Below are 111579 nucleotides of genomic sequence, written 5' to 3' on the forward strand. Positions count from 1 at the left end.
CCATGTTCGTCGGCTTCCACGGCACCTTCCTCGTCCAGCACTGGCTCGGTGCGGAAGGCATGCTGCGCCGGATCCCCGACTATCTGGCCGCCGATGGTTTCACCACTCTCAACACGGTCTCCAGCATCTTCTCCTTCCTCCTCGGGCTCTCTCTCCTGCCCTTCCTCTACAACGTCTGGAAGACCGCGAAGTACGGTGAGAAGGTCACCGTCGACGACCCGTGGGGCTACGGCCGTTCGCTGGAGTGGGCGACGAGCTGCCCGCCGCCGCGGCACAATTTCCGTGCCCTGCCGCGTATTCGCTCCGAATCCCCGGCATTCGACCTGCACCACCCGGAAGTCGCATGAACATGGACATGAGCATGGACCGGGCCATCAATGAGATCGAGGGGTATCTCCTCTGGGAGGGGGAGAAGGACCGGGCGCGTATCCGCGCGGATGCCTTCTGTGCCGGTCTGCCCTGGCTGACCGACGCCCAGCGGCAGGAGGTGGCGTCGCGCTACTGCCGGGATCAGCGCAATGCGTCCCGGGAATTTCTGGAGCGCATTGCGGCCCGCAGCATCACGCTGCGGGCCGAATACGAAGGCGTCTACCTTGCGTTGCGAAGACGGCTGATCACCGCGTTCCTGGCCGGCGCACTGGCCGTGGTGGTGCTGGTGACCGCGACGGCCGTCAGCCTGGCGTCCCGTTGAACGAGGCGTCGGCCGGTGGTGCGTCAGCCGGTGACGGTGATCTGGGACGCGGGGTCCGTGGTGTCCGTGATCTTGTAGGTCGCGTTGAACGCCGAACTGGTCGCATTGGTCGGGCAGCCGAAACCGCCCTCCACCTTCACGGGCACCTTGGCGTCGGTGAAGGTGAGGGTGGACGGCGCGCCATTGGTCCAGGTGCCGTTCACCGTCGCCGCCGAGCCGGGCGCGGTGGTCACCGTGCAGGACGCCAGTCCAGTGGTCTTGAGGACGACTCCGCCGGAGGGGATGGTCAGCCCGGCGGTCGCCGGGGTTCCGTGCTGCATGGTCACACCCCAGGTGCCGGTCGAGGTGACCGTGGCATCGACTCCCGGCATGCTCGTCGTGCACGACTCGTAGGTCGCCGGGGTGGTGGAACTGCTCACCGGACCGGCCTCGTTGTGGTTACCGGGCGCGGCCGGCACCTGCCCGCTGGAGGCGGAGGTGGTGCAGGTGACGGTCACCGAACCGGCCTTGAAGGTGGCCTCGCCGGTGAGGGTGGCGGTAAAGCCGTGCCCCGCAGGGCTGACGGTGGTCGCGGCTGCGGCTGCGGCTGCGGCTGCGGCTGCGGCGGTGGCCGGCGTCCCGGCCGGATGTGCCGTGGCGGGGCTCGTCACGCCGAAGGCCAGCCCGAGGGCCGCGACGGCCCCGGTGCCGGCAGCGCATAAGGCGCGTCTTCGGGTGTGCCGCAAATGTGCGGACTGCTGCGTCGTCATCGTGCTGCCTTTCCAGAGGGGGTGGTACCGGACGTGGGGTGCGGCAGAGCGCCGGCCGCCGGCTGCCAGGCAAAGATCATCGAACCGCCGAGAATCCCGATGACCGTCCCGATCAGGAATCCGCCGAGGTTGGACATCACCAGCGCGGCCGCCGCACAGAGAACGGTCAAGACGCCCGCGATACCCCGATATTGCGGTGCGAACCACGCCGAGAGCCCCATCAGGATCATCACCAGTCCCATCAGCACCGACGGGATACCGGCGATGCCCTGTTGCAGCATGATCTTGAGCGGTGCCAGCGGGATGGCGCAGATCTCGGCGCCGGCGACGACGGCTGCCAGACCGCCCCAGAAGGGCCGCCCCTTCCGCCAGCGCCGCCAGGTCAGAAGCATTCCTTCGAGCCCTTGGAGACCTTCATGCTCAGCCCGGAGAGCTTGAACGTCCCCGCGTTGGTGGCCCAGGCGGTCTGCCGCAGCTTGGTGATGGTGACGTCGTCGGCCTGCTGGGCGAAGAGGTCCTGCAGGCCCTGGGCGTTGCTCGGTCCCTTGTTCAGGGTGGAGGCGTCCCGGCCGATCTCGATGTTGCGGAAGGACGCGTTACCGGCGAGCTGGGTGGCGTCCACGAAGAGGTTGGTCGCCTCGACGGGTGTGTCGCCCGTACCGGCGCTGAGATTGAGCGAGATGTCGCCGATGACGGGCAGATGCGTGACCACCGACTGGCACAGATGGCTCATCCGGGCCGTCTTGATGGCGGTCACCGCGACCGGCAGGAGGTCACCTCTGGCATTGCGGTCGATGCTGCCGTACTGGGCGAAACCGTCGCCTTTGAGGCTGTCGGCGGACACCTTGAACTGCTGTCCTGATACGGCGAACGACGCCGCGAGGGCCCCGTTGGCCAGAGCGATGCCCAGCGCCGCGGTACCGGCGAGGGCCGGGACGGCCAGCACGGCGAACCTCCGCCAGCTGATGCGTCCCGTGACGGGTCTGCCCTGAGAGTCCTTCATGGTGTGGGTCCCCTTCGAAGAGCGTGGAGCGCGCACCGTCGTTACCCATGGGGAGGTGCGCTACCTACGGGGGTAATGGGTGTAAGCGGGCATGGGGGGTATGAGGGCCTGCGACTGCCACGAGCCGCGAACGAGCCCACCAACGAGCTGTGAACAAGTTGCGGACGAGCTGCCAACAAGCTGCGAACTGCCGCGTGTTACTTGCGAGTTAAAGGTAGGTCCGCCCATGAAGGCTGGCAAGGTTGAGTGACGAACCGATTTCGGACAGACCGCGACCCGTCCGCCCGCCCTCTCCCGCACTCCCACACCCCCGCTCTCCCGCTCTCCGCCGTGGGGTCGTGGGACGCGTCAGCCGTAACGCACCCGTAGCTCCTTGACGCCGTTGAGCCACGCCGAGCGCAGCCGCCGGGGCCGGCCCGCCAGGGATATCCCGGGCATGGCGTCCGCGATGGCGTGGAAGATCAGGTTGATCTCCAGGATCGCCAGGGACTTGCCGAGGCAGTAGTGCGGTCCGCCGCCCCCGAACCCCAGATGCGGATTGGGGTCGCGCAGGATGTCGAAGACCTCCGGACGGTCGAAGACCTCCGGATCGTTGTTGGCGGAGGCGTAGAAGATCCCCACCCGCTGTCCCCTCCTGATCCGCGCGCCGCCCAGTTCGGTGTCCTGGGTGGCGGTGCGCTGGAAGGAGACCACCGGGGTCGCCCAGCGCACGATCTCCTCGGCCGCCGTCTCCGGCCGCTCGCGCTGGTAGAGCTCCCATTGCCCTGGGTGGGTGAGGAACGCGTGCATCCCATGGGTGATGGCGTTACGCGTCGTCTCGTTTCCGGCCACCGCCAGCAGCAGCACGAAGAAACCGAATTCGTCGGAGCCGAGATTCCCCTCGTGCTCGGCCGCCACCAGCTGACTGACGATGTCCCGCGCCGGACACTCCTTGCGCGCCGTGGCGAGGTTCATCGCGTACGAGATGAGCTCCATCGCCGCGTCGGCGCCGACCTCCTGGGTGATGGCCAGTTCGGGATCGTCGTACGCGACCATCTTGTTGGACCAGTCGAAGATGCGGGCCCGGTCGTCCTGGGGGACGCCGATGAGTTCCGCGATCGCCTGGAGGGGGAGTTCGCAGGCCACGTCGGTGACGAAGTCCCCGGTGCCGCTGTCCCGCGCCGTGGCGACGATATGTTCCGCCCGTCGGCGCAGCGCCTCCTCCAGGGCGCGGATGGAGCGCGGGGTGAAGCCCCGCTGCACTATCTGGCGGACCCGGGTGTGCTCCGGCGGGTCCATGTTCAGCATGATCAGCTTCTGTGCGTCGATCTGGTCGCGGGGCATCGACGCGTTGAAGCGGATGATCGAGGTGTTGAGGTTGGCGGAGAACAGCTCCGGCCTGGTGGACACCTCTTTGACGTCCTGATGGCGCGTGACGGCCCAGTAGCCGTCGTCGTCGAAGCCGGCGATGCCGTGCGGCTGCGCGTTCCACCACACGGGCGCGGTCTGCCGCAGCTGGGCGAACTCGGGGAGCGGGACGCGGGACTGGTAGACGTCGGGATCGGTGAGATCGAACCCCTCGGGCAGCGCTGGGCATGGCATCGGCGGCTCCTGGTCCGTGGCTCCGGCTCCGTCCGGCGCACCTGACGTACCGTCAGGCGAACGGAGGTCGCGGTGAAGGTAGTAACGCGTTCCGCAAGTGGCAAGGGGCTTGCCTGCCTCTTGCGCCCCGGAGGGCGGCTCACGAGACTGTTCGCACAACTAGAACGCGTACTAGTTCTTCTTCCGTGGGTGCCGGGACGCCCTCGGACGCGAGGAGAGGACGAGTCAGTCATGGCCGCGGAACCCGTCATCGTCGAAGCAGTACGCACCCCGATCGGCAAGCGCGGTGGTGCGCTCGCCAACCTCCACCCCGCCTACCTCCTGGGGGAGACGTACCGCGAACTCCTCGCCCGTACCGGCATCCAGCCCGACTGCGTCGAGCAGATCGTCGGCGGCACCGTCACCCATGCTGGTGAACAGTCCATGAACCCGGCCCGCAACGCCTGGCTGACCATGGGCCTCCCGTACGAGACCGCGGCGACCACCGTGGACTGCCAGTGCGGCTCCTCCCAGCAGGCCAACCACATGGTCGCCAACATGATCGCGGCCGGGGTCATCGACATCGGCATCGGCTGCGGCGTCGAGGCGATGTCCCGGGTGCCGCTGGGCAGCGGTTCCAAGCACGGTCCCGGCAGGCCCTGGCCCGAAGAGTGGAACGTCGATCTGCCCAACCAGTTCGAGGCCGCCGAACGCATCGCCCGCCACCGGGGGCTGACCCGTGAGAACGTCGACTCGCTCGGCCTGATCTCGCAGGAGCGGGCGGCCGTCGCCTGGGCCGAGGAGCGCTTCAAGCGGGAGACCTACGCCGTCCAGGTCCCCACCACCGAGGACGAACAGGCCGCGGGCCAGGGCATGTGGCGGCTGGTCGACCGCGACGAGGGGTTGCGCGACACCAGTATGGAGGCGCTGGGCGGACTCAAACCCGTGATGCCGACCGCCGTCCACACGGCCGGCAACTCCTCGCAGATCTCCGACGGTGCCGCCGCGGTGATGTGGGCCTCCAAGCGGATGGCGCGCGCCCTGAGGCTCACCCCGCGGGCCCGCATCGTGGCCCAGGCACTGGTCGGCTCCGATCCGCACTTCCACCTGGACGGCCCGATCGACGCCACCCGCGCGGTACTCGGCAAGGCCGGGATGTCGCTCAAGGACATCGACCTCGTCGAGATCAACGAAGCCTTCGCCGCCGTGGTGCTCTCCTGGGCGCGGGTCTTCGAGCAGGACCTGGAGAAGGTGAACGTCAACGGCGGAGCCATCGCCCTCGGTCACCCGGTCGGCGCCACCGGCGCCCGGCTCCTCACCACCGCCCTGCACGAACTGGAGCGCACGGACAAGGAGTTCGCCCTGATCACCATGTGCGCGGGCGGAGCACTGGCCACGGCGACGATCATTCAGCGGCTCTGAGCGGCGTCTCCCCCTGGAGGGTCTCAGGGACGGGCGGCCACCAGCAGGTCGACCACGTAGGTCTCTGCCACCCTCTCGTCAGGGAAGAGCCGGCGCAGGTGGTCGCGCTCCCTGGCGAGGAAGGCGTTGTTGTCGGCGGCGTCGAGGACGAGGAACGCCGAGCGGCTGCTGATGTTGGCGAGATGGGTGTCGAGGGGGACCGTGCGGCTCCAGCGCACCTGGCGGCGCGCGACACGGAGATCTGCCAGGCCGGCCAGCCGGACGGCATCGCCGTCGTCGGGGCGGGGGCGCCCGGAACGCGGCGTCCCTCCGCAGTGGGCGGCGACGCGCTCGTCCTGGGCGGCGATCCACGGGACGTCGAAGGCGCTGGTGTTCCACCAGACCGCGAGCGCGCCGCCGGGACGCAGGACGCGCAGCGCCTCGGGGACGGAGCGGGCGGTGTCGGTCCAGTGCCAGGACTGTGCGTAGGTGATCAGGTCCTGGGAGGCGTCGGCGAGCGGCAGGGCATTGCCGTCGCCCCGGACGACCGGCACATCCGGGAGCGCCTCGCGGAACTGGGCGGCCATGGTGCCGCCCGGCTCGACGGCGATCACCCGTGCGCCGCGCTCCCGCAGGAGGGCGGTGGCGATGCCGGTGCCGGCGCCGATGTCGGCGACGCGGCAGTCCGCGAGCGGGCGGCCGATGAACTCCTCGACCGAGGCGAACAGCGCCGGCGGATAGGACGGCCGGCTCGCCGCGTACTGGGCGGCGGCGGTGTTGAACGCATGGGCGCGTGGTGTGGGGGTCATCTCCTCATCTTGGCGGAAGGCCGCGTTATGGACGGCGGCCCGCGTTATGGCGGAGGCGGAGGAGAGGACGGACGGAACGTCGCGGGCACATCGAAGGCGGCGCGGCGGGTGGCGCGGCGCAGGGCCTTGAGGATGGTGCCGCCCAGGGTGAAGGTGAGGATCACGGTGACCACGGCCCGGGGAAGGTCCCAGCCGAGGGACGTGGCGAGGCAGTAGGCGATATAGCGGGCGAGGTTCTGATCGAGCGGGTCGCCGGGGACGAAGGAGACGCCCGAAGCCATACCGGCAATATAGGGCCAGCCCTGGAGGTTCATGATCACGCCGTAGAGCACGGCGGCGACCGCGCCGTACGCGGCGAGCATGACCAGTTCGCGGCGCCCACGCAGCCGGTCGGACCCCGGCAGCAGGCCGGCGCCCATCGACACCCACCCCATCGTCAGCATCTGGAACGGCATCCAGGGGCCGACGCCACCGGTCAGCAGTGCCGAGGCGAACATCGCCACGGAACCCAGCACGAAGCCAAAGCCGGGGCCGAGCACCCGGCCCGACAGCACCAGCAGGAAGAACATCGGCTCGATACCGGCCGTCCCCGCGCCCAGCGGGCGCAACGCCGCTCCGGCCGCCGCCAGCACGCCGAGCATCGCGATGGCCTTCGCATCCAGGCCGGTGTCGGCGATGGTCGCCACCACCACGGCGAGCAGCATCGGCAGCAGCGCGGCGAACAGCCAGGGCGCGTCCTGGGAATGGGCGAGCCCGGACGCGGAGTCGGCGAGCAGCGGCCACCCGAAAGCCATCACGCCGGTGACCGAGACCAGGGCCAGCGCGGCGACGGAGCGGGGCCCGAGCCGTACGGGTCGGGTACTCATCCGGTGGCCTCCAGGGCGCGCGCGACCTGAGGAACGGTCAGCCAGGGCAGCGGCGCCAGCACCTTGGCGACCTGCGGGGCGAAGGAGGGAGAGGAGACCACGACCTCGTCGGTGGGCCCGTCGGCGACGATCTCACCGTCCGCGAGGATCACCACGCGGTGCGCCAGTTCGGCGGCGAGCTCCACATCATGGGTGGCCAGGACGATGGCGTGGCCCTCGGCCGCCAGGTCGCGCAGCACCTCGGTCAGGCGGGCCTTGGCGGCGTAGTCCAGACCACGGGTGGGCTCGTCGAGGAGGAGCAGCGGCGGGCGGGCGGTCAGTACGACGGCGAGGGCGAGGGCGAGCCGCTGGCCCTCGGACAGGTCACGGGGGTGGACGGAGTCCGGCACATCGGGCAGCAGCCTGCCGACCAGAGTCCGGCAGCTGCCGGCGGGCGCGCCCGCGTCCTGGTCGGCCGCGGCGCACTCGGCGGCGACGGTGTCGGCGTAGAGGAGGTCGCGGGGTTCCTGCGGAACGAGGCCGACGTGCCGCAGCAGGGTGCGGGGGCTGGTGCGGTGCGGTACGGCACCACCGACCCGTACCGACCCGGAGGACGGCTGGTGCATGCCGACGAGCGTGCCGAGGAGGGTGGACTTCCCCGCACCGTTGCGGCCCATCAGCGCGATGGTCTCGCCGGCCCGGACCGTCAGGTCCACCCGGTGCAGTGCGTCGATCCGCTCCCGGCGGACACCGAGCCCGGAAACCTCCGCGACGGGGCCCGTGGGGGCCTGTGCGGCGGAGTCCGTGGGGGCCTGTGCGGCGCTGCCGCCGTCGGGCACGTCCGGCGCCGGCACCGGCACCGGCCCTGACACCGGCACCGGACGCAGCCGCTCGCGGAGCGGGGCGGCCTTGCGGCGGGCGTCGCGGACGGAGAGCGGCAGGGGGGACCACCGTGCCAGCCGGCCCAGGGCCACCACGGGGGGATGGACGGGAGAGACGGCCATGACGTCGGCCGGGGCGCCCATGACCGGGGGTGCGCCGGGGGAGGGGAGGAGAATGACCTGGTCGGCGTACTGAACCACGCGTTCCAGGCGGTGCTCGGCCAGGAGGACGGTGGTTCCCAGGTCGTGGACCAGGCGCTGGAGTACGGAGAGCACTTCTTCGGCGGCAGCCGGGTCGAGGGCCGAGGTCGGCTCGTCGAGGACCAGGACCTTGGGGTGCGTGGTGAGCACCGAACCGATCGCCACCCGCTGCATCTGGCCGCCCGAGAGGGTGCTGAGGGCACGGTCGCGCAGCTCGGCGAGGCCCAGCAGGTCCAGGGTTTCCTCGACGCGGCGGCGCATCACATCAGGGGCGAGGCCGAGCGACTCCATGCCGTAGGCGAGTTCGTCCTCGACGGTGTCGGTGACGAAGTGGGACAGCGGGTCCTGGCCCACGGTGCCGACGACATCGGCGAGTTCACGCGGTCGGTGGGTGCGGGTGTCGCGGCCGTCGACGGTGACGCGGCCGTGCAGGGTGCCGCCGGTGAAGTGCGGGACGAGACCGCAGACGGTGTTCAGGAGCGTCGACTTGCCCACGCCGGAGGGGCCGACCAGGAGGCAGAGTTCGCCCTCGGGGACGATCAGATCGATGCCCTGGACGGCCGGCCCGGCGGCGTCGCCGTACGTGACCGAGACCTGCTCGAACCGGATCACTGGGTGGGCTCCTTCTTGTGCCGCTCGTACGTCTCGGGCTTCTCGTGCGTGCCGGGCTTCTCGTACTTCTCGTGCGTCCCGGGCTTCTCGTGCCTCTTCTGCTTCCCGCGCTGGGCGGATTCGGCGCGTGCCACGGCCGGGCGCGGGGCCGGTGCCACGACCGCCGGGAGCAGCCCGAGAAGGACGGCCGCGGCCGGCCAGAGGGGGAGGACGGGAGCGGTGAGGGGCACCGCGGGCGGGTGCAGGGCGGCGGGTGCGCAGGCGTTGGCCCAGATCATCGCGGCGGCCACGGCGACACCGGAGCCCGCGACGAGGCAGGCGCGCGGACCCCAGCGCTCCGGGCGGTAGCGGGTACGGACCGAGCGGCGGCCGCCGAGCCACAGTCCGCCGAGGGCCGCGGCCAGTCCGCCCAGCAGCAGCGGCAGCCCGTAGCCGCCCCCGGCGTCGCCCAGCAGGCCGTAGGTACCCGCGCAGATGCCGAGCAGCCCGCCGAGGGTGAGCGCGGACGTGGTGTGCCGTACGGCGCGCGGCACCCGTGCGCTCCGGCCGTAGCCGCGGGCGTCCATCGCCGCGGCCAGCGCCACCGAGCGTTCCAGCGCGCCCTCCAGCACCGGCAGGCCGACCTGGAGCAGCGCCTTGAACCCGCGGTCGGGGCGGCCGCGCAGCCGGCGGGCGGCGCGCAGCCGCTGGACGTCGGCGACCAGGTTCGGCGCGAAGGTCATGGCGACCACGACCGCCACGCCGGCCTCGTACAGCGCGCCCGGCAGGGACTTCAGCAGCCGGGCCGGGTTGGCGAGCGCGTTGGCGGCGCCGACGCAGATCAGGAGGGTGGCCAGCTTCAGCCCCTCGTACAGCGTGAAGACCATGCCCTCCGCGGTGACCCGGCCGCCGAGCCGGACGCCCTGGGCCCAGTCCGGAAGGGGCGCTTCGGGCAGCGTGAACAGGGTGTGGGTACCGGGAACGGGGGTGCCGAGAACGACCCCGAAGACCAGCCGGATGGCGATCACGACCAGGCCGAGCTTGACGAACGCGCCGTACGAACGGGCCCACGGCGCATCCGTACGGCGCGCCGCGACCACATAGCCGGCCACTCCCACCAGGAGTCCCAGCAGCAGCGGGTTGGTGGTGCGGGAGGCCGCGGTGGCCAGGCCGAGCGCCCACAGCCACCAGGCGCCGGCGTGCAGCGCGGTGGTACGGGTCGCCTGCGGGGCGCTCATCCGCGCCGGCGGCGCGCCTGCCACCCGGCCGCCGCGCCCAGTACGACGACGGCCGCGACACCGCCGAGCAGTCCGGCGGACGGCCCGTCGTCGGTACCGGAGCCCGCGCCCCCGGTGCCGTCACCGCTCGCCTTGGAGCCGGAGGCATCGGCTCCCTCGGTTCCTTCTGCCTCCTCGGCTCCCTCGGCGCCCTTCGAGCCGCTGCCCTTCGCCCCGCCGGATCCGTTCACCTGGTCCCCACAGCCCGCCTTCGGGAAGCCGGCGATGGCGCACAGCAGCGCGCTGGAGTCGTAGCGCAGCGGCGGCGCGACCGCGGCCAGCGCTTCGCCCGCCGAGGCGTCCTCGGGCACCTGGGCGCACTCCGTCCGGGTCTTCGGCGGCCGCTCGCCGTCCGGCGCGTCCGTGGCGGTGCCGAAGTCGATGACGACGCCGATCCGCTTACGGCCGTCCTTGGCAGGGGTATCGCGGCAGATCGCGTCGAAGTCCGCGGCGGTGCGCGGCGTGCCGGCCGCCGCGGAGTCGGCGCTGACGGTGAAGCGGAAGCCCTCGACCGTGCCATCGGCCGGCCGTACGGTGCCTGGCCCCGCGGTGGCGTACGTCCAGGATCCGGAGCCGCTCGGGCCACTGCCGCCCTTGGCGTCCGCACCCTGCCAGAAGGACCAGTAGCGGTACTCCTGGGCCTGGGCCGGCCCGGCGCCCAGACCGACGGCCGCACCGGCCAGCAGCAGCGTCCCGAAGCCCCGCCCGAGAGGCGTCAGCCGAGTCCGCCGAGTCCGCCGAGTCCGCTGGTGTCGCTGAGTCCGCCGCGTCCGCCACATCGGCCGCGCAAGCCGCGTCATCCGCATCAGAGGTCGTTCTTCTTCCTGCGGCCGCTCAGCAGGAAGCCGACGCCGGCACCGATGGCGAGCCCGACGCCGATGACCCACCAGAAGCCGAAGCCACCGCCGCTGCCCTGGGAGTCCTCGGACGCGTCCGCCCCCTCGGCGCCCTTCCCGTTCACCGCCGCCGGCTTGGGGCCGGTCGCGTTCAGCGCGGCGACCAGGTCCGTACCGCCGAACGCCCGCGGGTCGCTACCGGTGGCGTGCGCGGCGAGTACGAGCTGGGCATACGCGGCCGGGCCGTTCTGCTCGGCCCAGTCCGCCGCGTTCCGCTCCAGCCACTTCAGCGGCTTCCGGGCCGCGCTGCCGTGCCCGCCGGCGGCCAGCGCGACCACGGCATCGGCGGTGTTGCCGACATCGGGCTGCTTCTCCTGGCCCGGCATCGCGGAGGGCAGGTGCTGCTCGTTCGCGTCGAGCTGTGCGACGAGGTAGGCGGCCCCGGCGTCGGCCGCCCGGTCCCGCCCCGCGGTCCCCTCCTGCTTGCCTTCCTCGCAGCTCAGCGGCTTGACCGGGGTGTCCGCGCGGTCACCGGCCGGCGGTACGACGAAGCCCATGCCGAGCAGGCCGGTGGCGGCGGCCGCCGTGGCGTCCGCGTTCGGCGCCGCTCCCTTCAGCTGGAAGGTGAAGGCGCCCCGCTCGCCCTCCTTGGCGTCGCAGCCCAGCTGGAAGGTGAGCAGCCCGTCGTACGGGTTCTTGCCGCCCTTCGCGGACGTGACGGACTCCGCCTTCTCACCGGCCACCGTGAGCGCGCCGATGACCACCGAGGTGGAGTTGGCGTCGCTGGGCGAGCCGGGCATCGAGCTCCAGCCGCCGTCGTCGTTCTGCACCGACTTCAGCCAGTCCAGGGCCTTCTTGACGGTGTCGCCGTGCCCGCCGAGGGCGGCCAGCGCCTGCACCGCGGCGGCCGTCTGGTTGGTGTCCCGCATCGTCTTGGCGTCACACGGCTTGCCCGGCTCGGCACGGAAGGCGGCGAACGAGCCGTCCGCACACTGCTGCCCGGCCAGCCAGTCCACGGCCGGCGCCGCGGGCCGTACGCCCACCGTGTGCTGCGCCAGCAGCGCCAGCGACTGCCGCCAGACGCCGTCGTACTGCGGGTCCTTCGTGCCGTACAGCCCGCTCGGCAGCTTGCCGGCCGACGGGGACGGCGACGGAGCGTCCGCGAACGCGGCGGGCGCCGCGGCCGTGCCCAGCACCGCCACGGCAGCCAGCGCCGTGGCGGCGCGGCGTGCCAGGAAGGCGACGGGGTGCGTCAGCGGAGCCTGGGGAGCCATGGAAGCCATGGGGGCCATCGGGTCGGTGCCTCTCGGGTCGGGTCGCGGCGGTGGTACGGAGCCGCGCTCGGCAGGCCGCGCGCGCCGATCCTGCGATCGGGCGCGCGAGGACACCGGGCTCAGCTCCGCATACCTCGACGGTGCCGCGCACCGGGCCGTCCGCCCGGGTGGGCGGCCTCCGGATCCGGTGGCGGGAGCCTTGGTCGTGCCCCATCGGGTGCTCCGGCTCGTACGGCGGGGGCACCGCCTGGTGCGCACCGCCGTCCTTACGGTTGCGGGTCAGCGCCGGATTTCCACCGGCTTTCCCCGATCAGGTACGGATGAAGTTGTCCCGCACACCTTAACCGGCGCCAGGTGTGCGCTCGCCCGCACGTATGAGCCGACCACGGGCATCAGGCATCAGACATCGAGTATCGGGCATTTTGCACATTCCAGGCATTTCGGGATTAGCGGATTGAGTGGTCGAGCGCTCGCCGCTCTCGTCATGGACTCCTGTAACTAGAACTGGTATCAGTTCTGACGCGGTACGGAGCACCGGCGTCGGACAGCGGCCAACCCGCAGGAGGCGGCAGCGATGAGCGACCTCGTCGAGCACGGAAAGCTCTACATAGGCGGTGAGTTGGCCGATCCGGCCGGCCGGGACACGATCGAGGTCGTGTCGCCGCACACCGAACAGGTCATCGGCCGGGTCCCGCACGCCTCGCGGGCCGATGTCGACCGCGCGGTGGACGCCGCCCGTACGTCGTTCGAGTCCGGAGTGTGGTCGAACGCTCCGCTGGCCGACCGGATCACGGTGGTGACCCGCATCAAGGACGCGCTCGCGGCGCGCAGCGAGGAGGTCGCCAGGATCATCAGCTCCGAGAACGGCACCCCGGTCACCTCCGGCCTCATGGTGCAGGCGCTGGCCTCGGTGCTGGCCTGGGACGCGGCACTGACCGTGGCCCGCGACTTCTCGTTCGAAGAGCGGCGGGACGGTGTGCTGGGGCCGATTCTCGTACGCCGGGAGCCGGTCGGTGTGGTCGCGGCCGTGGTGCCGTGGAACGTCCCGCAGTTCACCGCCGCCGCCAAGCTCGCACCGGCGCTGCTGGCCGGCTGTTCGGTGGTGCTGAAGGTGTCGCCGGAGACCCCGCTGGACGCGTACCTCCTCGCGGGGATCGTGACCGGGGCCGGGCTGCCGCCGGGTGTGCTGTCGATCCTCCCGGCGGACCGCGAGGTCAGCGAGTACCTGGTCGGGCATCCGGGTGTGGACAAGGTGTCGTTCACCGGCTCGGTCGCGGCCGGCAAACGGGTCATGGCGGTCGCCGCCCGCAACCTCAGCCGGGTCACCCTCGAACTCGGCGGCAAGTCCGCGGCGTTGATCCTGCCCGACGCGGATCTGGACGCCGCGGTGGCCGGCATCGTGCCGTTCGCCTGGATGATCAACGGCCAGGCCTGTGTGGCCCAGACCCGGATCCTCGCGCCGCGCAGCCGCTATGACGAGATCGCCGAACGCTTCACCGCGGCGGCCGCCGCACTCACCGTCGGCGACCCACTGGATCCGGCCACCGAGGTCGGACCGCTGGTCGCCCGCCGCCAGCAGCAGCGCTCGCTGGACTACATCGCCCTCGGCAGGCGGGAAGGCGCCAAGGTCCTCACCGGCGGCGGCCGTCCCAAGGAGCGGACCACCGGCTGGTACGTCGAGCCGACCCTCTTCGGCGAGGTCGCCAACTCCATGCGGATCGCCCGCGAGGAGATCTTCGGCCCGGTCATCTGCCTGCTGCCGTACGAGGACGAGGCGGAGGCGGTCCGGATCGCCAACGACTCCGACTACGGGCTCTCCGGCTCGGTCTGGACCGCCGACGTCGAGCACGGCACCGGCATCGCCCGGCAGGTGCGTACCGGTACGTACTCGGTGAACACCTTCAGCATCGACCTGCTGGGCCCGTTCGGGGGCTACAAGAACTCCGGCATCGGCCGGGAGTTCGGCCCCGAGGGCTTCGGCGAGTACTTGGAGCACAAGATGATCCATCTGCCGGTGGGTGCCTGATGGCGGACCGCTGGCGGGTGGCGGTGGACCGGAGGGTGTGCATCGGGTCGGGGATGTGCGTCGCCATGGCACCGGACGGCTTCCGGCTGGGCCCGGCCCGTCAGTCGCACCCCACGGCGACGGAGACGGACGCCGCGGAGAGCCTGCTGGCGGCGGCCGAGGGCTGTCCGGTGGAGGCGATCGCCCTCACCGCCGCCGACAGCGGTGCGGCGGTCTTCCCTCCTGAGGAGTGACCTGAGGAGCGAGGGGTTTGGGGGGAGCGGGCACGGGCGAGGGCCGGTACCGGCGAGGGCCGGAGCGGTGCGGCAGAATCCACGTATGCGTGTAGTGATCCTGTGCGGTGGCGAGAGTTCGGAGCGAGACGTCTCCTTGGCCTCGGGCTGGTCGGTCGCCCGGGCCTCGCTGGAGCGGGGACACGAGGTGGTGCTGGTCGACCCGGCCGCCGAGGTGCCGGTTCTGGCCGGGCCGCTGCGCCCCGGTGACGCGGTCGACGGCGTCGGGGTGGGGAAGGAGCCGCCGTCCCTGCCGGACCGCCATCAGCTGCGGCGGCGCATGCACGCCGCCCTGACCGGCGGTCCGGTCCTGGAGCTGCTGCGCGGGGCCGAGTCGGTGTTCCTGGCGCTGCACGGCGGCTGGGGCGAGGACGGGCATGTGCAGGCGCTGCTGGAAATGGCCGGTGTGCGGTTCACCGGTGCGGACAGCGCGGCCTGCGCGGCGGCGTGGCACAAGGGGCGGGCGCAGGCGGTGCTGGGCGCCGCGGGCGTGCCGGTGGCCGAGCGGGTGCTGTGGCGGCCCGTGGCGGGTGAGGTGCCGCAGGACGTGCGGCGGCTGGTGGCGGCCGGACCGGTGGTGGCCAAGCCGGTCGCGGACGGTTCGAGTGTGTCGGTCCACCGGGTCGACTCGCTGTCACAGCTGGCGCGGGTCGCGGCCGAGGTGCACTCCGAAGGCGGTGAGCTGCTGGTGGAACCGTTCCTTCCGGGGCGGGAGTTCACCGTCGCCGTGGTCGGTGACCAGGTGCTCCCCGTGGTCGAGATCGAGCTGACGACGCCGTTGTTCGACTACACGGCCAAGTACCAGCCCGGGGCGGTCGACGAGGTGTGTCCGGCGCGGATTCCGGCCGACTTCGCCTCCCGGCTACAGGAGTTGGCGCTGCGCGCACATCGGGCGCTGGGCTTCGGCAGCGCCACGTACTCACGCGCCGACTTCCGCTGCGACGCCGACGGTGAGCCGATGTGCCTCGAGGTGAACGCGCTCCCGGGCCTGACCGCGACCAGCCTGGTGCCGCTCGCGGCGACCGGGGCCGGCTGGGCCTACCCCGACCTGATCCAGCGCATCGTGGACCTCGCGACGCGCTGAAGTACGCGGGCGGCCTGCCTTTGCCGCTACGGCTACCGCTACCGCTACCTCTGCCCCTGCTCCGGCGCCGTCACGTCGATGAGGCGGCAGACCGTCTCGATGTCTATCTTCACCTGGGCGATCGACGCGCGCCCCGACAGCCAGGTGATCAGCGCCGAGTGCCAGGTGTGCTCGATGACCCGGACCGCGGACAGCTGCTCGGGGGTGGCGGGCCCGTCCAGGCCCATCGCGTCGAGGATGATCGCCGTCGTCAGCCGGGAGACGGTGTCCACTTCGGGGCTCACCGACCGGTCCGCGAAGGTCAACGCGCGCACCATCGCATCGGCGAGATGCGGCTCGCGCTGCAGTGCGCGGAAGGCCCGCATCAGGGTCTGGGCGACCCGCGCGCCCGGCTCCCGCTCGGACGGCGGCCGCTTGCGCAGGGTCTCGTGCATGTGCTGGAGCTGGTCCTGCATGGTGGCGACCAGCAGATGCACCTTGGAGGGGAAGTAGCGGTAGAGGGTGCCGAGCGCGACGCCGGAGGATTCGGCGACCTCGCGCATCTGCACGGCGTCGAAGCCGCCACGGGACGCCAGCTTGGCGCTGGTGTGCAGGATGCGGCGGCGCCGGGCCTCCTGACGCTCGGTCAAGGGAGGACTCGCGGGAAGTGTCGGCCTGGCCGCCCTGGATTCCGTAGTCATATTTCCCATTCCATGGCATTCCGTCCGCGATGCGGTGAGTGCCGGTGCTGTGATCGGCACAGCATGGCAGGGGTGCGGGTGGTGGCGCGAATCACCTGGTGCGGCACTTCTCGCATCGTTCTCGGCCGGTAGATTCGAAGCTCGGTGAACTGGTCGGTAGCTGCCGGTGGCTCAGGGCCTGTCCTGGCTCAACAGCTCGGCAGTTCTGAAACTTGTTCTAGATTACCGCCAGCGGTTACGCTCCGGCGAAAGTCCAGCGAGAAGGGGGCCGTGCGTGACCGCAGAGGCCGTCCAGGCAGCCGCGCGCGCCGAGGCCACCACCCCGAGTGACCACGGGCGCCCGTCGCGCTCCGAGGCCACCGCCCACGGCGACCACGGGCGCCCCCTGCGCATCGCGATGCTCACGTACAAGGGAAACCCGTTCTGCGGCGGACAGGGTGTCTATATACGCCATCTCTCCCGCGAACTGGCCCGTCTCGGCCACACCGTCGAGGTCATCGGCGCCCAGCCCTATCCGGTCCTCGACGGGGGCGTGCCCCTGACCGAGCTGCCCAGCCTGGACCTCTACCGGCAGCCGGACCCGTTCCGTACGCCGAAGCGCGGCGAGTACCGCGACTGGGTCGATGCCCTCGAGGTCGGCACGATGTGGACGGGCGGCTTTCCCGAGCCGCTGACCTTCTCGCTCCGCGCCCGGCGCCACCTCGCCGCCCGCCGCGGCCAGTTCGACGTCATCCACGACAACCAGACCCTCGGCTACGGCCTGCTCGGCGGCCCGGGCGCGCTCGGTGCCCCGCTGGTCACCACGATCCACCACCCCATCACCGTCGACCGGCGGCTCGACCTGGCGGCCGCAAAGGACTGGAAGCGCCGCGCCTCGGTCCGCCGCTGGTACGGCTTCACCCGGATGCAGAAGCGGGTGGCCCGACGGCTGCCGTCCGTGCTCACCGTCTCCGGCTCCTCCCGCCAGGAGATCGTGGACGACCTCGGCGTACGTCCGGACCGGATCCATGTGGTCCCCATCGGCGCCGACACCGATCTGTTCTCGCCGGATCCGGCCGTCCCCGAGGTGCCGGGCCGGATCGTCACCACCTCCAGCGCCGACGTCCCCCTCAAGGGCCTGATCCACCTCGTCGAGGCGCTCGCCAAGGTACGCACCGAGCACCCCGACGCCCATCTGGTGGTCGTCGGCAAGCGCGCCGACGACGGGCCGGTCGCCGCCGCCATCGAACGGCTCGGACTGGGGGCCGGTTCCGGCGCCATCGAGTTCGTCAAGGGCATCACCGACGGCGAACTCGTCGACCTCGTCCGCAGTGCCCAGGTCGCCTGCGTCCCGTCCCTCTACGAGGGCTTCTCGCTGCCCGCCGCCGAGGCGATGGCCACCGGCACCCCGCTGCTGGCCACCACCGGCGGCGCCATCCCGGAGGTCGCCGGACCCGACGGCGAGACCTGCCTCGCGGTGCCGCCGGGCGACGCCGGAGCGCTGGCGACCGGGCTGCTCCGCCTCCTGGGCGACGAGGAGCTCCGCCGCAGACTCGGCGCGGCCGGCCGGGAGCGGGTGCTGGCCCGCTTCACCTGGCGGCAGGCCGCCATCGGCACCGCCGAGCGCTACCGCGAGGCGATCGCCCTCCGGGGCGGCCGGACCGCGGCCCCCGTCCCGGGCACCTAGACCGGCCTCACAGTCCCCCACATCCCACAGTCCCTCACAGTCCCACAGCCCCCACCGCCACCACCCGCCGCCGGACGAAAGCAGAACGCCGTGCTGACCGTCGACTTCTCCCGCTTCCCGCTCGCCCCGGGCGACCGCGTGCTCGACCTGGGGTGTGGTGCCGGCCGGCACGCCTTCGAGTGCTATCGGCGGGGCGCGCAGGTCGTCGCCCTCGACCAGAACGGTGACGAGATCCGTGAGGTCGCCAAGTGGTTCGCCGCGATGGAGGACGCCGGGGAGGCCCCGGCGGGCGCGTCCGCCGTCGCCATGGAGGGCGATGCGCTGGCCCTGCCGTTCCCCGACGAGAGCTTCGACGTCGTGATCATCTCCGAGGTGATGGAACACATCCCGGATGACAAGGGCGTGCTCGCCGAGATGGTGCGGGTACTGCGCCCCGGCGGCCGGATCGCCGTCACCGTGCCCCGTTACGGACCGGAGAAGGTCTGCTGGGCACTGAGCGACGCCTACCACGAGGTCGAGGGCGGCCATATCCGCATCTACCGCGGTGAGGAGCTGCTCGGCAAGATACGCGAGGCCGGCCTGGAGCCGTACGGCACGCACCACGCACACGGGCTGCACAGCCCCTACTGGTGGCTCAAGTGCGCCTTCGGGGTGGACAACGACAAGGCGCTGCCGGTGCAGGCGTACCACAAGCTGCTGGTCTGGGACATCATGAAGAAGCCGCTGGCCACCCGGCTGGCCGAGCGGGCGCTCAATCCGGTCATCGGCAAGAGCTTCGTGGTCTACGCGACCAAGCCGCATCTGCCGGAGGCGACGGCCGCGGACGGGACGACCCGGTCCGCCACGACCAAGAGGTCCGCCGCGACCAAGGGCTCCGCCGCGTCCAAGGGCTCTGACGCGACCAAGCGGTCCAGCGCGACCAAGGCCTCCGCCGCGACCAAGCGCTCCGCAGGGACCGCCAAGTGACGAGCCCTGGACGCACCGAACGGCTCGTCCTGCCCGGGGTGCTCACCGCCGAACAGGCGGCCCGTACGGTCGCCGGCATCCTGGCGGCCCAGCGCGAGGACGGCGCGATCCCCTGGTTCCGGGGACACCACCTCGACCCGTGGGACCACACCGAGGCCGCCATGGCCCTGGACGCGGCCGGCGAACACGGGCGCGCCGAGGCCGCGTACGACTGGCTGGCCCGCCATCAGAACCCGGACGGGTCCTGGTACGCGGCCTACGCCGACGGCGACGCCGGGGCACCCACCGACCGGGGCCGGGAGACCAACTTCTGCGGCTATATCGCCGTCGGCGTCTGGCACCACTACCTGTCCACCGGCGACGACGCCTTCCTCGACCGGCTGTGGCCCACGGTCTACGCGGCGATCGAGTACGTCCTGGAGCTGCAGCAGCCCGGCGGCGAGATCGGCTGGAAGCGCGAGGACGACGGCACACCCGTCACCGACGCCCTGCTGACCGGCTCGTCCTCCCTCTACCAGGCGCTGCGCTGCGCCCTCGCGTTCGCCGAACACCGCGAGGAGCCGCAGCCCGACTGGGAGCTGGCCGTCGGCCGCCTGGGCCACGCGATACGCAGCCACCCCGAGCGGTTCCTGGAAAAGGCCCGCTACTCCATGGACTGGTACTACCCCATCCTGGGCGGCGCGGTGCGCGGCGAGGAGGCCAGGCGCCGTATCGACGCGGAGTGGGAGCGTTTCGTCGTGCCGGACCTGGGCGTCCGCTGCGTCCTGCCCAACCCCTGGGTCACCGGTGGCGAGAGCGCGGAGCTGGCGCTGGCGCTGTGGGCGATGGGGGAGTCCGAGCGGGCCGTACAGATCCTCACGTGGATCCAGCACCTCCGCGCCGAGGACGGTATGTACTGGACCGGCTATGTCTTCGACGACGACGCGATCTGGCCACGGGAACGGACCTCTTGGACGGCCGGCTCGCTGCTGCTCGCGGTGGCGGCAGTGGGCGGTGACGAGGCCACGACCTCGGTCTTCGGCGGTGAACGGCTGCCGACCGGCCTCGACCCGGACTGCTGCCGGTAGGCGGCCGCGCTGCCGGTGGGGGTCCGCTGCCGGTGGGCTGACCTGTACGGGTCGGGTCTTCCCCGTATGGATCACCCCGGGTGGCGGGGGCACGGCGGGCAGGGCAGGCTGCGGATAAGTGGATTGCGGCGAATCAGCCCGCCGGAGTCGTGTCGCGCTCTTCTCCCCGTCCTGTACCGGAACTCGCAGCGACGGTAGCGGCACCCTCCGGCGGGCCATCCGTGCGATCGGCGACCGGGAGGTGCCGCCACCCCCGGCACAATTGAGCAAATGAGTGGCCGCACTCGCCGGCATCGCCCTAATGTGCGATACATGACTCTCCAAGGCTCCCTCACCCATGAGGAATACTGCGCCCAACTCCTCATCGAGACCGAGAAGTTCCGGGCGGCGGTACGCCATGGCGATCTCTCCGCGACCGTGCCGACCTGCCCGGACTGGACACTGGCCGATCTCGCCCGGCATGTCGGCGGCGCGCACCGCTGGGCGGGCACGATCGTCGCCACCCGAGCGACGGAGAACGTCGATTTCGCGGACGTCCCGGAGGGGGCCGGTCCGGCCGGCGAGGACGCGGCGGCCCTGGACGCCTGGCTGGCGGAGGGCGCGGAGCAGGCCGTGGCCGCGCTGCGCGAGGCCGGTCCCGATACAGAGGTGTGGACCTGGGCGCCGGTGCGGCGGGCGGGCTTCTGGGCCCGTCGGATGACGCACGAAACGGTGATCCACCGGGCGGACGCCGCACTCACCTCGGGCGCTGCCTTCGACGTACCGCCCGAGGTCGCCGCCGACTGCCTGGAGGAGTGGCTGCAAATGGTCGGCCTGCCGGAGTTCGCGGCGCGCAAGCCCGAGATGGCCGGCGTACTGGGCCCCGGCCGCACGCTCCACCTCCACGCGACCGATGCGCCACCGGAGCTGGCCGCGGAGTGGCTGATCGACCTCACCGGCGACGCCGTCACCCACCGCCGGGCCCATGAGAAGGCCGCCGTCGCCCTGCGCGGCCGGCTCACCGACCTTCTCCTGGTCATCCTCCGCCGGCAGCCGGCCGATTCCGGGAACGTGGACATCCTGGGCGACCACACGCTTCTGGACCGGTGGCTGAAGGTCGTCACCTTCGCGTGACGAGGGCGGACGCCAGGAGCGGGACCAAGGCCAGGTGCCGGACCAAGGCCAGGAGCCGGGGGCAGGTGTCGGACCAAGGTCAGGCGTTGGACCAAGAACGGGTGGACAGCACCAGCGAGTACCCATCCGGGTCCCGGACGGTCACGCCCCAGGTGTCCCAGTAGGGATTGTGCGCGGGCACGCGCATGCCGCCGTGTCGTTCGAGCCGTGCCACCAGAGAGGCCGGCACCGGTTCGCCGAGATAGACCACCAAGAGGTCCTCGGGGGTCGGCTGCGGGTCCACGGGGGCGAGCGGATCGTGGACCAGCTCAAGGTGCCAGGCGGCATGCGGCCAGCCGACCATCAGGAGTGAGTGCTGGTGTGGGCCTGGAGTGCCGTCCGACGCGTGCCGGTACAGGATCTTGAGGCCGAGGCCGGAGACCCAGAACCGTTCCGCTGCTGCCAGATCACGTGACGGGCGCGCGATACGCACATGTGCGGTGCTGTTGGCCGGCATGCTGTCGCCTCCTGCTGGGTCGACTGGTCGTGAGGGAAGAACCGTCGCACCGGAGAGTAGGGGGCAAACGATCATGTGCGTATCGGGCGTTGGCCTTAGGGCCTGTCGTTCAGCAGGACCTGTCGTTCAGCTCGGCCAGGATCCGTAGCGTGTGCGGGTCCGGGGCGGTGATCAGCAGATCGGTGACCGGGCCGGAGCGCCACAACTCCAGGCGTTCGGCGATCCTTTCGCGTGGACCGACGAGGGAGATCTCGTCGGCGAAGGCGTCCGGGACGGCGCGCACGGCCTCGTCCCGGTGGCCTTCGAGGAAGAGTCGCTGCACCCGCCGGGCCTCCTCCTCGAACCCCATCCGTGCCATCAGATCGGCATGGAAGTTCTTGGCCGCGTGGCCCATACCGCCGATGTAGAAGCCGAGCATCGCCTTGACCGGCAGCAGCCCCTCGGCGACATCGTCGCAGACCACGGCGCGTGCCAAGGGGGCGATGAGGAACCCGTCCGGGGCGTCGGCGAGTGAGGCCCGGTAGACGTCGGTGCGCTGTGGGGACCAGTACAGCGGCAGCCAGCCGTCCGCGATCCGGGTCGCCTGGGCGATGTTCTTGGGGCCCTCGGCGCCCAGGAGGACGGGCAGATCGCGGCGTAACGGGTGGGTGATGGGCTTGAGCGGTGTGCCGAGGCCGGTGCCGTCCGCGCCGCGGTAGGGGTGGGCGTGGAAGAGCCCGTCCACCTCCACCGGCCCCTCGCGGCGCAGCACTTGGCGGATCACGTCGACGTATTCGCGGGTGGCGGTCAGCGGGCTCCTGGGGAACGGCCGTCCGTACCATCCCTCGACGACCTGCGGTCCGGACAGCCCCAGGCCCAGCAGCAGCCGGCCGCCGGAGAGGTGATCGAGGGTGAGGGCGTGCATCGCCGTGGCGGTGGGCGTACGGGCGGCCATCTGGGCGACGGCGGTGCCGAGCCGGATGCGTGAGGTGTGGGCGGCGATCCAGGTGAGCGCCGTGAAGGCATCCGAGCCCCAGGCCTCCGAGGTCCACACCGAGTCGTAGCCCAGCCGCTCCGCCTCACGGGCGAGTTCCAGGTGCCGGGGGTCGGGGCCACGGCCCCAGTAGCCCAGTGCCAGACCGAGTCGCATACGGGTCGCCTCCCCGGGACGCCGGCCGTCGGCCACTGACGGTGTGTCAGGTGCGTCGGCCCGGCGAACTGTACGGCCGTCCGGCGGACACCGCAACGGCCCCCCGCCCGTAGGGGACGAGGGGCCGCGAAAGGACCGTTGGCCCGTCCGGAAGTCCGGAGGCCCGGAGGCCCGGAGGGCGGTACACCGGTGGTGCACCGTGCGGACGGTGGTGCGTCCGGTTCAGCCGCGCTGGATGCCGGTGGTGTCCTGCAGGACGCCGCGCCGGCCGTCCTGGGTCTGCGCGATCAGGGCCTGGCCGCGCTGCTCCACCGCGAGGTACCAGGTGCCGGGCGCCAGTTCGGCGATCGGCGACGGTGAGCCGTCCTCGCCGTACAGCGGACGCGCGACGGGCACCGCGAACCAGAACGGCGCGAAGTCCGCCGGGGCCCCGCCCGCCGGAGTGCCGCTCGACGGGGTGGCGCCTGCCGGGGTGGCGCCCGTCGCGCCGCCGGACGTGGCATCGCCCGGGGCCTGCTGCCCGGGCATCTGGCCGGACTGCTGGCCGCCCGGGTAGCCATAGCCGTAGCCCTGGTCCGCCTGCTGCTGGGTGCCGGGGTAGCCGTAGCCCGGGGTGGCGCCGGCGCCGTACGGGGCGGCGGCCTGCGGCTTGGGGGCGCTGATCAGGGCGGCTTGCAGCGCCGGGACGAGAGGCGTGGCGATGGCGCCGCCGGCCAGGATCAGCGCGGCGATCAGGCCGAGGATCAGACCGGCGCCGGCGTTGGCGCCGACGATGCTCCAGAACGCCGTCCACGCGGCGAAGACGCTCAGGGCGACACCGAACTGGGCGAGGTCGATACCGATGACCTTGCGCGGCTGCGGCAGCATACGGGTGACGGCGATGATCGCCGCGGCGATCACACCGGCCAGGTAGATGCTCATCAGCGTGGGCAGCGAGTCCCAGGCGTTGAGGCTGCTGACGTTCTGTGCCGCGGCTTCGCAGTACTTGGCGTACGGGCCGGTGCAGTCCGGGGCGCCGCTGAAATCGAGGAACGAGGCGATGAACAGCAACACCGCTGCTCCGATCACCACGCCGTCGCCTCGAGTGAGGGAGCGGATGTTCACGTAAGGGTCCTTTGTCTCTTTCGTGGGTCTGGTCGTCGCGGTTGCGGTGCGCGCGGTGCGAGGCACGGCGGTGGCCACCCATCGTAGAGGGGAACCTATCGCCGGATCCGGCGGGCCGTCCCCTTCGTTTCGGCGCGCTGCCGGACGTCGTCTCGAAACCGGTAGTCGATCGCCAGGGCCGGCGTCTCGGGACGTACGTTCACCTCACCGTCTCAAGGCGCCCGTTCGCCGCGTCGGACGTCGTTCACCGTGTCGGGAATCCGGATCGCTGATCAATGCCTCAAGAAGCCGGATCAAGGCGTTGAGGCGACGGACCAAAGCGTCAAGAAGCCGATCAAAGCGTTAAGGAGTCGGCTCAAAGCGTCAAGAAGTCCGTAATGCCCTTGGTGATCCCGCGGGCGGCCTTTTCCCGCCACTGGGCGTCGGTCAATTGCGCGGCATCTTTCGGATCGCGCATATTGCCGCATTCGAGGAACACCTTGGGGACGCCGGAGAGATTGAGGCCGCCGAGATCGGAGCGGACGTCGAGGCCGTTGCCGTCGCCGAGGTAGTTGGACGGCGCACTCCCGGTCGCCGCGCGGAATTGGCCGGCCAGCCGTTCGCCCAGTTGCCGCGAGGGCCCGACGATCCTGGAGGTGTCGGCCCGGCCGGCGGTGACCCGTGCGGGGAGGATGACGTGGAAGCCGCGGTCGCCGATACCCGAGCCATCGGCGTGGATCGAGACCGCGGCATCGGCGTGCGCCCGGTTCCCGATGGCCGCGCGCTCGTCCACGCACGGCCCGTACGGGCGGTCGTCGTCGTGGGTCAGGACCACCTTGACGCCCTGCCGCTCCAGGAGGGCGCGGGCGCGCCGGGCGACGTCCAGGGTGAAGGACGCCTCGGCGTAACCGTCTTCGGTGGCGGTGCCGGTGGTGTCGCACTCCTTCCGCCCATTGCCGATGTCCACCAACTGGGCGATCTGCCGGCCGTGGTCGCGGTTGCGCAGGTTGTGACCGGGGTCGAGCACCACGGTCCGGCCTTCGAGGCCGCTGTGCGGACGGGGCTCGGCCTGCCCGTGCCCCGGGCCGCCCGGTCCCGTCGTGCGGTCGCCTCCGCGTGCCCCGCCGTCTCCCCGCGACTCTCCGTCCCCGGGCGCGTCCCCCGCCGGCCGGCTCGGACTCGGCGCGGGCTGCCCCGCTCTCGCCGGCTCGCCGCCGTCACCGCCCGACGAGCGCAGGGCCAGCCAGCCTCCGAAGCCGACGACCACCAGCGCGGCCAGTGCCATCAGGACGGTGCCGCGCAGGCGGCGGTGCGGGGGGAAAGTACTGCCGTTCGACACGTCCGCGATGGTAGCCCGCACCGCCTGCCCGCCCGGATGCCGGGCCTGCCCGCCCGGGTGCCGGCCTGCCCGCCCGGATGCCGGGTGTTCAGCTACCGGCCCCGGTCCGCCGCAGGACGTGCAGCGACCCGTGCGCCGAGATCTCGGTGAACGCGCCGGAGTCCAGCGCCCTGCGGTAGATCCGGTACGGGGCCTGCCCGCCGTCCGCCGGGTCCGCGAACACATCGTGGATGACCAGCAGCCCGTCGGGGGCGAGGTGCGGCGCCCAGCCCTCGTAGTCGGCGGTCGCGTGCTCGTCGGTGTGCCCGCCGTCGATGAAGACCAGGCCCACCGGCGCCTGCCACAGGGCGGCGATCTGCGGCGACCGGCCCACCAGGGCGACCACCTGGTCCTCCAGACCGGCGGCGTGCAGAGTGCGGCGGAAGGTGGGCAGGGTGTCCATCCGGCCGACCACGGGGTCGACGACGGACGGGTCGTGGTACTCCCAGCCGGGCTGCTGCTCCTCGCTGCCCCGGTGGTGGTCGACGGTGACGGTCGTCACCCCGGCGCCGCGCGCCGCGTCCGCGAGCAGGATCGTGGACCGGCCGCAGTACGTGCCGACCTCCACCAGCGGCAGCCCGAGCGCCGCCGCCTCGACCGCCGCCGCGTACAGCGCGAGCCCCTCGCCCACGGGCATGAAGCCCTTCGCCGCCTCGAACGCCGCGAGGACTTCCGGCCGGGGAGCGCCGTGAGCGCCGGGAGTGCCTGGAGCGTCGTGAGCGGTGGGCGCGGCGGCGGGGCTCGGAGCGGGGGGAGTCGGAGCCGTGGGGCGGCCGGACATGGGCTTCCTCCTGGTGTGCGGTCGGGTGGCTCATCGTGCCGTACGGGGTGGGGAGGGGCGCGTAGGGGTGTACGGCGGGGGAGGGGCGCGGACCGGTGGCGCTGTCCGCCGGTCCACTCTCCACATCCCCGACCGGTATCAACTACACCAACATCACCGGGGGTTGAGGATTCACAGCCCTGCCGCGACCCCGCCTCGGCCCTGCCGCGACCCCGCCTCGGCGTTCCACTTCCCCCCGGCTGCCTTCCGCCCGCGGACCTAGGTCCCGGTCAGGTCGTGGATGCGCCGATATACCGATGCGGTGTGCAACGGTCGAGTGCGACGATGGTCCGCATGCCCCCGATAGCCACGTCCCGCTCCCAGTCCCAGTCCCATTCCCAGACGCCCCGCCGGACCGCCGCACCACCGTGGCTGGTGATGCTGCTGGTCTGCGCCGGACAGTTCCTGGTCGTCCTCGACGTCTCCGTCGTGAACGTGGCGCTGCCCGCCATGCGGACCGGGCTGGGGCTGAGCGAGCTGGGTCTGCAGTGGATCGTCAACGCCTACGTGATCACCTTCGCGGGCTTCATGCTGCTCGGCGGGCGGGCCGCCGACCTCTTCGGCCGTAAGCGGATCTTCGTCCTCGGGCTGGCGCTGTTCACCCTCGCCAGCGTGGGCGGCGGGCTCGCGCAGCAGCCCTGGCAGCTGATCGCGGCCCGTACGGTGCAGGGGGTGGGCGCTGCCGTGCTCTCGCCGGCCACCCTCACGATCCTCACCACGTCGTTCCCAGCCGGCCCGGCACGTACCCGCGCCATCGCCACCTGGACGGCGGTCGGTGCCGGCGGTGGTGTGGTGGGCGGTCTGGTCGGCGGGGTGCTCACCGAGTACCTGTCGTGGCGCTGGGTGCTGCTGATCAACGTGCCGGTCGGCGCGGTGGTGCTGATCGGCGCGGTGCTCTGGCTCACCGAGAGCCGGCAGGGGGTCGCGCGACGGCTCGATGTGCCGGGGGCGCTGCTGGTGACCGGCGGGCTGGGCCTGGTGGCGTACGGAATCGTGCGGACCGAGACGGACGGTTGGGTCTCCTCCTCGGCGCTGCTGCCACTGGCCGTCGGGCTGGTCCTGATCGCGGCCTTCATCGCCGTCGAGGCGCGCGCCAAGGCGCCGTTGATGCCGCTGGGGCTCTTCCGGCTGCGTTCGGTCTCGTCCGCGAACGCGGCGATGCTGCTGGCCGGCGCCGCGATGTTCTCGATGTGGTACTTCCTGTCGCTCTACATGCAGAACGTGTTGGGGTATCAGCCGCTACAGGCCGGGCTCTCGTTCCTTCCGCACTCGCTGTCCATCGTCCTGGGCTCCAAGATCGCGCCCCGGCTGATGAACCGGCTGGGCGCCAAGACCCTGGCCGTCGTGGGCGCGGTGATCTCCGCGTCCGGCATGGTCTGGCAGGGGACGATGGGGGTCGACGGAACGTACCTCGGCACCCTGCTGGGGCCCGGCATCCTGATGGCGCTCGGCGCGGGCCTGACCGCGACTCCGGTCGCCTCCATCGCCACGTCCGGTGCCGACCCCGCCGACCAGGGCCTGGTCGCCGGCCTGATCAACACCTCCCGTCAGATGGGTGGCGCACTGGGGCTGTCGGTGCTGTCCACGGTGGCTGCGTCCCGCATCGAGGCGGGGCACGGCCCGAAGTCCCTGGCGGACGGGTACGCGCTGGCCTTCCAGGCCGGCTCGGCGGTACTGCTGGCCAGTATCCTGCTGATGATCATCGCCTTGCCGCGCCACCGGGCGGCCGCGGCGCAGGGAAGCTGACCTGCGGACCGGCCCGGTCCGCAGGTCGGCCCAGCCGCCCGGCCCAGCCCGCCTCAGCTCGACAAGGTGCTGACCCGAGGCCCGCAAGATGACGCCGTGGGCGGGTCGGGTACTTCCGGGGGCGGGGCGGATGGGCTATACATGAGAGCCATCGGCTAGAACGCGTTCTAGAAGTGTGTCCATGTGCGCCGGGTGAGCGCGGCCGCGCCGACCAGATGCGACCCCGGCCAGGTCGACGGTGCGGACGGCCGGGCCGGGGTCTTCACGCCGTGGTGAAGGAGAGCAGCGACCCATGCCGATCGATGCCGCCAAGGCCACTTCCGCGGAGCCCCGGGCCACCGAACTCGCCTGGGACCACAAGGACGTACAGCTCTATCACCTCGGCATCGGCGCCGGCGCGCCCACTCCGGAGAAGCCGCACCCCGCTACCGACCCGGACGAACTGCGCTACACCCTGGAGAGCGCGCTGCACGTCCTGCCCAGCTTCGCCACCGTCGCGGGATCGGGGTCTCCCCGGCTAGAGCGAAGCCGAGAGCTTGGGGAAGGAATGGCGGTGGTCGGCGGCCTGTCGGCGCCCGGTATCGACGTCGACCTCGCGGCCGTCCTGCACGGCGGGCAGACCGTCACCCTGCACCGCGCCATCCCGGTGCGCGGCCGCGCCACCCAGACCTCGTCCGTCCCGGCCGTCTACGACAAGGGCAAGGCCGCCGTCATCGTGCTGCGCTCCGAAGTCGCCGATGACGACGGTCCGTTGTGGACCTGCGACACCCAGATCTTCGTCCGTGGCGAGGGCGGCTTCGGGGGCGACCGCGGACCCTCGGTGCGCCTCGACCTGCCCGAGCGCGCCCCCGACCTGAGCACCGAGCGGCACATCCGTGAGGACCAGGCGCTGCTCTACCGCCTCTCCGGGGACTGGAACCCGCTGCACGCCGACCCGGAGTTCGCCGAGCTCGCCGGCTTCGACCGGCCGATCCTGCACGGACTGTGCACGTACGGAGTCGCGCTCAAGGCGGTGGTCGACACGGTGCTCGGTGGTGAGGTGTCGAAGGTGCGGTCGTACGCCACGCGGTTCGCGGGGGTGGTCTTCCCGGGCGAGACGCTCGGTATCCGGATGTGGCGGGAACCCGGGCGGGTCCAGGTGTCGGTCACCGCACCCGGGCGGGACGACGCGGCGGTGCTGGCGGACACCGTCGTCGAGCACAGCTGATCGCCGTCCGCTGTTCGCCGTCCGCTGTTCACCGTTCGTCGTTCGTCGTTCGAGAGGAGCCGTGACATGCGCGCAGCCGTACAGCACGAGACCGGGCAGGACAAGCTCGATGTGCTCGACGACATCGAGGCGGTGGGCTTCGGCCCCGGGAAGGTCAGGATCCGCATACGGGCGACAGGGCTGTGCCACTCGGACCTGTCGGCGATGAGCGGCGTGCTGCCGCAGCCCGCGCCCTTCGTTCCCGGTCACGAGGGCGCCGGGGAGATCGTCGAGGTCGGCGACGGCGTCACCGGCCTGGGCCAGGGCGACCGTGTGCTGATGTGCTGGCTGCCCGCCTGCGGCAGCTGCCCATCCTGCAAACGCGGTCAGACCCACCTCTGCCTGACCGGATTCATGAACGCCGGTACGCCGAACTTCCAGCGCCCCGGTGGGCAGGTCTTCGGATTCGCCGGCACCGGTACGTTCGCCGAAGAGGTCGTGGTCGCGGCCAACTGCGCGGTCCCGATCCCGGACGACGTCCCGTACGAGATCGCCGCGCTGATCGGCTGCGGCGTGACGACCGGGCTGGGCGCCGCCCTCAACACGGCCGAGGTGGCGGCCGGGTCCTCGGTCGCGGTGATCGGGTGCGGCGGCGTCGGCATCTCCACCATCCAGGGCGCGAAGGTCTCCGGCGCGGCACAGATCGTCGCCGTCGATCCGGTGCCCGGCCGCCGGGAGGCCGCACTGCGCTTCGGCGCGACCGAAGCCGTCGCCCCCGAGGAGTTCGCCGATGCCAAGGCCCGGATCACCGCGGGGGAGGGCTTCGACTACGTCTTCGAGGTGGTCGGCGCGTCCGCCACCGCCCGCACGGCCTACGAGATGACTCGGCGCGGCGGCACGCTGTGTGTGGTCGGCGCGGGCGCCATGGACGACACCTTCCGGGTCAACATGTTCGAGCTGTTCTTCGACGAGAAGCGGATCCTGCCGTCCCTGTACGGAGGCGGAGATGTGCTGCGGTCCTACGAGCGGGCGATCGCCCTGTGGCGGGCCGGCCGGATCGACCTCGAAGGCCTGATCACCCACCGCGTCCGGCTCGCCGAGATCAACGAGGCCCTCGACCAGATGCGTTCGGGGACCGCGCTGCGCACCTGCATCGAGATCTGACCGCGTGCAGAGCCGTCTGGCTGTAGGAAGAGCCGTTTGGTCGCAGGGGAAGCCGCCTGGCCGCAGGAAGAGCCGTTTGGCCGCTGGAGAGGACAGGAGCAGGAATGGCAAAGCCACTTGAGGGCCTGACCGCGATCGTCACCGGGGCCGGACGCGGTATCGGCCGTGCCGAGGCCCTGGAACTCGCCCGCCTGGGCGCGCACGTCGTGGTCAACGACTACGGGCAGAACGATGACGCCGAGGACGTCACCGCCGAGATCCGCGCGGCCGGTGGTCAGGCGGTGGCACACCTAGGTGACGTCGCCGACCACGAGCAGGCCCGTGCGCTCGTCCAGCTGGCGATCGACACGTACGGGCAACTCGACATCCTGGTCAACAACGCGGGCATCCTGCGCGACCGGATGGTGTTCTCGATGACCGAGGACGAATGGGACGCTGTCATCCGCGTCCATCTCAAGGGCCACTTCAACACCATCCGGTTCGCAGCGGCCCACTGGCGTGAGCGCGCCAAGGCGGTCGGCGGCCCGGTGTACGGCCGGATCGTCAACACCTCATCGGAGGCGTTCCTCGCGGGCTCGGCGGGCCAGCCCAACTACGCCGCGGCCAAGGGCGGCATCGTCGGCCTGACCACCTCCACGGCGCTGGCGCTGGCCAAATACGGTGTGACCGCCAATGTGATCTGCCCGCGCGCCCGCACCCGGATGACCGAGGAGATCTTCGCCGGCTTCGCAGAGCCGGCGGACGGCGCGCTCGACGCGCTCGCGCCGGAGCACGTCGCACCGCTCGTCGGCTATCTGGCCTCACCGGCCGCGGCCAAGGTCAATGGCCAGTTGCTGGTCGTGCACGGCGGAATGGTCGCGGTCGTCGAACGTCCCCGGGTCGCCGCCAAGTTCGACACCACCGAGGGGGTCTTCGGCTTCGAGGAGCTGGACGGCCTGCTGACGCCGTACTACGCCTCGCGTCCGCCGAACGAGACCTTCGCGGCGGCCGAGGTACTGGGCCTCAAGCACGGCGTCAAGCAAGGCTGACGGGCCGGGGCCGTGGTCGCCACCCCCCGGGACTCGGGATGTGCGTGGAGACCACGGCCGGAATGGCCGGTAGGTGCGTCCTGCGTTCTTCCGCCTGCGTTCTTCTGTCGGCGTTCTGCTGCCGGCGTCCTTCCGCTACGTGCGAGGTGTTACTGGTCCCGGCGGTGCCGGCCGTGGGCGGCCGATTCGGACTCGTCCGTGGCCGCCGGGCCACGGTGCCTGCCTGCGCCGGCGGCCTCGGCGGCCTGGGCGGATGCCTCCTGAGGGCGCGCCTGGGTCGTGTCGGTTCGGGCTTCGGACATGGGAAGAGTCACTCCGTCAGATCGCTTACGGCTCTGCGCGTCGGAGCCTCGCCCGACGACCGCCGAGGCTGCCCCCGAACGGCACCGTCGACGGCCGGTCAACCGGCTGCGTAGCCCCGCCCAAAAAGTCTAACCGGGTGGGAAAACAGGCTCCACTGGGACTACCGAGGTGCGAGGGGCGCCTGTTGCAGGGGGACTGGCCTGCACATCGGGGGATGCGCGGGGGCGTGCTGCGGTTCCCCGCCGAGGACTTGGGCATGTGCAGATCCTGTGGAGTGGTTGTCGGCATCCACCGCATCCGGCATCACCCCTCCGTCGGTTGCGGCGGTGATCCCGATGTTCTCGACGTTCTCGATGTCCCCGATGTCCCCGAAATTCCTGACACCAGCCCTCGGGGGCGCGCCCTCCAGACTCGTCAGCCTCTCCAGGCCTTCCAGCCCCTCCAGGCCCTTGAGACCTTTCAGACCTCTCAGGCCCTTCAGTTTCACCGGCCCCTTCAACTCCACCGGCCCGTCCAGTCGTACCGGTCCGTTCCACTTGACCGGCCCGCTCCCTCTCGTCAGCCGGTTCGCCTCCTCCTTCCCGGCCCTCCTCTCCTTCCCCACCGGCTCCCACGCCCGCACCGGCTCCCATTTCCCCACCCGGCGTACCGTTTCCGCTGCCTCCGATGCCTCCGCTGCCTCCACCACTTCCGCCGTCTCCGTCGGTTCCGCCGCCCCCACCGTTGCCCTCCGCCGCACCGGCTCCGCCGGCTCCGGCGGTAGCGGTACGGTCACCCGCGCCACCCCGCACGGCTCCAGGCCCGTCGCACACGGCAGCAGCAGTTCGCCGCCCGCCGTCCACAGCCCGGTGCCCGCCAGCCACCCGGCCGGTACGGGCAGTTGCCGCAGCTGCCGCCCCATCGGCCGCCAGGTCCCCAGCCAGGTGCCGTGCGGCGCGTCCATACGGAACGCGACCGCGCAGCTCTCGGGCGCCAGCATCTGCCCCGGTTGGACAGCGAACGGAGTGAGGGCGAGCGGAGTGATGGCGGCGCTCCGCCCCGCTTCCCCCGCGCCCCGCTCGCGCCCCCCGGAAGCGGGTCCGACGGGCCGCAGGCATTCGGGGAAGCGCACCGGTCGCCTGCTGCCCAGTACGCCCCAGCCGAGCCGGTCCTCTCCGGGGGCGTCCGACCGTACGAGCAGCAGTCCGCTGTCCGGATCGGCGAGCAGCAGCCGGTCATTGCTCTCCTCGGTGATCTGCAGCAGCAGGCCGGTCTCGCCGCTCCGCTCCAGATCGACCGTGATCGTCTTCGTTCGGCCGTCCAACTCCCGGTCCAGGGCGAGCAGTCGGCCGCTGCGGTCCAGCCAGGCGCCGCCCGTGCAGCGCCCCGGGATCTCGGCGATCCGCTCGGGCCCGCCCGTGCCGCCGTGCACCAGCCACAGGCCGGTGCGGTGCTCCCCGGGGGCCAGGGCGAAGCCGAGCGTTCCCTTGGGAGAGGGCGGCAGCAGGGTGAGTTCGGGTGCCTCCACGGCACCCAGTAGCAGTTCGCCGGTCCCGGGGCCCGTCGGGTAGAGCAGGGAGACGGCGAAGCGGTCGGCGACCCGGCGCAGGATCAGCACCCGGCCGTCCGTGAGCGGCAGCAGTTCGCTGTCCGGCTCTTCGGGCTGGCTGCCCGGCAGGGGGACGGCGTACGGCTCGGGGCCGCTCAGCGTCCAGCGCTCCGGGAACCAGCTGCCGGCGGCGTCGTCGTGACGGGCGAGCCGGGCGCCGTACGAGCCGTCGGCGGCGATCGTCAGAGCCGCACGGCGCGGGCTGTCCGGCGCGTGAGCGCCCTCAGTGGCACAGATCGTCATCGAGTGGTCACCTCCAGTGGGCAACCGAAGCTACTTTTCGCACTTCCGGCCGATCAACGCGAGTTGCTGCACTTCACGCATAAGGGTGGCGGTCGTCCGGTTCGCCGGTGGCGGGCCGGGTGGTTGTGCCTTCCGTTGCGATGGTGGGTTACCCGGTTACCCGGCTACCCGTTGTCGCGACGGTGGGTCACCCGTCGCGACGGCGGTGACGGCGGTGACGGCGGGCGAGCGTCCCGGCCGGCGGGGGCAGGGCCGGTGGGGCCCCTGCCCGGGCGCGGTGGTCGCGCGTCCTGCCTCGACCGACGCCCGTCCTGTCACACCCGGGAGGTAATCTTCCACCCGTGCCCGTACTGTCTGAAGTCCTCGCCGCGCTCGACGCTCTCTGGCCCCCCGAGCGGGCCGAAGGGTGGGACGCCGTAGGCACGGTCTGCGGTGACCCCGATGCGGAGGTCCGCCGTGTGCTGTTCGCCGTCGACCCGGTCCAGGAGATCGTCGACGAGGCGGTGCAGCTCGGCGCCGACCTCCTCGTCACCCACCACCCGCTGTACCTGCGCGGCACGTCGACGGTCGCGGCCTCGACCTTCAAGGGCAAGGTCGTGCACACCCTCATCAAGCACGACATCGCGCTGCACGTGGCGCATACCAACGCCGACACCGCCGACCCGGGTGTCTCCGACGCCCTGGCCGGCGCCCTGGATCTGCGGATCCTCCGCCCCCTGGTGCCGGATGCGAGCGACCCCTCGGGCCGCCGCGGCCTGGGCCGGATCTGCGAGCTGGCGCATCCGATGACGCTGGCCGAGTTCGCCTCGTACGCCGCGGCCCGTCTGCCGTCCACCGCGCAGGGCATCCGGGCGGCCGGCGATCCGGAGCGCGAGATCCGGACCATCGCGGTGTCCGGCGGCTCGGGCGACAGCCTCTTCGGCGACGTCCGGGCGGCCGGTGTGGACGCCTTCCTCACCGCCGATCTGCGCCACCACCCGGCCTCCGAGGCCACCCAGCACACCCGCGACGGCTCGCCGGCGCTGCTCGACGCCGCCCACTGGGCCACCGAGTGGCCGTGGTGCGAGCAGGCCGCGGCCCAGCTCGACGCGGTCTCCGACCGCCACGGCTGGGGACTGCGTACGCATGTCTCCCATACGGTCACCGACCCCTGGACCGCCCACGCGGCGTCCACCCCCCTGTTCACCCCGACGCACACCACAGGAGCCCCACGCTGAACGCCGCGCCCGCCGACCAGATCCGCCTTCTCGACGTCCAGGCACTCGACGTCCGGCTCACCCAGCTCGCACACCGGCGCAAGAACCTCCCGGAGCTGGCCGAGCTGCAGACCCTGGAGGCCGACCTCACCCAGCAGCGCGACCTGCTCGTCGCCGCGCAGACCGAGGAGAGCGACACCCTCCGCGAGCAGACCAAGGCCGAGCAGGACGTGGACCAGGTGCGCCAGCGCGCCGCCCGCGACCAGCAGCGCCTGGACTCCGGCGCCGTCACCTCGCCCAAGGACCTGGAGAGCCTCCAGCACGAGATCGCCTCGCTGGCGAAGCGTCAGGGCGATCTGGAGGACGTCGTCCTGGAGGTCATGGAGCGCCGCGAGGCAGCCCAGGAGCGGGTCGCCGAGCTGACGGCCCGGGTGGACGCCATCCAGGCCAAGGTCGATGACGCGGTGGCCCGTCGGGACACCGCGACCGACGAGATCGACACCGAGGCCGGCACGGTCACCAAGGAGCGCGAGCTGACCGTCGCCGACATCCCCGCCGATCTGCTCAAGCTCTACGACCGCATCCGCGCCAAGGAGGGCGGCATCGGCGCGGCCCGCCTCTACCAGCGCCGCTGCGAGGGCTGCCGCCTGGAGCTGAACATCACCGAGCTGAACGACGTACGGGCGGCCGCCGCCGACACCGTCGTGCGGTGCGAGAGCTGCGGCCGGATCCTGGTCCGTACGCCCGACTCGGGCCTGTAGGCCGCCATGCCGCGCACGCTGGTCGTCGAGGCGGACGGCGGGTCCCGGGGCAACCCGGGGCCGGCCGGCTACGGCGCGGTCGTCCTCGACCCGGAGACGGGGCAGGCGCTCGCCGAGGCCGCCGAGTTCATCGGCACCGCGACCAACAACGTCGCCGAGTACAAAGGCCTGGTGGCCGGTCTGCGAGCAGCGCATGCGCTGGATCCCGAGGCGCGGATCCAGGTGCGGATGGACTCCAAGCTGGTCGTCGAGCAGATGTCCGGGCGCTGGCAGATCAAGCACCCGGACATGAAGCCGCTGGCCGCCGAGGCCAGAGCGGTCTTCCCGCCCGGACAGGTCAGCTACGAGTGGATCCCCCGCTCCAGGAACCAGCACGCCGACCGGCTCGCCAACGAGGCGATGGACGCGGGCAAGAACGGCAAGCAGTGGGAGCCGGGGGACTCCCGGGCGGCGCTGGCCGCCACATCCGCCACACCTGCCACACCCGCTACATCCGCCACCGGGCCCGCCCGCAGTGCCGCCGCCCGCGCCGCGGACAAGGCGGCGGACGAGGCCGCGGAGGCTGCCGAGGCGGGGGAGGCGGGCGCCCCGCCGGCCGGCTGGGGCAGCCCCGACCTCGGCGTACCGGCGACCTTCGTCCTGCTGCGGCACGGCGAGACGGCGCTGACGCCCCAGAAGCGGTTCTCCGGCAGCGGCGGCACCGACCCCGAACTCTCCGCCGCCGGACGCCGCCAGGCGGCGGCGACCGCCGCCGCGCTCGCCGCCCGGGGCACGGTCCAGGCCGTCGTCAGCTCACCGCTGCGCCGCTGCCGGGAGACCGCACAGACCGTCGCGGACCGGCTCGGCCTGGAGGTACGCGTCGAAGACGGCCTGCGCGAGACCGACTTCGGCGCCTGGGAGGGGCTGACCTTCGCCGAGGTGCGCGAGCGCTTCCCCGACGACCTCGACGCCTGGCTCGCCTCGTCCAAGGCGGCGCCCACGGGAGGCGGCGAGTCCTTCGCGACGGTCGCCCGCCGGGTCGCCGTCGCCCGTGACAAGCTCCTGGCCCGGTACGCGGGCAAGACCGTGCTGCTGGTCACGCATGTCACGCCGATCAAGACCCTGGTCCGGCTGGCCCTCGGCGCCCCGCCGGAGGCGCTCTTCCGGATGGAGCTCTCCGCGGCCTCGCTCTCCGCGGTCGCGTACTACGCGGACGGCAACGCCTCACTGCGGCTGCTGAACGAGACATCGCATCTGCGGTAGGGGCTCAGCCGGCCCGAGCGGGCGGCCTGGCGTCCCGTCAGCAGTGCTGCGGGGCCAGGGCCGCGGCCTCGCGCGCGAGGCGCTCGACCCGTGGCCAGTCCTTCGCGGCGAGCGCATCGGCCGGCAGCATCCATGTGCCGCCCACGCAGCCGACGTTCGGCAGCGCCAGGTACGAGGGGGCCGACGCCAGGCTGATCCCACCCGTCGGGCAGAAGCGGGCCCGGGGCAACGGGGCGGCCAGCGACTTCAGATAGGCGGTGCCGCCCGCCGCCTCGGCCGGGAAGAATTTCATCTCGGTGATGCCCTCGTCCAGCAGGGTCACCACCTCCGAGGCCGTCGAGACCCCCGGCAGGAACGGTACGCCGGAGTCCCGCATCGCCCGCAGCAGCCGCGGTGACCAGCCCGGACTCACCAGGAACCGTGACCCGGCCGCGCCGGCCGCGACGACCTGCTCAGAGGTCAGCACAGTGCCGGCGCCGACCACCGCGTCCGGAACCTGCCGGGCGATCGCCCGGACGGCGTCCAGCGCGGCGGGCGTGCGCAGGGTCACCTCGATCGCCCGAAGTCCGCCGGCGACGAGCGCCCGGGCGAGCGGTACGGCGTCGGCGGCGTCGTCCAGTACGACGACCGGGATGACGGGGGAGAGTCCCAGGACCGAGAACGGGGGCCCCGCCTGCTCATGACGGGCGGCGGGCACGGAGGAGGCGCTGGTCACGCGGCCCATGGTGCGCCTGTCCCCCTACCCTCCGCAACGATCGTTGCACATGCTGCAACCAGGGCGGGAAGGGCGCGGGAAGGGCGCAGGAAGGGGGCGGAAGGTGGGCGGGACTGCCTGCCCGCCTCAGGAGGCTCTCCTCAGGCCTCCTGAGGCAAGGCCTCGGCCCTCGGTCCTCCTAAAGCTCCGTCACGATCACATCAATGGCCCAGGCCTTGCCGGCCTTCCCCGGAGCCTCCGCCTCCACCACATAACCCAGGTCGCGCAGCGCCTCCACCAGCTCCGCCGGCCCCTCCGGCGAACAGCCCGCCGACAGCAGATCCCGCACCATCCGCCCCTTGGTCGCCTTGTTGAAGTGGCTGACCACCGTCCGCTTCTCGACCCCGGCCACGATCTTCGACTGGAGTACCCGCACCGTCGCGGTCCGGTCGGCCACCTCGCCCTTGGGCTTCCACGCCGTGGCGTACGCGGCGGACCGCAGGTCCAGCACCAGCCCTTCCCCGGCGGCCTCCGGCATCACCTCCGCCATCGGCGCCCGCCAGTACGCGCCCAGCGCGCCCAGCCCCGGCAGCTTCACGCCCATCGAGCAGCGGTACGACGGAATCCGGTCGCCGATCCGTACGGCGCCCCACAGACCCGAGAACACCAGCAGGGAACGCTCGGCCAGCTTGTGCGCCCGCGTGTCCAGGGACGCCAGCCCCAGCGCGTCGTAGAGCACACCGGTGTAGATCTCCCCGGCCGGCCGGGTACCGGCCGTACGCAGCCCCGCGTTCTTGGCGATCTCGCCCTTGAGGCCGTCGCTGAGCCCGAGCACCTGCTGGGCCTTGGCCTCGTCCGCCGTACACAGCTCGACCAGCTCGTCGAGCACCGCCTGGCGCGGCACGGACAGCCCCGGCAGCGACAGCGCACCGATCTCCAGCGGCGCCCCGGTCCCTCCCGCGGCCTTCCCCTCGGACGGCGGCAACAGCACGAGCACGGTGTTCTCCTTCACGGCGGTACGGGATGGTGCGGTACGAGATGGTGTGTGGTGGTACGGGGCAGTACGGGTGGGGTGCGGCCCCGCCAAGAGCGTATGGCCTGCGCCGGACGGACCGGTCATCCGCCCTCCCCCGCCGCCCCACGCCGGCCGCCCCACGCCGGCCGCCCCACGCCGGCCGCCCCACGCCGGCCGCCCCACGCCGGCCGCCCCGCGCCTGCAGTCCCGCGCCGGCTGCGCTCCATAGCGCGCGGTATGACCATGGCGGTACGTCCACAGCGCCGCGGTACGTCCATGGCGCGCCGCCCGCGCCCACCCGCCCTAGGCTCGATCCCATGCCCCGTCGCCATATGCATGTGACCGACGCCGCCGACGCCCCGTTGCGGGCCGCGCTGCGGGAGCTGCGCGGCCGGCTGGAGGTTCCCGACCACTTCCCGCCCACGGCACAGGCCGAGGCGGAGAGCGCCGCCCGCGCGCCGCGGATCCCGGCCGGTGACGGGGCGGTGGCGACCGAGCACACCCTGGAGGACGCCACCGACCTCCCGCTCTTCACCATCGACCCGCCCGGCTCCCGCGACCTGGACCAGGCCCTGTTCCTCTCCCGGCGCCCGGGGCCGTCCCCGTCGCCGACCGGTGGCGGCGGTTTCCGTGTCCACTACGCCATCGCCGACGTCGCCTCCTTCGTGACCCCGGGTGGCGCACTGGACGCCGAGGCGCACCACCGGGTGACCACGCTCTACTTCCCGGACGAACGGGTTCCGCTGCACCCGTACGTGCTCAGCGAGGGTGCCGCCAGCCTGCTGCCCGACCAGGACCGCCCGGCCGTCCTGTGGCAGCTCGACCTCGACCCGTACGGAGAGCTGACCGACGTCTCCGTCCGCCGCGCCCTGGTCCGGTCCCGCGCCCGGCTCGACTACGCGGGCGTCCAACGGGTCCTCGACGACAAGACGGCCGAGGAACCGCTCGCCCTGCTCCGCGACATCGGGCTGCTACGTGAGGAACTGGAGGTCGCCCGGGGCGCGATCTCCCTCAGCGTCCCCGAGCAGGACATCGTCGAGCACGACGGCCACTACACCGTCGAATACCGCGCTCCGCTCCCCGCCTACGGCTGGAACGCGCAGATCTCCCTGCTCACCGGAATGGCCGCGGCCGAGCTGATGCTGGCCTCCGGCACCGGCATCCTCCGCACGCTGCCCACCGCGCCGGACGGCTCGGTCGCCCGGCTGCGCCTCACCGCCCGCGCGCTCGGCGTGGACTGGCCGCACCACACCTCGTACGCCGCGCTGATCCGCAGCCTCGACCCGGGCCGCGCCACCCACGCCGCGTTCCTCCAGGAGTGCACCGCCCTGCTGCGCGGCGCCCGCTACACGGTCTTCGACGGCGCCCCGCCCCAGCCCTCCGAGGCGGTGCACGCCGCCGTCGCCGCCCCGTACGCCCACGCCACCGCGCCGCTGCGGCGGCTCGTCGACCGCTACACCTCCGAGCTGTGCCTGGCCGCCTCGGCCGGTGAGGAACCGGCCGACTGGGTCCGGGCGGCGCTGCCCGCCCTGTCCCGGGAGATGGAGCTCGGTGCCCAGCGCGCCAACCACATCGAGCGGGCCTGTGTCGACCTGGTCGAGGCGGCGGTGCTGCGTGACCGGGTCGGCGAGGTCTTCGAGGGCCTGATCGTCGACATCCAGAAGCAGGGCCCCCACCAGGGCACCGTCCACCTCTACGACCCGGCCGTCATCGGCCACGTCGAAACCACCCCGGACGGCCCCGCGCTCTCCCTGGGCCGCGCCCTCCGCGTCCGCCTCACCGCAGCCGACCCCGGCCGCGCCCCCGTTCACTTCACCCCCGCCTGACGGCGTCCCCCTACGCGACGGAGGCACCTCACCCCCCGTGCGACGGAGGGCAGCTCACCTCCCCTCCCTGCCTCCCCCTCCTTCCCCTTCTGGGCGAACCGAAGATCGTGGTACACGGAGGCGATCCGGTCCAGCGGGATCCGCAGGTCCCTCCGGGCCCCGTCCCGTAGCCGCAGCACCCCCGCCCCCAGCACATGGGGCCGGGTGACCGCTGCCGCCTGGAAGCCCAACATCATCAGCAGCGTGTAGACATCGACGACCAGCAGCACCGCCTGCGCCACCGGAACGCGGTCGAGCAGTGCATGCATCCCGGCCGTCTCCACGACGCACACGAACGTCACCCCGTACACGAGCGCTGCCTGGGCCGACGCATACGCGAAGGCCTGCTCGCCGGCCGTCACGCCGATCCGCCGCCGTGCCACCCAGCACCCCAGGCTCCCCACCCACCGGCCCTCATACGCGACCAGCCGCCGCACCACCCCACCACCCTTCCACCTCATCGCGCACGCTCCGCGACGATCCGGATCGCCCGGCGCACGGCCTCGGCCTGCGCAGGTGCGAAGTGCGCGTAGTGCGCCGCCATAAGCCCGCCATCCGCCGCCCTCAAACGGCCGTCCATCGCTCCCGGCGCCATGGCCACCGCCCCGAGCACCTCCGTCACCCCCTTGCCCGCCCCACCGCCCGCGGATTCGAGCAGCGCCAGCACCTCCCGCTCCTTCGCCGCCATCGCGGGCTCCGGGCCGGGGCGCTCGGCCGACGTACGGGTCATCTCCCGGAATATTGCCGCCAGTTCGTCCGAAACCGGCCCCTCGGCGGGCAGTCCGCCATGCTCCTCCGCCTGCCGTTGCAGCGCGGCCAGCCGGGCCCTGCGCGCCCGGATCTCCCTCTCCTGACGGGCCAGGTCCGCATCCAGCTCGGCCAGCACCTCGTGCAGCTCCTTCCCGGAGTCGTCGGCGAGGACGTCCCGCACCTCGTCCAGCCCGAGCCCCAGCTCCGTCAGCCGACGCAGGCGGGCCAGCGCCACCGCGTGCCGTAGCGCGTACTCCCGGTAGCCGTTGGCCCGGCGCGCGGGCTCGGGCAGCAGACCGAGGCCGTGGTAGTGGCGTACGGCACGGGTGCTGACCCCGACCAGTCCCGCGATCTCACCGATTCTCATGCGGCCAGTAGAAACGTTGACGCCGCGACAAGGTCAAGGCCCGCACGACACCACCCGAGCACTGCACACGTCACCACGCGGGCGCCGCACGGGCCCCGTTCACCGCACCGGCCACGAGCCATGCCTCCGGACCGGGCACGAGCCATGCCGCCGCACCGGGCGCGGGCCCGGCCTCCGCGGCAGGTAGCATGGTCGGCACGGCGGACGAGCCGGCCGGACGGCCGCGTGGGGATCTTCGATCCTCCCGAGGAACGTCCGGGCTCCACAGGGCAGGGTGGTGGGTAACGCCCACCCGGGGTGACCCGCGGGACAGTGCCACAGAAAACAAACCGCCGGAGGCTTCGGCCCCCGGTAAGGGTGAAACGGTGGTGTAAGAGACCACCAGCCTCCGAGGTGACTCGGAGGGCTAGGTAAACCCCACCCGGAGCAAGGTCAAGAGGGGGCATCACCTGATGCCCCTGCGCGGACGACCGAGGGCTGCCCGCCCGAGTCCGCGGGTAGACCGCACGAGGCTGCCGGCAACGACAGCCCTAGATGGATGGCCGTCTCCCCTCGGCCCGCAAGGCCCGAGGGCGACAGAACCCGGCGTACAGGCCGACTCGTCCGCCGGCCGACTGACGGAACCCTCTGACCAGCAAAACCGCAGGCCAGAGGGCCTTTCGTCGTCCTCGGTGTTGCGGTCACTTGCTGACTCTTCGCGCCGCGCCGTCGACTTGCGGCGTGAGCCGGTTGATGACGTTCTTGATCGCGTGGAGGGGGCGCTGGAGACGCGCTTCCACCGAGACTCGGCAGTGCGTAAGCGCCGCTCGGTCGACGCTCGGACTGACCGCGATCCACCGGCCACCGCCTCAGCATCATGCTCGTGCCAGTTCACCGAGGTGTGTCGGGAAGAATCGTCCGGCTGCGGACACGCACTCACCACGGCCGCGGGCACCGTTCGAACACATCTGCAACATGAGCGGAACTCTGCCGGACCCCACCGACAAACGACGGTCGGTGTCTCCTCAATTCACAAGGATCCACGGGGCCTTGGGCACTACGGTGCCCTGGCTGCCGGCGGTGACGAGCCCCGGCGGGCGGCGATGAGTGAGAGGGGTGGGAGGGGGACACTCGCCCCCTCCCCATGGGCGTGACTAGCCCCGACAGCGCGGGAAGGGGCGCTCCCACCACCATGAGGCTCACAGCAATCGCGAGCGATGCGTTCATGATCTGGGCAACGGCCCCTTGTGGGAGCTCCACTCCGCATACGTGCCCGATGACGTATGTGATCTTGTAGATGGCGTAGCGGGAAATGAGTACCAGCCCAAGCCGGATTGTGCGGAATCCGGCCCGTAGCAGCGTAGCTGGTGAGCTCTTGCTGACCTGCCAGAACAGCGATGCCGTAATCGCCAGCGCAGCTCCGAGACAGGTCTCAAGAATGAGCCAGTAGGAGACGGCTGCGGTCAGAGCTATCCGAAGCACCGAAGGGCATCGGTTACAGCCAGGGCAACGTTCGCTCCCGAGTCGTCGCCGGACAAGGGGCGTTGACCGGTCCGCGCCCGAATCAAGGACGCCAGGAGCTCCGCCTCCCCCTCCTGCTTCTGCTCCGTGGTGTAATTCACCCGGCCCAGGACGCGCTTCACCATCTCCGGGTCGAGGGTGGGTAGTAGGCGCCCGACGAGCGAGCCGCCCGAGTCCAAACCCTGCGTGGGCCCACCCAGAATGTGACCAGGCTCAGCAAGATGATGTGCTCGGAATCGCAGTCGGGACGTAGTGGGTTCGTAGCAGATGTAGTCGGCTTCTTGTGTGGTGTGGACGAGGGTGAGGTGGGGGGCCGGCCCCGGTGTGCGGCGAGCGCCTGCCCCTGTCGTGCTCGATGGGCACCTCTTCACGAGAAGTAACAACGAGGGCCCGGGCGCGTGCTGCGGCCGGGCCTGGTGAGGGACGATTCGGTGCCGCCGGTGGTGTGCGGAGTGCAGAGAGGAATCTGTTCGAAGGTGACCGGTGCTCTGGCATATCGTCGCCAGGTGTCATCTTTCGCCAGAGAACAGCATGTCGGTGCCCCGGAAGCACGAACCGAGGATGCTCTTCGCCTGTCCGCCAGTCCGGACGACATCGGGCACCTTGTGTGCTGCCGGGCGCTCTCCTGGCGCACCGCTTTCTGCGGAGCCGAGGGGGACACGATCAATCCGGCTCCCGAGTTGGTGTGCACGATGTGCGTGGAACAGGCCGAGGCCATGTGGCCGGGCATTTTGGCGGACCCGGAAGCGTTCTGTCCTGTCGATGGCCAGCCATGCCCGGATGAGCACGAGATCGACCTGCGCATCGCGTGGGAGACGGGTCCCCCGGCGCCGTAGCACTGGATCAGAGCTCTGCGCCACCTTGTTCCGATTCTCGCGCCGGCGAACCTGGTCCTAGGCGGAAGCAGCGTGATGATCGAACCAGTCCCGAGAAGCCGCCCACTCCGCGGCCGAGCCGGCCTGCTGTAGACCGGCCGAAACAGCCCCGCCAAGGCCACACGCAACCTTGCCGGGGCTGCCTCATACCCGCAGAGGACTGGAGGAGTGGTGATCCACGCGGGTAGCAAACGAGGCCCGCCCAGGACCCTTCATACGGAAGGTGGCGAAGAAGAGTCCCGATGCCGGGCCAGTGGCTCGGACAACCGGGACTCTTTCTCGTTAATGATCTTTCTTGCCGTCCTCGTTGCAGCCCATGCTGGAACCGATCGGGCTGGACTGTGCGCCCGGGGAGCCTTCGCCGTTCAGCAAGTTGCCAAGGAGGCCGTTGAGGATGCCGATCTGGCCGAGGATGTCGATGTTGAAGTCGTGTTGCTTGCAGAAGCCGCCTTCTCCGCCGGCGTAGGCGTTGCCGGTACCGAGGAAGCTGACACTGCCGAGAATGGCAGCCACGGCGGCTGCCCTGTAGAGCTTGCGCATCTCTCCTCCATCAAGGGAACCGTTGCGATCTGTGAAAGATCGACTTCGAGCAGTGATGTGGAGATTAATATGACAATAGGACCGATGCTGGTCGGTGCTGGCATTCGGCGTACACCGCAGGCCGGCCGGATGACGGATCGACCGCGCCCGCTGCATCCCGTATGTCCGTCCGGTTGTGGAGGATGTGATCCAGGCACGCCTGGCGGCTGTCCGGGCCCAGTACCGTGGCCCAGCCCTCGGGGCGGTCGATGAAGGACGGCCACAGCGAGTGCTGTCCCTCGTCGTTGACCAGTACGTAGAAACTGCCGGTGGCGTCCTCGAAGGGATTGATGCGCGTCATGGGGATATGGCCTCTCTCGTGGGTGGCGGCGGTCTTGGACCGGCACGCCGTCAGCTCCGGTCGGTGCCCGGGGCGGGGCAGTCGTGCGCCGCGAGGCGGTCGGTCACGATCCGGGCCAGCTCCCGCGCCTGGTGTTTGACGAAGTAGTGGCCCGCTCCCGGGATGACGGACAGCTCGACTTCGGAGGCGAAGTGCTTCCAGGCGAGATGGCCGCTCTCGAAGCCCTCGGTGGCCTCGTCCGCGCTCCCGATCACCACGTGCACCACGGCCTCCAGCTGGCGCCCCCATCCGGTGCGCGCCGCGGCCTGGAAGCGGGCGCCCTGCACCATGTCGTGGCGTACGACGTTGAGGACGGTGCGCAGGTCTGTGTCGTCGAGGGCCCCTTCGAAGCCGCCCAGCGAGCTCAGATAGGCGTGCAGTGAGGCGTCGGAGCGCGTGCCCGCCGTGTCCGGCAAGGATTCCGGGTCGGGGTGGGGTAGCGCCGCACCGACGAAGACGAGTTCGGGTGTCCGGCCTTGCCGCTCCAGTTCCCGTGCCACCAGCAGGGTCAGGGTCGAGCCCGCGCAGTGCCCGTACAGGGCGAATGGTCCGGTGACCGACGTGGTGAGCTCTGCGACGATGCGTTCGGCAGCTTCCTCCCAGGTCAGCAGCGGCTCATCGGGTATGGAGGGGTCGTGGCCCGGCAGTCCTGCCGCCAGCAACTCGATGTGGGCGGGCAGCTGATCGGCGAGCGGCTGGTATGCGGTCGCGGCTCCGCCACCGTAAGGAATGCACACCAATGTCAGCGCGATGTCCCGCTCTCCGTCGGGCGTCAGCCGGTTCAGTATGGGGCGCTCGCCGTCGGACTCGGCCAGCGTCCGCATCCGCTCGGCGAGCGCCTGAGGAGTGGGGTGCTGGAAGACGTCGACCACCGACAGCCCCTGGTCGAGGCGGCGGGCGATGCGGACCGCCTTGAACGAGTCCCCACCGAGGTCGAAGAAGCTGTCCTCGATACCGATCCCGGGAGCGCCCAGCAGCTCACTGAACGCCTCGGTCACCTGGCGCTCCACCGGATCGCGTGGTGGCGTGGCACTGTGCGCCCGGATCCTGGTGGGCTCGGGCAGCGCTCTGCGGTCCAGCTTCCCGTTGGCGGTGAGCGGGAGTTCTTCCAGCGCCACCACGGCCGCGGGAACCATGTGGGAGGGCAGCCGCTCGGCGAGGGCGGCGCGCAGTCGGGCCGGTTCGCATGCGGCGACGCTCTCCGGCACCACATATCCGGTCAGTGCGGCGTCACCGACGGCGTCCTTGCGTACCACTACCCGGCCGTCCCGCACTCCGGGCAGTGCCCGGAGTTCCGCCTCGATCTCGCCGGGTTCGATACGGAAGCCGCGGACCTTCACCTGCTCGTCGGCGCGTCCCAGGTACTCCAGGCGTCCGTCCGCCGTCCAGCGGGCCAGGTCGCCCGACCGGTAGAGACGGGATCCCGGAGGGCCGTACGGGTTGGCGACGAAGCGCTCGGCGGACAACTCGGGACGGTTCAGATACCCCCGGGCCACCTGCTCGCCCGCCACATACATCTCGCCCGTCACCCCGACGGGAGCCGGCTGCAGACCGCTGTCCAGGACGTACACCCGAAGCCCGGGCAGCCCGGTGCCGATCAGGCTGCCCGGCTGCCGCGCGGCCGTGACCTCGTCCAGCGCGACATGGCTGACGTGGACGGTGGTCTCGGTGATGCCGTACATGTTCACCAGCACCGGGGCATCGTCGCCGTGCCGCGCATACCAGTCCGCCAGCCGGCCCAGGTCCAGGGCCTCGCCGCCGAAGACCACGTAGCGCAGTGCGAGCCGGTCACCGAGTGCCGGGGCGTCCTGGTCGGCCTGCATCAACTGGTAGAAGGCGGACGGTGTCTGGCTGAGTACGGTGACACGCTCGGCCACCAGCAGGGCGAGGAAATCCTGCGGGGAGCGGCTGTCGGCGTACGAGACCACCACCAGCCTCCCGCCGTGCAGCAGCGGCCCCCACAACTCCCAGACGGAGAAGTCGAAGGCAGAGGAGTGGAACATGGTCCACACGTCGTCGGCACGGAACGTGAAGAGCCTCGCGGTGCCGGTGAACAGTGCGGCGACGTTGCGGTGCGGCACCACAACGCCTTTGGGGCGTCCGGTGGAACCCGACGTGTAGATGACATAGGCCGGGTGGTCCGGTGTCAGCGCAGGGGTACGTTCCTCGGCCCGGAGGTCGGCGGCGGGCAGTGACGCGGCCGCGGTGCGCACCGCGGGGTCGTCCAGCAGCAGGACGGGCACGTCGGACGCCGGTAGTCGGTCGGCCGTCCCGCCGGTGGTGAGCAGGAGCTCGGGGGTTGCGTCGCCGAGGATGTAGGCGATGCGGTCGGCCGGGTAATCGGGGTCGACGGGAACATAGGCCGCTCCGCTCTTCACTACCGCGAGCAGCGCGACGATCAGCTCCGCCGAGCGGGGCAGCGCGACGGCCACCAAGCGCTCGGGGCCCGCGCCCCGCTCGACGAGCAGCCGGGCCAGCTGGTTGGCCTGCGCGTTCACCTCCTCGTACGTCAGCGAGGTTGCGCCGGAAGTGACCGCGGGGGCGTGTGGGGAGCGCCGCACCTGCGCTTCGAAGAGCTCGGCGAGCGTCGAGGACGGCACCTCGTCGGCCGGATTCCCGCCCTGGCTCCACTCCGCCACCAGACGCTTGCGTTCGTCGGCGTCGAGCATGTCGGTGACGCCAACCGGCTGTGAGGGGGCAGCGATGGCTTGTTGGAGGAAGGTGGCGAAGTGTTCACGATGGCGCCGGATCTCGTCGGTGCCGTAGACCGCCGGGTTGGCGTCGATGTGGACGCGCAGGGTCTGCGGCAGGTCGTGCACCGTGAAGATCAGATCGTCGACCGGGCCGAGCGTGAGGTTGCGGAGCGCGCCGCAGTGTGCGCCGAACGAGAGGTTGTAGTTGAAGGGGAGCACGTTGACCTGTGGGCCGAACACCCGTCCGGCGTCCCCTAATCGTCCCAGGTCACGGCGGAGATCCTCGTATCGGTAACGCTGGTGACGCAGTGCCTTGCCGGCTTCCTCACCCACCTGTCGCACAAGGTCGGCGCAGCTCATCTGCGGGCGGACCGCCAGCCGCAGCGGGACGATGTTCGATGCCATACCCGGTGTGTTGCGCGCCGCGGGGCCGCGGCTGGGGACGGGCAGCCCGAGCACGATGTCGTCGGCGCCGGTCAGGCGGTGGACGTAGGCGGCGGTGACGGCGATGATCACCCGCGGCCAGGTGGTCCGGAGCTCACGTGCCAGCTCGCGCAGGGCGGCCCGCTCGACGGCCGGTACGTCGAAGGCCTCCCGCAGGAGTTCGCCGGCGACCGGCGCGGTGCGCTCCGAGAGGCTGACCACGTCCAGTAGGCCGGCCATGCGCTCCCGCCAGAACTCCCGGTCCACGGCACGTCTTTCGGAATCGCGGTAGCCACGGTCCTCGTCCACCAGATCCCGCAGCCGGCCAAAGGGAGAGGCGGGTACGGACTCCCCCTTGGCGAGCGCGGTGTAGACCGCGGCGGCCCGCTGGGCCACGAGCGAGGTGCTCAGCCCGTCGAAAACCAGGTGATGCCATCGCTGGTACCACAGGTGCCGATGCGGCGACACGCTGAGGATGGCATGGGTGAACAGCGGCCCGCGGCACGGGTCGAGGGGCTTCTCCAGGTCGGCGTGCATCCACCTCTCGGCAGCGCCTTCCGGGTCGGCTGCGGCGCTCAGGTCGAGCAGTTCGATCGGGATGTCCTGTACGTCCCGAGGCCGCTCGACGCGCTGTAATGGACCGTTGTCGTGCTCCGCCCCCAGTATGTGCGGTGCCTCGGACTCGAAGAGGGTGCGGCGCACAGCGTCCCGGAGGAGCGGGACATCGACGGGCCCATCGATCTCGAAGCAGTTCGTGATGGCGTAGAACGGATTGTCCGGAGCGAATTGCTGTGCGTACCAGATCCCCGACTGTGCGGCGGTCAGGGGCAGTTGGGCATCTCGATCAGTTGTTGTTCCCATGGGCGTGAAGCCTATGGCTCCGCAATCTTGGCCGCTCGCGAATGCCCCGGGCTGCGGCTCACGTCTCACCTCTCACGTCTCACGGAGGACGCGGACGGCCGGCTCAGTCGATACTTCAGCCGCCTGTGATGTCGCCGATGATGTGGGCGATGACCCAGATCGCCCAGGCCAGGGGCAGCAGAGCAACGTAGGACACCGCTCTCCGCAGCACGGGCGTGCCCGGATCCAGCTGCTGCCCCGGCTGCCCCGGAGCAGGCTCGGTGAGCTTGTTCAGCTTGGTCCTCGCCAGAGCGTTCCAGATCAGTGTGAACGGCGTGAAGAACACCAGCGAGAACGGGCTCCACCACCCCAGTGCCAGCGTCGCTGCGGTCATCTGCCGGAACACCGCGGTGCCGCACGTCCGGCAGAACGGCCCCTCCAGTTTTTGGAAGCGCATCATGATCAAGAGGCCCTGATGCGCGCGAACGGTCACGGTCGCGGCCGGCATCGCCCCGCATATTCGACAGAAGCCCTTCTGGGGAGCCGCATACGGAAGTCCCGGCTGGGCCGGGGTCCCTGGCCACCCATGGGCATATCCCTGCGCTTGCATGGGCGCCGGCGCCTGCGCCTGCCCGGGCACCCCGTACGGCTGCTGCGGCGGCACCGCCTGCCAGGCTCCCTGCCCTTGCTGCACTCCCGGCCCCGGGCCGTACGAATTCCCGTACGCACCCGGCGAAGGTGTAGAAGGTGTAGCAGGTGTACTCACGCGTTCCCCGTTTCCATCAGGCCTTCTGCATGTTCTACGTGTCCGGCGTCGACTGCCCAGTCAGCACCGCCGGGAGATACAACCCCAAAGCCGCTGACCTCGCAACATCAGCAAGGCGGCCGAAGCCTGTCCGGCGAGCTGCTCGGGCGGCGGTGTGGGCGACCGGCCTGGACTGACTCCACGGCCAGCCGACAGTCGGAATCCTCTTGTATTTCGTTAATTGATAGGGGATTGGGGCTTGATGGTCTGCTGGGGCTGAAGTGCTGTCAGGGTGGGGTCCCCGTGCGGTAGCCTGGCCTTGCAGTCCTATCCGCTGGAGGGGGATCCGTGGAGATCGAACAGCTGCTCGCATTATCGGGTGCTGGACTTTGGATTCCGGCCTTGGTTCGGATGGGGCTTCGGCGGATGGCTTGCTGTCAAACGGTCAACCTCGCAGGGTGTTTAATGCCGATCACCTGAATGCCTCCTTTGGAGGTGCTGGCGGGGGCGTTGGTCTGGCCGCGTTCTCCGACAACCTTGGCAGCGATACCGTTGCGGGAAAGATATTTCTGTACCTTGCTCCGGTGGGAGCCGTGGCGTTCGCGATCCTCATGAGTTGGATCTTCGTGAAGCTTGAGCAGCGCGAGATTCGCAATCAGAATGCGAAGGCGATTGCGACAGTGGAGATGGAACTTGGCAGTCAGGGCATCTCGCTGGAGCGTAAGCAGGAACTACAGCAAATTCTCAAGTCGCTGAAGGACGAGAAGATCGCTCATCGGCTTTAGGGGGGATCCAGGTAGGGGGGATCCAGGGCGGCGCAGGCGGCGTGGGGCGTGCCTGTGGGTGTTCTGGGTTGCTGTTCACTCGTGAGAGGTAGGCGGGTGTCGGGTAGCCCTCTGGCGGGAGCTGCGACTGGCACGCTGTGGTGGCATGACCACTACCAGCAACAGTGCGATCCTCGAAGAGTTCCGGCGTATGGACGCCGACGGCGACGGAGTCGTCGACCTCGCCGACTTTCTGCGTGCGCCACGTAAGCTCCTCGCCGCCCTCGACATTCCGGAGGACGCCCCCAAGGCCCAGGCCCTGATCCGGGCCAACGAGACGCAGTGGGAGTCGTTCCTCTTCCTGGGGGACGCCGACCGCGACGGGCGCCTGACCTCTGACGAGTATGTGACCACCCGCACCTCACCCGAGTTCCGTTCCCCGAAGCGGCCGGGCAAGGGCGAGGTCTGCCAGACCCTCTTCGCCGTGCTCGACGGTGACGACGACGGCAGCATCAGCCAGGACGAGTTTCTCCGGGCGGCCGACTTCCTGTGCATGCCGCCTGCCGAGGCGTCGACCTACTTTGCGACGCTCGACAGCGACAAGGACGGACAGCTGAGCGACAAGGAGTTCCTGAAGGCGGTCAGGCGCTTCTACACGAGCTGAATCACCAGCGCGCCGGGCACGGCCGGAGAAGCGCAGCACAGCACGGCCGGAGGCGGCTGCCACCGGCCGTGCTGTGCCGCGCGGTTGGTCAGGACGGTGCGTCGTGGATAAGGACGGTCCTGTGGTGGGTCAGGACCAGGTGACGGGGAGGGTGAGGGGGGATTTGCTGGGGGACTCGTCGTCCCAGACGGCGGGGTGTCCGTCCGCCGGGGTCAGGTTCGGGAAGTGGTCGAACAGGGCTTCCAGGCCCACGGTCATCTGGGCCCGGGCGAGGTGCGAGCCGATGCAGTTGTGCGCCCCGCGGCCGAACATGAGGTGTGGGTTGTCGCTGCGGCACAGGTCGAGCCGGTCGGCGTCGGGGAAGACGGTGCCGTCGCGGTTGGCGGCGGCGAGCACGGGCAGCACGGCGTCGCCCGCGCGGATCGTCTGCCCGTGCAGCTCGAAGTCCTCGACGGCCTGGAGGACGACGACACCGTTCATCACCGGTACGTAGCGGACGAGTTCCTCGACCGCGCGGGGCAGCAGGTCGCGGTTGTCGCGCAGCCGGGCGTAGTGGCCGGGTTCGGTCAGCAGAGCCACCACGGCGTCGGCCAGGAACATCGTGCTCGTCCGATAGCCCGCGACGAGCATGGACAGGCCGAAGTTCACCACGCTCTCCTGGTCCACGACGCCGGCGTCGCACTGGCGGACCAGTCCGGTGAGCATGTCGTCGCCGGGCGTGCGCCGTTTACGGTCGATGAGTGAGCCGATGTACTCCCGCAGTTGACGGGTGACCTTGCGCCCCTCCTCCAGCGTGAGCATCGCGCCGAGCGCGGCGTCCGCCATGGGCAGGAAGTGCTCGCTGTCCTCGTACGGGATGCCGACCAGGTCGCACATCACCCGCAGCGGATAGGGCTCCAGGTAGCCCGCTACCAGGTCGCCCGGCCGGCCGCCGGCGGCGAAGGTGTCCAGCAGTTCGTCCGCGGCCCGGCGCATGACCGGCACCTGGCGGCGGATGGCGCGGACACTGAAGGGCTCGGCCAGGGCCCGGCGCAGGGCCAGGTGCTGGGGGCCGTCCAGCTCCATCATCGTGACCAGGCCCGGTTCGGCCGCGCCGGCGTCGTCGTTCGCGTCCGGGCGGGCCGGCCAGTCGTTGATGGTCGGCCTGATCAGCCGGGGGTCGGCGATCAGCTGCCGGACATCGTCGTAACGGGTGACGTACCAGGCGGTGGCGCCGAACGGCAGACGCACCTTCGCCACCGGGCACTCCCGGCGCAGCTGCTCGTACTCCGCGGGCGGGCCCATCGTGCCGAGCGGCGGTACGGGAAGGTCCAGCACCGGCGCGTCCAGCACCGGCGCGTCCAGCACCGGCACGTCGAGAACAGGCGCGTCGCGTACGAGCGTTGCGTCGGGTTCGGGCGCGTCGCGTACGGGTGAGTCCGCCGTGGGGTGCGGGCCGGCGGTCGCGGGGCACTCACGCATGCGATCCCTCCTGCCCCTCCCGCGGAGCCGGCGCGGCGGCGTGCCCGTCCGGCAGGGACGGCGCGGCGGGGCGCTCGATATAGCCGGTCGTATAGAAGAACTCCAGGTAGCGGTCGAGCAGTTGGGCGTCGACCGGCGGGCAGTCCAGGCCGCTGGCGGCGAGCGCGCGCTCGACGTTGTCACGGCCCAGGGTCGGGAAGGTCCCCTCGAAGAACATCTCCTTGACGGACATGTCCGCCTTGTTGCTGCGGTCCACGCACAGGGACACGAACGGCGCGGTGGCGCTCGTGGGGTGCTCTGCGACGTGCTGGACCAGTTCCTCGACCCACTCGTCGTACGGCAGCTGCTGGATGGTGTGCCCCGCGGCACGCATCCGGTCGAGGACGTCCTGGAAGGCGGCCGGACGCGGGTTGGTCAGGTGGTACGTGTCGTGGGTTGTGGGCTGTCCGGTGGCGATGTGCACGATCGCGTCGGCGAGGTAGTCGACCGGTACGAAGTCCATCGGCAGCGGGATGTCGGGCGCCAGGCCGGTCTCGGCGACCGTCTTGAACAGCGAGCAGATCGCGGTCTCGGTGTTGCAGACGCCGCTGCGCCGGTCGCCGGTGATCTCGTACGGGCGGTAGACCGCCACCGGGACCCCTTGGCGCGCGGCGTCCCGCAGGACCTCTTCGGCGACCCACTTGCTCTCGGCGTAGCCCATGGTGAGGCGGTCGGCGTGGTCCAGCGGCAGGTCCTCGTCGACGTGCCCGACCCCGGCCGTGCCGAAGCCGGCCAGCACCGCGACGGTGGAGAGGAAGTGCACGGGCACACCCCGTACGGCCGCCAGCCGGATGAGTTCCTTGGTGCCCTCGACGTTGGCCCGGCGCAGCGCCTCGTACGGGTAGAGGAAGTTGACCTGTGCCGCCGAGTGGATCACCAGGTCGAGGGAGTCGGCGAGCTTCTCGGCGTGGCCGGCCGCCAGGCCGAGGCCCGGCTCGGCGAGGTCGGCGGGGAAGCAAACGATGCGGCCGGCGTCGCCGTCGGCGGGCGAGAGGCCGAAGCGGGCCAGGTTCGCCAGCACCCGCTGCTGGGCGTGCGCACCGTCGCGGGCGCGTACGGGGCAGTGCACGCGGGCGTCGGTGGTACGCAACAGGCTGTCGATCAGGAAGGCGCCGACGAATCCGGACGCGCCGGTCAGCAGTACGTCCTGCGGCCGCTGCCAGTCGGGAGCGGGGCCCCGGCGTGCGGGCAGGGTGAAGCCGAGGCGTCCTTCGGCCCGGAGGTCCGCCGCGGCCACGGGGGCGGCGGTGGACGCGCGGCCGTCCTGTACGGCGGCGACGGCGGCGGCGAAGCCGCCCAGCGTGGGCGCCTGGAGCAGGCTGCGGATCAGTGTGCTGCCGTGCCGGGAGTCGATGCCGAGGGCCGCGAGCGTGCGGTTGACGGCCTCGGCGGCGAGGAGCGAGTCACCGCCCAGGCCGAAGAAGCTGTCGCCGGTGGCCGGGCGCACCCGGAGCACCAGCTGCCAGACATCGGCCAGGGCGTCCGTCAGGGGGTCTGTCAGGGGCTCCGTAAGGGGGTCTGTAAGGGGGGCCGCCAGAGGGGGCGTCAGGGCGCCCGTCGGGCCGGAGTCTCCCTCGGTGACCGGGGGCACCGGTGACGGGTCCGTGGGGTGGGGGCGTGCGGCCTGGTCCGGACGGCCGTCCCGGCCGGTGTGGTCCGCCCGGCCGGTGTGGTCTGCCCGGCCCGTGCGGTTCCCCTGATGCTCCCGGTTCTCCTGATCGGTCAGTGTCCGGAGCTTTCGCCGGTCGACCTTGCCCGCGGGCGTCACGGGGAACTCCGCGACCTCCAGAAGGCGCGCGGGCACTGCCGCGGCCGGCAGCCAGGCGGCGAGGTCCTGGCGGACCCGGTCCAGGGGCACTGCCGTTCCGGGACGGGCCGGGCTCACATAGCCGATGAGGCTCTCACCGGCCAGCTCGACGACTGCCTCGCCGACCGTGTCGTCCGCCCGGAGGCGCGCCTCGACCTCGTCCAGCTCTATCCGGTACCCGCGGAGCTTGATCTGACGGTCCGTCCGGGCGCGGTACTCCAGCACCCCGTCCGGACGCAGGACCACGCGGTCACCGGTGCGGTACAGCCGGATGCCGGGGGCGGAGGCAAACGAGGCAGTCCCGGCGGAGGGTGAGATTCCTGCGGAGGGAGTCTCGGACGGGGGAGTGGTGCCGAAGCTGCGTGAGAGGAAGCGGGCGGCCGTCAGGTCCGGGTCGCCGAGGTACCCCAGGGCCAGGCCGTCTCCGCCGACCAGCAGTTCACCTTCCTCGCCCACGTCCGCGAGCGTGCCGTCCTCCCGTACGACATAGCAGGCGGAGTTCTCCAGCGGCCGGCCGATCGGCACCGATGTCTGGTCCGGCGGCAGGTCGCGCACCAGGTGCGCCGTGGAGACCACGCTGTTCTCGGTCGGGCCGTAGAAGTTGACCACGGTGGTGTCCGGGCAGGCGGCCTGCACCGCCCGGGTCAGGTCCGGGTCCATCGCCTCGCCGCCCGCCGAGGCGAAGCGCAGCGTCCGCAGCGCCTGCGGCCTGGTGCGGGCCACGTGGTGGAACACCCCGGTGGTCAGATAGGCGACGGCGACCCGCTCGGTGACCAGCCGCTCCTCCAGCGCCGCCGGGGACAGCAGCTCCTCGCGGTCGACCAGGACGAGGCAGCCGCCGTTCAGCAGGGCGGACCAGATCTCGATCGTGGAGCTGTCCGAGGACAGCGCGTAGGCGTGCAGGACGCGCTCGCCCGGACGCGGCCGCTGGGTGACGAGGTCGGAGGTGGCCAGCCGGACCACACCGCGGTGCGGAATGGCCACCGCTTTGGGACGGCCGGTCGTGCCCGAGGTGAACATCACGTAGGCGCAGTCCGCCGGGGCCACGTCACCGTCCGGGGCCTGCACCGGGACCTGGACCTTGACCGGGGCCTGGACCTGTACCGGGCGGGCGGATGTCCGGCCGTTCAGGTCGATGCGGGTGCGGATGCGCCGGATGCGGCAGACGCTGCCCGGCAGGGTGACGACGGTCTGTACGCCCGCGTCGTCGGCCATGGCCTGCAGCCGCTGGGGCGGGTAGGTGTCATCGAGAGGTACGTAAGCGCAGCCGGTTTTGAGAATTCCCAGGAACGCGACGAGGGCGTCCAGGGATCGGCTTCCGCACACTCCGACGAAGTCGCCGGGACGTACCCCGGAGTCGTGCAGCCGGGCGGCTAATGCGTCAGAACGCTCCTTGAGTTCGCCGTATGTCAATGCCCGGCCGTGGTGGAGTACGGCGTTCGCCCGGGGACGCAGTGACGCCTGAGCGTCGAATAACTGATGGATGCTCTGGTTCCGGGGATCCCCGGAGACCTGCGGTGCCGGGAGGCAGGGCGCGCCATCGGCAGGCCCCGCTATCCAGGGTTCGGTCGTCATATCCAGTGCCACTGGAGTTCTCCCTGCTATTGCCTTGCCGCGCCGTGCACCAGCCGGCATTGCCGTGGTGAACAAGCCGGCCGTGGTGAACAAGTCGATATTGTTGCCGAATAAACTTTTCGGGTGATCGCTAGCTGAACTCCGCGGCGAATGCCGCGAAGTCGGCCGTACGCCAGCGCTGCGGGCGCATACGGATCAGCACGTCCTCGGTCAGCTGGTGGGCATTGGCCGCCAGGTAGTCCGTGGCTGTCTCCGCGTCCAGGTACCTGCGGGCCAGGGCCTCGCGGTCGGCGGCCGGCACCGGGTCGACCACGGACACCACCGGGCCTTCCACGCTGACGTATTTGTAGGGGGCCGATTCGCTCTGCACGCAGATGCTGAACCGTCCGGCGTCGCGAATAAGTCGGGCTTTCAACGACTCCCGGCCGGTCTGCACGATGACCTCTCCGCCGGGCTGGTAGCCGTACCAGACCGGTACCAGCAAGGGCGCGCTCTCGCCGCGTGGGTCGTCCACTCCCACGACGCCCACATGCAGTCCGGCGAGAAACTCCTCGCGCGCTGTGACGGACATGGCCAGTTCCATGACTGGTCACCTCATTCCGGAAAGGATTCATTGAAAAATCGGCAAAGGATGGGCTGCTCGGGGCGGGCGTTCAAGGACGGCCCTTTCTCCTCGGCGAGCCAGGCAGACAGTAAGAATCGACGCGGCCGGTGTCAACGACGACAGGGGGTGGCGCGCTCCGCGCTCTCCGCTCAATTCCGGTTCCCGGGGCGCGATATGAACGTTCGGCCGCGCTTTCCCCGGAAACCGCGGGCAAACCAAGCGCGAACCGAGTGGCCGAAAGCGAATTGTCGCAGGGGGCGCCACTGGCCTGGCGGATTGCGGAGCGTGCCGGGCGCGGCGGTGATGTTGGCCGGAAGTGTCCGGTGTCGCCCTCCCGCACGGCATTCCCGGATCCCGCTGTCCGGGTGACTCCGGCCCTCCCTGTGTGACGTTCGCCATGCGTGTCGCCGGATCGGAACCGTGGTGACGGATTCCGCCCGGGATCTCCCCTTCCGTTCCTTCATCGGCCGACGGGCGTCCGGGGTGTACGGAGGGGCCTCCGGCGCCCCGGTTGCCCGGGTTGGCCGCCTGGGTGATGCTGGAGAGCGCCAGGGAGTGGCCGGCCTGGAGTGGCGGGGCCGAGGCATGCCCTGTAGACGACAAACAGCAGGTCAGGGCGAACGACGAACAGTAGGTCAGGGCGAACCCGGATCGTGGGAATCCGTGCGGTTCACCCGGTCAGCCACGCTCAGCGCGACAGCGGGCGCGAGGGTGTGCATCGTGATTCGCATGAACAGAACACAGACGCATTTCCCCAAGAAAGCCGTTGCACGAGTACTCGCGGTCAGCAGTGCCCTGGGCATTGCTCTCGCGGCAGGGATGGCGACGGCCGGATCCGCCGTAGCCGCGATGCCCGCCTCACACGCCGTCACCAAGGCTGCGGCTGCGCAGTCGAGCCCGGCGGGTGGAGGCGGCGACGACTACCACTGTGTGATCGTCCTCCTCTGCAACTGACGGATAGATCACGCGAGTTCAGGCCAGGCGAGGCGGGCGATGCGGCCCGCGCGGTTCCCTCTCCGTCTCGTCCAGCCTGACGGTGGTGAGTAGGAGGTTCGCCAAGACGAGAACAGTTGAACTTTGACGGCCGCGCTGTTGAGGGAATCGACAGCGCCGGCCGATCGCGTCGTGGACGTCCGCGTACCCGTCGGCGTACGTCCGCGTGTGTCTGCGCGCGTCCGCGCGTCACCGAGTGTGTCCGTGCGTCTCCGTGCGTGTCCGGCGGAGGGGATCGTCGTTCTCATCGTAAAAGCTCATCTCCGCACTTCTCAAGGAGTTTTGATGCGACGAGTCCTTACGGCGGCCGCTACCGCCGCAGCCGCCCTGTCGCTGGGGTCGGCCGGCGCCGCCCAGGCTGTCGACCTGCCGCAGGCCACTGACCTGGGCAAGGTGACCGGCGGCGACACCGCCGGTCTGGGTGACGCGACGAGCGGGGCCGCGACGGCGGCCGGTCAGGCGACGAACGGGGCCGTGCAGGCGGCCGGCGGACTGGCGGGCGGGACGGTGCCCACGGCTGGTGGAGTAGCGGGCTCGGCGGCGGAAGTCCTGGGCGAGACGGCCAAGGCGGCCACGCAGGGCGGGCTGCCGACGGACGCCCTGCCCGCGGACACGCTGTCGACGGATGCGGTACCGGCCGATGGGGTGTCGGCCAAGCCGGTCCAGGGGCTGCTCGGTGGCCTGCCGACCAAGGGCCTGCCTGCCAAGGGTCTGCCGAGCACGGACCAGCTGCCGACCAAGGGTCTGCCGAGCACGGACCAGCTGCCTGCCAAGGGTCTGCTCTAGCCCGGCGCACGTCACCGGCCCCGCCCCGTCCCTCCTCGTAGGGCCGGAGCGGGGCCGTTTCCGTGCCGCCGACGCACTGCCGGCTACCGGTACCGGCTATCGGCTACCGGCTCGAAACCCCTCATTGGTGTAGGTGTGATTCACCTTCCACATGGGTAACACGCCTTTCCGATAGGGGCGTTACTAGGGGCGTTGCGGCGCAGGTCGAAGAAGCCCGTGACGCGAACTGGTGGGGGGAGAACCTGATGTCCGACCTGGCGGCCGTTTCGGCCGAGATCGCGCCCTACCTCGCTCTGGCGGCCAACAGTCTGGGCGCCTCCGTGATCGCCGCCGCACAGCAGCGGATCGCCGAACACACCGTCACGGCCGGCGAGGGCTTCTTCCGTCGACTGCTGCGCCGTGACGACGGCACCGTCGGCGGCATAGGTGAGGACACCGCCCAGCCACTCGACGCAGCCCGGGCGGATGCCCTCGACGCCCGGCTAGCCGCCCTCAACGACCAGGAACGCCGCCTGCTGGCCGCCGCGGTGAGCGACTGGCTGAGGGGCCGCGCCGAGGAGCGGGACGCCCCGGCGCTGCTGGACCACCTCACCCGGCACGCCGCATCCGCAGGCGTACGCATCGTCTACAACAGCCCCACCGCGACGGGACAGGGCAGCATCGCGGCCGGCGAGATCCGCGGCAACGTCTATATGGGAGGCAGTGGACACGACCAGGACGGCTCATGAGCGAACGCCCGGGCGAGCGCGGCGATATCTACAACATCCCGCGCGCGGACGGCGATCATTCCATCGCCGCCAACGCCATCAGGAACGTCATCATCAGATGGGTGATGCACCCCAGTGCACGCTGGCTGCCGCTGCTGCTGGCCTGCGCCGCGCTGGTGATCGCCGGTACGCAGTGGCCGGACGGGCCTGCTCACCAGTACGTCCTGTGGGGCACGCTCGCCGGGCTGTCGCTGATCTCGGCCGCCGCCCGGGTCCTCAACCGCAAGCCCCGCGATGCCCGGGTGGTCGGCGTCCTCTCCCTGGTCTCCGTTCTGACCACGGTCGGCGGCTGGCTGGCGTTCCAGAATGTCCTGACGCATGGCGAGGTCGATGTCACCGGGCGGGTACGCATGGAGGGCACTCAGCCGTTGGACGACGTGGCGCACCGCACGCTCACTTTGCGCCTCGACGCGTCCGCCCTGGCGGAGCAGCGGAACGCCCTGCGGCTGACCCTGGGCATCACCGACCACGACCCGGCCGGTCCGACCTGCCTTCCGGACACCCGCGCCACGCTCTTCCTGCTCGCCTCCGGCGCCGCCGCCCAGGTGACGGACGTCCCGCCGGGCGGCACCGCCGAGTTCACGTTGGGCGAGGGCGCCGGGACCGTACGCATCGGGGTCCGGCTGCACACCGCCCGTGGTTGCCGGATGGACGTCCATGTGACGGGCGCAGTGCTGCACGACGGGTAGCCCGGCGATGGGCAGCGACGGGCATTGACGGGCATCGGTGGGCATCGATGGCTGGTGGGGCGGCCCGACGACGAGGTACGAGGCCACAGGGAGGACGGGGGAGAGCCGTGAGGGACAGGGGATCGAGTAAGGGAGTCGGGCTGAGCGCGCCGGGCCGGAGGGGACGCCGTACGGTCGTCACCGCGGCCTTCCTCGTGTTCGCCGCGCTGACCGCGAGCGCCTGCGCCGACGCGGAGCCGCCATCTCTCTTCGCATCCGGCAAGGTCTCCGTCGGTACGAAGAACGACCAGCCCGGCACCGGGGTGGTCCACACCTACAAGTTCTCCGGCTTCGACATCACCGTCGCCCGGCAGATCCTCAAGTCCGTAGGCGCCGAGCCGGACTTCGGAATCGTGCCGTCCGAGGACCGCACCACGGTGCTCACCGAGAAGAAGAAGGACCTTGTCGTCGCGACGTTCTCGATCACCGTGGAGCGGATGAAGCGGCTGGACTTCGTGGGCCCGTACGCGTCCACGTACCAGGGCATCATGGTCCGTAAGGACGACCGCCGCATCCGCAGGCCCGACGATCTCTTCGGCAAACGCGTCTGCACCTGGCCCGGTACCACCTCCGCCACCACACTGCAGGGGCCGGAGTACAGCCGGATAGCCGTGTACGAGCGCCCGGACGCGTCCAGTTGCATCAACGACCTCAAGGTCACCAAGGTGGCCGACGCGGTGTCCACCGACCAGATGATCCTCTACGGCTTCACCCAGGAGAACCCGGACCTCCGGGTCGTCCCGGACCTCACGTACGGGTCCGCCAACCACTACGGCATCGCGCTGGCCAAGGGGCACCGCGCGGACTGCCTGAAGCTGCGCGACGCGTTGCGGGACTACATCGGCGGGAACAACTGGAGCCATGACTTCTCGACGTCCCTGTGGTCCATCCCGAAGGCCGACCCGAGGTGGGAGACCGACTACAAGCCGCGCCTGGAGACCATCGATTCGCTCTCCTGCCGGGATCAGCCCAGGACGTGACCCCGGCGGGCAGAGGGAAGGCCGCCGGAGCCAGTGGTCGGGTGGTCAGGGAGTCAGCGGGGCGGACTCAGGTGGCCTGGGCCTGGTCGTAGAGGTTCTTGGCGTCGTCGCCGAAGTACGGGCCGAACATCGTGTTCGGCAGGAACTGATAGCCGAAGCTGTTCACCGAGGATTGCAGACCGGTGCCGGTCTTCTCGTCGAACGAGGTGAACCAGGGGCCGCCGCTGGAGCCGCCGGTCATGTTGCAGGACAGTCCGTGGTCGTTGGAGAGCAGCGGATCCTTGATGGTGGTGCCGCTGCAGTAGATCAGCTTGCTGCCGTCGTACGGTGTGGCCGCCGGGTAGCCGAAGGCGTACATCGCCTTGTTGTAGCCGGAGTTGAAGGACAGGCCCTGGCCGCCGACGACGTCGGTGAGGCTCTTGCCGTCGAGCGGGGCGACGACCGCCGCTCCGACGTCGTAGTTGATGTCCTCACTCGCCGTCCACTGCGGGGTGGAGAGCGTCTTGGCGGCCGCCCACTTGCCGTACGGGGCTTGGCCGTCGTGGTAGCCGGGGACGAAGACCCAGTTGGTGTGCCAGGCGCCCTCCAGCTTCACACAGTGCCCGGCCGTGATCACTGTGTTCTTGTTTCCGCTGGTCACCGCGTCGCCGGAACAGGAAGCGGTACGGCCCTGGTAGGTGAAGAACACCCGGCCGGCGGTCTTGGTGACCGCGCCCCCGCCGGTCCACGGACCGCCGGCCTGCGGGATGGCGGAGGGGAGGGAAGCGAGGGAAGAGCGGGCGGAGAGGGACGGGAGGGAGGGGCGGGACGGGAGGGTGGGCGGCACGTTCACCGGGGTGCCGCGGGGGACCGTGGTCGCGGGATTCCGCGCGGGAGCGCCGAGGTCCAGCGGAGCGGCGGACCGCATCCGGCCCGCCGTCCAGAAGGCGTCGAGTGCGGCGTGCGAGGTCGTGGCGTGGTGGGAGTTCTGCGGGGTGGCGGCACCGGCCGAGCCGGCGGGGAGCAGCAGGGCGAGCAGCGTACCGGCGGCCGTCAGAGCGCCCAGGGCGGCCCGTCCCCTGCGCGCCGCCGGATGTCCGACGGCTGCGGATACGGCTACGGATATACCCTCAAGTGACGCTATGGAACGAGGATGTGGCCGCTCGCTTCGGCGCTCATTCCTGCGGTCGTTGTGCCGCGGCTCGGTTCGTCGGTCGGTTCGTCGGTCGTTTCGCCTCTCGGTTCGTCGGTAGGTTCGTCTCACACGTGACTCCTTCTGCGGAGGCGCGCACGGCAGGCGCACGCGGCCGTGGGGGCGGGCCGCGCGGCCGCGGCCCGGCAGACGAGTGGTGCGGATCCGAAGCCAGAGTGCCAGCGGAAGCGGCAGGGCGGGAGAGGGCGTACGGGGATTGAACCCGTACGGGGACGCGACGCGTTACGGCGGGTCATTCCATGGCGGGGGCTGCCCGTGACGGGAGCTGCCTGTACCGGGGACAGTCCGTACCCGGATTCAACCGCGTCCGATATACGGCATGTTCGTCGCCATCACGGTCGCGAACTGAACATTGGCCTCCAGTGGCAGCCCTGCCATATGGGCGACCGTGCGTGCCACGTCCGCCGCGTCCATCACCGGCTCGACCGCCACCCGGCCGTCCGCCTGCAGAATGCCGGTCTGCATCCGGCCGGTCATCTCGGTCGCCGCATTGCCGATGTCGATCTGCCCGCAGGCGATCCGGTAGGGACGTCCGTCCAGGGACAGGGACTTGGTCAGGCCGGTCACCGCGTGTTTGGTGGCGGTGTACGCGATGGAGTGCGGCCGGGGGGTGTGGGCGGAGAGAGAGCCGTTGTTGATGATTCGTCCGCCCTGCGGGTCCTGGGCCTTCATTGTCCGGAAGGCGGCCTGTGCGCACAGGAAGGCGCCGGTGAGGTTCACCTCCACTACCGCGTGCCAGTCGTCGTACGTCAGCTCGTCCAGCGGTAGCGCCTTGCCGAAGGTGCCCGCGTTGTTGAACAGCAGGTCGACCCGGCCGAAGCGGTCGCGTACGGCGGTGAACAGGGCGTCGACCTGTTCGGGGCGGGTGACATCGGTCGGCACCGTCATGACCGTGGGGCTGTCGATGTCGGTGAGGGCGACCAGACGGGCGGTCTCCGCCAGGGCTTCCGGGCGTCGCCCGGCCAGCACCACCGTCCAGTCGTCGTCGGTCAGTGCCTGGGCGACCGCCCGTCCGATGCCGGAGCCGGCGCCGGTGACCACGGCCACCTTCCGGGGTGTGGCGCCGCCCGGCCGCGCTTCCTGCGGCGCCGGCGCCGTCTGCGCGCTCTGCCCGCCCCGCGAGGAGGGCACCGGCAGCGTGGGCCGGGTGGTCGTCGCCACTCCGCCGACCTGCCCGGCCCGTGCCGTCGGCATCGCCTGTGCTGTCCCTGCCCGCTCCCGCTCTGTGTTCTGTGCCATGGCGGCAGCGTAAACGGCATACGGGCGGTGAACCGGGCGGTTGGCGCGCGTCTCGCCCGGTCCTGGCCACACCGGTTTGACGCATTCCGGATAGCCCCCCATGATCAGGGACTGGCCATGATCATGACAGTAGGGGAATGAGCCATGCGCAAGTCCGTGAAGAGCCTCGGTGTGGGTGCCGCGGCCCTGGTCCTGACGGCATTCCTGCCGACGACGGCGAATGCCGCCACGTTGCAGCCCAGTTGCGGCACCACCGGTGCCAACGGCAACCTCCGGGTGGAGAACTTCGGCGGCGCGACGTCGCACATCAAGGTGTCGATGACCACGTACGACACGCTCGCCGACGGCAAGAACCCGGCCATCCGGCTGCTCACGAAGAACGTCAACGGCAAGGTCAAGTACTGGTCCTGGCACGTCGGCAAGGGTGGTAAGGGGTCCTGGGGCAACTGGAAGACCTACGCCAACGAGGACAGCGGGATCTTCGACGTCGGCGTCCAGATCGCGCGGTTCGACGGTGGCCATCTCGTCAACAGCTGCACCGACTGGTCCTGACGGCCGGCGCGCCGAAGCCCACCGGGGAGCGGCCCGCCGCGTCACGCCCACCGCTTCAAGCCCGCCGCGTCACTCCCGCCGCTGGAAGCTCGCCGCTACGTGTGGAAGCGCTTCAGGACCGCTGCCTTCGCGGCGGTGAACTCCTCCTCGGTCAGGATGCCCTCGCGGCGCAGCTCGCCCAGATCGCGCAGCCGGCGGAGCAGCGCGTCGTGGTGGTCATCGTGGTGGCCGCCGTGGATGTCGCCGTGGTGGTCGCCCTGGATGTCGTCGCGGGCGCCGGCACTGACGCAGCCCGGTCCGGGAGCGGGCCGGGCGGAAGCGGCGGGTGCGGCAGGCGGCACGGGCGGGGCGGGCGCGATGGGCGCGGTGGGCACCGGCGGCGTCCCGGTCCCGCCGGGTGGGAACTTTCCGGGCAGGGGCGTGGCGCCGGGCAGGGGCGTGCCGCCGGGGGCGGAGGGATGGGGCAGTCGCGCCGCCACCGCGGTGGCCAGCAGCGCCGTCGTGCCGCTCTCCTTCTTGAAGCCCCACAACTCGATGGAGTTGGGGTCGTGCTCCGGCTTGACCGGCTCCGGCGTACCGTGGGTGCGAAAGCGGAGGTAGCCGGACTCCAGGCCCTCCGCGGCCCGCCACTCCACCGCCGCCAGGTCGGCCAGCGCGAACTCCCTGGGCCCCCAATTCCGCTTGGTCTCGCTGGTGGTCCAGCGCCACTCGATCCGTACCCGCTCGCCGTCGAAGGTGGCCAGGCCGTCCACCCCGGCGGCCGACAGCGGCACCGACGGGCCGGGCAGCAGATAGCGGTCGCAGGGCCCGTCCGGTATGCCCTCCAGGACCAGGGCCTGCCGGACCGCGTCCGCGAAGTACTCGGCGACATCGACCCGGCCGGGATCCACCGCCACCTGATACGGGTTCGCGCCGTCCGGCAGCCCGCCGCCGGTGACCTGCAACAGCGGATCGGCTCCGTCCCGGAGGCGCAGCCGAAGCCTGCCGCCCTTGCGGGCCGGTTCGTACGCGATCCCGGCGACCGCGGTCAGCGGCACCGTGAACTCGCCCAGGTCCTGGCGGAGTTTGTGCACCCCGCGTTCGTGTCCCGGCACGATGCGCACGCCCTCGCCGTCGAAGCTCCAGGTGCCGTCACGCCCTATCAGTTCTGCCACACCGCAAATCGTACGACCCCCCACCGACAGCCGCCGAGATCGCACGACCCTCCGCCGCGGCCGCCGGGTGCCTCGAATGTCCGACTGTGTCCGGTCCGGTCACAAGCATCATCCCGTTGTCATGCCCGTGTCGTACGTGGGACAGCGTCACGCCGTCCCGCGGCCCTGCAATGTCCGGGACAACCACAGCCAGGGGAGGGCCAGATGACGCACCCCGCACCGTACGAGCAGCAGATCCGGGCCGCCGCCGGGCACGTCGGCCGCCGCCGCTTCCTCACCGCCACCGGGGCCGCCGCCGCGCTCGCCTTCGCCGTCGGCGTCCCGGCCACGGGCGTCGCGTCCGTCGCCGAGGCCGATCCGCGGAAGATCACCGAGAACCCCTTCACCCTCGGCGTCGCGTCCGGCGACCCTCAGCCGCGCTCCGTCGTGCTGTGGACCCGCCTCGCCCCGCGCCCGTACGAGCCGGGATGGGGGTCCCCCCGCTCGAACGGAGTTGAGAGTGGGGGAGGGATGCCGAACGCCAGGATCACCGTCCACTGGGAGGTCGCCCACGACGAGCGCTTCACACAGATGGCCGGCCGCGGACACGTCGACGCCCACCCGGAGTTCAACCACTCCGTGCACATCGAGCCCACCGGCCTCGCACCCGACCGCGTCTACTACTACCGCTTCCGCGCCGGCAGCTGGACCAGCCCCGTCGGCCGCACCCGCACCGCCCCCGCTCCGTCCGCCCGGCCGTCCGCGCTGTCGCTCGCCGCGGTCTCCTGCCAGGCCTATCACGACGGCTACTACACCGCCTACCGGTATCTCGCCCACGAGGACCTCGACATCGTCTTCCACCTCGGCGACTACCTCTACGAGTACCCGGTCGACGCGGCCGGCGGCGCCCGCAACTACACCGACCGCACCCTGCCCGCGCGCTTCAACCGCGAGACGGTCACGCTGGAGGACTACCGGCTGCGCTACGCCCTCTACAAGTCCGACCCGGACCTGCAGGCCGCCCACGCCGCGCACCCTTTCCTCGTCACGTGGGACGACCATGAGGTGGAGAACAACTACGCCTCCGGCGTCAACGAGGGCAACCTCCCGCCCGCCGAGTTCCTCGTCCGCCGGGCCGCCGCCTACCGCGCATACTGGGAGAACCAGCCGCTACGGCGGCCGCAGCGGCCTCAGGGTGCGGATGCCCGGCTCTACCGCCGGGTCCACTACGGGCAGCTCGCCCAGTTCGACATCCTCGACACCCGCCAGTACCGCTCCGACCAGGCCTACGGGGACGGCTGGCGGGTCCCGGGGCCCGAGTGCGAGGACCCGCGGCGCACCGTGACCGGCGCCGCCCAGGAGCGCTGGCTGATCGACGGCTGGCGGCGGTCCACCGCCCGCTGGAACGTCCTGCCGCAGCAGGTCACCTTCTCCGAGCGGCGCAACGCCACCGGCTCCGGCTACCAGGTCAGCATGGACGCCTGGGACGGCTACACCGCCTCCCGTGAACGGGTGCTGGCCGGTGCGGAGTCGGCCGGAGTGGAGAACCTCGTCGTGCTCACCGGTGATGTGCACGTCCACTACGGCTTCGACATCAAGCGGGACTTCAAGGACCCCGGATCGCGCACCGCGGGTGTGGAGTTCGTGACCACCTCGATCACCAGCGGCGAGGACGGCGTGGACAAGCCCGCCAACTGGGCCACGTACATGGCCGCCAACCCACACCTGAAGTTCTACAACGGACGGCGTGGCTACCTCACCGTCACCCTGGACCGGGACACCGCCCGCGGCGACTACCGGACGGTGTCCGCCGTCACCACTCCGGGAGCGCCGATCACCACCGCCGCGTCGTTCGTCTCGGAGGCGGGCGAACCAGGGCTCAAGGCGGCCTGACGCTGCTGGGGCGGTACCCGTAGGGGGCGGTCGAACAGATCCCCTAGGGGGAGCGAGGGCCCCCTGCGGGGCCACAACGGGGTGGAGGGGGGCGGTATTCCCGGTGTTCCCGGTGTTCCCGGTGTTCTCGGTGTTCCCGGCCGCGGGGGTGCCGTCCCGTGCATGTCACCATGGGCGGACATCACTGATTCATGGAGACACTCATGACGGAGCACGGTTCGGCCGAGGCCAACGATCTTCCTGCGACAGCCGAGCCGATAGCTGGGCGGGGCGCGGCAGCGGACCGGGGCACACCGGCCGAACCGGCCGCGTCCCGCCGTACCAGTCTCCTCGTCACCCTTGTCCTCGGTGGGCTCACCGCGGTTCCGCCGCTCTCCATGGACATGTACCTGCCGGCCCTGCCGCAGGTGGGCGCCGCGCTGCACAGTCCGGCCGCCACCGTCCAGCTCACCCTCACCACCTGCCTGGCCGGCATGGCTCTGGGCCAGATGATCGTCGGCCCGATGAGCGACAAATGGGGCCGTCGGCGTCCGCTGCTGGCGGGCATGGTGATCTACGTCCTGGCGACCGCCCTGTGCGCGGTCGCCACCACCGCCGAACTGCTCATCGTCTTCCGCCTGTTGCAGGGACTGGCGGGCGCCGCCGGTATCGTCATCGCCCGCGCGGTGGTACGCGACCTCTACGACGGCGTCGCCATGGCGCGGTTCTTCTCCACCCTGATGCTGATCTCCGGGGTGGCACCGGTCGTCGCACCCCTCATCGGCGGCCAGATCCTCCAGGTCACCGACTGGCGCGGCGTTTTCGTCGTGCTCACCGCCGTCGGCCTGGCGCTCACCCTCCTCGTCTGGCGCACCCTGCACGAGACCCTGCCGCCCGCGCGCCGGCACCCCGGCGGCCTCGGCCAGACCCTGCGCACCATGCGCGATCTGGTCGCCGACCGGACCTTCTCCGGCTACCTCCTCGTGGGCGCGTTCGCGTTCGCCGCCCTCTTCGCGTACATCTCGGCCTCGCCGTTCGTCGTCCAGGAGATCTACGGGGCCTCCCCGCAGGTCTTCAGCCTGCTCTTCGGCCTCAACTCCATCGGCCTGGTCCTGGTCGGCCAGGTCAACGGCAAGGTGCTGGTCGGCCGGGTCCGTATGGAGAACGTGCTGGCCACCGGGCTGGCGCTGATCGCCGTCGCCGCGACCGCCCTGCTCCTGATGTCCTCCGGTGTCTTCGGCCACGTCGGACTGGTCCCCATGGCCGCCGGGCTCTTCGTCCTGATGGCCTCCATGGGCCTGGTCATGCCCAGCACCAACACCCTCGCGCTGCTGCGCACCCCGCACGCGGCCGGTTCCGCCTCCGCGCTGCTGGGCACCTCGACGTTCCTGCTCGGCTCGGTGGCCTCCCCGCTGGTCGGCATCGCGGGTGAGCGGACCGCCGTCCCGATGGCCCTCGTCCAGCTCGGATGCGCCGTATTGGCGCTCGTCAGCTTCCTGGGGATGTGCCGTCCGTGGCAGCGTAGAGAGGAGAAGAGCACCACGGAGCAGGTCTCCACGGAGCAGGTCTCCACGGAGCAGGTCTCCACGGAGCAGGTCTCCGCGGAGAAGGCTTCCACGGGGCAGGTCTCCGCGGAGTAGGCCTCCGCGGAGGAGAGCAGCAGTACGGGCGAGAGGACCGCGCGCTGAACGCATCCCGGCTCACCTACGGCACGCCGACCCGGGCGGGCCTGGACCCCGCCTGGGTGGAACGGCTGGTCCACGGCGTACGGACGCTGCCCGAGGGTCGGCCGCCGTGGTCGCCGGGAGCCGTCGTGCTGGCGGGCCGCGGACCGGTCGTGGTCGCCGAGGCCGCCGCCGGCTGGGCCCAGCGCTACCGTGCGTACGACGCCGAGCAGGACCAGGGCCTGGAGCTGCCCCGCGACCGGTGGGAGCCGATGCGGACCGGCACCGTCTTCGACCTCGCCTCGCTTACCAAGCTCTTCACCGCCATCGTCGCGATCCAGCTGGTCGAACGCGGCCGCCTGGTCCTCAACGACCAGGTCAAGGCCCATCTGCCGGCCTTCACCCCCGGCATCACCGTCCGCCAGTTGCTCACCCACACCTCCGGCCTCGCCCCCGAGCTCCCCTTCTACGAGCACCGGGAGCGCGGCGCCCAGCTGGAGTTGCTGTGGCGGGAGGCCGCGGAGCCCACCGGCCGCCCGGACACCAGCTACCTCTACTCCGACCTCAACCTGATCTGTCTCCAGCTGATCCTGGAGCAGCTCACCGGGCGCCGCCTGGACGCCCTGGTCCACGAGGGCATCACCGGCCCGCTGGGCATGACCAGCACCTGCTACGGCCCGCTGGCGCCGCATGGCGTCGCGGCGACCGAGGACCAGCGGCGCCCCTGGGCCAAGGTGGACCGCGGCATGCTCCGCGGCGAGGTGCACGACGAGAACGCCTGGGCGCTGGGCGGGGTGGCCGGCCACGCGGGTCTGTTCTCCACCGCCCAGGATCTGGCCGTGCTGTGCCGCACCCTGCTCAATGGCGGCGCGTACGGGCGCACCCGGATCCTCGGCGCCGGCGCGGTCGCCGCCCTGCTCGACCCGCCCGGCCTCGGGTTCGGCATCGACCAGCCGTACTTCATGGGCGAGTTGGCGGGGCACGGCGCCGCCGGTCACACCGGCTTCACCGGCACCAGCCTGGTCCTCGACCGGGCCACCGATACGTTCCTGATCCTGCTGGCCAACACCGTCCACCCCCGCCGCCGGTGCGGCGGCAGCGCCCCGCGCGCCGCGGCCGCCACCCGGCTGGCCCGGGCCGTGGTGGGCTCCGCCTGACCCCCTAAGCGCGGTTCCCCTAAGTGCTGGCCCCCGTGAGCGCAGCTCTCCCCGTGACCGCGCCCCCCCCGTAAGCGCCGCCCCCCCCGTAAGCGCCGCCCCCGTAACCGTCCGGGCCCGCCCCGCTCCCCGCGCCGTAGAATTCCTCCAATGCACGACGAACTGCGCGCCGCCCTGGCCGGCCTGCTCGACGGCCTGCCGCCCAAGCAGGCCGCGCAGGCCGTGGACCGCCTGATCAGCAACTACCGGGGCCGCACCCCCACCGACGCCCCGGTCCTGCGCGACCGCGCGGATGTGGCCGCGTACGCCGCCTACCGCATGCCGGCCACCTTCGAGGCCGTACGGGCCGCCCTGGCCGCCTTCGCCGTCCGCACCCCCGGCTGGTCCCCGGCCACCCATGTCGACATCGGCGGCGGCACCGGCGCCGCCACCTGGGCCACCGCCGCCACCTGGCAGGGGCACCACAGCACCGTCCTGGACTGGGCCGAGCCCGCGCTGGCGCTGGGCCGCGAGCTGGCCGGGGGAGTGCTGGACGACGTCGAGTGGTGCCGCCGGACGATCGGCGCGGGCCTGACGGTCCCCGACGGTACGGACCTGGTCACCGTCTCGTACGTGCTGGGTGAGCTGACCGAGGACGACCGGCGCGCGGTGGTCGACGCGGCGGCCCGGGCGACGGCTGTCGTGGTGATCGAACCGGGCACCCCGGACGGCTATGCGCGCATCCGTGACGCGCGCGACCGGCTCATCGCCGCCGGGCTGCGGGTGGTGGCCCCCTGTCCGCACAGCGCACAGTGCCCGATCGTCCCGGGCGAGGACTGGTGTCACTTCTCCGCCCGGGTGAGCCGGTCCTCCCTCCACCGGCAGGTCAAGGGCGGCTCCCTCCCGTACGAGGACGAGAAGTTCAGCTACGTGGCCGCCACCACGCTCGACGCATCGCCCGAGGCAGCCCGTATCGTCCGCAAGCCCCAACTCCGCAAGGGGCAGGTCCTGTTGGACCTGTGTACGGCGGACGACGGTCTGCAGCGGACGACGGTCACCAAGCGGCACGGCACCCGCTACCGGGACGCCCGCGACGCCTCGTGGGGCGACGCCTGGCCCGCGTAGGCCCGATTTCACTCACCCCCTCCGCGTCCGCTCCTGGAATCTGCGGAGCAGTTCCTGTCGCTGCGCCTGGGCATCGGCGTGCCCCTGGCCGCCACGGCCGCCGCCGGTGCCGCCGCGCAGCGAGCCCCGGGACAGCTTGTTGCGGGCCCCTCCGACGCCCAGCATTCCGTTCGCGTTTCCCTTGGCCATGGGACGTCCCCTTTCGTCTTTCGTCTCGATGTCCTCGGACCGACCCTGCGAGACGGTTCGTCTCGCAGGGCATGTCCTCACTATCTACCGAGACGTATCGTCTCGTCAAGACGATACGTCTCGCCTCTTGCTCGCTAGACTCCGTTCCATGGCCACCAAGACAGCCCCCGATGCCTCTCGCCGCAGCGAACGCTCCCGCCGCGCGATCTTCGACGCCGCCCTCGCCCTCGTCGGCGAAGTCGGCTACGAGAAACTCACCATCGAAGGGATCGCCGCCCGCGCCGGCGTCGGCAAACAGACCATCTACCGCTGGTGGCCCTCCAAGGCCGCCGTCCTCCTGGACGCGTTCACCGCCGACGTCGACGAGGACTTCGCGCAGGGCCTCCCGGACACCGGCGACCTCGCCGCGGACCTGAAGTTCGTGCTGCGGGCGACCGTCGACGAATTCAACGACCCGGTGTTCGAGGCCCCCTACCGGGCCCTCGCGGTGGCCGGAGCCAACGACGAGGAGGTCTCCCGCACCTTCGCCGCCCGGCTGATGGAGCCTGGTATCCGCGTCTACACCGAACGGATGCGGGCGGCCCAGGAAACCGGTGAAGTGGCCGCCGATGTCGACGTACGTGTGGCCGCCGAGATGGTGCTGAGTCCCTTCTCACAGCGCTGGCTGATGCGCACCGGTCCGCTGACCCACGAATTCGTCGATACCCTCGTCGACCAGGCGCTGAGCGGACTGCGCCCCCGCGACTGACCTTCGCGGGGCGGTCTGCGGGACGGTCCGCGGGGCGGCCGCGGGCGTCGCTGATGAGGTGAATTGCCGGTATTCGCCCGTCCTGCGTTCACCCCGGATCTCCACACCGGTCACCCGGGACGCAGGATGGTGGCAGCATTGATCCCAGACCACCGCTCGAAGTGAGGGGATAGATGGAACGCAAGAGCAGGTTCTCCCAGTGGCTGCGCCGGCCGAAGAGCGGATCGGACGGCGGCGATACGGACACGGGATCGGCCGCCGCGCGCGGCCGCGAGGACCTGCTGCTGGCCGCGGCCGGAGCGGGCTTCCCCATCGCCCCCGCGGCCCATCCGTCCGGCTACGGCTGTTCCTGTGAACGCATCGGCTGTCCGACGCCCGGACGGCACCCTGTCTCCTTCGGCTGGCAGACCGTCGCCACCACCGACCGCGAGAAGGTCACCGCCTGGGTCCGCACCCTCCCGCAGGCCAACTTCGTCACCGCCACCGGCATCGCCCACGACGTCCTGGACGTGCCCGTCGAGGCCGGCCGCAGCGCCCTGGGACGGCTGGAGGCGGCCGGTGTCGACGTCGGCCCGATCACCCTCAGCGGCGATCCCCGCTTCGGCGACGGCCGGATGCTGTTCTTCACCGCCACCCGCGGCACCCCGGACGACGAGGACGAGTGGTGGCCCTGTGAGCTGGACTGCCACCCCGAGACCCTGGACGAGCACCCCGGCCTGCGCTGGCACTGCCGCGGCAGCTACGTCCTCCTGCCGCCCTCGACGCTCCCCGGCGAGCAGCCCGCGGTCACCTGGCTGCGCGGCCCCGAGCTGCCGCTGCCCGACCCGCTGACCCTGCTCGCGTCGCTCACCGACGCCTGCGCCGAGTTCCACGACCGCGCCGGCCGCGAGCCGTACCACGAGACGGCAGCCTGGCCGATCGGCCGCTGAGCCCGGCCACGGACCGCCCGCCCGAAGACCGCCGGGCTCGTCGCCCACCGGCCACCGGCCACCGGCTACAGCGGCTTCACCTCGGTCTTGGACTCCCGGCGGTTCAGCACGGTGACCTTGCCGCCGGACCCTTCGGCCGGCACCGTGACCGCCTGCATCGAGACCGTGGTGAAGGCCATCCGGCTGATCGCCTGCTGCGGGTTGTGCGCACCCACGATCAGGCCCCGCAGGGCCGGCGGCACGGTGATCCGCGCGCCCGTCGAGACGGTCTTCAGCTGGTGGTAGAGCGTCGAGAAGAACACCAGCGCACCGCCGTCCGCGGTCCGCAGCGCCACCGGCGGATGGTTCGTGGCGGCGTCGTCCCACTGGATCCGCTGGCCGGGCAGGTTGGCGTCCCTGGCCCGCTTGGCCCGCCAGCCGTCGGTGTGCGGGCCGGGGGCGAAGGTGCTGCCCTGCCCGGTGTTGAGGTAGTCCGCGTAGGCACGGCTGAGCCTGCCGGGGGCGACCATCAGCCCGGACGCGCCGTCCGTCGGCACCGCCTCGGCGTAGCCGTCCTGGTCGGTCTTCAGCTTCGGCGCCTTGTTGCCGTCGAACTCCGCCAGGTACACCGCGCGCCACTGCTCGTCGATGCCGTTGCGGCTGAAGACCAGGAACCACCGGCGGAACGAGCCGTCGGCGCCCTTGCGGTTGGTGTCCGCGTCCGCGATGAAGTACCGCGGCCAGCCCTTCTGCTTGGGCACGGTGAAATGCGCGTCCTTGAACGTCAGCGCCCGGAAGCCGGGGTTGCCGCGCGGGTTGAGCGCATGCGCGGCCTTTATCCCCGCCTGGTCGAGGGCGAGCAGGGCGTCGCCCTCGAAGGACGGGTTCAGCTCCGGGTTCAGCTCGCGGTTGACCTTGTTGAAGCCGTCGGCGAAGCGCTGGAGGGCCTTGGCACCGTCAGCCTTCGACACCGCCGGCAGCGTCACCCGCTCGCCGTGCACCGTCACGCACCCGCTGAGTATCGCCAGCGCCGCCGCTGCCGACGTCAGTGTTACGGGCACCCGGAACGGCGACCTGCGTGTCATGGGGCTCCTTGGGGGCGACCGGGGCGGACCGGGTGGCCGCCGGGGTGGCACGATTCGGCGCAACCCTACCCGGGGCGAGGAACAACAACAGCGTGGGGACCAGATACAGAGCCCACACCGTGACCTGGAGGACGGTCGGGTCCGGCTGGAAGTTGAAGACGCCCTTGAGCAGCGTGCCGAACCAGCCGTCCGGCGGGATCTGCGCGCTGATGTCGAACGCCCGGCTGCCCAGCCCCGGCAGGATGTCCGCCTCCTGAAGATCGTGGAAGCCGTACGCCAGCACGCCCGCCGCGACCACCACCAGCATCCCGCCCGTCCAGGTGAAGAACTTCGCGAGGTTGATCCGGACCGCACCGCGGTAGAACAGCCAGCCCAGCAGCACGGCCGTCAGCAGCCCCAACAGCGCCCCGAGCAACGGCCGCACGCCGTCGTCCGCGGACTGGACGGCGGTCCAGACGAACAGCGAGGTCTCCAGGCCCTCCCGGCCCACCGCCAGGAACGCGGTGACCACCAGCGCCACGGTGCCCATCCGCAGCGCCGCGTCCAGCTTGCCGTGCAGCTCCCGCTTCAGATGCCGCGCGGTGCGCCGCATCCAGAAGACCATCCACGTCACCAGGCCCACCGCGACGATGGACAGCGAACCGCCGAGCGCCTCCTGCGCGGCGAACGTCAGGGTCTGCGAGCCGAATTGCAGCGCCGCGCCGAACGCGAGCGACAGCACCACGGCGAGGCCGACCCCCAGCCAGACCGGACGCAGCCCCTCCCTCCGGCCGGTCTTGACCAGATACGCGATGAGGATGCAGACGACGAGGCTGGCCTCCAGGCCCTCGCGCAGGCCGATCAGGTAGTTGCCGAGCACACTCATACCTCCTTGGTGAACAGCGCCCGGCCCCACCAGTCGTCCGCGTCCCGGACGCCCGGCGGCACCGCGAAGACCGCCGAACCCACGTGCTGGATGTACTCGTTGAGCGCGTCGTGGGCCGCCAGGTTCCGCTGGAGCGGTACGAAGCCCGCGCGGACATCGCGCTGGTAGGCGAGGAAGAACAGCCCCGCGTCCAGCCGCCCCAGGCCGTCCGTGCCGTCGGTGAAGGAGTAGCCGCGGCGCAGGATGGTCGCCCCGCCGTTGGAGTCCGGGTGCGCGAGCCGGACATGCGCGTCCGGCAGCATCGACGTCAGACGCGGCTCGTCCCGCTCGCGCTCCTTGCCGACCGGCGCGCCCTCGGCCTTGTCCCGGCCGAAGATGTCCTCCTGCTCCTTGAGCGAGGTACGGTCCCAGGTCTCGATATGCATCCGGATCCGCCGCGCGACCAGGTACGAGCCGCCGGCCATCCAGGCCGCCGCGCCCCTGGCGTCCTTCTCACCGACCCAGACATGCCTGTCCAGCGCCGCGGAGTCGGTGCCCGCGATATTGCGGGTGCCGTCCTTGAAACCCATCATGTTGCGCGGTGTCTGGGCCTCCGGCGTCGTCGAGGACGTCTTGCCGAAGCCCAGCTGCGACCAGTGGATGGCCGTCTTCCCGAACCCGATCCGGGCGAGATTGCGGATCGCGTGCACCGCGACCTGCGGATCGTCCGCGCACGCCTGCACACACAGATCGCCGCCGCTGCGCGCCCGGTCGAGGTTGTCGCCGGGGAACGCCGGCAGGTCGATCAGCGCCGGGGGCCGCCGCTCCCCGATCCCGAACCGGTCCTTGCCGTCCTTCTCGAACAGCGTCGGGCCGATGCCGAAGGTGAGGGTGAGCCGGGACGGCGGCAGTCCGAGCGCCTCGCCGGTGTCGTCCGGCGGCGCCTCGGGCAGTCCGCCGGCCGCTCCGGCGCCGACCGCGTCACCGGCGGTCATCCGCGCCGCCGCCTTCGTCCACTCCTTGAGCAGCGCGATCAGCGCGTCGCGGTCGTCGGTGGTGACGTCGAACGCGGCGAAGTGCAGCCGGTCCTGGACGGCGGTGGCGATACCCGCCTGGTGCCTGCCGTGGAAGGCGACCGCGGCACCCGCGGTGGCGTCCGCGCCGGCCGGCCGGGCGTCACCGCCGGTACGCAGCGCCGCCGCGGTACCGCCGGCCGCGACCGCGCCGAGCGCCAGCCCCGCGCCGCCCCAGCCGAGCAGCGAACGCCGCGAGGGCGCCCGCCCGTTGGTGCCGCCGCCGGCCGGCTCGCCTTCGGCGGCCGCACCCTCGACGGCCCTGCCGTCCTCATACGTCATCGGTGACCCCTGTCCGGTCGGCGCGGGCTACTTGGCACCGGTGGCCACGGCGGCGGCCAGCTTGGACAGCGGCTCGGCCAGCGCGTTGACACCGTCGGAGAGCTCCTTGCGCTCACCCTTGCCGACCGTGTCGTACGGGGCGAAGCCGTCCGCGGACGCGCTGTCGCGGTGCTTGTCCAGCTGCGCACGGATCGCCGTGAACTGCTTGTCCAGCTCCTTCGCCAGGGCCGGCGCGTGCTTGGCGGCGACCGGCTTCAGCAGCTGGTACGCCTTCTCGGCGCCCTCGACATTGCTCTGGAAGTCGATCAGGTCCGTGTGGCTGTAGCGCTCTTCCTCACCGGTGACCTTGCCGGTGGCCACCTCGTCGAGCAGCTCCTTGGCACCGTTGGCCATGCTCGTCGGGGTGATCTCGGCGGTGCCGACCCGCTTCTGCCAGTCCTTGAGGTCCGTCATGAGCCGGTCGGCGAGCTTCTTGTCGTCCTCGGAGATCTTCTCCGTCTCCCACAGGGACTTCTCCAGCTTGTGCCAGCCGGTCCACTCCTGGCCCTTGTCCAGGCCGTCCTCCCGCACATCGACCTTGGGGTCGATATCCCCGAAGGACTCGGCGACCGGCTCGGTGCGCTCCCAGCCGACCCGGGACAGCGCATAGCTCTTCTTCGCGGCCTCCAGGTCACCGGCCTTGACCGCGTCGGTGAACTTCCGCACCTCCGGGATCGTCCGGTCGGCCTGCTCCTGGACGTACGCGCGGTACGCGGCGACCGCGGCGTCCAGCTCGGGGTCCTGCCTGGCGGCGGCGCCCTTCCCGGTGACCGTCACCTGCTGCCGGATGCCGTCGCCCTTCATCCCCGGCTTGCAGGCGATTTCGTACGAACCGGCCTTGATCTCCGCGGTGATCTCCGCGGACGTCCCGGGACCGATGTTCTCCCGCTCGGTCACGATCCGGTCGCCGGGCGCGTAGAGGTACACCTCGGTGACCTTGGAGCCCTTGTTGTGCACCGCGAACCGGACGTGCCCGGCGGGGAACTCCTTGGCCGAGAGCTCGCAGGCGGAGTCCGTCGCGGTCACCTCGATCGTGCCCTTGCCCCCGTCCTTGCCGCCGCCTTCGCCGCCGCTCTTCGCGGCGCAGCCGGCGACGGCGGTGACGGCCGCGGCTGCGGCGACGGCGGCGACGGCGGAGGAGCGGAGGGCTCGCATACGGGCTCCAAGCGGGCTCGGCGGTGAACGGGTATCGCCGTACGAGGGCGACAGCCGACTGGGGCACGCCGTACGAGGGCGACAGCCGACGAGGGCGCTACTAAGGCGGCCCTAACTTATCCGAGACTTACCGGCTTCCGGCCGGCCTGTCCAGTGATTCCGCTCTCACGGATAACGGCCCGGTCAAGATCCCTCAACCGCCCCGCGCACCCCTGCTGTTCAATATCGGGATGACCGACATCGATGTGCTCCGGGTGTTCTGCGGGCCGGACGGGGCCGGCGGTAACGAGCTGGGCGTGGTACGCGACGGGGCCGCGATCCCGGACACCGCCGCGCGGGCCGCCCTCGCCGCCCGACTCGGCTTCAGCGAGACCGTATTCCTCGACGACGCCGCGCACGGCACCGTCGACATCCGCACCCCGAGCGTCCAACTCCCCTTCGCCGGGCACCCGCTGGTCGGCCTGGCCTGGCTGCTGCGGAACCTGGGCCGGCCGCCGCACACGCTGCGCCCGCCGGCCGGCGAGGTCGACGTCCGCTTCGAGGGGGACATCACCTGGGTACGCGGCCGCGCGGAGTGGGTGACCGCCCGCAGGACCGAACGCCACGCCTCGGCGGCCGAGGTCGACCAGCTGCCCGCACCGCCGCCGGGCGAGGGCTGGCTCTACGCCTGGGCCTGGCAGGACGAGCCCGCGGGCGTGGTCCGCGCCCGGGCCTTCCCGCGGCGCGGCGACTCCATCGTCGAGGACGAGGCCACCGGCGCGGCCGCCCTGCTGCTCACCCATGAACTCGCCCGCGCTCTGGACATCCGCCAGGGCACCGGCTCGCAGATCCTCACCCGCGCGTACCCGGACGGCACCATCGCGGTCGGCGGCCGGGTCCGCCACGCGGACGTCCATGGGGAGACGGGCGCTGGCTAGGCGCTCAGCGGGAACTGTTCGGCCAGCTCCCGGAACACCGCGCTGTTCAGCCGGAACGCGTGCCTGCACTCCTCGATCACGCGCTGTTTCTCCAGGTCGTCCACCGGCAGCGCGTCCAGCAGCGAGCGGTACTCGCGCTTGAAGGCGGCGGGGTTGGCGATCTCTTCGAAGACATAGAAGCGGACGCCGTCGCCCTTGCGGGCGAAGCCCCAGGTCTTCTCGGCGGTGCCGCGGATGATCTGGCCGCCGGAGAGGTCGCCGAGATAGCGGGTGTAGTGGTGGGCGACGTAGCCGGCCGGCCAGTCGCGGGCGCAGGCCGTGACGCGGTCGGCGTAGGCGGCGGTGGACGGGAGCGGCCGCAGCCCGTCACGCCAGGACGGCCCCCCGAGGTGCGCCAGGTCGCGCTCCAGCTCGGCGCTGCGGGCCAGCTCCGGGCGGATGAAGGGGCCCGCGACCGGGTCCTCGGCGAGCGCCTCGGCGGAGCCCTCCAGTGCGCGGTAGACGAACCACAGCTGCTCGGTGTAGCGCCGGTAGGCCGTGACGCCGAGCCGGCCGCCGAGAAGATCGCTCATGAAGGACGAGTTCTCGGCCTCGGTGTGCTGTTCGTGGGACGCCGTACGGATCATCGCCGAGAAGGGCGTCCCGGGCCCGGCGGGGGCGGGCGCGCCGGACGGAGTCGGGCTGGACGAGCTGGGCGCTGCCAAGGCGGACCTCCGGGGGCCGGGGTGGGGGTCCCCCCTGCTCATGGGGTCCCCCCTGCTCGAACGAAGTTGAGAGCTCGGGGGAGGATTCGAGAGCTTGGGGGAAGACGGGAACAGGGGACTCCGCTGAGCTGCGTGACCCGGCTCGGGCCCACTCAGCTACTTAGGCTTACCTAACTACTTGGGCTCACCTGAGTCAACCCTCTTCCCGACGACCTGTCGGTAACCACCCTACGGTCTTCCCGACGCCCTGTCGGTAAAAACTTCCCCACAAACCCGCCGCCCCGCTCCGTCCCGGATCCGGCACAGAGCGGGGCGGGGCGCTCCGCCGCAGGTCAGGGCAGGGTCAGGATCTCCACCCCGGTCTCCGTCACCACCAGGGTGTGCTCGAACTGCGCGGTCCGCTTGCGGTCCTTGGTCACCACGGTCCAGCCGTCGTCCCACATGTCGTACTCGTACGTGCCCAGCGTCAGCATCGGCTCGATCGTGAAGGTCATTCCGGGCTTGATGTCGGTGGTGTGGTGCGGGCTGTCGTAGTGCGGAACGATCAGGCCGGAGTGGAAGGACGAGTTGATGCCGTGACCGGTGAAGTCGCGGACCACGCCGTAGCCGAAGCGCTTGGCGTACGACTCGATGACCCGGCCGATGATGTTGATCTGACGGCCCGGCTTGACCGCCTTGATCGCGCGGTGGAGCGCCTCCTGGGTCCGCTCCACCAGCAGCCGGGACTCGTCGTCCACCTCGCCGCACAGGTACGTGGCGTTGTTGTCGCCGTGCACACCGTGGATGTACGCGGTGACGTCCAGGTTCACGATGTCGCCGTCCTTCAGGACGGTCGAGTCCGGGATGCCGTGGCAGATGACCTCGTTGAGCGAGGAGCAGAGGGACTTGGGAAAGCCGCGGTAGCCGAGCGTGGAGGGGTAGGCGCCGTGGTCGCACATGAACTCATGGGCGACCCGGTCCAGCTCGTCGGTGGTCACTCCGGGCTGGATGTGCTTGGCGGCCTCCGCCATCGCCTGAGCGGCGATCCGGCCGGCGATCCGCATCCGCTCGATCGTTTCGGTGTCCTGCACCTCGGGGCCCGTGTAGGGCGTGGGCGCGTCCTTCCCGACGTACTCGGGGCGCGGGATCGAGGCGGGGACAGGGCGGGTGGGGGAGATCTTCCCCGGGACAAGAAGCGACTGGCCAGACATGCCAGCGAGTGTATCCGCGGGCCGTCGGGCAGGATGGTGGCACGGAACACCCACAGGAGGCGGCGATGGCGCTGTTCAAGAGGCGGACGGTCGGAAAGCCGGGCGAGTGGTTCTACTGCCTCGCGCACCAGCGGGTGGAAGAGGGCCCCGAGTGCCGCGCCGCCGACCGCTTCGGCCCGTACGGCACCCGCGAGGAGGCCGCGCACGCCATGGAGACCGCGCGGGAGCGGAACCTGGAGTGGGAGACGGACCCGAAGTGGCACGACATGGGGAAGCGGGACCGGGAGGAGTGAACCCTCCGCCGCTCGCGGACGATCACTCACACCAGCCCCCACTCACCTCTCGCCACCCCTCCCACGGAGGGAAAGTCGCCTCTCCCCACCCCTCCCGCGGCGGGAAAGCCGAAGAACAACGGCTGGTCGCCAGGCCGGACGGCGCGTGGCCACCACGGCGGGAGAGCCGAAATCGGGGAAGTCACCAGTGGTGCGGCGGCCCCGCGGTCAGCTCGTCCGCGAGGCGGGCCAGCCGGTCGAGGAACCGGCGGCGCCGCCGGGGTGCGGGCAGGCTGTTCTCTCCGGCGGCCGCGCTCACCAGGTGCTGGACCGTATCGAGATCCAGGTCGGGGGACGTGCCGCCGGCGCCCTCGGGCGGGGCCGGCTGCGGGGCCGGGAGTGCGGTGAGCGCGTCATGGGCCAGGGCGTGAAGATCGCGGTCGCCGCCGTCCAGGGCGAGTACCGTCGCGCCGTTGCGGCGGGCGTCGTGCACCCGCTCCAGCAGCCCGGCGCCCGGCTGCCCCGGCGCGACGACCAGCAGTGTCTCGCCCCGCCCGGCCGCCGCCAGCCGGCCCAGCCCGACCCCCAGATGGCTGGGCGCGCCACCGGGGACGCGGTGCCGTACCAGGGTCGGTGACAGCTCCGGCAGGCCCGACCAGGCGGCCTCGTCGTCCAGGTGGGCGGCCAGGTGCCAGGGCTCGTACGTGGCGCTGCCGACGAGCAGCAGTCCGCCGCCGTGCGATCCGACGGCGGCTCGCAGCGACCCGGCGAACCGGCGGGTGGCCTGGATCCACTCGGTTCCGGCGAGGACCTCGCGCAGCAGCGCGACCCGTACGGCATCCATGGCCGGCATCCTGCCCCAGGGCAGCGCTGCCTGGTTGCCGATTCAACCGCTGTCACCCGTACGAAGGGGGCCGGAGGCTCACGGAGCGGAACAGAGGCCCACGGAGCGGAACTGAGGTCCACGGAGCGGAACGGGAGCCCGGCCGGGCCGGCCCGGCCGGGGCGGCCGGCGGGGGCGGGGTGACGCCACGTCAGGTACGGGCGCGGAGAGCGGGGTTCGATGGCGGGAGGGACGCTGTCCGGGGGCGCGGAGGGCGTGACAGGATCACTGTCATGACTACTCCTGACGATGTCACGACCCGCACCGCCCCGGCCGCCGGGAAGCCGGCGCCCCGCGACCCATGGGACCTCCCGGACGTCTCCGGCCTGGTGGTCGGCGTCCTCGGCGGCACCGGCGACCAGGGCCGCGGCCTCGCCTACCGGCTCGCCAAGGCCGGGCAGCAGGTGATCATCGGCTCCCGGGCCGCCGAGCGCGCACGGACCGCCGCCGAGGAACTCGGCCTTGGTATCGAGGGCGCGGAGAACGCGGAGTGTGCACGGCGCAGCGATGTGGTGATCATCGCCGTGCCGTGGGAGGGGCATGCCAAGACCCTGGAGGCGCTGCGGGAGCCGCTGGCCGGGAAGCTCGTCATCGACTGCGTCAATCCGCTCGGTTTCGACAAGAAGGGTGCGTACGCGCTGAAGCCGGCGGAGGGCAGCGCGGCCGAGCAGGCGGCGGGGCTGCTGCCGGAGTCGCGGGTCACCGCCGCCTTCCACCACCTGTCGGCGGTGCTCCTGCAGGATCCGCAGGTCGAGCAGATCGACACCGATGTGATGGTGCTGGGCGAGTCGCGCGCCGACACCGACCTGGTGCAGGCGCTGGCCGCCCGAATCCCCGGTATGCGCGGGGTCTTCGCCGGCCGGTTGCGCAACGCCCACCAGGTCGAGTCGCTGGTCGCCAACCTGATCTCGGTCAACCGGCGGTACAAGGCGCATGCGGGGCTGCGGGTCACCGACGTGTAGGGCCGGTCGCGGCGCCTGGCTCGCTGCCCGCGTGCGGCCGGCCCCGGGCGCCCTGCCGCCCGCGCGGCGGAAGGCTGCCGGGCGCCGCCGAAAGCCGATGGGGGACACTGGGGGCAATTGCCCGATCCCTCACCGAGGAGCCGACCCCATGCCCCGCCTCGCTCTCATGGCCACCGCTGTCTGCGTGCTCGCCGTTGTGGCAGCCGTCATCTCCTTCGTCGAGGGCAGCTTTATCGGGATCGTGTGGGTTCTGCTGGCCGGTATCTCCAGCAACATGGCGTGGTTCTACGTACGGAAGGCCAGGCTGGAGCGGGCGCAGGGGGCCTAGATCGGCCTGAATGCCGGCCTGAACCGACTGCATGCCGGCTTGAACTGGCCCGGACCGGCCCGGACCGCTGTGCGGTACGCGGGCGGCGGCCCGTAGCGGTGATGCGTAGTGATGAGCGGTGACGGCTCAGAGCAGGCCGCTGATCTGCGGAAGCTCCGGCGCGCCTTCCCAGAAGCGGAAGAGCTGCTGGCCGATGTAGGTGTCGACGGGGGAGACGCCGAGGCCGCCCAGGACGGTGTCCACGAAGTCGAAGAAGACCCGGTTGACCTCCGGGACCCACAGCAGCCCGAAGACCGCGAGCAGGCCGAACGGCGCGAACGGCGCCACCTGCCGCCGCAGCTTCGGCGACAGCCAGGGTTCGAGCACGCCGTAGCCGTCCAGGCCCGGGACCGGGAGGAAGTTCAGGATCGCGGCGGTCACCTGGAGCAGGGCGAGGAAGGCGAGGGCGAAGCGGAAGGCGGCGGGCACGCCGTCCAGGGCGTGCAGCCAGAACGGGGCCGTGCAGACCACCGCGAACAGGACGTTCGTCAGGGGACCGGCCGCCGAGATCAGGCTGTGCCGCCAGCGGCCCTGGATCCGGCCGCGCTCGATGAACACCGCGCCGCCCGGCAGGCCGATCCCGCCCATGATCACAAAGAGCACCGGCAGCACGATGCTGAGCAGGGCGTGGGTGTACTTCAGCGGGTTCAGGGTGAGGTAGCCCTTGGCCGCCACGGAGATGTCGCCGCTGTGCAGCGCGGTGCGGGCGTGTGCGTACTCGTGCAGGCAGAGCGAGACCACCCAGCCGGAGACGACGAAGAGGAAGACCGCGAAGCCGGGGTTCGCGGCGAGCGTGCCGCTCCACACGGCCCACCCCGACACCACCAGGACGGCGACGAGCGCGAGGAAGACCGGGCTGGTGCGGCGGTCGGCGCGCTGGATTGCTGTGGTCATGGTGCGGACTCCCGGGTGTCGTGATGCGCAGCCACGACGGTAACCGGAGCACGGGCCCACCGGGAACGGGTCAGGTCACCGGCCCCGGCCACGATCCGTCGGACCGGCCCCGGCCATGACCCATCGGACCGGCCCCGGCCATGACACATCGGACATCGGACCGGCCCGGCTACGACGTATCGGACCGGACCCGGCGAAACTCGGTGGCGAAACGGCTCGGGGCCTGGACGACAATGGGTCGGTGCGCTACGGAATTCTCGGCACCACCCAGGCCGGCCGGGCCGACGGCACTCCCGTCGCCCTCGGCGGCGCGCGCCTGCGTGCGCTGCTCGCCGCCCTCGCGCTGCGCCCGGGCCGCGCACTCTCCCCGGACGTGCTGATCGCCGACGTGTGGGGCATGGACCCGCCCGCGGACGCGGCGGGGGCGCTGCAGGCCCTGGTCAGCCGGCTGCGCCGGGCCCTGGGTCACCCCGCCGTCACTTCGGTCGACGGGGGGTACCGGCTGTGCGCCGAGCCGGACGCCGTCGATCTGCACCGCTTCGAACGGCTCACCTCGGACGGCGAGCGAGCGCTCGACGCGGCGGACCCGGCCCGCGCCGCCGAGCTGCTCGACGAGGCGCTGGCGCTGTGGCGCGGCCCGGCCCTCGCCGACCTCCCGGACGCCGGGGCGGAGGCGGCCCGCGCCGAGAGCCGCCGCCTGGACGCCCAGCGTCTCCGCCTCGCCGCCGACCTCGCCCTCGGCCGGGCCGAGCGGGCGCTGCCCGCCCTCCGCGCGCTGTGCCAGGACCACCCCCTCGACGAGCCGTTGCAGGCCCTGCGGCTGCGCGCGCTGCGTGCCGCGGGCCGTACGGCGGAGGCGCTGGCGGCCTACGAGGAGATACGCACCGGCCTCGCCGACCGCCTCGGCGCCGACCCCGGCCCGGAGCTGCGCGCCCTGCACGCCGAGCTGCTGGGGCCGGTGCCGGTGTCGGTGCCGCCGGTGCGGGGGCGGGTGCCGGATGCCGTGGGGCCGGGCGCACCCCCACCCGACCGGAGGCCGGGGAAGGGACGTCCGGCACCGGCACCCGCAGCGGCCCCGGAACCCGGCCGTTCCCCGGACGTTGCCGCTCCCGGAGCCTCCCCGGACACCGAACCCGGCGGTTCCCCGTACGCCGCTCCCGGCTCCCCGCCGCCCGCGCGGGCCCGCTCCGGCAATCTGCGCGCCCGGCTCACCTCCTTCGTCGGCCGGGACGCCGACCTCGCGGCGATACGGTCCGATCTGGCCGGGCACCGGCTGGTGACGCTGCTCGGGCCCGGTGGCGCCGGTAAGACCCGGCTGTCCCAGGAGGGCGCCGAACGGGCCGCCGCGGCACTGCCGGAGGCCTGGCCGCACGGCGTCTGGCTGGCCGAGCTCGCGCCGGTCGACGATCCGCAGACCGTGCCCGAGGCGGTGCTCACCGCGCTCGGCGCCCGCGAGACCGTGGTCCGCGGCACCAGCGCCGAAGGGCTGCGGGCCGCCACCGACCCGACCGCGCTGGACCCCCTCGCCCGGCTCGCCGAGCACTGCGCGGGCCGCCGGATGCTGCTGCTCCTCGACAACTGCGAGCATGTGATCGGCGCCGCCGCCGAGCTCGCCGAGCGGCTGCTCGCGGACTGCCCCGGGGTGACGGTGCTGGCCACCAGCCGGGAGCCGCTGGCCGTCCCGGGCGAGGTGCTGCGGCCGGTCGGGCCGCTGCCCGACCCGGTCGCGCTGCGGCTGCTCGCCGACCGCGGGGCCGCCGCCCGGCCCGGCTTCCGGGTCGACACCGACGAGGAGACCGCGGCGGCCTGCGCCGAGATCTGCCGTCGGCTGGACGGGCTGCCGCTGGCCGTCGAACTCGCCGCCGCCCGGCTCCGGATGATGACGCCGCGTCAGCTCGCCGACCGGCTCGACGACCGCTTCCGGCTGCTGACCAGCGGCAGCCGCACGGTGCTGCCCCGGCAGCAGACCCTGCGCGCGGTGGTCGACTGGTCCTGGGACCTGACCGACGAGCCCGAGCGGGCGGTGCTGCGGCGGCTGTCCGTCTTCGCCGGGGGCTGCGACCTGGCCGCCGCCGAGGAGGTCTGTGCGGGGGACGGCGTCGCGGCGTACGAGGTGGCCGGACTGCTCGGCTCGCTGATCGACAAATCGCTGGTGGTGGCGGCGCCCGCCGGCACGGGGGACGGCGCCGGCCGTTCTGGTGGAGGCGGTGCGGGCGCCGGGCGGCAGATGCGCTACCGGCTGCTGGAGACGGTGGGGGAGTACGCCGCCGAGCGGCTCGACGAGGCCGGGGAGCGGGCCGCCACCGAGCGCCGCCATCTCGTCGCGTACCGCGAACTCGCCCGTACCACCGACCCGTTGCTGCGCGGCCCCGGCCAGCGCGCCGGTATGGAGCGGCTGGAGCTGGAGCACGACAACCTGCGCACCGCGCTGCGCCGCGCCGTCGCCGCCGGGGACGAGCACGAGGCGCTCTGCCTGGTGTTGTCCCTCCAGTGGTTCTGGTCGCTGCGCGACCACCGGGGCGACGCCCGCCACTGGGCCGCCGCGGTCTCCGCGCTCGGCCCCAACCCCTTCCTGAAACCGGTCGAACCGGCCCCCGACCTGCCCGAACGGCCCATCGACAAGCCGCCGCCGATGTCCGCCGAGCAGCTGGTCGAGGCGCGTCGCGAGATCCGTCTGGTCGAGCTGTCCAGCATGGACAGCGACCTCGCGGCGCTGAGCTCGCCGGAGATGCAGGAGGACCTGGCCGGGGTCCTCGCCGCGTACCGCCCCGGCATGCCGCAGACCTGCAAGGTGCCCGGGGTGATGTGGTTCTTCGCGGTGCTCCTCACCGGGCAGGTCGAGAGACTGGCGGAGATGACCGACAGCGCGGTACAGGCCTGCCGCCACTACGGCTACGACTGGGAGCTCGCCTACGTCCTGCAGCTGCGCTCCAAGATCTTCAACGACCATCCCAGGGGGCTGCCCCAGGCGGCCCACGACGCGGACGAGGCGCTGCGGATATTCCTGCGGGTCGGTGATGCCTGGGGGGCGGCCGAGGCGCTGTCGGGGCGCGGCGAGAGCCATGAGAAGCGCGGTGCTTACGAGCGCGCGGCCGAGGACTACCGGGCGGCGATGGTCCACTCCGAGCAGCTGGGCGCGCACGCCCAGACCCTGCTGCTGCGCTGCCGGCTCGGCTCCGTGATGATCGAGGACGGCCAGGGGGAGGCCGGCGAGCGGATGCTGCGGGAGGTGCTGGCCGAGGCCGCCGCCGAGGCCAACAGCGGCCGGGACGCCGAGCCGTTCGCCCGGCTGACCCTCGCCATGCGGCTGACGCTGACCGGCCGGCGGGACGAGGCCCGTGAGCAGCTGCACGCGGTGCGGGAGCTGTTCACCCCGCGCGCCCCGGACCTGTTCGTCGGGATCCTGGAGATGTCGCTGCTCTCGCTCGATCTGGACGACGGGCATCGCGACGAAGGGCTGGTGACGCGGTTCCGGGCGGCCATGGCGCTGATGCAGGACGCGCTGACCCAGATGGTCGCCCCGGACGTTCCGGTGATCCAGCTCCTCACCGGGGCCCGGGTGCTGATGGCCGTACGCGGCGACTCGGCGGCCGTGGACGCGGCGCGCCTGGTGGGCGCGTACGACGCCCTGCGGGCCGAGGGCCATGTCCCGGCGCTGATCATCCGCGAGGACCGGGTCCGTACGGAGGCGGCGGCGCGGGCGCTGCTGGGCGACGCGGACTACGCCCGCGGGTACGCCGACGGCGGTGGCCTCTCCCTCGAAGAGGCCACCACCCTCATCTGACGCCGTCATCCGACGCCCTCATCCGATGCGCTCACGTCTTCTTGCGGAACTTCGCCACCGCGAGCGGCATGGTGACCGCCGTGATGGCGACCGCCCAGCCGAGCGTGACCAGCGTCGGATGCGCCACCGCGCCCTGGCCGTTCATCAGCGCCCGGGCCGCGTCCGCCAGGTTGGAGAGCGGGTTGACCTTGGTGAAGCCCTCCAGCCAGCCGGGCATGGACGAGGTCGGTGCGAAGATCGACGAGCCGAACTGCAGCGGCATCAGCACCAGCATCGCCACGCCCTGGACCGACTGCGGGGTCTTCATGGCGAGGCCCAGCAGGATGAATATCCACATCAGCGCGGCGCCGAAGGCCGTGGACAGCACGATCGCGCCGAGGAACTCCAGGAGGGAGCCGCGTATCTCCAGGCCGAGAAGGAAGCCCATGCCCAGCAGGATCGCGGTGGCGATCAGCATCCGGCCGACCTCGACGACGATCTTGGCTATCAGAACCGAGGACCGGGCGATGGGCATCGTCCGGAAGCGGTCCATCACGCCCTTGCGGAAGTCCTCGTTGACGCCGGTGCCCACCGCCATGGCGATGTTCATGCCCATCATCGCCATCATGCCGGGCACCAGGTACTGGACGTAGTCGTCCTGCTGTCCCTTGCCGGCGATCGCGCCGCCGAAGACGTAGACGAACAACAGGATGAAGATGACCGGCATCAGCACGGCGTCGAACATCGACTCCGGGTCCTGCTTGATCTGCAGGGCGTTACGCCGCACCAGCGCGCCGATGTGCCGCAGGTTGGCGCGGAGACCGATCCGGCCCTCCTGCGCACCGGGCTTCACCGGTGCCGCCGTCACCGTCGCCGCACTCATGCCGACACCTCCGCGTACTGCTGTTCCTCGGCCTCGTCGGCCCGTTCGGTGTCCCCGGCCTCGGACGTCTTCTGACCCGTGATGGCCAGGAACACCTCGTCCAGGCTGGGCAGATGGGTGGATATCCCGGCGAGTGCGAAACCTTGCCGGCCGAGCATCCCGACCACCGCCGTCAGCTGCTCGTCGCTGATGATCGGCACGTTGACCACACCCCCGTCGTGGTCAGCGGTGGCGCCGCCGATGCCGTCCAGACCGGCCTGCGTGACGGCGCCGGCCATCCGGTCCAGCTCGCCCGGATCCGACGGCCGGATCTGCAGCGTCCGCCCGCCGACCTTCGCCTTCAGCTCGTCGACCCGGCCCTCGGCGATCACCCGGCCGCGGTCGATGACCGTCAGCTCGTTCGCCAGCTGCTCGGCCTCCTCCATGTACTGGGTGGTCAGAAGGACGGTCGCGCCCTCGCGCACCATCCGCTGGACCTCCTCCCACACCTCGTTACGGGTGCGCGGGTCCAGACCCGTGGTCGGCTCGTCCAGGTAGAGGACGGCCGGGCGGCCGATCATCGAGGCGGCGAGGTCCAGCCGGCGGCGCATACCGCCGGAGTACTTGGCCGCCGGCCGCTTGGCGGCCTCGGTCAGCGAGAACCGCTCCAGCATCTCGTCCGCGCGGCGGCGGGCGTCCTTGCGGGAGAGGTCGAGCAGCCGCCCGATCATGTAGAGGTTCTCCCAGCCGGAGAGCTTCTCGTCGACCGAGGCGTACTGTCCGGTGAGGCCGATCGTGCGGCGCAGTGCGCGGGGCTGGCGCACCACGTCATAGCCGGCCACGACGGCCCGGCCGGCGTCCGGCACCAGGAGGGTGGACAGGCAGCGTACGAGCGTCGTCTTGCCGGCGCCATTGGGGCCCAGCACGCCGAGCACGGTGCCTTCCTTCACGTCCAGGTCCACTCCGTCGACGGCCTTGACGTCGCCGAAGTGCTTGACCAGACCGCGCACCTCGACGGCGTTGCCGCCCCTGGTGGTTATCGTCTGTCGCGTCATGCCCCCCACAGTGCCAGCCGCCACTGACAACTCCCCGACAGCCGGCTGACAGGCACGGAAACGGCGGCCGGAACGCGATGTTCCGGCCGCCGTGCCGAGGCTGGGCGCAGCCCTCGGCTGAGCTCACGGCGGAGCTCACGGACTCAGGTCCCAGGTCTCAGGACTCAGGTCTCAGTGGAAGGTGTGCTCCGCGGCCGGGAACGTGCCCGCGACGACGTCGTCGGCGAACGCCTTGGCAGCGCCGCCGAGCAGCTCCCGCAGGTCCAGATACTGCTTGACGAACTTCGGTACCCGGCCCGCGGTCATCCCGGCCATGTCGGTCCACACCAGAACCTGGGCGTCGCACTCCAGGCCCGCGCCGATGCCGACGGTCGGGATGTGCAGGGAGCGGGTGACCTCGGCGGCCAGTTCGGCCGGTACGGCCTCCAGGACCACCGCGAACGCCCCCGCGTCCTGCACCGCCTTGGCATCGCGCAGCAGCTGCTGGGCGGCCTCCTCGCCACGGCCCTGGACCGGGTAGCCGCCGAAGGCGTGGACCGACTGGGGGGTCAGCCCGACGTGCGCCATCACCGGGATACCGGACGAGACCAGCAGCTCCACTTGCCCGGCGGAGCGCTCCCCGCCCTCCAGCTTGACGGCACCGACCCCGGCGTCCTTCACCAGCCGGGTGGCGCTGCGCAGGGCCTGGACCGCCCCCTCCTGGTACGACCCGAACGGCAGGTCGCCGACGACCAGGGCGCGCTTGGTGCCCCGGACGACCGCCGCGGACAGGACGGTCATCTCGTCCAGGGTGACGGGCACGGTGGATTCGTAGCCGAGGTGACAGTTGCCCATCGAGTCACCGACGAGCAGAACGGGGATTCCGGCCTCGTCGAAGACGGCGGCGGTCATGGCGTCGTACGCGGTGAGCATCGGCCACTTCTCGCCGCGCTCCTTGGCCGCCGCGATATCGCGGACGGTGATCCGGCGTGAACTCGTGCCCCCGTACAGAGACGTGGGGACCGACTTCCGGGCAGGCGAAAGCTGCGTCATGGTGACGGCTCCTGTTCGTCATCTCGAGGCACCCTGACGGTGTCCCCGGACTCCCCACCATGCTGGCACGGCCCGTACGGAAAGGAAAAGGGGAAGAGGAAAAGGGGAAGAGACAGGCGAAGGGGAAGGGGAAGGAAGGGGGGAGGCGAAGGAAAGCAGGGAGGGAGCGGGGAAAGGGGCGGGCGACTTTCGATACGGAACGGGTTCGTATCGAAAAGTGCGTAGAGTGTTCGGCATGGCCACCTCATCTCCCTCGTCCCCCTCGCCCGCCACTCCGGACGAACCACCCGGCCGGCAGGTCCCCGAGCACATCCACCGGCGCCGCTGGGCGATCCTGTCCACGCTCATGTTCAGCCTGTTGATCGTGGTGCTGGACAACTCGATCCTCAACGTCGCCATGAAGACGATCGCCACCCCGGCTCCCACCGGCCTCGGCGCCACCCAGAGCCAGCTGGAGTGGGCGATCAACGCCTACACGCTGGTCTTCGCCGGGCTGCTGTTCACCTCCGGCCTGCTCGGCGACCGGCTCGGTCGCAAGAAGGCACTGCTCTTCGGGCTGGCGGTGTTCGGTACCGGCTCGGTGCTCGCCGCGTTCGCCGGCTCGCCCGCCCAGCTGATCGCCTTCCGCGCCCTGATGGGCCTGGGCGGCGCCTTCGTCATGCCGGCCACCCTCGCCATCCTGATAAACGTCTTCGAACGCGACGAGCAGCCCCGGGCGATCGGCATCTGGGCCGGCGGGGTGGGGCTGGCCATCGCAATCGGCCCGATCGCCGGCGGCCTGCTGCTCACCCACTTCTGGTGGGGCTCGGTCTTCCTCGTCAACGTCCCCATCGTGCTGATCGCGCTGACCGCGATGGTGATCCTGGTACCCGACTCCAAGGACCCCAGCCCCGGCCGGCTGGACCCGCTCGGGGTGCTGCTGTCCGTCGTCGGCCTGGTCCTGCTGGTCTACGGGATCATCAAGGGCGGACAGCTCGCCGACTTCACCGACCCGCGGGTGTACGGCACCATCGCCGGCGGGGTGGCGGTGCTCGCCGGGTTCGTGGTGCATCAGAAGCGCAGCGACCACCCGTCGATCGACATCGGCTACTTCCGCAGGCCCGCCTTCTCCGCCGCGGTCGCCGCCATCGCGCTGGTCTTCTTCGCCCTCATGGGCGTCACGTTCTTCACCGTCTTCTACGTCCAGAGCGTGCGCGGCTACACCCCGCTGCAGGCCGGCCTGCTGCTCCTGCCGATCGCCGTCGCCCAGCTGATCTTCGCGCCGCGGGCCCGGCTCGCCGTGGACCGGTTCGGCGCCCGGGCGGTGTGTTCGGTCAGCATGTTCGCGGTGGCCGGCACCATGGCCGGCCTCCTGCTGATGGACACCGACACCCCGATCTGGGTCATGGAGGTGCTGTTCTTCCTCCAGGGCACCGCCATGGCGCACATAATGCCGCCGGTCACCGTCACGGTCATGCAGACGCTGCCACGCGAGAAGGCCGGCTCCGGATCGGCGCTGAACAACGTCTTCCGGCAGGTCGGCGGCACCCTCGGCGTCGCCGTCCTCGGGTCTCTGCTGTCCACGACCTACCGCGACGGCATCCAGGGCACCCTCGAAACCCTGCCCGGAGTGCCGGCCGGGGCCCGGCACGCGGCCGGCGAGTCCATCGAGGCCACCCTCGGCCTCGCGCACCGGATGGGCCCGGAGGGCCGCTCACTGATCCGCTCCGCCCACGACGCGTTCATCCACGCCATGCACGTCACCGCCCTCGGCTCGGCCGTCGTCTCGGCGCTCGGCGCCCTGGTGGTGCTGGCGTTCCTGCCGGGCAGAATGGGAACGGCGCCGCGGGCGGCGGAGCCGCACGACGAGCGGAAGGCAGGCACAGCACGATGAGCCGGGCGGCCGAGGGCCCCGAAGCGGCGGCGGCCCCATCGCGACAGCCGGGACCGGTGCCGGGACCGGTGCCGGTGCCCGCCGAACGCCGCGGCCGGCCGCGCAGCGCCGCGGCCGACTCCGCCATCATCGAGGCCGTACTGCGCCTGATCGAGGACGGTGCCTCCATAGGCGAGCTGTCCATGGAACGCATCGCCCGCGAGGCCGGGGTGGGCAAGGCCACCGTCTACCGCCGCTGGCCCGGCAAGGACGCCCTGATGCTCGACGTCATGCGGTCGCTGGACGCCCACGGCCCGCACCTGGAGGGCGCCTCGGTACGCGACGACCTGGTCGCGCTGCTGGAGTTCCTGCGCCGCCGGGGCCTGGCCAAGCGCAACTCCGCGCTGCTGCGCACCGTCGTCAGCCATGTCCAGGCCCACCCCGAGCTGTGGGCCGAGTACCACGACACGGTCGTACGGGCCCGCCGTGAAGCGGTCCTCGGCATTCTGCGGCGCGGCGTGGCCAACGGCGAGATCCGCGCCGACCGCGACCTGGAGACCATCGCCGATCTCTTTGTCGGCCCGATGCTGGCCCGCGCCGTCCTCCATGAGTGGAAGGAACTGCCGGAGGGCCTCGCGGAGGACATCGTCGACATGGTCCTGGAGGGCGTACGGCCCCGGCCACGGGCCGCCGCGGGGTAGCCGCACCCCGGCGTACGCCCCGGCCCCCTGCTCATATGACCGGAACATGCCCGTTCTGTCACAGCGGCCGTCATGAACGCTCCGAACGGAACCCCGACCCGCCACTGCCCCGTCCTCACATCCGAGAAAGCGCACGAGGGATCTAAGAAAGTGCATTACGGCCATCGCCTAGGGTCAGTGGATCAGAGGCGGGGCGCACCGGAGCAAGGCAGTGAGGACAGCTACATGGCGCAGGCATACATGACGGAGCCGGGACAGGGGCAGGGGCCCGAGCGGGCCGGTTCCCGGGCCGAGCGCCTGCGGAACTGGTGGCGTCCGGAGGGGATGTGGCGGCGCGGCATCGTGCTCGCGGTGCTCGCCGTGCTCCTCGGGGTCGTGATGCTGCTGCACAGCCGGATCCCCAACGCCGTGGGAAACCTGGGGAGTCTGCTGGAGACGTTCCTGCCGTGGTTCGGGCTGTGCCTCCCGCTGCTGCTGATCGCCGCGGTGCTGCGCCGTTCCGCCACCGCGCTGGCCGCCCTCGTCCTCCCGGTCTTCGCCTGGGTCAGCCTCTTCGCCGGACAGATCACCGACAAGGCGGGGACGGGCGGCAACCTCACCGTCGTCTCGCACAACGTCGACGCCGACAACCCCGACCCGGCGGGCACCGCCCGGGACATCGTGGCCTCCGGGGCCGACGTGGTCGCCCTGGAGGAACTGACCTCCACCGCACTGCCCAAGTACCGTGACGGCCTGGCGAAGGCGTACCCGTACCGCACGATCCAGGGCACCGTCGGCCTGTGGAGCAAGCACCCGCTGTCCGACGAAGAGCCGGTGGACATCAAGATGGGCTGGACCCGGGCGCTGCGCGCCGTCGTCACCTACCACGGCCAACCGTTCGCGGTCTATGTCGCGCACCTGCCGTCGGTGCGGGTCAAGCTCGACGCCGGCTTCACCGCCAACCAGCGGGACGCGAGCGCCGAGGCGCTGGGCGAGGCGATCGCCGCCGACCCGGCCAAGAAGGTCTTCCTGCTCGGCGACCTCAACGGCACCATGAACGACCGCTCGCTCGCACCGGTGACCTCCCAGATGCGCTCCGCCCAGGGCGCGGCGGGCGACGGCTTCGGCTTCAGCTGGCCGGCGTCGTTCCCGATGGCCCGGATCGACCACATCATGGTGAAGGGCGTGGAGCCGGTGAAGGCCTGGGTGCTGCAGTCGACCGGCAGTGACCACCGGCCCGTCGCGGCCTCCGTCAAGATCTGACCGCCGAGGTCCGGCGGTGACGGGCGCGGCGCGGCGGTGACGGGCGAGGCGCGCTCGTCCCGTCCGTACCGGCGAGGGGATTCCTGGCAGCGGAAATTTCCCTGCGACGGAATACCGGGCCTGCGAGACTTTGTTCCGTAGCAGAACTTAGCGCACTCTTGTAGCGCATCCCCTCGTACGGAACGTCCGGAAAGGACCAGGTCTTTCATGCCCTTGGCTCTGCTCGCGCTCGCGATCTCGGCCTTCGGTATCGGCACCACGGAATTCGTGATGATGGGCCTGCTGCCCAACGTCGCGGACGATCTGGGCACCAGCGTGCCCACTGCCGGCTACCTCGTCTCCGCCTACGCCCTCGGCGTCGTCATCGGCGCCCCGCTTCTGACGTCCCTGGGGTCCCGCATCCCCCGTAAGCGGATGCTCGTCCTGCTCATGGCGCTCTTCACGGTCGGCAATCTCGCCTCCGCGCTCGCCCCCGGATTCGGTTCGCTGATCGCCGGCCGGCTGCTGGCCGGCCTGCCGCACGGGGCCTTCTTCGGCGTCGGCGCGGTGGTCGCCGCCCGGATGGCACGCGAGGGCCGGCAGGCCCGCGCGGTGGCCACGATGTTCCTCGGCCTGACCGTCGCCAACATCATCGGCGTGCCCGCCGCCACCCTGCTGGGCCAGCAGCTCGGCTGGCGTGCCACCTTCCTCGTCGTGGCCGGCATCGGCCTGGTCGCGATGGCGTCCCTGGCGCGGCTGATCCCGCCGCTGAAGGCCGACGAGCGCACCGGCCTGGGCCGCGAACTGCGCGCCCTCGCCAACGGCCAGGTGCTGCTGGCCCTGCTCACCACCGTCTTCGGCTTCGCCGGCGTCTTCGCCGTCTACAGCTACCTGGCGTCGATGATGACCGAGGTCACCGGCCTGGCGGAGGGCTCGGTGCCGCTGGTCCTCGCGCTCTTCGGCATCGGCATGACACTGGGCGCCCTGGCCGCCGGCCCGCTCACGGACCGCGCCCTGCGCCCCACCCTCTACGGTTCGCTGGCCGCGCTCGCCCTCGTGCTGACGGCCTTCCACTTCACCGCCCAGGTGACCTGGGCGGCCCTGGTCACCGTCGTCCTCGTCGGCGCGATCGGCTTCCTGACCACCACGCCGCTCCAGATGCTGGTCATGAACAAGGCCCAGCAGGCCCCCACACTGGCCGCTGCCTCCAACCAGTCCGCCTTCAACCTGGCCAACGCGGGCGGTGCCTGGGTCGGCGGCCTCGCCCTCGCCGCCGGCTGGGGCTGGACGTCGCCGACCCTGGTGGGCGCCGTGCTGGCGGTGCTCGGCCTGGCCGTCGCGGCGGTCGCGGGGCTGATGGACCGGGGCGCGGCGGACGGCTCCCGCATCGTGGCCCGCAGCCCGGAGGCCGACGCGGTCACCTCCGAGACGGCCACCCCTGCCGGGGGCGGCACGTAAGGCCGTCCGGTATGCGGTAACGCCTTCCGGCCGGTATGTGGTAACGCCCTCCGGCCGGCCACGCCGCGTATCCACGCCATGTGTCCGTCCATGCCGTGTGTTCACGTCGCGTATCCACGTCGCGTATCAGGTCAGGAATACCCGCCCGCCCGCACTCGTTGTGGCCCCGCAGGGGGCGCTCGCGACCCTTAGGGGATCTGTTCGACCGCCCCCTAAGGGCCGTCAGCGTCCCTCGCGCCAGTGGTTGGTGATCGGGAGGCGGCGGTCCTTGCCGAAGACCTTGGCGGAGATCTTGGTGCCGGGCGGGTACTGGCGGCGCTTGTACTCCGCGTGGTCGACCATGCGCAGTACCCGGGTCACCAGGGATTCGTCGAAGCCCTGGGCGATGATCTCCTCGCGGCCGCGGTCCTGGTCCACGTAGAGCTCCAGGACACGGTCGAGGATGTCGTAGTCGGGGAGGGAGTCGGTGTCGACCTGGCCGGGGCGGAGTTCGGCGCTCGGCGGCTTGGTGAGGGTGTTCTCCGGGATCGGCGGGGTCTGGCCGCGGTCGGCGGCGGCCTGGTTGCGCCAGCGTGCGAGCTGGTAGACGACCGACTTGTAGACGTCCTTGATGGGGCCGTAGCCGCCCGCCGAGTCGCCGTAGAGCGTCGAATAGCCGCAGGCCAGCTCGGACTTGTTGCCGGGGGCGAGGACCAGATGGCCCTCCTGGTTGGAGATGCCCATGAGGGTCGTACCGCGCAGCCGGGACTGGAGGTTCTCCTCGGCGAGCCCGGTGAGCGAGAGGGACTCCATGTACGCGTCGAACATCGGGCCGATCGGCACCGTACGGAAGTTCAGGCCGGTCCGGCGGGCCAGATCGGCGGCGTCGGCGAGGGAGTGCTCGGAGGAGTAGCGCGACGGCATCGCCACCGCGTGCACCTGGCCGGCCCCCAGTGCGTCGCAGGCGAGGGCGGCGACGAGGGCGGAGTCGATGCCGCCGGAGAGGCCCAGTGCGACGCTGCGGAAGCCGTTCTTGGCGACGTACGCGCGCAGGCCGACGACGAGCGCGGTGTAGATCTCCTCGAGATCGCCGAGGCGTTCGGCCTCGCCGCCCAGGGTCTGGGGGACGTAACGAGGCAGTGGGTCGGCGGAGAGCGTGCGGTGGTCGACGCGCAGGCCGTCGCTCAGGACACCGGACGGCGGTTCGGGCGCCGCGGCCGGCAGATCGAGGTCGACCAGGACGCAGCCCTCCGCGAACTGCGGAGCCCGTGCGATCACCCCGCCGTCCTTGTCGACGACGATCGAGTCGCCGTCGAAGACCAGCTCGTCCTGGCCGCCGATCATCGCGAGGTACGCGGTGGTGCAGCCGGCCTCCTGGGCGCGCTTGCGGACCAGCTCCAGGCGGGTGTCGTGCTTGTCGCGCTCGTACGGCGAGGCATTGATGGACAGCAGCAGTCCGGCGCCGGCCGAACGGGCCGCGGGGACCCGGCCGCCCTCCTGCCACAGGTCCTCGCAGATGGCCAGCGCGATGTCGATGCCGTGCAGCCGGATGACCGGGAGGGTCTCGCCCGGTATGAAGTAGCGGAACTCGTCGAAGACGCCGTAGTTGGGCAGGTGGTGTTTGGCGAAGGACAGCGCGACCTCGCCGCGGTGGAGGACGGCCGCGGCGTTCTGCGGGGCGCCGGCGGGGCGTCCGTAGCGCGGTGCGGACGGCTCGCCGCGGTCGAGGTAGCCGACGACCGCCGGGAGCTCGCCCAGGCCCTCGGCGGCCAGCCGCCCCGCCAGCGTCCGCAGCGCGGTGCGGCTCGCCTCGACGAACGACGGGCGCAGGGCGAGGTCCTCGACGGGGTAGCCGGTCAGCGCCATCTCCGGGAACGCGACGAGGTGGGCGCCCTGGCCGGCGGCGTGCCGGGTCCAGTGCACGATCGTCTCGGCGTTCTGGGTGAGATCGCCGACGCAGGTGTCGATCTGATTGAGGGCGAGACGAAGTTGGGGCACCCCGCCAGTGTAATCGTCTTTCTGACGCAATGGGGGGGCGTACACCGGACCGGTGCCGGCCCGGGTACGTGCGTCCCAGGCGCCGGTTACGACCGGTAACCGATGACCGTCATCATCCCCGACTCCGAGTGGTAGATGTTGTGGCAGTGCACCATCCACAGGCCGGGGTTGTCGGCGTCGAAGTCGACGCAGACCTTCTTGTCCGGCAGCAGGATCGTGGTGTCCTTGCGGGGGCCGCCGTCGGGCAGCGCGAAGGTGTGCCCGTGCAGGTGCATCGGGTGCCACATCTTGGTCTTGTTGTGGAAGACGAGCCGGACCCGCTCGCCCTCCCGTACGGGGTACCGCTGTGACGGGGTGTACGGCTCCCCGTTGATCGCCCAGTCCCACTTCTCGTCGGTGCCGGTGAGATCCATCTTGATCGTGCGGTCGGGCGTGTGGTTGGAGAGCCGGACCTCTTCGGCGGCCTTCAGCTTGTCCGCGCCGATCCCGCCGCTCCGCAGTTCCTTCGGGCGGTGCTTGGGGTCGGGCGCCTCGCCGTCGCCGGTCCTCAGCAGGGCCTGTGCGGTCTTGTTGTTGGACTTGCCCGCGGAGAGCGCGGTGAGCGGGAAGACGCCGTCCTTGGCGGTGATCAGCACGTCGTAGCGCTCGGCCATGCCCATCACCAGGCTGTCGGTCTTCTTGTGCTCCACCGGGAAGCCGTCGCTGTGCGTCACGGTCATGATGTGGTCGCCGAGCGCGACCCGGTAGGCGGTGTCACCGCTGGCGTTGATGAGACGGATCCGGATGCGGTCGCCGGGCTTGGCGCGGAAGGTCTCGCGGTCGTCGGGCGACCGGCCGTTCATCAGGTGGAACGGATGCTCCACATTGGCCGCGAAGTCGTCCTTCCGGTGCTGGGAGTGCCGTGTGAGCAGGGCCCGCGCGGTCGAGGACCGCCCGCCGGCCCTCCCGCCCATCTGCATCTCGTCCTGCATTTCGCCGTGGCCCATGGCCCCGCCGGGCTTGTCCTTGTTCAGCTCCTCCAGCACCTCGTCCGGAGTGACCCCGTCGACCCCGTCCAGCCAGTCGTCGATCATGACGATCCACTCCTTGTCGTACGACAAGGGCTCGTCGGGATCCTCGACGATCAGCGGTGCGTACAGACCGCGGTCCACCTGTACCCCGACGTGCGGGTGCACCCAGTGCGTACCGGGTGTGCTGGCCGTGAAGACGTAGTCGAAGGAGTGGTCGGTCTTGCAGGCCCGCTGGGTGAGGTCGGGGACGCCGTCCATGTCGTTGCGCAGGTGCAGTCCGTGCCAGTGGACGGTGGTGGACTGCGGGAGACGGTTGTGGAGGGTCATCGCGATCCGGTCGCCCCTGGTGACCCGGATCTCCGGGCCGGGCAGCTGGTCGTTGTACGCCCAGGTGTCGACGGTGTATCCGCCCAGGTCGAACGTGGTCTGGTCGGCGGTCAGCGAGAAGCGGCGTACGGGGCCCGTGCCCCGCCTGCGCTCGGCCTCGACGACCTCCGGGCCTGCGGGGTCGACATAGCCCCGCGGGGTGTCATGGCCGGAGCCGCGCGAGCCGGGGGAGCCGTGCGGGCCAAGGGAGTCGCGCGAGCCGTCCGGGTAGGGTCTGCGGGTCCTGTGATCCGTGGCGGCGGCCGGTGGGGAACCGGCGGTCAGCAGCCCGCTGCCGGCGGCGGCGATACCCGCGCCGAGCAGGGCGCGTCGGGAGTGCGTACGCATGGGGAGAACACCTCGTGGCGATGTCGGTGTGGTGGACGGTCTGTGCGGGGGCGCTGCCGCGGACTCCGGCCGGTGCCGACGGCGCGGCGCGTTCCTCGCGCACGGGGGGCTGCCGGCAGTCAGCTGGGGGATATGTGTCGCGGCGGCGCGGATATCGGCCATCGGCCGCGCGGCGGCCGGGTGTGCGGCGGCCGGGTGTGCGGTGCCACGAGGGCCGTCGGACAGCCGGGGGTCGTCGGATATCCGGGGGCCGCCGGGAGCCCGGGGGCGTGCGGGGTGACGGGGCCGGCGGCCGGCGAGGCGCACGGCGCCGGCCGGCCGCACCAGGCGGTGGCCCTGCCCTGTTCACGCATCGCGGACCTTTCGACGGAGCGACCTGTTCCACGGAACGACGAGCCGAACGGGTGACATGCAGAACACCCGTCCCTGTACCTGTCCCCGGAACACTACCCCCGAGGGGTATTGCCATCCCGCAGAGTCCGCCGAACGGAGTGCCATCCGCCTATCCTTGGCCTTCCCTGATCACCTGGATGCCCGATCACCTGATGTCCGTGCCCCGTACCCGCGGTCCCGCCCGTCCCGCCGCCACCCGTCGTGCCCCCGCCCGGACGGCCGCCGCCCTGCTCCTGCTGGGCGCGGTCGCGTACACCGCCTGGGTGCTGGAGCTGGTGCTCGCCACCGGCCTCGACCCCGTCCAGGCGTACGTCAGTGAGCTGGCGGCCGCCGACCAGCCGCTGGGCGGGCTCTTCCGCGCCACCGACCTGGTCGCCGGGATCCTGGTGCTGGCCGGTGCGGCGGCCGCGCTGCTCACGACGGAACGCAGACCCTGGGCGACCGCCGGCTGGGCCGCGCTGGCGCTCTTCGGCGCCGCCACCGCGGTCGACTCCCGGCTCCCGCTGAGCTGCGCACCGACCAGCGACCCGGTCTGCGCGGCCCGGGAGACCGCAGGCCTGGTGCCGGCCACCCACACCGCGCACGCCGTCAGCAGCTCCTGCGCGATGGTCGGCGCGCTCGCCGCGCTGGCCCTGCTGACCGTCGCCGCCCGGCGCCACGACCGCTGGCCGTTGCTCGGCCGCTTCGGACCGCCGCTGCTGCTCGCCGAAGTCGCCGCCACGATCTGGACGCTGGCGTCCGTCGCGGCGTTCACCGCGGGCCGGGGCACCTGGGCCCTCGGCGCCGGCCAGCGCCTGCAGGTCCTGCTGGTCGCCGTCTACGTCGCCGTGCTCGCGGGCTGCGTGGCACGCTCGGGGCCGTCCGGAGCGGCCCGGGAACCCAGGACAGCGGGTGACGGGGACGCCGGGGCGGCGGGAGACGGAGGACGCGGCGGAGACGGAGGCGGGGAGGCAGGCGGAGAAGCGGACGGAGAAGGAGACGGGGAAGACGGAAGGGAAGGACGCCGATGAGGACGCCGATGAGCCGCCGAGACCTCCGCCCGCTCCCCGCCCCCGGCCGTTTCCTGCGCGTCGACGGTGTCCCGCTGCATGTCGTCACCGAAGGGGCCGGCCCGGTCTGTGTGCTCAGCAGCGGCCTCGGCATGGCGTGGTTCGACTGGGACGCGGTCGCCGCGCAGCTCGCCCGGCACCGCACCGTCGTCCGCTTCGACCGCCCCGGCCTGGGGCTGAGCGCCCCGGCGCCCGAGCCGCCCACCCTCGCCGCCGAAGCGGACCGGATCGCGCACCTCCTCGACGCGCTCGGCCACCGCGGCCCGGCCACCGTCGTCGGTCACTCGCTGGCCGGGTTCCACGCCGAGGCGTTCGCCCGGCTGCACCCGGACCGCTGCGCCGGGCTCGTCCTCGTCGACGGCAGCATCGAGGAGCGGCCGCGGCCCCGGCTGCCCCGCGCCGTGCGGACGGCCTGGGCGGGCGGGCTGGCCGACGCGGTGTCCGCCGCCGGTCTGCCGCGCGTCCTGGGGCCCGCCGTCCGCCGCCTGATAGGCCGCGTCTCCACCGTCGGCAGCCATCCGCCGCACCCCTGGGAGCGCGCCGGCTACCGCACCAGCCGCGTCCTGCGCGCCTGCGCCCTGGAGAACGCGACCTACCCCTACCAGGCCGCCGAGCTCACCGCGCTGCGCGCGCAGTGCCCGATGCCCGGCGCACCGGTGACGGTCCTGGCGGCCTACGACGGCAGTGAGACGGCCGGCCAACTGCGCTGGCTGGAGCGCCAGCGGTCGCTCGCCGCCGAACTGGCCGGCCGGTTCGCGGTGGCCGCGCCGGCCGGCCATCTGGTGATGGCCGATGCGCCGGAGTCGGTGGTGCGGGCGGTACTGGACCTGTCGGAGACGGGACGGGACACGGCCGCGCCCTTGCCCTAGGGCCTGTCCGATGGGTCCGCGTGGGCCCCGCCGACCCATCGGACAGGCCCTAGGCGGCCGCTCGCGGAGCCGGCCTCCCGGCTTGCCGAGCCGCCTCGGAGGTTACGGCTCGTTACCGCTCGGCGCATCGGCTCGGAGGTTACGGCTCACCGGTTCTGATTCAGGCCAAGGGTGCGTAATGTGACGGTAACCCCCTCACGTGATACTGGTGTGCCACGCACGATGTTCCACGTGCGCGGACAGGCCGATTGACCTGCAAGGATTGGTGACCCATGGACAAGCAGCAGGAGTTTGTGCTCCGTACGCTCGAGGAGCGCGACATCCGCTTCGTACGGCTGTGGTTCACCGACGTGCTCGGGTTCCTCAAGTCCGTGGCGGTGGCCCCGGCCGAGCTGGAGCAGGCCTTCGACGAGGGCATCGGTTTCGATGGTTCGGCCATCGAAGGATTCGCCCGGGTATACGAATCCGACATGATCGCCAAGCCGGACCCGGGCACCTTCCAGATCCTGCCCTGGCGCGCCGAGGCACCCGGCACCGCCCGGATGTTCTGCGACATCCTGATGCCGGACGGATCGCCCTCCTACGCCGACCCGCGCTACGTCCTCAAGCGCATCCTGGCGAAGACCTCCGACCTGGGATTCACCTTCTACACCCACCCGGAGATCGAGTTCTTCCTGCTCAAGGACAAGCCCGTCGACGGCTCGCGGCCCAGCCCGGCCGACTCCTCCGGCTACTTCGACCACACCCCTCAGAACGTCGGTATGGACTTCCGCCGGCAGGCGATCACGATGCTGGAGTCGATGGGGATCTCGGTCGAGTTCAGCCACCACGAGGGTGCCCCGGGTCAGCAGGAGATCGACCTGCGGTACGCCGACGCGCTCTCGACCGCCGACAACATCATGACGTTCCGGCTGGTCATGAAGCAGGTGGCGCTGGAGCAGGGGGTCCAGGCGACGTTCATGCCGAAACCGTTCAGCGAGTACCCCGGCTCGGGTATGCACACCCACCTCTCGCTCTTCGAAGGCGACCGCAACGCCTTCCACGAGTCCGGTGCCGAGTACCAACTTTCCAAGGTGGGACGGTCGTTCATCGCCGGCCTACTGCAGCACGCGGGCGAGATCTCCGCCGTGACCAACCAGTGGGTCAACTCGTACAAGCGCATCTGGGGCGGCGCCAACCGCACCGCGGGCGCCGGCGGCGAGGCGCCCTCGTACATCTGCTGGGGCCACAACAACCGCTCCGCGCTGATCCGCGTCCCCATGTACAAGCCGGGGAAGATGGGCTCCACCCGGGTCGAGGTCCGCTCGATCGACTCCGGCGCGAACCCCTACCTGACCTACGCCGTGCTGCTCGCCGCCGGCCTCAAGGGCATCGAGCAGGGCTACGAGCTGCCGGCCGGTGCCGATGACGACGTGTGGGCGCTGTCCGACTCGGAGCGCCGGGCGATGGGCATCGAGCCGCTCCCGCAGAACCTCGGCGAGGCCATCGAACTGATGGAGCGCAGCGAACTGGTCGCCGAGACCCTCGGCGAGCACGTCTACGACTTCTTCCTCCGCAACAAGAAGCAGGAGTGGGAGGAGTACCGCTCCGAGGTCACCGCCTTCGAACTCCGCAAGATGCTGCCCGTGCTCTGATGCCCGTGCTCTGACGTGTAAGAACCCGTGCTCTGACGTGTAAGAAGCTGCCTGGGCTCGGACACGCGAGACGCCGCCCGCGTGCCGAGCCACCGCGCCACCGAGAGGCTGGACCATGGCACTACCCGCTCCGCAGGGACGGCGGAGCAGCACCTTCACCCGGCTGCTGAGGCACGGTTTCACCGCCCCCTCGGCAGCCGCGGAGCTGCTCGACAGCCCTGACCTCGCCCCCGTACGGGAGGACTCGGCGCTGCTGGACGCGCTCGGGGCCACCGCGGACCCGGACCTGGCGCTGCGCGGGCTGATCCGCCTGGTGGAGGCGCTGCCGGAGGCCGAGCGGCAGACGCTGCTGAGCACCGTCGTCGCCGCCAAGCCGCTGCGCGACCGGCTGCTGGGGGTGCTGGGCGCTTCCGAGGCCCTCGCCGACCACCTCGTCCGGCACCCCGAGGACTGGCGGTCGCTGGTCACCTACGAGTCGGTCGATCTGCACCCCACCACACCCGAGTTCGAGCAGGCGCTCGCCGAGGGAATCTGGGGCGAGCGGGGCGCCGGCCGGCCCCGCGCGGACGCGCTGCGCGCCGCCTACCGCCGCGCCCTGCTGGGCATCGCGGCCCGCGACGTATGCGGCACCACCGACGTCGCCGAAGCCGCCGCGGAGCTCGCCGACCTGGCCACCGCCACGGTCCGGGCCGCCCTGGAGATCTCCTACGAGGAGGCGCCCGGCGACGCCGCGGTCAGCCGGCTCGCGGTCATCGGCATGGGCAAGTGCGGCGGCCGGGAGCTGAACTACGTCTCCGACGTCGACGTCATCTTCGTCGCCGAGGCCAAGGACGGCGTCGACGAGGCCAAGGCGCTGCAGGCCGCGACCCGGCTCGCCGCCCGGATGATGCAGCTGTGCTCCGACAACACCGTCGAGGGCACGATCTGGCCGGTGGACGCCAATCTGCGCCCCGAGGGCCGCAACGGGCCGCTGGTGCGCACCCTCAGCAGCCACCTCGCCTACTACCAGCGCTGGGCCAAGACCTGGGAGTTCCAGGCGCTGCTGAAGGCCCGCCCGATGGCCGGTGACCTGGGCCTGGGCCAGGAGTACGTCGACGCGCTGGCGCCGATGGTGTGGGACGCCACCGAACGGGAGGACTTCGTCTCCGACGTCCGCCAGATGCGCCGCCGGGTCGTCGAGAACATCCCCGTCGCACACGTCGAGCGGGAGCTCAAGCTCGGCCCCGGCGGGCTGCGCGACGTCGAATTCGCCGTCCAGCTCCTCCAGTTGGTGCACGGCCGCAGCGATGCCACGCTGCGCAGCGCCACCACCCTGGACGCACTGGCGGCGCTCGCGGCCGGCGGCTACGTCGGACGGCAGGACGCCGCCGCCCTGGACACCGCCTACCGCTTTCTGCGCACCCTGGAGCACCGGATCCAGCTCTTCCGGCTGCGCCGGACCCACCTGATGCCCGAGGATGAAGGGGAACTCCGGCGCCTGGCACGGTCGTTGGGACTACGGACCGAGCCGGTCGACACCCTCCGCAGGGAGTGGAAGTGGCACGCCAGGGAGGTGCGACGCCTGCACGAGAAGCTCTTCTACCGTCCGCTGCTCGACGCCGTCGCCCACCTGGAGCCCGGTGAGGCCCGGCTCTCCGCCAAGGCCGCCGGCCACCGCCTGGAGGCGCTCGGCTACGCCGACCCGGTCGCCGCACTGCGCCACCTGGAGGCGCTGGCGTCCGGTGTCACCCGCAAGGCCGCCATCCAGCGGACGCTGCTGCCGGTGCTGCTGGCCTGGTTCGCGGACTCCGCCGACCCGGACGCCGGACTCCTCAACTTCCGCAAGGTCTCCGACGCGCTCGGCAAAACCCCCTGGTACCTGCGGCTGCTGCGGGACGAGGGCGCCGCCGCCGAGAACCTCGCCCGGGTCCTCTCGGCCGGCCGGTTCGCCCCGGACCTGCTGCTGCGCGCCCCCGAGGCGGTCGCGCTGCTGGGCGCCCCCGATGGACTGCAGCCGCGCACCCGGGCCGCCCTGGAACAGGAGGTGCTGGCCGCGGTCGGCCGCGCGGAGGGGGCGGAGGCGGCGGTCGCGGCGGCCCGCGGGGTGCGCCGCCGGGAGCTGTTCCGTACGGCCGCGGCGGATGTGATCGGCGCGTACGGCACGGAGTCCAGCCCCGCCGACACCGACCACGGCCACTCCGTCGACGCGGTCGGCTCCGCGGTCTCCGACCTCAACGCCGCCACCCTCGCCGGTGCCCTGCGCGCCGCGGTCCGCGCCCAGTGGGGCGACACCCTGCCCACCCGTTTCGCGGTGATCGGCATGGGCCGGTTCGGCGGCCACGAGCTCGGCTACGGCTCCGACGCCGATGTCCTCTTCGTCCACGAACCGCGCGAGGGCGCCGACGAACAGGAGGCCGCCAAGGCCGCCCACGCCGTCGCCAACGAGATGCGCCGGCTGCTCGAACTCCCCTCCGCCGACCCGCCGCTGCCCATCGACGCCGATCTCCGCCCCGAGGGCCGCTCCGGCCCCCTGGTACGCACCCTCGCCTCCTACGCCGCCTACTACCGCCGCTGGTCACTGGTCTGGGAGGCGCAGGCCCTGCTGCGCGCCGAACCGGTCGCCGGCGACCCCGGCCTGGGCCGCCGCTTCACCGAGCTGATCGACCCGCTCCGCTACCCGGCCGAGGGCCTGGGCGACGACGCGGTCCGCGAGATCCGCAGGATCAAGGCCCGGATGGAGTCCGAGCGGATGCCCCGCGGCGCGGACCCCACCACCCACGCCAAGCTGGGCCGCGGCGGGCTGAGCGACGTCGAGTGGACGGTGCAGCTGCTCCAGATGCAGTACGGCTGGGAGATCCCCGCACTGCGGACGACCCGTACCCGCGCGGCGCTGGCCGCGGCGCACGCCGCCGGGCTGATCGACACCGAGGACGCCCAGACCCTGGACGAGGCCTGGGTACTGGCGGCCCGGGTCCGCAACGCGGTGATGATCGTCCGCGGCCGCCCCGGCGACACCTTCCCGGTCGACGGCCGGGAGCTGGCCGCGGTGGGCCGCTACCTCGGCTACGAGGAGGGACACGTCGGAGAGATGATCGACGACTACCGGCGGATCACCCGCCGCGCCCGCGGCGTGGTGGAACGGCTCTTCTACGGGGCGTGAGCCGGGCGCCCGGGATCGCCCTGCGCCCGGGATCGCCTACGCCCGGGATCGCCTGCGCCCGGGAATGGCTACCGAAGGGATCGGCTGAGCGTAGCGCGCGAGCCGATGCGGCAGTGACCCGTACCACAGATACGCCAGCCCGAGGCCCAGGCCCAGGCACAGCACCCCGCCCACCGCGTCCAGCCAGAAGTGGTTGGCGGTGGAGACGATGACCAGCAGGGTCGTGGCCGGGTAGAGCATGCCGAGGATCTTGCCCCACAGCGGCTTGGCCACCAGGGCGATGGTGATACCGCACCACAGCGACCAGCCGATGTGCATCGACGGCATCGCCGCGTACTGGTTGGACATCGAGGCGAGGTTGCCGGACGCCATCGAGCCCCAGGTCCCGTGCTCGGGGACGGTGTCGATGAAGCCGCCGCCCGGCATCAGCCGGGGCGGCGCCAGCGGGTAGAAGTAGTAGCCGAGCAGCGCGATGCCGGTGGTGACGAACAGCGCCAGCCGTGCCGCGGCGTAGCGGCCCGGATGCCAGCGGTAGAGCCACACCAGCACCCCGATGGTCACGATGAAGTGCAGCGTCGCGTAGTAGTAGTTCATCGACACGATCAGCCATGTGACGGAGTTCACAGCGTGATTGATGGTGTGCTCGACCGCGATACCGAGGGTGTGCTCCGCCCGCCAGATCCAGTCGGCGTTCTGCAGAGCCTCCGCCTTCTGCTCCGGGACCGCGTTGCGGATCATCGAGTATGTCCAGTAGCTGACCGCGATCAGCAGGATCTCGAACCACAGACGGGGCGTACGAGGGGAGCGCAGACGGGCCAACCGGCCCCCTGCCTCAGGACGGTCCCTCGTGATCTCAGGACGAACCGCACGCTCCCCCTTGGGTGGCGGGGTGGTCGGTGGCCCGTCCAGAGTCCTCGTATTCGCGTCACCCATAGGCAGACAGTCTGCCAGAAAAGGGTGTGCAGACGATCATCCTTCGGTCGGGTATTCGACTCCACGGATCGGTCCTGAGACGGACCCCGGCCCCGTACTTCCGAGGGGCATCCCCCTGAGGGCGCCGCACCGGGCCTTGTGAACCGCCGCACCGACGCCGGCCTCCGGGGGGCGGCGCCGACTACGGGAAGATCTCCCGTCCCCGTCCCCGTCCCCGTCCCCGTCCCCATGCCCGTCCCCGTCCCCGTCCTGTTCCGCCGGCAGTGAACCCCGGCCCGACCAGGCTCGACGATCACTACCGTCCAGTCTCATGACGACGATCACCACGCGCACGGTCCAGTACCCGGCCGACGGCCTGACGATGATCGGGCACCTCGCGCTCCCGGCCGGTGCCGACCGCCGGCCCGCGGTGCTGCTCGGACCAGAGGGAACGGGGCTCAGCGACGTCGAGCGCCACCGAGCCGAGGCCCTGGCCGAGCTGGGATACGTGGCGCTGGCCTTCGACCTCCACGGCGGGCGCTACTTGGGCGACCCCGAGGAGATGCTGGCCCGTTGCATGCCGCTACTCGCCGACCCCGACCGGATGCGAGGCATCGGCCACGCGGCGCTCGACGTGCTGCGCGCCGAACCGCGGACCGACCCCGACCGGATCGCCGCCGTCGGCTACGGCACCGGGGGCGCCATCGGGCTGGAACTCGGGCGCGACGGCGTCGACCTGCGCGCGATCGGGACCATCAACGCACTGACCACGGGCCGGCCGGGCGAGGCGGCACGCATTCGCTGCCCGGTGTGGGCCGGGGTCGGCTCGGAAGACCCGATCATGTCCGCCGAGCAACGGGACGCGTTCACCGCCGAGATGCAGGCCGCGGGCGTCGACTGGCGCCTGGTGGTCTACGGCGGAGCCCTGCACGCCTTCCACCACCCATCGGTCGACCACGCCGTGCGCCCCGGCGTCGGCTACCACCCACGGCACGCGCAGCGGGCCTGGCGCGATGTCGTCGACCTGCTCTCCGAGTGCCTGCCCGTGACGGAGTGATCTGGCCAGTCCGAGCCCGGGCGCCCGCCGACCGCCGTGACGCCTGGGCTCCACTGCCACGCCGGTGGGCTCCACTGCCACGCCGGGCGGGGCAGGCTGCCTAGGGAGCCCGCAGTGGGCGGGGGATGCGGGTGGTCTTCGGGGCCGAGGCGGTGGAGCCGCGTACCACCAGCTCGGGGTGGAAGATGAACTCGCTGTGCGGCGCGGGGGTGCCGCCGATCTCCTCCAGGAGCGCGCGCACCGCCGCCTGCCCCATGGCCGTGACCGGCTGCCGGATCGTCGTCAGCGGTGGGTCGGTGAAGGCGATCAGCGGGGAGTCGTCGAAGCCGACGACGGAGAGGTCGCGCGGGACGTCCAGCCCGCGCTGCCGGGCCGCGCGGATCGCGCCGAGCGCCATCATGTCGCTGGCGCACACGATGGCGGTGGCGCCCCGCTGGATCAGCGCGCTCGCCGCGGCCTGCCCGCCCTCCAGGGTGAAGAGGGAGTGCTGGATGTACGGTGCCACCTCGGCCGGGCCGGTCTGCAGCCGCTCCTGCATGGCGCGGGCGAAGCCCTCGATCTTGCGCTGGACGGGTACGAACCGCTCGGGGCCCAGCGCCAGCCCGATCCGCCGGTGTCCCAGCGCGCCGAGGTGGGTGACGGCGAGGTCCACGGCGGCCCGGTCGTCGGGGGAGATGAACGGCGCCTGCACCTTGGCGGAGAAGCCGTTGATGAGGACGAACGGCACGCCCTGGCCGCGCAGCCGCTCATAGCGCTGGGTATCGGCGGAGGTGTCGGCGTGCAGTCCGGAGACGAAGATGATGCCGGCCACCCCGCGGTCGACCAGCATCTCGGTCAGCTCGTCCTCCGTGGAGCCGCCCGGAGTCTGCGTCGCGAGGACCGGGGTGTAGCCCTGGCGGGTCAGCGCCTGCCCGATGACCTGAGCGAACGCCGGGAAGATCGGGTTCTCCAGCTCGGGGGTGATCAGCCCGACCAGGCCCGCGCTGCGCTGCCGCAGCCGCACCGGGCGCTCGTAGCCCAGCACGTCGAGGGCGGCAAGCACGGACTGGCGGGTGGTGGCGGAGACTCCGGGCTTCCCGTTGAGAACCCGGCTGACGGTGGCCTCGCTGACACCCGCCTGCGCTGCGATATCGGCCAGCCGGGCGGTCATGGGTGGGACCTTACCGTCCGGCTGTCAGATTGCCCACCAGGTACAGCTGTCACCGGGGAGCACGGCCGTCGTCCCGTTGACGGGCACCGGGGCGGAGGAGAGCAGCGGGGTGCCGGCGGCGGGCATTTCGGCGTCGTGGGGGAGGGTGTTGACCGTGCACAGGAGGCCGGCGCGGGTGAAGGCGAGGACCCCGTCGGGGGCCGGCTGCCAGCTCATCTCCCCGTCGCCCAGGCCCGGCAGACGGCGCCGCAGTCCGAGGGCGGTGCGGTAGAGCTCCAGGGTGGAGGCGGGGTCGCCGGTCTGTGCCGCGACGGTCAGGCCGCGCCAGTCCGCGGGCTGCGGCAGCCAGCTGCCGCCGGAGCCGAAGCCGTACGGCTGCTCCTCGCCGGCCCAGGGGAGCGGCACCCGGCAGCCGTCGCGGAAGCCGTCCTGGCCGCTCTCCTGGTGGCTGCCCTCGTGACGGCCGCGGAAGAACGCCGGGTCCTGCCGGGCCTCGTCGGGCAGGTCGGTGACCTCGGGCAGGCCCAGTTCCTCGCCCTGGTAGAGGTACGCGGAGCCGGGCAGCGCCAGCATCAGCAGGGTGGCGGCGCGGGCCCGGGCGAGGCTGCCGCCGAGGCGGGTGATGTGCCGTACGACGTCGTGGTTGGACAGCACCCAGGTGGTGGGGGCGCCGACCGAGGCGGTGGCGGCGAGCGAGGCGTCGATCACCGAGCGGAGCGCGTCGGCCCGCCAAGGGGTGTTGAGGAACTGGAAGTTGAAGGCCTGGTGCAGTTCGTCCGGGCGGACGTAGAGGGCGAGGCGTTCGGCGGTGGGGGCCCAGGCCTCGGCGACGCCGATCACCTGCCTGCCGTGGGCGGCGCCGTAGCCGTCCAGCAGGCGGCGCCAGGAGCGGTGGATGGCGTGCACCTCGTCCTGGTCGAAGAACGGCAGTACCTGCTGGCCGATCAGCTTGGCCTGCTCGCCGTGGCCGATGTCCGGCAGGCCGGGGGCCTTGACCATGCCGTGGGCGACGTCGACGCGGAAGCCGTCCACGCCCAGGTCGAGCCAGAAGCGCATGATGGCTTCGAATTCGGCGTGTACGTCCGGGTTGTTCCAGTCCAGGTCGGGCTGTTCGGGGGCGAAGAGGTGGAGGTACCAGTCACCGCGGTCGGTGCGGGTCCAGGCCGGGCCGCCGAAGACCGACTCCCAGTCGTTCGGCGGGAGTTCGCCGTGCTCGCCCTTGCCGGGGCGGAAGATGTAGCGCTGCCGGGACAGCTCGGGGTCCCGGAACCACGGGTGCCGGTCGGAGGTGTGGTTGGGCACGATGTCGACGATCACCCGCAGGTCCAGGTCATGGGCGGTGCGGATGAGGTCGTCGGCGTCCTGGAGGCTGCCGAAGAGCGGGTCCACGGCGCGGTAGTCGGCGACGTCGTAGCCGCCGTCGGCCTGCGGTGAGGCGTAGAACGGGGTGAGCCATACGGCGTCCACGCCCAGCTCCTTGAGGTGCGGCAGCCGTGCGCGGACCCCGGGCAGATCGCCGACGCCGTCGCCGTCGCTGTCGGCGAAGGAGCGGACGTACACCTGGTAGATCACGGCGTCGCGCCACCATTGCGGACCTCGGCCCGGTCCGGGCGCCTGGGGGGCGGTGCTGGGGGAGGTGAGTTCCTGGGTCATCTGCCGTCCCTGTCGAGATCGTCGAGGTCGTCGAGGTTGTTCCGAAAACGCCGAGGTCGTCGGGTTTGTCGAATGTGGGGTGGGGCGTCGAGGTCAAGAAGTGATCAGAGGTGGGTCACAAGGTGGGGAAGCGCCTTGACGGGTGTCTTCACGGAGTCAACGCTCGGGCGGTCGCGGGGTGACGGTGTCACCGGTCTCTCCAGGCTCCCGTTCCGGCGAACCCGCTGCAATCCCTTCCAGTAATCTTGCAGCAATTTGCCGCAAGGTCTTTCGGTTTCTTTGCCGTGCTGTTACGTTCCTGACCGCCATCTGAGGCATTTCCCTAAGGAGTTCACATGCGGCGTGGCATGAGGGGTGCGCGGGTTCCCGTGGCGGGGACCGGCCCGGCACGACCGGACAGGTCGGTTCTCCCGGCGGTGACCGGCCCGGCACGGCGGGGTGTTGCCGCCACCGCGCTGGTGGCGGGCCTGGCGCTGGTAGCGACGGCGTGCGGCGGCGGGGGTGACGGCGGCAACGGCAACAGCGGCGGCGAACTTTCTGGAACCGTTACGTTCTGGGACACCTCCAACGACGCCGAGAAGGCGACCTACCGCAAGCTTGCCGAGGGCTTTCAGAAGAAGCACCCCAAAGTCCGCGTTCAGTATGTGAACGTCCCCTTCGGGGAGGCCAACGCCAAGTTCAAGAACGCCGCCGGCGGCAACTCCGGTGCCCCCGACGTGATGCGCACCGAGGTCGCCTGGACCGCCGACTTCGCCAACCTCGGCTACCTCGCCCCGCTCGACGGCACCCCCGCCCTCGACAAGACCGAGGACTACCTCCCGCAGGCCCTCGGCTCCACCAAGTTCAAGGGCAAGACCTACGCCGCCCCCCAGGTCATCGACACCCTCGGCCTCTTCTACAACAAGAAGATCCTCAAGGACGCCGGCGTCGAGGTGCCCAAGACCTTCGCCGAACTGGCCACCGCAGCCGAGAAGATCAAGGCCAAGACCGGCGCCACCGCCCTCTATCTGCGCGGCGACGACCCCTACTGGTTCCTGCCGTACCTCTACGGCGAGGGCGGCGACATGGTCAACGCCCGCGACAAGGTCGTCGAGATCGACGACGAGGCCGGCGTCAAGGCCTTCAAGACCATCAAGGACCTGGTCGACTCCAAGGCCGCGATCACCGACGCCACCGACGGCCACGAGAACCAGCTCAAGGCCCTCAAGGACGGCACCGTCGCGATGGCCATCGACGGCCCCTGGGACATCGAGGCCGCCCGCGCCGGCAAGGCCTTCAAGGACAAGAGGAACCTCGGCGTCGCCCCCGTACCCGGCGGCAGCCGCGCCCACGGCTCCCCGCAGGGCGGCTGGAACCTCTCCGTCTACGCCGGCAGCGCGAACCTGCCCGCCGCCTACGAGTTCGTGAAGTACATGAGCTCGGCAGCCGTCCAGCAGCAGACCAC

Annotated in this window: 98 protein-coding genes, 1 other RNA gene, 1 pseudogene and 1 riboswitch (1 of these 101 only partly in view); of the genes and pseudogenes, 51 read left to right on the top strand and 49 right to left on the bottom strand. The window is 71.5% G+C overall.

The annotated features are described in order from the left end of the window. Both AZE13_RS22725 and AZE13_RS22730 read left to right on the top strand, forming a co-directional pair. Positions 1-347 (top strand): annotated as a pseudogene (locus tag AZE13_RS22725) (cytochrome ubiquinol oxidase subunit I); the annotation flags it as partial. Further along, entirely contained in the window at positions 344-691 is a 348-nt protein-coding gene (locus tag AZE13_RS22730) for a hypothetical protein (protein WP_258527931.1), read from the top strand. The pseudogene AZE13_RS22725 and the gene AZE13_RS22730, both read left to right, overlap by 4 nt. A gap of 23 nt (positions 692-714) precedes the next feature. Here the strand turns inward: AZE13_RS22730 and AZE13_RS22735 are convergent, their stop codons facing one another. From AZE13_RS22735 to AZE13_RS22750, 4 genes are all read right to left on the bottom strand, one after another. Next, the gene (locus AZE13_RS22735) at positions 715-1440 is read right to left on the bottom strand and encodes a hypothetical protein (protein ID WP_079124280.1); all 726 of its coding nucleotides are present in this window, start codon (positions 1438-1440) and stop codon (positions 715-717) included. Next, the gene (locus AZE13_RS22740; RefSeq protein ID WP_066935070.1) at positions 1437-1832 is read right to left on the bottom strand and encodes a DUF6114 domain-containing protein; all 396 of its coding nucleotides are present in this window, start codon (positions 1830-1832) and stop codon (positions 1437-1439) included. The genes AZE13_RS22735 and AZE13_RS22740 overlap by 4 nt, the downstream gene beginning before the upstream one ends. Next, complete coding sequence (locus AZE13_RS22745) at positions 1823-2443, bottom strand: DUF6230 family protein (RefSeq protein ID WP_066935073.1); 621 nt, start codon at positions 2441-2443, stop codon at positions 1823-1825. The genes AZE13_RS22740 and AZE13_RS22745 overlap by 10 nt, the downstream gene beginning before the upstream one ends. A 348-nt stretch (positions 2444-2791) precedes the next feature. Beyond that, the gene (locus tag AZE13_RS22750; RefSeq protein WP_066935078.1) at positions 2792-4024 is read right to left on the bottom strand and encodes a cytochrome P450; all 1233 of its coding nucleotides are present in this window, start codon (positions 4022-4024) and stop codon (positions 2792-2794) included. 231 nt (positions 4025-4255) lie between these two features. On the opposite strand from AZE13_RS22750, the gene AZE13_RS22755 reads away from it, so the two are divergent. Beyond that, positions 4256-5425 carry a steroid 3-ketoacyl-CoA thiolase gene (locus AZE13_RS22755; protein ID WP_066935081.1) on the top strand — a complete coding sequence of 390 codons (1170 nt, stop codon included), beginning with the start codon at positions 4256-4258 and terminating at the stop codon, positions 5423-5425. 23 nt (positions 5426-5448) lie between these two features. Here AZE13_RS22755 and AZE13_RS22760 read toward each other — a convergent pair whose 3' ends face one another. Genes AZE13_RS22760 through AZE13_RS22785 form a run of 6 tightly spaced genes read right to left on the bottom strand, consistent with a single transcriptional unit; the run spans position 5449 to position 12127 of the window. Then, the gene (locus AZE13_RS22760) at positions 5449-6213 is read right to left on the bottom strand and encodes a class I SAM-dependent methyltransferase (RefSeq protein WP_066935085.1); all 765 of its coding nucleotides are present in this window, start codon (positions 6211-6213) and stop codon (positions 5449-5451) included. A 44-nt stretch (positions 6214-6257) separates the two neighbouring features. Continuing rightward, positions 6258-7079: an ECF transporter S component gene (locus AZE13_RS22765; protein ID WP_066935088.1), complete on the bottom strand. Its 822-nt coding sequence runs from the start codon at positions 7077-7079 to the stop codon at positions 6258-6260. Continuing rightward, positions 7076-8752, bottom strand: coding sequence for an ABC transporter ATP-binding protein (locus AZE13_RS22770; protein WP_066935091.1), 1677 nt, complete (start codon positions 8750-8752; stop codon positions 7076-7078). Before AZE13_RS22770 ends, AZE13_RS22765 begins: the two co-directional genes overlap by 4 nt. Further along, positions 8749-9969, bottom strand: coding sequence for an energy-coupling factor transporter transmembrane component T (locus AZE13_RS22775; RefSeq protein WP_258527932.1), 1221 nt, complete (start codon positions 9967-9969; stop codon positions 8749-8751). Before AZE13_RS22775 ends, AZE13_RS22770 begins: the two co-directional genes overlap by 4 nt. After that, positions 9966-10808 (bottom strand): SCO2322 family protein, encoded by an 843-nt coding sequence (locus tag AZE13_RS22780; RefSeq protein ID WP_258527933.1) that lies wholly within the window; start codon positions 10806-10808, stop codon positions 9966-9968. The genes AZE13_RS22775 and AZE13_RS22780 overlap by 4 nt, the downstream gene beginning before the upstream one ends. Positions 10809-10813: 5 nt before the next feature. After that, positions 10814-12127, bottom strand: coding sequence for a prenyltransferase/squalene oxidase repeat-containing protein (locus tag AZE13_RS22785; protein WP_066935094.1), 1314 nt, complete (start codon positions 12125-12127; stop codon positions 10814-10816). 185 nt (positions 12128-12312) lie between these two features. Next, positions 12313-12458, bottom strand: a riboswitch (cobalamin riboswitch). A 234-nt stretch (positions 12459-12692) separates the two neighbouring features. Between AZE13_RS22785 and AZE13_RS22790 the strand changes: the two genes are divergently transcribed. From AZE13_RS22790 to AZE13_RS22800, 3 genes are all read left to right on the top strand, one after another. Then, positions 12693-14144: an aldehyde dehydrogenase gene (locus AZE13_RS22790; protein ID WP_066935097.1), complete on the top strand. Its 1452-nt coding sequence runs from the start codon at positions 12693-12695 to the stop codon at positions 14142-14144. Continuing rightward, positions 14144-14377, top strand: coding sequence for a ferredoxin (locus tag AZE13_RS22795; protein ID WP_066935100.1), 234 nt, complete (start codon positions 14144-14146; stop codon positions 14375-14377). The genes AZE13_RS22790 and AZE13_RS22795 overlap by 1 nt, the downstream gene beginning before the upstream one ends. Positions 14378-14462: 85 nt before the next feature. After that, complete coding sequence (locus tag AZE13_RS22800) at positions 14463-15500, top strand: D-alanine--D-alanine ligase (protein ID WP_066935103.1); 1038 nt, start codon at positions 14463-14465, stop codon at positions 15498-15500. Positions 15501-15544: 44 nt separating this feature from the next. Here the strand turns inward: AZE13_RS22800 and AZE13_RS22805 are convergent, their stop codons facing one another. Next, positions 15545-16180, bottom strand: coding sequence for a TetR family transcriptional regulator (locus AZE13_RS22805; RefSeq protein ID WP_066935106.1), 636 nt, complete (start codon positions 16178-16180; stop codon positions 15545-15547). 274 nt (positions 16181-16454) lie between these two features. Here AZE13_RS22805 and AZE13_RS22810 point away from each other — a divergent pair, with 274 nt between their 5' ends. The 4 genes from AZE13_RS22810 to AZE13_RS22825 all read left to right on the top strand — a co-directional run bounded on the left by AZE13_RS22810 (position 16455) and on the right by AZE13_RS22825 (position 20992). Beyond that, positions 16455-17846, top strand: coding sequence for a glycosyltransferase family 4 protein (locus AZE13_RS22810; RefSeq protein WP_066935109.1), 1392 nt, complete (start codon positions 16455-16457; stop codon positions 17844-17846). A 90-nt stretch (positions 17847-17936) separates the two neighbouring features. Further along, complete coding sequence (locus AZE13_RS22815; RefSeq protein ID WP_066935112.1) at positions 17937-18812, top strand: class I SAM-dependent methyltransferase; 876 nt, start codon at positions 17937-17939, stop codon at positions 18810-18812. Next, on the top strand, positions 18809-19879 hold the full coding sequence (locus AZE13_RS22820) for a prenyltransferase (RefSeq protein ID WP_066935116.1): 1071 nt from the start codon (positions 18809-18811) through the stop codon (positions 19877-19879). Before AZE13_RS22815 ends, AZE13_RS22820 begins: the two co-directional genes overlap by 4 nt. 312 nt (positions 19880-20191) lie before the next feature. After that, the gene (locus AZE13_RS22825) at positions 20192-20992 is read left to right on the top strand and encodes a maleylpyruvate isomerase family mycothiol-dependent enzyme (protein WP_066935119.1); all 801 of its coding nucleotides are present in this window, start codon (positions 20192-20194) and stop codon (positions 20990-20992) included. A gap of 79 nt (positions 20993-21071) precedes the next feature. On the opposite strand, the gene AZE13_RS22830 is transcribed toward AZE13_RS22825, so the two are convergent. The 5 genes from AZE13_RS22830 to AZE13_RS22850 all read right to left on the bottom strand — a co-directional run bounded on the left by AZE13_RS22830 (position 21072) and on the right by AZE13_RS22850 (position 25859). Then, complete coding sequence (locus AZE13_RS22830; RefSeq protein WP_066935123.1) at positions 21072-21488, bottom strand: VOC family protein; 417 nt, start codon at positions 21486-21488, stop codon at positions 21072-21074. 109 nt (positions 21489-21597) lie between these two features. After that, positions 21598-22617, bottom strand: a complete 1020-nt coding sequence (locus tag AZE13_RS22835) for an LLM class F420-dependent oxidoreductase (protein ID WP_066935126.1) — start codon at positions 22615-22617, stop codon at positions 21598-21600. Between the two features lie 222 nt (positions 22618-22839). Then, positions 22840-23721 (bottom strand): DUF5336 domain-containing protein, encoded by an 882-nt coding sequence (locus AZE13_RS22840; protein ID WP_066935132.1) that lies wholly within the window; start codon positions 23719-23721, stop codon positions 22840-22842. Between the two features lie 355 nt (positions 23722-24076). Beyond that, positions 24077-25039 carry an N-acetylmuramoyl-L-alanine amidase gene (locus tag AZE13_RS22845; protein ID WP_258527934.1) on the bottom strand — a complete coding sequence of 321 codons (963 nt, stop codon included), beginning with the start codon at positions 25037-25039 and terminating at the stop codon, positions 24077-24079. Between the two features lie 88 nt (positions 25040-25127). Further along, a complete protein-coding gene (locus tag AZE13_RS22850) occupies positions 25128-25859 on the bottom strand; it encodes a class I SAM-dependent methyltransferase (RefSeq protein WP_066935135.1) in 732 nt (243 codons plus the stop codon). Positions 25860-26183: 324 nt separating this feature from the next. Between AZE13_RS22850 and AZE13_RS22855 the strand changes: the two genes are divergently transcribed. The 4 genes from AZE13_RS22855 to AZE13_RS22870 all read left to right on the top strand — a co-directional run bounded on the left by AZE13_RS22855 (position 26184) and on the right by AZE13_RS22870 (position 31022). After that, positions 26184-27644, top strand: coding sequence for an MFS transporter (locus AZE13_RS22855; protein WP_079124283.1), 1461 nt, complete (start codon positions 26184-26186; stop codon positions 27642-27644). A gap of 292 nt (positions 27645-27936) precedes the next feature. Next, the gene (locus AZE13_RS22860) at positions 27937-28851 is read left to right on the top strand and encodes a MaoC/PaaZ C-terminal domain-containing protein (RefSeq protein ID WP_066935142.1); all 915 of its coding nucleotides are present in this window, start codon (positions 27937-27939) and stop codon (positions 28849-28851) included. 66 nt (positions 28852-28917) lie between these two features. Further along, on the top strand, positions 28918-29994 hold the full coding sequence (locus AZE13_RS22865) for a Zn-dependent alcohol dehydrogenase (RefSeq protein WP_066935144.1): 1077 nt from the start codon (positions 28918-28920) through the stop codon (positions 29992-29994). Positions 29995-30098: 104 nt separating this feature from the next. Then, positions 30099-31022: a 3-oxoacyl-ACP reductase gene (locus tag AZE13_RS22870; protein ID WP_066935147.1), complete on the top strand. Its 924-nt coding sequence runs from the start codon at positions 30099-30101 to the stop codon at positions 31020-31022. Between the two features lie 149 nt (positions 31023-31171). On the opposite strand, the gene AZE13_RS37050 is transcribed toward AZE13_RS22870, so the two are convergent. Both AZE13_RS37050 and AZE13_RS39290 read right to left on the bottom strand, forming a co-directional pair. Continuing rightward, the gene (locus tag AZE13_RS37050; protein ID WP_181690419.1) at positions 31172-31324 is read right to left on the bottom strand and encodes a hypothetical protein; all 153 of its coding nucleotides are present in this window, start codon (positions 31322-31324) and stop codon (positions 31172-31174) included. 161 nt (positions 31325-31485) lie between these two features. Next, positions 31486-33156 (bottom strand): hypothetical protein, encoded by a 1671-nt coding sequence (locus tag AZE13_RS39290; RefSeq protein WP_066935149.1) that lies wholly within the window; start codon positions 33154-33156, stop codon positions 31486-31488. 341 nt (positions 33157-33497) lie between these two features. Here AZE13_RS39290 and AZE13_RS22880 point away from each other — a divergent pair, with 341 nt between their 5' ends. From AZE13_RS22880 to AZE13_RS22890, 3 genes are read left to right on the top strand one after another with little or no spacing between them, the layout of a single operon-like run. Continuing rightward, positions 33498-34373: a Nif3-like dinuclear metal center hexameric protein gene (locus AZE13_RS22880; protein WP_066935151.1), complete on the top strand. Its 876-nt coding sequence runs from the start codon at positions 33498-33500 to the stop codon at positions 34371-34373. Continuing rightward, positions 34370-35113, top strand: a complete 744-nt coding sequence (locus AZE13_RS22885) for a zinc ribbon domain-containing protein (protein WP_181690425.1) — start codon at positions 34370-34372, stop codon at positions 35111-35113. The genes AZE13_RS22880 and AZE13_RS22885 overlap by 4 nt, the downstream gene beginning before the upstream one ends. A gap of 6 nt (positions 35114-35119) precedes the next feature. Then, positions 35120-36355, top strand: coding sequence for a bifunctional RNase H/acid phosphatase (locus AZE13_RS22890; protein WP_066935154.1), 1236 nt, complete (start codon positions 35120-35122; stop codon positions 36353-36355). Positions 36356-36392: 37 nt separating this feature from the next. Here the strand turns inward: AZE13_RS22890 and eda are convergent, their stop codons facing one another. After that, positions 36393-37079, bottom strand: a complete 687-nt coding sequence (gene eda / locus AZE13_RS22895; protein WP_066935157.1) for a bifunctional 4-hydroxy-2-oxoglutarate aldolase/2-dehydro-3-deoxy-phosphogluconate aldolase — start codon at positions 37077-37079, stop codon at positions 36393-36395. 169 nt (positions 37080-37248) lie between these two features. Then, the gene (gene yaaA, locus AZE13_RS22900; protein WP_066935160.1) at positions 37249-38046 is read right to left on the bottom strand and encodes a peroxide stress protein YaaA; all 798 of its coding nucleotides are present in this window, start codon (positions 38044-38046) and stop codon (positions 37249-37251) included. 335 nt (positions 38047-38381) lie between these two features. Between yaaA and AZE13_RS22905 the strand changes: the two genes are divergently transcribed. Beyond that, a complete protein-coding gene (locus AZE13_RS22905; RefSeq protein WP_066935163.1) occupies positions 38382-39890 on the top strand; it encodes an RNB domain-containing ribonuclease in 1509 nt (502 codons plus the stop codon). Here the strand turns inward: AZE13_RS22905 and AZE13_RS22910 are convergent. Further along, positions 39872-40390, bottom strand: coding sequence for a hypothetical protein (locus AZE13_RS22910; RefSeq protein ID WP_066935166.1), 519 nt, complete (start codon positions 40388-40390; stop codon positions 39872-39874). The two genes, AZE13_RS22905 and AZE13_RS22910, sit on opposite strands and share 19 nt — an antisense overlap. Then, entirely contained in the window at positions 40387-41046 is a 660-nt protein-coding gene (locus AZE13_RS22915) for a MerR family transcriptional regulator (protein WP_066935169.1), read from the bottom strand. Before AZE13_RS22915 ends, AZE13_RS22910 begins: the two co-directional genes overlap by 4 nt. Before the next feature lie 205 nt (positions 41047-41251). Between AZE13_RS22915 and rnpB the strand changes: the two genes are divergently transcribed. After that, an RNA gene (gene rnpB, locus AZE13_RS22920) (RNase P RNA component class A) lies at positions 41252-41652 on the top strand. A gap of 1370 nt (positions 41653-43022) precedes the next feature. Further along, positions 43023-43382, top strand: a complete 360-nt coding sequence (locus AZE13_RS36415) for a hypothetical protein (RefSeq protein ID WP_147264701.1) — start codon at positions 43023-43025, stop codon at positions 43380-43382. A 321-nt stretch (positions 43383-43703) separates the two neighbouring features. Here the strand turns inward: AZE13_RS36415 and AZE13_RS22935 are convergent, their stop codons facing one another. The 4 genes from AZE13_RS22935 to AZE13_RS22950 all read right to left on the bottom strand — a co-directional run bounded on the left by AZE13_RS22935 (position 43704) and on the right by AZE13_RS22950 (position 48804). Further along, complete coding sequence (locus AZE13_RS22935; protein ID WP_066935178.1) at positions 43704-43961, bottom strand: hypothetical protein; 258 nt, start codon at positions 43959-43961, stop codon at positions 43704-43706. Between the two features lie 64 nt (positions 43962-44025). Then, positions 44026-44301, bottom strand: coding sequence for an MbtH family protein (locus AZE13_RS22940; protein ID WP_079124284.1), 276 nt, complete (start codon positions 44299-44301; stop codon positions 44026-44028). Between the two features lie 50 nt (positions 44302-44351). Further along, on the bottom strand, positions 44352-48317 hold the full coding sequence (locus AZE13_RS22945; protein ID WP_066935181.1) for a non-ribosomal peptide synthetase: 3966 nt from the start codon (positions 48315-48317) through the stop codon (positions 44352-44354). 115 nt (positions 48318-48432) lie between these two features. Next, positions 48433-48804 (bottom strand): hypothetical protein, encoded by a 372-nt coding sequence (locus tag AZE13_RS22950; RefSeq protein ID WP_066935184.1) that lies wholly within the window; start codon positions 48802-48804, stop codon positions 48433-48435. Positions 48805-49499: 695 nt separating this feature from the next. Here AZE13_RS22950 and AZE13_RS36420 point away from each other — a divergent pair. Continuing rightward, entirely contained in the window at positions 49500-49826 is a 327-nt protein-coding gene (locus tag AZE13_RS36420; RefSeq protein WP_147264702.1) for a hypothetical protein, read from the top strand. Between the two features lie 145 nt (positions 49827-49971). Further along, complete coding sequence (locus tag AZE13_RS37055) at positions 49972-50469, top strand: EF-hand domain-containing protein (RefSeq protein WP_066935190.1); 498 nt, start codon at positions 49972-49974, stop codon at positions 50467-50469. 129 nt (positions 50470-50598) lie between these two features. On the opposite strand, the gene AZE13_RS22965 is transcribed toward AZE13_RS37055, so the two are convergent. The 3 genes from AZE13_RS22965 to AZE13_RS22975 all read right to left on the bottom strand — a co-directional run bounded on the left by AZE13_RS22965 (position 50599) and on the right by AZE13_RS22975 (position 55922). Further along, on the bottom strand, positions 50599-51930 hold the full coding sequence (locus tag AZE13_RS22965) for a cytochrome P450 (protein WP_258527935.1): 1332 nt from the start codon (positions 51928-51930) through the stop codon (positions 50599-50601). Further along, positions 51923-55351 (bottom strand): amino acid adenylation domain-containing protein, encoded by a 3429-nt coding sequence (locus AZE13_RS38305; RefSeq protein ID WP_258527945.1) that lies wholly within the window; start codon positions 55349-55351, stop codon positions 51923-51925. The genes AZE13_RS22965 and AZE13_RS38305 overlap by 8 nt, the downstream gene beginning before the upstream one ends. A gap of 130 nt (positions 55352-55481) precedes the next feature. Further along, positions 55482-55922 carry a pyridoxamine 5'-phosphate oxidase family protein gene (locus AZE13_RS22975; RefSeq protein ID WP_066935526.1) on the bottom strand — a complete coding sequence of 147 codons (441 nt, stop codon included), beginning with the start codon at positions 55920-55922 and terminating at the stop codon, positions 55482-55484. A gap of 762 nt (positions 55923-56684) precedes the next feature. Here AZE13_RS22975 and AZE13_RS36425 point away from each other — a divergent pair. The 5 genes from AZE13_RS36425 (at position 56685) to AZE13_RS22995 (ending at position 60209) form a co-directional block, all read left to right on the top strand. Continuing rightward, positions 56685-56909 carry a hypothetical protein gene (locus AZE13_RS36425; protein WP_147264703.1) on the top strand — a complete coding sequence of 75 codons (225 nt, stop codon included), beginning with the start codon at positions 56685-56687 and terminating at the stop codon, positions 56907-56909. 324 nt (positions 56910-57233) lie between these two features. Then, positions 57234-57734, top strand: a complete 501-nt coding sequence (locus AZE13_RS22980; RefSeq protein ID WP_066935198.1) for a hypothetical protein — start codon at positions 57234-57236, stop codon at positions 57732-57734. A gap of 245 nt (positions 57735-57979) precedes the next feature. Further along, a complete protein-coding gene (locus AZE13_RS22985; protein ID WP_066935201.1) occupies positions 57980-58462 on the top strand; it encodes a hypothetical protein in 483 nt (160 codons plus the stop codon). After that, entirely contained in the window at positions 58459-59190 is a 732-nt protein-coding gene (locus AZE13_RS22990; RefSeq protein WP_066935204.1) for a hypothetical protein, read from the top strand. The genes AZE13_RS22985 and AZE13_RS22990 overlap by 4 nt, the downstream gene beginning before the upstream one ends. 107 nt (positions 59191-59297) lie before the next feature. After that, positions 59298-60209: a transporter substrate-binding domain-containing protein gene (locus tag AZE13_RS22995; RefSeq protein ID WP_258527936.1), complete on the top strand. Its 912-nt coding sequence runs from the start codon at positions 59298-59300 to the stop codon at positions 60207-60209. A 67-nt stretch (positions 60210-60276) separates the two neighbouring features. On the opposite strand, the gene AZE13_RS23000 is transcribed toward AZE13_RS22995, so the two are convergent. After that, a complete protein-coding gene (locus AZE13_RS23000) occupies positions 60277-61116 on the bottom strand; it encodes a trypsin-like serine peptidase (RefSeq protein WP_398780202.1) in 840 nt (279 codons plus the stop codon). A 48-nt stretch (positions 61117-61164) separates the two neighbouring features. On the opposite strand from AZE13_RS23000, the gene AZE13_RS38310 reads away from it, so the two are divergent. Next, positions 61165-61326, top strand: a complete 162-nt coding sequence (locus tag AZE13_RS38310; RefSeq protein WP_258527949.1) for a hypothetical protein — start codon at positions 61165-61167, stop codon at positions 61324-61326. A 372-nt stretch (positions 61327-61698) separates the two neighbouring features. On the opposite strand, the gene AZE13_RS23005 is transcribed toward AZE13_RS38310, so the two are convergent. Beyond that, entirely contained in the window at positions 61699-62640 is a 942-nt protein-coding gene (locus AZE13_RS23005) for an SDR family oxidoreductase (RefSeq protein ID WP_258527937.1), read from the bottom strand. Positions 62641-62784: 144 nt separating this feature from the next. On the opposite strand from AZE13_RS23005, the gene AZE13_RS23010 reads away from it, so the two are divergent. Beyond that, positions 62785-63192 (top strand): hypothetical protein, encoded by a 408-nt coding sequence (locus AZE13_RS23010; RefSeq protein WP_066935211.1) that lies wholly within the window; start codon positions 62785-62787, stop codon positions 63190-63192. Between the two features lie 95 nt (positions 63193-63287). Here the strand turns inward: AZE13_RS23010 and AZE13_RS23015 are convergent, their stop codons facing one another. Beyond that, positions 63288-64346, bottom strand: a complete 1059-nt coding sequence (locus tag AZE13_RS23015; RefSeq protein ID WP_066935214.1) for a DUF4429 domain-containing protein — start codon at positions 64344-64346, stop codon at positions 63288-63290. 204 nt (positions 64347-64550) lie between these two features. Here AZE13_RS23015 and AZE13_RS23020 point away from each other — a divergent pair, with 204 nt between their 5' ends. From AZE13_RS23020 to AZE13_RS23035, 4 genes are all read left to right on the top strand, one after another. After that, positions 64551-66218, top strand: a complete 1668-nt coding sequence (locus AZE13_RS23020; RefSeq protein WP_066935217.1) for an alkaline phosphatase D family protein — start codon at positions 64551-64553, stop codon at positions 66216-66218. 203 nt (positions 66219-66421) lie between these two features. Next, positions 66422-67837 carry a multidrug effflux MFS transporter gene (locus AZE13_RS23025; protein ID WP_258527938.1) on the top strand — a complete coding sequence of 472 codons (1416 nt, stop codon included), beginning with the start codon at positions 66422-66424 and terminating at the stop codon, positions 67835-67837. A 104-nt stretch (positions 67838-67941) separates the two neighbouring features. Next, positions 67942-69018, top strand: a complete 1077-nt coding sequence (locus AZE13_RS23030; RefSeq protein ID WP_066935220.1) for a serine hydrolase domain-containing protein — start codon at positions 67942-67944, stop codon at positions 69016-69018. Positions 69019-69168: 150 nt separating this feature from the next. Then, positions 69169-70122 (top strand): small ribosomal subunit Rsm22 family protein, encoded by a 954-nt coding sequence (locus AZE13_RS23035; protein ID WP_066935224.1) that lies wholly within the window; start codon positions 69169-69171, stop codon positions 70120-70122. Positions 70123-70134: 12 nt separating this feature from the next. On the opposite strand, the gene AZE13_RS37060 is transcribed toward AZE13_RS23035, so the two are convergent. Next, positions 70135-70311: a DUF6243 family protein gene (locus AZE13_RS37060; RefSeq protein WP_181690420.1), complete on the bottom strand. Its 177-nt coding sequence runs from the start codon at positions 70309-70311 to the stop codon at positions 70135-70137. A 148-nt stretch (positions 70312-70459) separates the two neighbouring features. Here AZE13_RS37060 and AZE13_RS23040 point away from each other — a divergent pair, with 148 nt between their 5' ends. Together AZE13_RS23040 and AZE13_RS23045 are read left to right on the top strand one after the other, a co-directional pair. Further along, entirely contained in the window at positions 70460-71059 is a 600-nt protein-coding gene (locus AZE13_RS23040) for a TetR/AcrR family transcriptional regulator (protein WP_066935227.1), read from the top strand. A 173-nt stretch (positions 71060-71232) separates the two neighbouring features. After that, a complete protein-coding gene (locus tag AZE13_RS23045; protein ID WP_066935230.1) occupies positions 71233-71988 on the top strand; it encodes a bifunctional DNA primase/polymerase in 756 nt (251 codons plus the stop codon). Between the two features lie 65 nt (positions 71989-72053). Here the strand turns inward: AZE13_RS23045 and AZE13_RS23050 are convergent, their stop codons facing one another. From AZE13_RS23050 to efeO, 4 genes are read right to left on the bottom strand one after another with little or no spacing between them, the layout of a single operon-like run. Next, positions 72054-72938, bottom strand: coding sequence for a hypothetical protein (locus AZE13_RS23050; protein WP_258527939.1), 885 nt, complete (start codon positions 72936-72938; stop codon positions 72054-72056). Continuing rightward, the gene (gene efeU / locus AZE13_RS23055; protein WP_066935236.1) at positions 72925-73911 is read right to left on the bottom strand and encodes an iron uptake transporter permease EfeU; all 987 of its coding nucleotides are present in this window, start codon (positions 73909-73911) and stop codon (positions 72925-72927) included. The genes AZE13_RS23050 and efeU overlap by 14 nt, the downstream gene beginning before the upstream one ends. 2 nt (positions 73912-73913) lie before the next feature. Next, entirely contained in the window at positions 73914-75251 is a 1338-nt protein-coding gene (gene efeB, locus AZE13_RS23060) for an iron uptake transporter deferrochelatase/peroxidase subunit (RefSeq protein ID WP_079124289.1), read from the bottom strand. Between the two features lie 27 nt (positions 75252-75278). Next, positions 75279-76445 (bottom strand): iron uptake system protein EfeO, encoded by a 1167-nt coding sequence (gene efeO, locus AZE13_RS23065; RefSeq protein ID WP_066935239.1) that lies wholly within the window; start codon positions 76443-76445, stop codon positions 75279-75281. 230 nt (positions 76446-76675) lie between these two features. On the opposite strand from efeO, the gene AZE13_RS23070 reads away from it, so the two are divergent. Beyond that, entirely contained in the window at positions 76676-77362 is a 687-nt protein-coding gene (locus AZE13_RS23070) for a PhzF family phenazine biosynthesis protein (protein WP_066935242.1), read from the top strand. Here AZE13_RS23070 and AZE13_RS23075 read toward each other — a convergent pair. Then, positions 77359-77988, bottom strand: a complete 630-nt coding sequence (locus tag AZE13_RS23075; RefSeq protein WP_258527947.1) for a heme oxygenase (biliverdin-producing) — start codon at positions 77986-77988, stop codon at positions 77359-77361. The genes AZE13_RS23070 and AZE13_RS23075 overlap by 4 nt on opposite strands. Here AZE13_RS23075 and AZE13_RS38315 point away from each other — a divergent pair. After that, positions 77933-78136, top strand: a complete 204-nt coding sequence (locus AZE13_RS38315; RefSeq protein ID WP_258527950.1) for a hypothetical protein — start codon at positions 77933-77935, stop codon at positions 78134-78136. The genes AZE13_RS23075 and AZE13_RS38315 overlap by 56 nt on opposite strands. A gap of 262 nt (positions 78137-78398) precedes the next feature. Here AZE13_RS38315 and map read toward each other — a convergent pair whose 3' ends face one another. After that, positions 78399-79256: a type I methionyl aminopeptidase gene (gene map, locus AZE13_RS23080; protein WP_066935249.1), complete on the bottom strand. Its 858-nt coding sequence runs from the start codon at positions 79254-79256 to the stop codon at positions 78399-78401. A 65-nt stretch (positions 79257-79321) separates the two neighbouring features. Between map and AZE13_RS23085 the strand changes: the two genes are divergently transcribed. After that, positions 79322-79549 carry a hypothetical protein gene (locus AZE13_RS23085; RefSeq protein ID WP_066935252.1) on the top strand — a complete coding sequence of 76 codons (228 nt, stop codon included), beginning with the start codon at positions 79322-79324 and terminating at the stop codon, positions 79547-79549. A gap of 181 nt (positions 79550-79730) precedes the next feature. Here AZE13_RS23085 and AZE13_RS23090 read toward each other — a convergent pair whose 3' ends face one another. Beyond that, entirely contained in the window at positions 79731-80372 is a 642-nt protein-coding gene (locus AZE13_RS23090; protein ID WP_066935255.1) for a hypothetical protein, read from the bottom strand. 272 nt (positions 80373-80644) lie between these two features. On the opposite strand from AZE13_RS23090, the gene npdG reads away from it, so the two are divergent. Both npdG and AZE13_RS23100 read left to right on the top strand, forming a co-directional pair. After that, positions 80645-81373: an NADPH-dependent F420 reductase gene (npdG, locus tag AZE13_RS23095; protein WP_066935258.1), complete on the top strand. Its 729-nt coding sequence runs from the start codon at positions 80645-80647 to the stop codon at positions 81371-81373. 148 nt (positions 81374-81521) lie between these two features. Beyond that, on the top strand, positions 81522-81701 hold the full coding sequence (locus AZE13_RS23100; protein ID WP_066935262.1) for a hypothetical protein: 180 nt from the start codon (positions 81522-81524) through the stop codon (positions 81699-81701). 126 nt (positions 81702-81827) lie between these two features. Here AZE13_RS23100 and AZE13_RS23105 read toward each other — a convergent pair whose 3' ends face one another. Next, entirely contained in the window at positions 81828-82634 is an 807-nt protein-coding gene (locus tag AZE13_RS23105; protein ID WP_066935265.1) for a site-2 protease family protein, read from the bottom strand. 241 nt (positions 82635-82875) lie between these two features. Here AZE13_RS23105 and AZE13_RS23110 point away from each other — a divergent pair, with 241 nt between their 5' ends. Beyond that, positions 82876-86418: an AfsR/SARP family transcriptional regulator gene (locus AZE13_RS23110; RefSeq protein ID WP_066935268.1), complete on the top strand. Its 3543-nt coding sequence runs from the start codon at positions 82876-82878 to the stop codon at positions 86416-86418. A 31-nt stretch (positions 86419-86449) separates the two neighbouring features. On the opposite strand, the gene AZE13_RS23115 is transcribed toward AZE13_RS23110, so the two are convergent. From AZE13_RS23115 to panB, 3 genes are all read right to left on the bottom strand, one after another. Beyond that, positions 86450-87280 carry an ABC transporter permease gene (locus AZE13_RS23115; RefSeq protein WP_066935271.1) on the bottom strand — a complete coding sequence of 277 codons (831 nt, stop codon included), beginning with the start codon at positions 87278-87280 and terminating at the stop codon, positions 86450-86452. After that, complete coding sequence (locus AZE13_RS23120; RefSeq protein ID WP_066935274.1) at positions 87277-88314, bottom strand: ATP-binding cassette domain-containing protein; 1038 nt, start codon at positions 88312-88314, stop codon at positions 87277-87279. Before AZE13_RS23120 ends, AZE13_RS23115 begins: the two co-directional genes overlap by 4 nt. Before the next feature lie 171 nt (positions 88315-88485). After that, positions 88486-89346, bottom strand: a complete 861-nt coding sequence (gene panB / locus AZE13_RS23125) for a 3-methyl-2-oxobutanoate hydroxymethyltransferase (protein ID WP_066935277.1) — start codon at positions 89344-89346, stop codon at positions 88486-88488. 235 nt (positions 89347-89581) lie between these two features. Here panB and AZE13_RS23130 point away from each other — a divergent pair, with 235 nt between their 5' ends. From AZE13_RS23130 to AZE13_RS23145, 4 genes are all read left to right on the top strand, one after another. Beyond that, positions 89582-91219, top strand: a complete 1638-nt coding sequence (locus AZE13_RS23130; RefSeq protein ID WP_066935535.1) for an MFS transporter — start codon at positions 89582-89584, stop codon at positions 91217-91219. Beyond that, entirely contained in the window at positions 91216-91899 is a 684-nt protein-coding gene (locus AZE13_RS23135; RefSeq protein ID WP_066935280.1) for a TetR/AcrR family transcriptional regulator, read from the top strand. The genes AZE13_RS23130 and AZE13_RS23135 overlap by 4 nt, the downstream gene beginning before the upstream one ends. A gap of 240 nt (positions 91900-92139) precedes the next feature. Continuing rightward, entirely contained in the window at positions 92140-93141 is a 1002-nt protein-coding gene (locus AZE13_RS23140; RefSeq protein WP_066935542.1) for an endonuclease/exonuclease/phosphatase family protein, read from the top strand. A 207-nt stretch (positions 93142-93348) separates the two neighbouring features. Continuing rightward, entirely contained in the window at positions 93349-94578 is a 1230-nt protein-coding gene (locus AZE13_RS23145) for an MFS transporter (protein WP_066935283.1), read from the top strand. 222 nt (positions 94579-94800) lie between these two features. On the opposite strand, the gene AZE13_RS23150 is transcribed toward AZE13_RS23145, so the two are convergent. Both AZE13_RS23150 and AZE13_RS23155 read right to left on the bottom strand, forming a co-directional pair. Next, complete coding sequence (locus tag AZE13_RS23150; RefSeq protein WP_066935286.1) at positions 94801-96555, bottom strand: NAD+ synthase; 1755 nt, start codon at positions 96553-96555, stop codon at positions 94801-94803. 86 nt (positions 96556-96641) lie between these two features. Continuing rightward, on the bottom strand, positions 96642-98279 hold the full coding sequence (locus tag AZE13_RS23155; protein WP_066935289.1) for a multicopper oxidase family protein: 1638 nt from the start codon (positions 98277-98279) through the stop codon (positions 96642-96644). Between the two features lie 545 nt (positions 98280-98824). Between AZE13_RS23155 and AZE13_RS23160 the strand changes: the two genes are divergently transcribed. The 4 genes from AZE13_RS23160 (at position 98825) to AZE13_RS23175 (ending at position 105363) form a co-directional block, all read left to right on the top strand. After that, on the top strand, positions 98825-99682 hold the full coding sequence (locus AZE13_RS23160) for a DUF998 domain-containing protein (RefSeq protein ID WP_079124303.1): 858 nt from the start codon (positions 98825-98827) through the stop codon (positions 99680-99682). 8 nt (positions 99683-99690) lie between these two features. Continuing rightward, a complete protein-coding gene (locus tag AZE13_RS23165) occupies positions 99691-100590 on the top strand; it encodes an alpha/beta fold hydrolase (RefSeq protein ID WP_066935292.1) in 900 nt (299 codons plus the stop codon). Positions 100591-100862: 272 nt separating this feature from the next. Then, complete coding sequence (gene glnA, locus AZE13_RS23170) at positions 100863-102224, top strand: type I glutamate--ammonia ligase (RefSeq protein WP_066935295.1); 1362 nt, start codon at positions 100863-100865, stop codon at positions 102222-102224. Positions 102225-102339: 115 nt separating this feature from the next. Next, complete coding sequence (locus AZE13_RS23175; protein ID WP_066935297.1) at positions 102340-105363, top strand: bifunctional [glutamine synthetase] adenylyltransferase/[glutamine synthetase]-adenylyl-L-tyrosine phosphorylase; 3024 nt, start codon at positions 102340-102342, stop codon at positions 105361-105363. Positions 105364-105399: 36 nt separating this feature from the next. Here AZE13_RS23175 and AZE13_RS23180 read toward each other — a convergent pair whose 3' ends face one another. Then, complete coding sequence (locus tag AZE13_RS23180; RefSeq protein ID WP_079124292.1) at positions 105400-106296, bottom strand: phosphatase PAP2 family protein; 897 nt, start codon at positions 106294-106296, stop codon at positions 105400-105402. A 310-nt stretch (positions 106297-106606) separates the two neighbouring features. Between AZE13_RS23180 and AZE13_RS23185 the strand changes: the two genes are divergently transcribed. After that, positions 106607-107332: a dienelactone hydrolase family protein gene (locus AZE13_RS23185; RefSeq protein ID WP_066935300.1), complete on the top strand. Its 726-nt coding sequence runs from the start codon at positions 106607-106609 to the stop codon at positions 107330-107332. Between the two features lie 100 nt (positions 107333-107432). On the opposite strand, the gene AZE13_RS23190 is transcribed toward AZE13_RS23185, so the two are convergent. Together AZE13_RS23190 and AZE13_RS23195 are read right to left on the bottom strand one after the other, a co-directional pair. Beyond that, positions 107433-108482 carry a LacI family DNA-binding transcriptional regulator gene (locus AZE13_RS23190; RefSeq protein WP_066935303.1) on the bottom strand — a complete coding sequence of 350 codons (1050 nt, stop codon included), beginning with the start codon at positions 108480-108482 and terminating at the stop codon, positions 107433-107435. Positions 108483-108506: 24 nt separating this feature from the next. Further along, positions 108507-110135: a glycoside hydrolase family 13 protein gene (locus tag AZE13_RS23195; protein ID WP_066935306.1), complete on the bottom strand. Its 1629-nt coding sequence runs from the start codon at positions 110133-110135 to the stop codon at positions 108507-108509. Between the two features lie 416 nt (positions 110136-110551). On the opposite strand from AZE13_RS23195, the gene AZE13_RS23200 reads away from it, so the two are divergent. After that, positions 110552-111579, top strand: partial view of an extracellular solute-binding protein gene (locus AZE13_RS23200; RefSeq protein WP_066935309.1) — the 5' portion only. It continues 253 nt past the right edge of the window; the window shows 1028 of its 1281 coding nt (coding positions 1-1028); its start codon is at positions 110552-110554; its stop codon lies off the right edge, out of view.

Origin of the sequence: Streptomyces sp. NBRC 110611, from assembly GCF_001590865.1 — a bacterium.
Lineage (GTDB): Bacteria > Actinomycetota > Actinomycetes > Streptomycetales > Streptomycetaceae > Streptomyces.

What these genes read in the sequence shown, in the direction of transcription:
- AZE13_RS22730 (WP_258527931.1), top strand. Translation starts at nt 344, where the DNA reads ATGAACATGGACATGAGCATGGACCGGGCCATCAATGAGATCGAGGGG.
- AZE13_RS22735 (WP_079124280.1), bottom strand. Translation starts at nt 1,440, where the DNA reads ATGACGACGCAGCAGTCCGCACATTTGCGGCACACCCGAAGACGCGCC.
- AZE13_RS22740 (WP_066935070.1), bottom strand. Translation starts at nt 1,832, where the DNA reads ATGCTTCTGACCTGGCGGCGCTGGCGGAAGGGGCGGCCCTTCTGGGGC.
- AZE13_RS22745 (WP_066935073.1), bottom strand. Translation starts at nt 2,443, where the DNA reads ATGAAGGACTCTCAGGGCAGACCCGTCACGGGACGCATCAGCTGGCGG.
- AZE13_RS22750 (WP_066935078.1), bottom strand. Translation starts at nt 4,024, where the DNA reads ATGCCATGCCCAGCGCTGCCCGAGGGGTTCGATCTCACCGATCCCGAC.
- AZE13_RS22755 (WP_066935081.1), top strand. Translation starts at nt 4,256, where the DNA reads ATGGCCGCGGAACCCGTCATCGTCGAAGCAGTACGCACCCCGATCGGC.
- AZE13_RS22760 (WP_066935085.1), bottom strand. Translation starts at nt 6,213, where the DNA reads ATGACCCCCACACCACGCGCCCATGCGTTCAACACCGCCGCCGCCCAG.
- AZE13_RS22765 (WP_066935088.1), bottom strand. Translation starts at nt 7,079, where the DNA reads ATGAGTACCCGACCCGTACGGCTCGGGCCCCGCTCCGTCGCCGCGCTG.
- AZE13_RS22775 (WP_258527932.1), bottom strand. Translation starts at nt 9,969, where the DNA reads ATGAGCGCCCCGCAGGCGACCCGTACCACCGCGCTGCACGCCGGCGCC.
- AZE13_RS22780 (WP_258527933.1), bottom strand. Translation starts at nt 10,808, where the DNA reads ATGACGCGGCTTGCGCGGCCGATGTGGCGGACGCGGCGGACTCAGCGA.
- AZE13_RS22785 (WP_066935094.1), bottom strand. Translation starts at nt 12,127, where the DNA reads ATGGCTTCCATGGCTCCCCAGGCTCCGCTGACGCACCCCGTCGCCTTC.
- AZE13_RS22790 (WP_066935097.1), top strand. Translation starts at nt 12,693, where the DNA reads ATGAGCGACCTCGTCGAGCACGGAAAGCTCTACATAGGCGGTGAGTTG.
- AZE13_RS22795 (WP_066935100.1), top strand. Translation starts at nt 14,144, where the DNA reads ATGGCGGACCGCTGGCGGGTGGCGGTGGACCGGAGGGTGTGCATCGGG.
- AZE13_RS22800 (WP_066935103.1), top strand. Translation starts at nt 14,463, where the DNA reads ATGCGTGTAGTGATCCTGTGCGGTGGCGAGAGTTCGGAGCGAGACGTC.
- AZE13_RS22805 (WP_066935106.1), bottom strand. Translation starts at nt 16,180, where the DNA reads ATGACTACGGAATCCAGGGCGGCCAGGCCGACACTTCCCGCGAGTCCT.
- AZE13_RS22825 (WP_066935119.1), top strand. Translation starts at nt 20,192, where the DNA reads ATGACTCTCCAAGGCTCCCTCACCCATGAGGAATACTGCGCCCAACTC.
- AZE13_RS22830 (WP_066935123.1), bottom strand. Translation starts at nt 21,488, where the DNA reads ATGCCGGCCAACAGCACCGCACATGTGCGTATCGCGCGCCCGTCACGT.
- AZE13_RS22835 (WP_066935126.1), bottom strand. Translation starts at nt 22,617, where the DNA reads ATGCGACTCGGTCTGGCACTGGGCTACTGGGGCCGTGGCCCCGACCCC.
- AZE13_RS22850 (WP_066935135.1), bottom strand. Translation starts at nt 25,859, where the DNA reads ATGTCCGGCCGCCCCACGGCTCCGACTCCCCCCGCTCCGAGCCCCGCC.
- AZE13_RS22855 (WP_079124283.1), top strand. Translation starts at nt 26,184, where the DNA reads ATGGTCCGCATGCCCCCGATAGCCACGTCCCGCTCCCAGTCCCAGTCC.
- AZE13_RS22860 (WP_066935142.1), top strand. Translation starts at nt 27,937, where the DNA reads ATGCCGATCGATGCCGCCAAGGCCACTTCCGCGGAGCCCCGGGCCACC.
- AZE13_RS22865 (WP_066935144.1), top strand. Translation starts at nt 28,918, where the DNA reads ATGCGCGCAGCCGTACAGCACGAGACCGGGCAGGACAAGCTCGATGTG.
- AZE13_RS22870 (WP_066935147.1), top strand. Translation starts at nt 30,099, where the DNA reads ATGGCAAAGCCACTTGAGGGCCTGACCGCGATCGTCACCGGGGCCGGA.
- AZE13_RS37050 (WP_181690419.1), bottom strand. Translation starts at nt 31,324, where the DNA reads ATGTCCGAAGCCCGAACCGACACGACCCAGGCGCGCCCTCAGGAGGCA.
- AZE13_RS39290 (WP_066935149.1), bottom strand. Translation starts at nt 33,156, where the DNA reads ATGACGATCTGTGCCACTGAGGGCGCTCACGCGCCGGACAGCCCGCGC.
- AZE13_RS22890 (WP_066935154.1), top strand. Translation starts at nt 35,120, where the DNA reads ATGCCGCGCACGCTGGTCGTCGAGGCGGACGGCGGGTCCCGGGGCAAC.
- eda (WP_066935157.1), bottom strand. Translation starts at nt 37,079, where the DNA reads ATGGGCCGCGTGACCAGCGCCTCCTCCGTGCCCGCCGCCCGTCATGAG.
- AZE13_RS22905 (WP_066935163.1), top strand. Translation starts at nt 38,382, where the DNA reads ATGCCCCGTCGCCATATGCATGTGACCGACGCCGCCGACGCCCCGTTG.
- AZE13_RS22910 (WP_066935166.1), bottom strand. Translation starts at nt 40,390, where the DNA reads ATGAGGTGGAAGGGTGGTGGGGTGGTGCGGCGGCTGGTCGCGTATGAG.
- AZE13_RS22915 (WP_066935169.1), bottom strand. Translation starts at nt 41,046, where the DNA reads ATGAGAATCGGTGAGATCGCGGGACTGGTCGGGGTCAGCACCCGTGCC.
- AZE13_RS22935 (WP_066935178.1), bottom strand. Translation starts at nt 43,961, where the DNA reads ATGCGCAAGCTCTACAGGGCAGCCGCCGTGGCTGCCATTCTCGGCAGT.
- AZE13_RS22940 (WP_079124284.1), bottom strand. Translation starts at nt 44,301, where the DNA reads ATGACGCGCATCAATCCCTTCGAGGACGCCACCGGCAGTTTCTACGTA.
- AZE13_RS22945 (WP_066935181.1), bottom strand. Translation starts at nt 48,317, where the DNA reads ATGGGAACAACAACTGATCGAGATGCCCAACTGCCCCTGACCGCCGCA.
- AZE13_RS22950 (WP_066935184.1), bottom strand. Translation starts at nt 48,804, where the DNA reads ATGCCGGCCGCGACCGTGACCGTTCGCGCGCATCAGGGCCTCTTGATC.
- AZE13_RS37055 (WP_066935190.1), top strand. Translation starts at nt 49,972, where the DNA reads ATGACCACTACCAGCAACAGTGCGATCCTCGAAGAGTTCCGGCGTATG.
- AZE13_RS22965 (WP_258527935.1), bottom strand. Translation starts at nt 51,930, where the DNA reads ATGCGTGAGTGCCCCGCGACCGCCGGCCCGCACCCCACGGCGGACTCA.
- AZE13_RS38305 (WP_258527945.1), bottom strand. Translation starts at nt 55,351, where the DNA reads ATGACGACCGAACCCTGGATAGCGGGGCCTGCCGATGGCGCGCCCTGC.
- AZE13_RS22975 (WP_066935526.1), bottom strand. Translation starts at nt 55,922, where the DNA reads ATGTCCGTCACAGCGCGCGAGGAGTTTCTCGCCGGACTGCATGTGGGC.
- AZE13_RS36425 (WP_147264703.1), top strand. Translation starts at nt 56,685, where the DNA reads ATGAACAGAACACAGACGCATTTCCCCAAGAAAGCCGTTGCACGAGTA.
- AZE13_RS22980 (WP_066935198.1), top strand. Translation starts at nt 57,234, where the DNA reads ATGCGACGAGTCCTTACGGCGGCCGCTACCGCCGCAGCCGCCCTGTCG.
- AZE13_RS22985 (WP_066935201.1), top strand. Translation starts at nt 57,980, where the DNA reads ATGTCCGACCTGGCGGCCGTTTCGGCCGAGATCGCGCCCTACCTCGCT.
- AZE13_RS22990 (WP_066935204.1), top strand. Translation starts at nt 58,459, where the DNA reads ATGAGCGAACGCCCGGGCGAGCGCGGCGATATCTACAACATCCCGCGC.
- AZE13_RS23000 (WP_398780202.1), bottom strand. Translation starts at nt 61,116, where the DNA reads ATGCGGTCCGCCGCTCCGCTGGACCTCGGCGCTCCCGCGCGGAATCCC.
- AZE13_RS23005 (WP_258527937.1), bottom strand. Translation starts at nt 62,640, where the DNA reads ATGGCACAGAACACAGAGCGGGAGCGGGCAGGGACAGCACAGGCGATG.
- AZE13_RS23010 (WP_066935211.1), top strand. Translation starts at nt 62,785, where the DNA reads ATGCGCAAGTCCGTGAAGAGCCTCGGTGTGGGTGCCGCGGCCCTGGTC.
- AZE13_RS23020 (WP_066935217.1), top strand. Translation starts at nt 64,551, where the DNA reads ATGACGCACCCCGCACCGTACGAGCAGCAGATCCGGGCCGCCGCCGGG.
- AZE13_RS23025 (WP_258527938.1), top strand. Translation starts at nt 66,422, where the DNA reads ATGACGGAGCACGGTTCGGCCGAGGCCAACGATCTTCCTGCGACAGCC.
- AZE13_RS23035 (WP_066935224.1), top strand. Translation starts at nt 69,169, where the DNA reads ATGCACGACGAACTGCGCGCCGCCCTGGCCGGCCTGCTCGACGGCCTG.
- AZE13_RS37060 (WP_181690420.1), bottom strand. Translation starts at nt 70,311, where the DNA reads ATGGCCAAGGGAAACGCGAACGGAATGCTGGGCGTCGGAGGGGCCCGC.
- AZE13_RS23040 (WP_066935227.1), top strand. Translation starts at nt 70,460, where the DNA reads ATGGCCACCAAGACAGCCCCCGATGCCTCTCGCCGCAGCGAACGCTCC.
- AZE13_RS23045 (WP_066935230.1), top strand. Translation starts at nt 71,233, where the DNA reads ATGGAACGCAAGAGCAGGTTCTCCCAGTGGCTGCGCCGGCCGAAGAGC.
- efeB (WP_079124289.1), bottom strand. Translation starts at nt 75,251, where the DNA reads ATGACGTATGAGGACGGCAGGGCCGTCGAGGGTGCGGCCGCCGAAGGC.
- efeO (WP_066935239.1), bottom strand. Translation starts at nt 76,445, where the DNA reads ATGCGAGCCCTCCGCTCCTCCGCCGTCGCCGCCGTCGCCGCAGCCGCG.
- AZE13_RS23070 (WP_066935242.1), top strand. Translation starts at nt 76,676, where the DNA reads ATGACCGACATCGATGTGCTCCGGGTGTTCTGCGGGCCGGACGGGGCC.
- AZE13_RS38315 (WP_258527950.1), top strand. Translation starts at nt 77,933, where the DNA reads ATGAAGGACGAGTTCTCGGCCTCGGTGTGCTGTTCGTGGGACGCCGTA.
- AZE13_RS23075 (WP_258527947.1), bottom strand. Translation starts at nt 77,988, where the DNA reads ATGATCCGTACGGCGTCCCACGAACAGCACACCGAGGCCGAGAACTCG.
- map (WP_066935249.1), bottom strand. Translation starts at nt 79,256, where the DNA reads ATGTCTGGCCAGTCGCTTCTTGTCCCGGGGAAGATCTCCCCCACCCGC.
- AZE13_RS23085 (WP_066935252.1), top strand. Translation starts at nt 79,322, where the DNA reads ATGGCGCTGTTCAAGAGGCGGACGGTCGGAAAGCCGGGCGAGTGGTTC.
- AZE13_RS23090 (WP_066935255.1), bottom strand. Translation starts at nt 80,372, where the DNA reads ATGGATGCCGTACGGGTCGCGCTGCTGCGCGAGGTCCTCGCCGGAACC.
- npdG (WP_066935258.1), top strand. Translation starts at nt 80,645, where the DNA reads ATGACTACTCCTGACGATGTCACGACCCGCACCGCCCCGGCCGCCGGG.
- AZE13_RS23100 (WP_066935262.1), top strand. Translation starts at nt 81,522, where the DNA reads ATGCCCCGCCTCGCTCTCATGGCCACCGCTGTCTGCGTGCTCGCCGTT.
- AZE13_RS23105 (WP_066935265.1), bottom strand. Translation starts at nt 82,634, where the DNA reads ATGACCACAGCAATCCAGCGCGCCGACCGCCGCACCAGCCCGGTCTTC.
- AZE13_RS23115 (WP_066935271.1), bottom strand. Translation starts at nt 87,280, where the DNA reads ATGAGTGCGGCGACGGTGACGGCGGCACCGGTGAAGCCCGGTGCGCAG.
- AZE13_RS23120 (WP_066935274.1), bottom strand. Translation starts at nt 88,314, where the DNA reads ATGACGCGACAGACGATAACCACCAGGGGCGGCAACGCCGTCGAGGTG.
- panB (WP_066935277.1), bottom strand. Translation starts at nt 89,346, where the DNA reads ATGACGCAGCTTTCGCCTGCCCGGAAGTCGGTCCCCACGTCTCTGTAC.
- AZE13_RS23130 (WP_066935535.1), top strand. Translation starts at nt 89,582, where the DNA reads ATGGCCACCTCATCTCCCTCGTCCCCCTCGCCCGCCACTCCGGACGAA.
- AZE13_RS23135 (WP_066935280.1), top strand. Translation starts at nt 91,216, where the DNA reads ATGAGCCGGGCGGCCGAGGGCCCCGAAGCGGCGGCGGCCCCATCGCGA.
- AZE13_RS23140 (WP_066935542.1), top strand. Translation starts at nt 92,140, where the DNA reads ATGACGGAGCCGGGACAGGGGCAGGGGCCCGAGCGGGCCGGTTCCCGG.
- AZE13_RS23145 (WP_066935283.1), top strand. Translation starts at nt 93,349, where the DNA reads ATGCCCTTGGCTCTGCTCGCGCTCGCGATCTCGGCCTTCGGTATCGGC.
- AZE13_RS23155 (WP_066935289.1), bottom strand. Translation starts at nt 98,279, where the DNA reads ATGCGTACGCACTCCCGACGCGCCCTGCTCGGCGCGGGTATCGCCGCC.
- AZE13_RS23160 (WP_079124303.1), top strand. Translation starts at nt 98,825, where the DNA reads ATGTCCGTGCCCCGTACCCGCGGTCCCGCCCGTCCCGCCGCCACCCGT.
- AZE13_RS23165 (WP_066935292.1), top strand. Translation starts at nt 99,691, where the DNA reads ATGAGCCGCCGAGACCTCCGCCCGCTCCCCGCCCCCGGCCGTTTCCTG.
- glnA (WP_066935295.1), top strand. Translation starts at nt 100,863, where the DNA reads ATGGACAAGCAGCAGGAGTTTGTGCTCCGTACGCTCGAGGAGCGCGAC.
- AZE13_RS23175 (WP_066935297.1), top strand. Translation starts at nt 102,340, where the DNA reads ATGGCACTACCCGCTCCGCAGGGACGGCGGAGCAGCACCTTCACCCGG.
- AZE13_RS23180 (WP_079124292.1), bottom strand. Translation starts at nt 106,296, where the DNA reads ATGGGTGACGCGAATACGAGGACTCTGGACGGGCCACCGACCACCCCG.
- AZE13_RS23185 (WP_066935300.1), top strand. Translation starts at nt 106,607, where the DNA reads ATGACGACGATCACCACGCGCACGGTCCAGTACCCGGCCGACGGCCTG.
- AZE13_RS23190 (WP_066935303.1), bottom strand. Translation starts at nt 108,482, where the DNA reads ATGACCGCCCGGCTGGCCGATATCGCAGCGCAGGCGGGTGTCAGCGAG.
- AZE13_RS23195 (WP_066935306.1), bottom strand. Translation starts at nt 110,135, where the DNA reads ATGACCCAGGAACTCACCTCCCCCAGCACCGCCCCCCAGGCGCCCGGA.